The organism is Staphylococcus epidermidis, from assembly GCF_006742205.1.
GTDB classification, from domain to species: Bacteria; Bacillota; Bacilli; order Staphylococcales; family Staphylococcaceae; genus Staphylococcus; species Staphylococcus epidermidis.
The window spans coordinates 1,845,489-1,960,831 of the sequence record NZ_AP019721.1; the positions used below are offsets into that span (position 1 = coordinate 1,845,489).

118 protein-coding genes, 3 pseudogenes and 1 riboswitch (1 of these 122 only partly in view) are annotated in these 115,343 nt (G+C 31.5%); of the genes and pseudogenes, 42 read left to right on the forward strand and 79 right to left on the reverse strand.

The features are described 5' to 3' along the window. The 4 genes in view from FNL83_RS08985 to FNL83_RS09000 are tightly spaced (at most 16 nt apart) and all read right to left on the reverse strand, a layout consistent with a single transcriptional unit that may run on beyond the window. A protein-coding gene (locus FNL83_RS08985; protein WP_001829311.1) for an RluA family pseudouridine synthase crosses the window boundary here: on the reverse strand, positions 1-40 show its 5' end (the start). The gene continues 815 nt to the left of window position 1, outside the view; only the first 40 of its 855 coding nucleotides appear in the window; its start codon is at positions 38-40; its stop codon lies off the left edge, out of view. Continuing rightward, positions 37-846, reverse strand: coding sequence for an NAD kinase (locus FNL83_RS08990; RefSeq protein WP_001829306.1), 810 nt, complete (start codon positions 844-846; stop codon positions 37-39). The genes FNL83_RS08985 and FNL83_RS08990 overlap by 4 nt, the downstream gene beginning before the upstream one ends. A 13-nt stretch (positions 847-859) precedes the next feature. After that, positions 860-1,495: a GTP diphosphokinase gene (locus FNL83_RS08995; protein ID WP_001829266.1), complete on the reverse strand. Its 636-nt coding sequence runs from the start codon at positions 1,493-1,495 to the stop codon at positions 860-862. Between the two features lie 16 nt (positions 1,496-1,511). Continuing rightward, a complete protein-coding gene (locus FNL83_RS09000) occupies positions 1,512-1,859 on the reverse strand; it encodes a UPF0738 family protein (RefSeq protein ID WP_001829330.1) in 348 nt (115 codons plus the stop codon). 283 nt (positions 1,860-2,142) lie between these two features. On the opposite strand from FNL83_RS09000, the gene FNL83_RS09005 reads away from it, so the two are divergent. The 3 genes from FNL83_RS09005 (at position 2,143) to yjbH (ending at position 4,000) form a co-directional block, all read left to right on the forward strand. Further along, positions 2,143-2,733 (forward strand): CYTH domain-containing protein, encoded by a 591-nt coding sequence (locus FNL83_RS09005; protein WP_002456102.1) that lies wholly within the window; start codon positions 2,143-2,145, stop codon positions 2,731-2,733. An 81-nt stretch (positions 2,734-2,814) separates the two neighbouring features. Continuing rightward, positions 2,815-3,180 carry a truncated hemoglobin YjbI gene (locus FNL83_RS09010; RefSeq protein ID WP_002456103.1) on the forward strand — a complete coding sequence of 122 codons (366 nt, stop codon included), beginning with the start codon at positions 2,815-2,817 and terminating at the stop codon, positions 3,178-3,180. Positions 3,181-3,202: 22 nt separating this feature from the next. Next, positions 3,203-4,000, forward strand: a complete 798-nt coding sequence (gene yjbH / locus FNL83_RS09015; protein WP_001829256.1) for a protease adaptor protein YjbH — start codon at positions 3,203-3,205, stop codon at positions 3,998-4,000. A gap of 463 nt (positions 4,001-4,463) precedes the next feature. On the opposite strand, the gene pepF is transcribed toward yjbH, so the two are convergent. The 4 genes from pepF to spxA all read right to left on the reverse strand — a co-directional run bounded on the left by pepF (position 4,464) and on the right by spxA (position 8,871). Next, the gene (gene pepF / locus FNL83_RS09020; protein WP_001829279.1) at positions 4,464-6,272 is read right to left on the reverse strand and encodes an oligoendopeptidase F; all 1,809 of its coding nucleotides are present in this window, start codon (positions 6,270-6,272) and stop codon (positions 4,464-4,466) included. 50 nt (positions 6,273-6,322) lie between these two features. Next, complete coding sequence (locus FNL83_RS09025; protein ID WP_001829282.1) at positions 6,323-7,303, reverse strand: competence protein CoiA; 981 nt, start codon at positions 7,301-7,303, stop codon at positions 6,323-6,325. Positions 7,304-7,398: 95 nt separating this feature from the next. Further along, positions 7,399-8,121, reverse strand: a complete 723-nt coding sequence (gene mecA, locus FNL83_RS09030) for an adaptor protein MecA (RefSeq protein ID WP_001829308.1) — start codon at positions 8,119-8,121, stop codon at positions 7,399-7,401. Between the two features lie 354 nt (positions 8,122-8,475). After that, entirely contained in the window at positions 8,476-8,871 is a 396-nt protein-coding gene (spxA, locus tag FNL83_RS09035) for a transcriptional regulator SpxA (protein WP_001829294.1), read from the reverse strand. A gap of 290 nt (positions 8,872-9,161) precedes the next feature. On the opposite strand from spxA, the gene trpS reads away from it, so the two are divergent. Next, the gene (gene trpS / locus FNL83_RS09040; protein WP_001829285.1) at positions 9,162-10,151 is read left to right on the forward strand and encodes a tryptophan--tRNA ligase; all 990 of its coding nucleotides are present in this window, start codon (positions 9,162-9,164) and stop codon (positions 10,149-10,151) included. 57 nt (positions 10,152-10,208) lie between these two features. Here trpS and FNL83_RS09045 read toward each other — a convergent pair whose 3' ends face one another. From FNL83_RS09045 to opp3b, 5 genes are read right to left on the reverse strand one after another with little or no spacing between them, the layout of a single operon-like run. Next, the gene (locus FNL83_RS09045; RefSeq protein ID WP_001829253.1) at positions 10,209-11,852 is read right to left on the reverse strand and encodes a peptide ABC transporter substrate-binding protein; all 1,644 of its coding nucleotides are present in this window, start codon (positions 11,850-11,852) and stop codon (positions 10,209-10,211) included. A 26-nt stretch (positions 11,853-11,878) separates the two neighbouring features. Beyond that, entirely contained in the window at positions 11,879-12,817 is a 939-nt protein-coding gene (locus FNL83_RS09050; RefSeq protein WP_001829319.1) for an ABC transporter ATP-binding protein, read from the reverse strand. Continuing rightward, complete coding sequence (locus FNL83_RS09055; protein ID WP_001829326.1) at positions 12,810-13,889, reverse strand: ABC transporter ATP-binding protein; 1,080 nt, start codon at positions 13,887-13,889, stop codon at positions 12,810-12,812. Before FNL83_RS09055 ends, FNL83_RS09050 begins: the two co-directional genes overlap by 8 nt. A gap of 14 nt (positions 13,890-13,903) precedes the next feature. Continuing rightward, the gene (opp3C, locus tag FNL83_RS09060; RefSeq protein ID WP_001829251.1) at positions 13,904-14,974 is read right to left on the reverse strand and encodes an oligopeptide ABC transporter permease; all 1,071 of its coding nucleotides are present in this window, start codon (positions 14,972-14,974) and stop codon (positions 13,904-13,906) included. After that, positions 14,974-15,900, reverse strand: a complete 927-nt coding sequence (opp3b, locus tag FNL83_RS09065) for an oligopeptide ABC transporter permease (protein WP_001829338.1) — start codon at positions 15,898-15,900, stop codon at positions 14,974-14,976. The genes opp3C and opp3b overlap by 1 nt, the downstream gene beginning before the upstream one ends. A 241-nt stretch (positions 15,901-16,141) precedes the next feature. Here opp3b and FNL83_RS09070 point away from each other — a divergent pair, with 241 nt between their 5' ends. Then, positions 16,142-16,513 (forward strand): DUF3899 domain-containing protein, encoded by a 372-nt coding sequence (locus FNL83_RS09070; protein ID WP_002486011.1) that lies wholly within the window; start codon positions 16,142-16,144, stop codon positions 16,511-16,513. Positions 16,514-16,583: 70 nt separating this feature from the next. On the opposite strand, the gene fabF is transcribed toward FNL83_RS09070, so the two are convergent. Together fabF and FNL83_RS09080 are read right to left on the reverse strand one after the other, a co-directional pair. Beyond that, complete coding sequence (fabF, locus tag FNL83_RS09075) at positions 16,584-17,828, reverse strand: beta-ketoacyl-ACP synthase II (protein WP_001829324.1); 1,245 nt, start codon at positions 17,826-17,828, stop codon at positions 16,584-16,586. Between the two features lie 11 nt (positions 17,829-17,839). After that, on the reverse strand, positions 17,840-18,781 hold the full coding sequence (locus tag FNL83_RS09080) for a beta-ketoacyl-ACP synthase III (protein ID WP_001829261.1): 942 nt from the start codon (positions 18,779-18,781) through the stop codon (positions 17,840-17,842). A 281-nt stretch (positions 18,782-19,062) separates the two neighbouring features. Here FNL83_RS09080 and FNL83_RS09085 point away from each other — a divergent pair, with 281 nt between their 5' ends. Next, positions 19,063-19,257 carry a YjzD family protein gene (locus FNL83_RS09085; protein WP_001829320.1) on the forward strand — a complete coding sequence of 65 codons (195 nt, stop codon included), beginning with the start codon at positions 19,063-19,065 and terminating at the stop codon, positions 19,255-19,257. Positions 19,258-19,435: 178 nt separating this feature from the next. On the opposite strand, the gene clpB is transcribed toward FNL83_RS09085, so the two are convergent. From clpB to FNL83_RS09100, 3 genes are all read right to left on the reverse strand, one after another. Beyond that, positions 19,436-22,045, reverse strand: coding sequence for an ATP-dependent chaperone ClpB (clpB, locus tag FNL83_RS09090; RefSeq protein ID WP_002489842.1), 2,610 nt, complete (start codon positions 22,043-22,045; stop codon positions 19,436-19,438). 208 nt (positions 22,046-22,253) lie between these two features. Beyond that, entirely contained in the window at positions 22,254-24,077 is a 1,824-nt protein-coding gene (locus FNL83_RS09095; protein WP_001829283.1) for an acyltransferase family protein, read from the reverse strand. Positions 24,078-24,471: 394 nt separating this feature from the next. Then, positions 24,472-24,780, reverse strand: a complete 309-nt coding sequence (locus FNL83_RS09100) for a metal-sulfur cluster assembly factor (protein ID WP_001829290.1) — start codon at positions 24,778-24,780, stop codon at positions 24,472-24,474. 112 nt (positions 24,781-24,892) lie between these two features. On the opposite strand from FNL83_RS09100, the gene FNL83_RS09105 reads away from it, so the two are divergent. Both FNL83_RS09105 and FNL83_RS09110 read left to right on the forward strand, forming a co-directional pair. Further along, complete coding sequence (locus FNL83_RS09105) at positions 24,893-25,714, forward strand: Cof-type HAD-IIB family hydrolase (RefSeq protein ID WP_002456959.1); 822 nt, start codon at positions 24,893-24,895, stop codon at positions 25,712-25,714. A 77-nt stretch (positions 25,715-25,791) separates the two neighbouring features. Continuing rightward, the gene (locus tag FNL83_RS09110) at positions 25,792-27,108 is read left to right on the forward strand and encodes a CoA-disulfide reductase (RefSeq protein WP_002456958.1); all 1,317 of its coding nucleotides are present in this window, start codon (positions 25,792-25,794) and stop codon (positions 27,106-27,108) included. 195 nt (positions 27,109-27,303) lie between these two features. On the opposite strand, the gene FNL83_RS09115 is transcribed toward FNL83_RS09110, so the two are convergent. The 8 genes from FNL83_RS09115 to FNL83_RS09150 form a co-directional block, all read right to left on the reverse strand. Beyond that, a complete protein-coding gene (locus FNL83_RS09115) occupies positions 27,304-27,705 on the reverse strand; it encodes a YisL family protein (protein WP_002456957.1) in 402 nt (133 codons plus the stop codon). A gap of 355 nt (positions 27,706-28,060) precedes the next feature. Next, entirely contained in the window at positions 28,061-28,966 is a 906-nt protein-coding gene (locus FNL83_RS09120) for a fumarylacetoacetate hydrolase family protein (RefSeq protein WP_001831933.1), read from the reverse strand. Positions 28,967-29,164: 198 nt separating this feature from the next. Further along, a complete protein-coding gene (gene addA, locus FNL83_RS09125; protein ID WP_054828577.1) occupies positions 29,165-32,821 on the reverse strand; it encodes a helicase-exonuclease AddAB subunit AddA in 3,657 nt (1,218 codons plus the stop codon). After that, on the reverse strand, positions 32,808-36,287 hold the full coding sequence (gene addB / locus FNL83_RS09130; RefSeq protein WP_002456955.1) for a helicase-exonuclease AddAB subunit AddB: 3,480 nt from the start codon (positions 36,285-36,287) through the stop codon (positions 32,808-32,810). The genes addA and addB overlap by 14 nt, the downstream gene beginning before the upstream one ends. Positions 36,288-36,406: 119 nt before the next feature. Beyond that, on the reverse strand, positions 36,407-36,982 hold the full coding sequence (lepB, locus tag FNL83_RS09135; protein WP_002456954.1) for a signal peptidase I: 576 nt from the start codon (positions 36,980-36,982) through the stop codon (positions 36,407-36,409). 18 nt (positions 36,983-37,000) lie between these two features. Continuing rightward, positions 37,001-37,522: a signal peptidase I gene (lepB, locus tag FNL83_RS09140; RefSeq protein WP_002456953.1), complete on the reverse strand. Its 522-nt coding sequence runs from the start codon at positions 37,520-37,522 to the stop codon at positions 37,001-37,003. Positions 37,523-37,525: 3 nt separating this feature from the next. Next, positions 37,526-38,101, reverse strand: coding sequence for a TVP38/TMEM64 family protein (locus FNL83_RS09145; protein WP_002469530.1), 576 nt, complete (start codon positions 38,099-38,101; stop codon positions 37,526-37,528). A 331-nt stretch (positions 38,102-38,432) separates the two neighbouring features. Further along, positions 38,433-39,764 (reverse strand): glucose-6-phosphate isomerase, encoded by a 1,332-nt coding sequence (locus FNL83_RS09150; protein ID WP_001831993.1) that lies wholly within the window; start codon positions 39,762-39,764, stop codon positions 38,433-38,435. 345 nt (positions 39,765-40,109) lie between these two features. Here FNL83_RS09150 and FNL83_RS09155 point away from each other — a divergent pair, with 345 nt between their 5' ends. The 3 genes from FNL83_RS09155 (at position 40,110) to FNL83_RS09165 (ending at position 43,895) form a co-directional block, all read left to right on the forward strand. Continuing rightward, positions 40,110-41,315, forward strand: a complete 1,206-nt coding sequence (locus FNL83_RS09155; RefSeq protein WP_001832499.1) for an argininosuccinate synthase — start codon at positions 40,110-40,112, stop codon at positions 41,313-41,315. Continuing rightward, entirely contained in the window at positions 41,305-42,696 is a 1,392-nt protein-coding gene (gene argH / locus FNL83_RS09160; protein WP_002439068.1) for an argininosuccinate lyase, read from the forward strand. The genes FNL83_RS09155 and argH overlap by 11 nt, the downstream gene beginning before the upstream one ends. A 149-nt stretch (positions 42,697-42,845) precedes the next feature. Then, positions 42,846-43,895: a glycerophosphodiester phosphodiesterase gene (locus FNL83_RS09165; protein WP_001831987.1), complete on the forward strand. Its 1,050-nt coding sequence runs from the start codon at positions 42,846-42,848 to the stop codon at positions 43,893-43,895. A 191-nt stretch (positions 43,896-44,086) separates the two neighbouring features. Here the strand turns inward: FNL83_RS09165 and FNL83_RS09170 are convergent, their stop codons facing one another. The 6 genes and pseudogenes from FNL83_RS09170 to FNL83_RS09195 form a co-directional block, all read right to left on the reverse strand. Further along, positions 44,087-45,331 (reverse strand): Glu/Leu/Phe/Val family dehydrogenase, encoded by a 1,245-nt coding sequence (locus FNL83_RS09170; RefSeq protein ID WP_001831995.1) that lies wholly within the window; start codon positions 45,329-45,331, stop codon positions 44,087-44,089. 108 nt (positions 45,332-45,439) lie between these two features. After that, positions 45,440-46,630 (reverse strand): ornithine--oxo-acid transaminase, encoded by a 1,191-nt coding sequence (locus FNL83_RS09175; RefSeq protein WP_002439062.1) that lies wholly within the window; start codon positions 46,628-46,630, stop codon positions 45,440-45,442. Positions 46,631-46,851: 221 nt separating this feature from the next. Further along, a pseudogene (locus FNL83_RS12440) lies at positions 46,852-47,541 on the reverse strand (transposase). Between the two features lie 296 nt (positions 47,542-47,837). Further along, a complete protein-coding gene (locus FNL83_RS09185; protein ID WP_002439060.1) occupies positions 47,838-48,965 on the reverse strand; it encodes an NADH-dependent flavin oxidoreductase in 1,128 nt (375 codons plus the stop codon). 320 nt (positions 48,966-49,285) lie between these two features. Next, positions 49,286-49,666 (reverse strand): S1 domain-containing post-transcriptional regulator Ygs, encoded by a 381-nt coding sequence (gene ygs / locus FNL83_RS09190; protein ID WP_001831918.1) that lies wholly within the window; start codon positions 49,664-49,666, stop codon positions 49,286-49,288. 296 nt (positions 49,667-49,962) lie between these two features. After that, positions 49,963-50,556 carry a peptidylprolyl isomerase gene (locus FNL83_RS09195; protein WP_001831922.1) on the reverse strand — a complete coding sequence of 198 codons (594 nt, stop codon included), beginning with the start codon at positions 50,554-50,556 and terminating at the stop codon, positions 49,963-49,965. Positions 50,557-50,621: 65 nt separating this feature from the next. On the opposite strand from FNL83_RS09195, the gene FNL83_RS09200 reads away from it, so the two are divergent. From FNL83_RS09200 to FNL83_RS09240, 9 genes are all read left to right on the forward strand, one after another. Then, the gene (locus FNL83_RS09200; protein WP_054828594.1) at positions 50,622-51,002 is read left to right on the forward strand and encodes a kinase-associated lipoprotein B; all 381 of its coding nucleotides are present in this window, start codon (positions 50,622-50,624) and stop codon (positions 51,000-51,002) included. 193 nt (positions 51,003-51,195) lie between these two features. Continuing rightward, a complete protein-coding gene (locus FNL83_RS09205; protein WP_001832516.1) occupies positions 51,196-53,601 on the forward strand; it encodes a Na+/H+ antiporter subunit A in 2,406 nt (801 codons plus the stop codon). Next, on the forward strand, positions 53,594-54,022 hold the full coding sequence (gene mnhB1, locus FNL83_RS09210; RefSeq protein ID WP_001831999.1) for a Na+/H+ antiporter Mnh1 subunit B: 429 nt from the start codon (positions 53,594-53,596) through the stop codon (positions 54,020-54,022). The genes FNL83_RS09205 and mnhB1 overlap by 8 nt, the downstream gene beginning before the upstream one ends. Beyond that, positions 54,022-54,369 (forward strand): Na+/H+ antiporter Mnh1 subunit C, encoded by a 348-nt coding sequence (mnhC1, locus tag FNL83_RS09215; RefSeq protein WP_001831949.1) that lies wholly within the window; start codon positions 54,022-54,024, stop codon positions 54,367-54,369. The genes mnhB1 and mnhC1 overlap by 1 nt, the downstream gene beginning before the upstream one ends. Beyond that, on the forward strand, positions 54,356-55,852 hold the full coding sequence (gene mnhD1, locus FNL83_RS09220) for a Na+/H+ antiporter Mnh1 subunit D (protein ID WP_002456947.1): 1,497 nt from the start codon (positions 54,356-54,358) through the stop codon (positions 55,850-55,852). Before mnhC1 ends, mnhD1 begins: the two co-directional genes overlap by 14 nt. A gap of 1 nt (position 55,853) precedes the next feature. Further along, a complete protein-coding gene (locus FNL83_RS09225; RefSeq protein WP_001831972.1) occupies positions 55,854-56,333 on the forward strand; it encodes a Na+/H+ antiporter subunit E in 480 nt (159 codons plus the stop codon). Continuing rightward, positions 56,333-56,626: a Na+/H+ antiporter Mnh1 subunit F gene (gene mnhF1 / locus FNL83_RS09230; RefSeq protein ID WP_001831940.1), complete on the forward strand. Its 294-nt coding sequence runs from the start codon at positions 56,333-56,335 to the stop codon at positions 56,624-56,626. The genes FNL83_RS09225 and mnhF1 overlap by 1 nt, the downstream gene beginning before the upstream one ends. Then, the gene (gene mnhG1 / locus FNL83_RS09235) at positions 56,604-56,960 is read left to right on the forward strand and encodes a Na+/H+ antiporter Mnh1 subunit G (RefSeq protein ID WP_001831900.1); all 357 of its coding nucleotides are present in this window, start codon (positions 56,604-56,606) and stop codon (positions 56,958-56,960) included. Before mnhF1 ends, mnhG1 begins: the two co-directional genes overlap by 23 nt. A 304-nt stretch (positions 56,961-57,264) precedes the next feature. After that, positions 57,265-58,419 (forward strand): NAD(P)-binding domain-containing protein, encoded by a 1,155-nt coding sequence (locus FNL83_RS09240; protein WP_002489867.1) that lies wholly within the window; start codon positions 57,265-57,267, stop codon positions 58,417-58,419. A gap of 58 nt (positions 58,420-58,477) precedes the next feature. On the opposite strand, the gene FNL83_RS09245 is transcribed toward FNL83_RS09240, so the two are convergent. The 3 genes from FNL83_RS09245 to FNL83_RS09255 all read right to left on the reverse strand — a co-directional run bounded on the left by FNL83_RS09245 (position 58,478) and on the right by FNL83_RS09255 (position 61,858). Beyond that, complete coding sequence (locus FNL83_RS09245; protein WP_001831899.1) at positions 58,478-58,852, reverse strand: hotdog fold thioesterase; 375 nt, start codon at positions 58,850-58,852, stop codon at positions 58,478-58,480. A 22-nt stretch (positions 58,853-58,874) separates the two neighbouring features. After that, positions 58,875-60,191: a Na+/H+ antiporter family protein gene (locus FNL83_RS09250; RefSeq protein WP_001831915.1), complete on the reverse strand. Its 1,317-nt coding sequence runs from the start codon at positions 60,189-60,191 to the stop codon at positions 58,875-58,877. 185 nt (positions 60,192-60,376) lie between these two features. Continuing rightward, entirely contained in the window at positions 60,377-61,858 is a 1,482-nt protein-coding gene (locus FNL83_RS09255) for a M17 family metallopeptidase (protein ID WP_002439046.1), read from the reverse strand. A 427-nt stretch (positions 61,859-62,285) separates the two neighbouring features. Here FNL83_RS09255 and FNL83_RS09260 point away from each other — a divergent pair, with 427 nt between their 5' ends. Further along, entirely contained in the window at positions 62,286-63,959 is a 1,674-nt protein-coding gene (locus tag FNL83_RS09260; RefSeq protein ID WP_142191180.1) for an IS1182-like element ISSep1 family transposase, read from the forward strand. Between the two features lie 127 nt (positions 63,960-64,086). Here FNL83_RS09260 and FNL83_RS09265 read toward each other — a convergent pair whose 3' ends face one another. The 3 genes from FNL83_RS09265 to FNL83_RS09275 all read right to left on the reverse strand — a co-directional run bounded on the left by FNL83_RS09265 (position 64,087) and on the right by FNL83_RS09275 (position 66,199). Next, positions 64,087-65,295 (reverse strand): NAD(P)/FAD-dependent oxidoreductase, encoded by a 1,209-nt coding sequence (locus tag FNL83_RS09265; protein ID WP_001831966.1) that lies wholly within the window; start codon positions 65,293-65,295, stop codon positions 64,087-64,089. Between the two features lie 269 nt (positions 65,296-65,564). Next, a complete protein-coding gene (locus tag FNL83_RS09270) occupies positions 65,565-65,924 on the reverse strand; it encodes a HesB/IscA family protein (protein ID WP_001832002.1) in 360 nt (119 codons plus the stop codon). A gap of 29 nt (positions 65,925-65,953) precedes the next feature. Then, on the reverse strand, positions 65,954-66,199 hold the full coding sequence (locus FNL83_RS09275) for a YuzB family protein (RefSeq protein ID WP_001831896.1): 246 nt from the start codon (positions 66,197-66,199) through the stop codon (positions 65,954-65,956). 281 nt (positions 66,200-66,480) lie between these two features. On the opposite strand from FNL83_RS09275, the gene FNL83_RS09280 reads away from it, so the two are divergent. Next, positions 66,481-67,545 carry an NAD(P)/FAD-dependent oxidoreductase gene (locus FNL83_RS09280; RefSeq protein ID WP_001832001.1) on the forward strand — a complete coding sequence of 355 codons (1,065 nt, stop codon included), beginning with the start codon at positions 66,481-66,483 and terminating at the stop codon, positions 67,543-67,545. A gap of 191 nt (positions 67,546-67,736) precedes the next feature. Here FNL83_RS09280 and FNL83_RS09285 read toward each other — a convergent pair whose 3' ends face one another. Further along, positions 67,737-68,057, reverse strand: coding sequence for a YuzD family protein (locus tag FNL83_RS09285; protein ID WP_001831951.1), 321 nt, complete (start codon positions 68,055-68,057; stop codon positions 67,737-67,739). A 99-nt stretch (positions 68,058-68,156) separates the two neighbouring features. Between FNL83_RS09285 and FNL83_RS09290 the strand changes: the two genes are divergently transcribed. Beyond that, positions 68,157-68,399, forward strand: coding sequence for a NifU family protein (locus tag FNL83_RS09290; protein ID WP_001831958.1), 243 nt, complete (start codon positions 68,157-68,159; stop codon positions 68,397-68,399). 297 nt (positions 68,400-68,696) lie between these two features. Here FNL83_RS09290 and dltD read toward each other — a convergent pair whose 3' ends face one another. The 8 genes from dltD to FNL83_RS09330 form a co-directional block, all read right to left on the reverse strand. Beyond that, a complete protein-coding gene (gene dltD / locus FNL83_RS09295; protein WP_001831904.1) occupies positions 68,697-69,935 on the reverse strand; it encodes a D-alanyl-lipoteichoic acid biosynthesis protein DltD in 1,239 nt (412 codons plus the stop codon). After that, positions 69,932-70,168 (reverse strand): D-alanine--poly(phosphoribitol) ligase subunit 2, encoded by a 237-nt coding sequence (dltC, locus tag FNL83_RS09300; protein ID WP_001831996.1) that lies wholly within the window; start codon positions 70,166-70,168, stop codon positions 69,932-69,934. The genes dltD and dltC overlap by 4 nt, the downstream gene beginning before the upstream one ends. 17 nt (positions 70,169-70,185) lie before the next feature. After that, entirely contained in the window at positions 70,186-71,400 is a 1,215-nt protein-coding gene (dltB, locus tag FNL83_RS09305; RefSeq protein WP_002439035.1) for a D-alanyl-lipoteichoic acid biosynthesis protein DltB, read from the reverse strand. Beyond that, positions 71,397-72,854 (reverse strand): D-alanine--poly(phosphoribitol) ligase subunit DltA, encoded by a 1,458-nt coding sequence (dltA, locus tag FNL83_RS09310; RefSeq protein WP_001831977.1) that lies wholly within the window; start codon positions 72,852-72,854, stop codon positions 71,397-71,399. The genes dltB and dltA overlap by 4 nt, the downstream gene beginning before the upstream one ends. 15 nt (positions 72,855-72,869) lie before the next feature. Then, entirely contained in the window at positions 72,870-73,016 is a 147-nt protein-coding gene (locus FNL83_RS09315; RefSeq protein ID WP_001831913.1) for a teichoic acid D-Ala incorporation-associated protein DltX, read from the reverse strand. A gap of 404 nt (positions 73,017-73,420) precedes the next feature. Then, positions 73,421-74,392: a 2-hydroxyacid dehydrogenase gene (locus tag FNL83_RS09320; RefSeq protein ID WP_001831897.1), complete on the reverse strand. Its 972-nt coding sequence runs from the start codon at positions 74,390-74,392 to the stop codon at positions 73,421-73,423. A 41-nt stretch (positions 74,393-74,433) separates the two neighbouring features. After that, positions 74,434-75,213, reverse strand: a complete 780-nt coding sequence (locus tag FNL83_RS09325; RefSeq protein ID WP_002456943.1) for a TIGR01457 family HAD-type hydrolase — start codon at positions 75,211-75,213, stop codon at positions 74,434-74,436. Then, the gene (locus FNL83_RS09330) at positions 75,213-75,647 is read right to left on the reverse strand and encodes a DUF86 domain-containing protein (RefSeq protein WP_001831932.1); all 435 of its coding nucleotides are present in this window, start codon (positions 75,645-75,647) and stop codon (positions 75,213-75,215) included. The genes FNL83_RS09325 and FNL83_RS09330 overlap by 1 nt, the downstream gene beginning before the upstream one ends. 118 nt (positions 75,648-75,765) lie before the next feature. Between FNL83_RS09330 and FNL83_RS09335 the strand changes: the two genes are divergently transcribed. Continuing rightward, positions 75,766-76,032: a DUF3055 domain-containing protein gene (locus tag FNL83_RS09335; protein WP_002439025.1), complete on the forward strand. Its 267-nt coding sequence runs from the start codon at positions 75,766-75,768 to the stop codon at positions 76,030-76,032. 59 nt (positions 76,033-76,091) lie between these two features. Here the strand turns inward: FNL83_RS09335 and FNL83_RS09340 are convergent, their stop codons facing one another. From FNL83_RS09340 to sufC, 13 genes are all read right to left on the reverse strand, one after another. Beyond that, positions 76,092-76,481, reverse strand: coding sequence for a YutD family protein (locus tag FNL83_RS09340; RefSeq protein ID WP_001831895.1), 390 nt, complete (start codon positions 76,479-76,481; stop codon positions 76,092-76,094). A gap of 186 nt (positions 76,482-76,667) precedes the next feature. Next, on the reverse strand, positions 76,668-77,582 hold the full coding sequence (gene lipA, locus FNL83_RS09345; protein ID WP_001831979.1) for a lipoyl synthase: 915 nt from the start codon (positions 77,580-77,582) through the stop codon (positions 76,668-76,670). Between the two features lie 88 nt (positions 77,583-77,670). Then, positions 77,671-78,990 (reverse strand): bifunctional metallophosphatase/5'-nucleotidase, encoded by a 1,320-nt coding sequence (locus FNL83_RS09350; protein ID WP_001831906.1) that lies wholly within the window; start codon positions 78,988-78,990, stop codon positions 77,671-77,673. Between the two features lie 85 nt (positions 78,991-79,075). Beyond that, positions 79,076-79,903 (reverse strand): sulfite exporter TauE/SafE family protein, encoded by an 828-nt coding sequence (locus FNL83_RS09355; protein WP_002489692.1) that lies wholly within the window; start codon positions 79,901-79,903, stop codon positions 79,076-79,078. A gap of 12 nt (positions 79,904-79,915) precedes the next feature. Then, on the reverse strand, positions 79,916-80,764 hold the full coding sequence (locus FNL83_RS09360; protein WP_001831962.1) for a DUF72 domain-containing protein: 849 nt from the start codon (positions 80,762-80,764) through the stop codon (positions 79,916-79,918). Positions 80,765-81,130: 366 nt separating this feature from the next. Then, positions 81,131-82,156, reverse strand: a complete 1,026-nt coding sequence (locus FNL83_RS09365; RefSeq protein WP_002489694.1) for a hemolysin family protein — start codon at positions 82,154-82,156, stop codon at positions 81,131-81,133. A 502-nt stretch (positions 82,157-82,658) separates the two neighbouring features. Beyond that, positions 82,659-83,012 (reverse strand): hypothetical protein, encoded by a 354-nt coding sequence (locus FNL83_RS09370; protein WP_002495357.1) that lies wholly within the window; start codon positions 83,010-83,012, stop codon positions 82,659-82,661. After that, a complete protein-coding gene (locus FNL83_RS12100) occupies positions 83,003-83,149 on the reverse strand; it encodes a hypothetical protein (RefSeq protein ID WP_001831994.1) in 147 nt (48 codons plus the stop codon). Before FNL83_RS12100 ends, FNL83_RS09370 begins: the two co-directional genes overlap by 10 nt. 329 nt (positions 83,150-83,478) lie before the next feature. Beyond that, entirely contained in the window at positions 83,479-84,876 is a 1,398-nt protein-coding gene (gene sufB / locus FNL83_RS09380) for a Fe-S cluster assembly protein SufB (RefSeq protein WP_001831980.1), read from the reverse strand. 205 nt (positions 84,877-85,081) lie between these two features. Next, positions 85,082-85,546 carry a Fe-S cluster assembly sulfur transfer protein SufU gene (gene sufU / locus FNL83_RS09385; RefSeq protein WP_001831954.1) on the reverse strand — a complete coding sequence of 155 codons (465 nt, stop codon included), beginning with the start codon at positions 85,544-85,546 and terminating at the stop codon, positions 85,082-85,084. Continuing rightward, on the reverse strand, positions 85,536-86,777 hold the full coding sequence (locus tag FNL83_RS09390) for a cysteine desulfurase (RefSeq protein ID WP_001831952.1): 1,242 nt from the start codon (positions 86,775-86,777) through the stop codon (positions 85,536-85,538). The genes sufU and FNL83_RS09390 overlap by 11 nt, the downstream gene beginning before the upstream one ends. 67 nt (positions 86,778-86,844) lie before the next feature. Next, on the reverse strand, positions 86,845-88,152 hold the full coding sequence (gene sufD / locus FNL83_RS09395) for a Fe-S cluster assembly protein SufD (protein WP_001831898.1): 1,308 nt from the start codon (positions 88,150-88,152) through the stop codon (positions 86,845-86,847). 94 nt (positions 88,153-88,246) lie between these two features. After that, positions 88,247-89,008 carry a Fe-S cluster assembly ATPase SufC gene (sufC, locus tag FNL83_RS09400; protein ID WP_001831944.1) on the reverse strand — a complete coding sequence of 254 codons (762 nt, stop codon included), beginning with the start codon at positions 89,006-89,008 and terminating at the stop codon, positions 88,247-88,249. 321 nt (positions 89,009-89,329) lie between these two features. Between sufC and popT the strand changes: the two genes are divergently transcribed. Next, positions 89,330-90,190, forward strand: a complete 861-nt coding sequence (gene popT / locus FNL83_RS09405) for a polyprenyl-phosphate transporter PopT (protein ID WP_001831939.1) — start codon at positions 89,330-89,332, stop codon at positions 90,188-90,190. A gap of 65 nt (positions 90,191-90,255) precedes the next feature. Here popT and FNL83_RS09410 read toward each other — a convergent pair whose 3' ends face one another. Next, a complete protein-coding gene (locus FNL83_RS09410) occupies positions 90,256-90,447 on the reverse strand; it encodes a CsbD family protein (protein ID WP_001831967.1) in 192 nt (63 codons plus the stop codon). A 174-nt stretch (positions 90,448-90,621) separates the two neighbouring features. Here FNL83_RS09410 and FNL83_RS09415 point away from each other — a divergent pair, with 174 nt between their 5' ends. Next, a complete protein-coding gene (locus FNL83_RS09415) occupies positions 90,622-90,780 on the forward strand; it encodes a hypothetical protein (RefSeq protein WP_001831893.1) in 159 nt (52 codons plus the stop codon). Positions 90,781-91,049: 269 nt separating this feature from the next. Here FNL83_RS09415 and FNL83_RS09420 read toward each other — a convergent pair whose 3' ends face one another. The 7 genes from FNL83_RS09420 to FNL83_RS09455 form a co-directional block, all read right to left on the reverse strand. Beyond that, positions 91,050-91,862, reverse strand: a complete 813-nt coding sequence (locus tag FNL83_RS09420) for a MetQ/NlpA family ABC transporter substrate-binding protein (protein WP_002438990.1) — start codon at positions 91,860-91,862, stop codon at positions 91,050-91,052. Positions 91,863-91,882: 20 nt separating this feature from the next. After that, the gene (locus FNL83_RS09425) at positions 91,883-92,578 is read right to left on the reverse strand and encodes a methionine ABC transporter permease (protein WP_001831910.1); all 696 of its coding nucleotides are present in this window, start codon (positions 92,576-92,578) and stop codon (positions 91,883-91,885) included. Next, on the reverse strand, positions 92,571-93,596 hold the full coding sequence (locus FNL83_RS09430) for a methionine ABC transporter ATP-binding protein (RefSeq protein ID WP_001831992.1): 1,026 nt from the start codon (positions 93,594-93,596) through the stop codon (positions 92,571-92,573). The genes FNL83_RS09425 and FNL83_RS09430 overlap by 8 nt, the downstream gene beginning before the upstream one ends. Positions 93,597-93,689: 93 nt before the next feature. Next, positions 93,690-93,792: riboswitch (SAM riboswitch) on the reverse strand. A 56-nt stretch (positions 93,793-93,848) separates the two neighbouring features. Then, entirely contained in the window at positions 93,849-94,145 is a 297-nt protein-coding gene (locus FNL83_RS09435) for a thioredoxin family protein (protein WP_001831936.1), read from the reverse strand. Continuing rightward, the gene (locus FNL83_RS09440) at positions 94,138-94,524 is read right to left on the reverse strand and encodes a toprim domain-containing protein (protein WP_001831968.1); all 387 of its coding nucleotides are present in this window, start codon (positions 94,522-94,524) and stop codon (positions 94,138-94,140) included. The genes FNL83_RS09435 and FNL83_RS09440 overlap by 8 nt, the downstream gene beginning before the upstream one ends. A 259-nt stretch (positions 94,525-94,783) precedes the next feature. Beyond that, on the reverse strand, positions 94,784-95,164 hold the full coding sequence (gene gcvH / locus FNL83_RS09450; RefSeq protein ID WP_002438979.1) for a glycine cleavage system protein GcvH: 381 nt from the start codon (positions 95,162-95,164) through the stop codon (positions 94,784-94,786). A gap of 173 nt (positions 95,165-95,337) precedes the next feature. Beyond that, complete coding sequence (locus FNL83_RS09455) at positions 95,338-95,691, reverse strand: arsenate reductase family protein (RefSeq protein WP_001831965.1); 354 nt, start codon at positions 95,689-95,691, stop codon at positions 95,338-95,340. 142 nt (positions 95,692-95,833) lie between these two features. Between FNL83_RS09455 and FNL83_RS09460 the strand changes: the two genes are divergently transcribed. Next, a complete protein-coding gene (locus tag FNL83_RS09460; RefSeq protein WP_001831907.1) occupies positions 95,834-96,157 on the forward strand; it encodes a thioredoxin family protein in 324 nt (107 codons plus the stop codon). Positions 96,158-96,339: 182 nt separating this feature from the next. Here the strand turns inward: FNL83_RS09460 and FNL83_RS09465 are convergent, their stop codons facing one another. Both FNL83_RS09465 and aroD read right to left on the reverse strand, forming a co-directional pair. Continuing rightward, entirely contained in the window at positions 96,340-96,882 is a 543-nt protein-coding gene (locus FNL83_RS09465; RefSeq protein WP_001831981.1) for a nitroreductase family protein, read from the reverse strand. 80 nt (positions 96,883-96,962) lie between these two features. Next, positions 96,963-97,679, reverse strand: coding sequence for a type I 3-dehydroquinate dehydratase (gene aroD / locus FNL83_RS09470; RefSeq protein WP_001831974.1), 717 nt, complete (start codon positions 97,677-97,679; stop codon positions 96,963-96,965). Between the two features lie 160 nt (positions 97,680-97,839). On the opposite strand from aroD, the gene FNL83_RS09475 reads away from it, so the two are divergent. Then, the gene (locus FNL83_RS09475; RefSeq protein WP_002457221.1) at positions 97,840-98,262 is read left to right on the forward strand and encodes an organic hydroperoxide resistance protein; all 423 of its coding nucleotides are present in this window, start codon (positions 97,840-97,842) and stop codon (positions 98,260-98,262) included. A gap of 183 nt (positions 98,263-98,445) precedes the next feature. Here FNL83_RS09475 and FNL83_RS12105 read toward each other — a convergent pair whose 3' ends face one another. After that, positions 98,446-98,583 (reverse strand): hypothetical protein, encoded by a 138-nt coding sequence (locus tag FNL83_RS12105; protein ID WP_162161215.1) that lies wholly within the window; start codon positions 98,581-98,583, stop codon positions 98,446-98,448. Between the two features lie 29 nt (positions 98,584-98,612). After that, positions 98,613-98,800: pseudogene (locus FNL83_RS12255) on the reverse strand (hypothetical protein). 386 nt (positions 98,801-99,186) lie between these two features. On the opposite strand from FNL83_RS12255, the gene FNL83_RS09490 reads away from it, so the two are divergent. Then, positions 99,187-99,687: a GNAT family N-acetyltransferase gene (locus FNL83_RS09490; protein ID WP_001829623.1), complete on the forward strand. Its 501-nt coding sequence runs from the start codon at positions 99,187-99,189 to the stop codon at positions 99,685-99,687. Between the two features lie 270 nt (positions 99,688-99,957). Here the strand turns inward: FNL83_RS09490 and FNL83_RS09495 are convergent, their stop codons facing one another. Further along, positions 99,958-100,545, reverse strand: coding sequence for a histidine phosphatase family protein (locus tag FNL83_RS09495; RefSeq protein WP_001829615.1), 588 nt, complete (start codon positions 100,543-100,545; stop codon positions 99,958-99,960). A 211-nt stretch (positions 100,546-100,756) separates the two neighbouring features. Between FNL83_RS09495 and FNL83_RS09500 the strand changes: the two genes are divergently transcribed. After that, positions 100,757-100,993, forward strand: coding sequence for a hypothetical protein (locus tag FNL83_RS09500; protein ID WP_002457224.1), 237 nt, complete (start codon positions 100,757-100,759; stop codon positions 100,991-100,993). Here the strand turns inward: FNL83_RS09500 and FNL83_RS09505 are convergent. After that, the gene (locus FNL83_RS09505) at positions 100,985-101,188 is read right to left on the reverse strand and encodes a sterile alpha motif-like domain-containing protein (protein WP_002438966.1); all 204 of its coding nucleotides are present in this window, start codon (positions 101,186-101,188) and stop codon (positions 100,985-100,987) included. The genes FNL83_RS09500 and FNL83_RS09505 overlap by 9 nt on opposite strands. A gap of 408 nt (positions 101,189-101,596) precedes the next feature. On the opposite strand from FNL83_RS09505, the gene tsaA reads away from it, so the two are divergent. The 3 genes and pseudogenes from tsaA (at position 101,597) to lnsA (ending at position 102,810) form a co-directional block, all read left to right on the forward strand. Beyond that, positions 101,597-101,854 carry a type II toxin-antitoxin system antitoxin TsaA gene (gene tsaA / locus FNL83_RS12260; protein WP_002438963.1) on the forward strand — a complete coding sequence of 86 codons (258 nt, stop codon included), beginning with the start codon at positions 101,597-101,599 and terminating at the stop codon, positions 101,852-101,854. 24 nt (positions 101,855-101,878) lie between these two features. Continuing rightward, a complete protein-coding gene (tsaT, locus tag FNL83_RS09515) occupies positions 101,879-102,067 on the forward strand; it encodes a type II toxin-antitoxin system toxin TsaT (RefSeq protein ID WP_001829569.1) in 189 nt (62 codons plus the stop codon). Positions 102,068-102,256: 189 nt separating this feature from the next. Then, positions 102,257-102,810, forward strand: a pseudogene (lnsA, locus tag FNL83_RS09520) (lipoprotein N-acylation protein LnsA). 59 nt (positions 102,811-102,869) lie between these two features. Here the strand turns inward: lnsA and FNL83_RS09525 are convergent. Continuing rightward, positions 102,870-103,103, reverse strand: a complete 234-nt coding sequence (locus FNL83_RS09525; RefSeq protein WP_001829664.1) for a hypothetical protein — start codon at positions 103,101-103,103, stop codon at positions 102,870-102,872. 283 nt (positions 103,104-103,386) lie between these two features. On the opposite strand from FNL83_RS09525, the gene FNL83_RS09530 reads away from it, so the two are divergent. From FNL83_RS09530 to FNL83_RS09540, 3 genes are all read left to right on the forward strand, one after another. Then, the gene (locus tag FNL83_RS09530; protein ID WP_002438959.1) at positions 103,387-104,133 is read left to right on the forward strand and encodes a poly-gamma-glutamate hydrolase family protein; all 747 of its coding nucleotides are present in this window, start codon (positions 103,387-103,389) and stop codon (positions 104,131-104,133) included. 98 nt (positions 104,134-104,231) lie between these two features. Continuing rightward, positions 104,232-104,516 carry a hypothetical protein gene (locus FNL83_RS09535; RefSeq protein ID WP_001829635.1) on the forward strand — a complete coding sequence of 95 codons (285 nt, stop codon included), beginning with the start codon at positions 104,232-104,234 and terminating at the stop codon, positions 104,514-104,516. 23 nt (positions 104,517-104,539) lie between these two features. After that, positions 104,540-104,764, forward strand: coding sequence for a hypothetical protein (locus FNL83_RS09540; RefSeq protein WP_001829613.1), 225 nt, complete (start codon positions 104,540-104,542; stop codon positions 104,762-104,764). Between the two features lie 620 nt (positions 104,765-105,384). Here FNL83_RS09540 and FNL83_RS09545 read toward each other — a convergent pair. Further along, on the reverse strand, positions 105,385-105,585 hold the full coding sequence (locus FNL83_RS09545; protein WP_001829681.1) for a cold-shock protein: 201 nt from the start codon (positions 105,583-105,585) through the stop codon (positions 105,385-105,387). Between the two features lie 893 nt (positions 105,586-106,478). Between FNL83_RS09545 and FNL83_RS12420 the strand changes: the two genes are divergently transcribed. Beyond that, on the forward strand, positions 106,479-106,553 hold the full coding sequence (locus tag FNL83_RS12420) for an epsilon family phenol-soluble modulin (RefSeq protein WP_095658922.1): 75 nt from the start codon (positions 106,479-106,481) through the stop codon (positions 106,551-106,553). 397 nt (positions 106,554-106,950) lie between these two features. Here the strand turns inward: FNL83_RS12420 and FNL83_RS09555 are convergent, their stop codons facing one another. After that, positions 106,951-107,892, reverse strand: coding sequence for a cation diffusion facilitator family transporter (locus FNL83_RS09555; RefSeq protein ID WP_049387501.1), 942 nt, complete (start codon positions 107,890-107,892; stop codon positions 106,951-106,953). Positions 107,893-108,178: 286 nt separating this feature from the next. Here FNL83_RS09555 and FNL83_RS09560 point away from each other — a divergent pair, with 286 nt between their 5' ends. Both FNL83_RS09560 and FNL83_RS09570 read left to right on the forward strand, forming a co-directional pair. After that, on the forward strand, positions 108,179-108,682 hold the full coding sequence (locus tag FNL83_RS09560) for a YagU family protein (RefSeq protein ID WP_002438954.1): 504 nt from the start codon (positions 108,179-108,181) through the stop codon (positions 108,680-108,682). Between the two features lie 1,492 nt (positions 108,683-110,174). Continuing rightward, entirely contained in the window at positions 110,175-110,591 is a 417-nt protein-coding gene (locus FNL83_RS09570) for a VOC family protein (protein WP_002468671.1), read from the forward strand. A gap of 219 nt (positions 110,592-110,810) precedes the next feature. On the opposite strand, the gene FNL83_RS09575 is transcribed toward FNL83_RS09570, so the two are convergent. Next, complete coding sequence (locus tag FNL83_RS09575; RefSeq protein WP_001832602.1) at positions 110,811-111,155, reverse strand: DUF4260 domain-containing protein; 345 nt, start codon at positions 111,153-111,155, stop codon at positions 110,811-110,813. Positions 111,156-111,381: 226 nt separating this feature from the next. Between FNL83_RS09575 and FNL83_RS09585 the strand changes: the two genes are divergently transcribed. Next, entirely contained in the window at positions 111,382-112,689 is a 1,308-nt protein-coding gene (locus tag FNL83_RS09585) for a TrkH family potassium uptake protein (protein WP_001832616.1), read from the forward strand. Positions 112,690-113,301: 612 nt separating this feature from the next. Beyond that, positions 113,302-113,535, forward strand: coding sequence for a hypothetical protein (locus FNL83_RS09590; protein WP_001829658.1), 234 nt, complete (start codon positions 113,302-113,304; stop codon positions 113,533-113,535). A 257-nt stretch (positions 113,536-113,792) separates the two neighbouring features. On the opposite strand, the gene FNL83_RS09595 is transcribed toward FNL83_RS09590, so the two are convergent. Then, a complete protein-coding gene (locus FNL83_RS09595; RefSeq protein ID WP_001829642.1) occupies positions 113,793-113,963 on the reverse strand; it encodes a VraH family peptide resistance protein in 171 nt (56 codons plus the stop codon). A 734-nt stretch (positions 113,964-114,697) separates the two neighbouring features. Between FNL83_RS09595 and FNL83_RS09600 the strand changes: the two genes are divergently transcribed. Further along, the gene (locus FNL83_RS09600; protein WP_001832592.1) at positions 114,698-115,240 is read left to right on the forward strand and encodes a hypothetical protein; all 543 of its coding nucleotides are present in this window, start codon (positions 114,698-114,700) and stop codon (positions 115,238-115,240) included. The last annotated feature ends 103 nt before the right edge of the window (positions 115,241-115,343 follow it).

A 115,343-nucleotide genomic window follows, 5' to 3' on the forward strand; every position in this document is an offset into this window, starting at 1 on the left:
TCACTGGTTCTGACTGTACAATTTGATATGTTAAAATCATCGTTCATCATCACTAGAAATAAATGAGTCATGTACCCTTTTCCAAAACGGAAATGGACGAAATCTGGCAAAACGCACTTTCTCATTAGCAACTCTATACTGTATTGCATTGACGTTTTTGTGCTTAATGCTAACATGATCGATTGTGGTTCTAATCGTATCGTGATTTACCGGCGTAATTAAACACGTATGATGTTTAGGAAGTACTAATGGCGAGCCAACTGTTCTAAACACTCTATTATTAATAGATGCAATTTCAGCAATTTGCATCGCTTCAAGTGATGGATGTATGAGCGCACCACCTAAAGCTTTATTATAAGCTGTCGAACCCGAAGGTGTAGATATACACAACCCATCTCCTCTAAATCGTTCGAAATGTTTACCTCTTATATTGACGTCTACAACCAATGTTGAGCCATTTTCAGTTTTCATTGTTGCTTCATTTAAAGCAAGGTATCTCGTTTCATAACCATTATCGTTATACCTGACTATTAATTCTAAAAGTGGATATTCAATAACTTGAAACTCCGAATTATTAATTTCAATAATAAGCTTTTCAACTTCATGAGGTAACCAATCTGCATAAAATCCTAAATGACCGGTGTGTATCCCGACAAAAGCAACTTTGGATAACATATGACTATATTGATGGAAAGCTTGTAGTAACGTTCCATCTCCCCCAACTGAAATGACAATTTCAGGATTTTCGCTATCTTCTACCATTTGAAAATCTTTCATATGATTGATCATTTTATGCTTTAATGCATTCGATTTTGAATCACCTTTAGTAAGGATTGTATAACGCATGATTTACACCTCATTAATCATTTTCATGTTTCTTAGCACGTTTTTGCGTGTAATACTTTTGAGCTTCTTGAATTTCATCTTTAATTTCGGACATTTCTTCATCTAATAAATATGCCGCTTCTGCTGCTCTTTCTAAACGATGTTGAATCTCATCTGGGTATGCCCCATCATATTTATACCTTAATGTATGTTCGATTGTAGCCCAGAAGTTCATTGCTAAGGTTCTGATTTGAATTTCAGCCAAGATGTGCTTTTGTCCACTTAGTGTTTCAATAGGATATTTAATAATCACGTGATAAGAACGATAGCCACTTGCTTTTGTATTTCGAATGTAATCTCTTTCTTCTATAACCTTGAAATCTTGACGTTGTCTTAATATATCAACAACTATGTCAATATCATCCACGAATTGACACATAATTCTAAGACCAGCTATATCGTACATTTCTTCATGTAAACAATCAAAAGGGATACCCCTTTTGTTCGCTTTGTCTATAACGCTTGAAATAGGTTTTACCCTTCCAGTCACAAATTCAATTGGTGAATTATGTTCTCCCACTTCATATTGTTTTCTTAATCCTTTAAGTTTTACTTTTAACTCATCAACAGCTTGCTTATATGGCGTTAAAAATTGATCCCACTGATTCATTTTGTTTCACTCCGCTTCACTCTAGTTCGAAAGTTTTTTCAACAGCTGAAACAAACTCCTTACCATAGTTATTGTTTCCTTCTATGTTATTCAAAACATAATCTAATTCTTCTTGGAAATGCTTTAGTTCTAAATGATTATTAATAATGATTCGTTTATCTCTATTCTCATGCAACATCGACCATGTTTCCTGAACAAAAATCAAATAAGAATATGATTGTCCATCATCTAAAAGATAAGCAAAACCATAATTATCACTATCAACAAGCATTTGACCTACCTCTTCTAGTCCCTCTGTAGATTCTTCTGAGAAGCAATAAACGCCATCATCTTTTAATTTAATTTCATTTATGTAAATACGCATGCTTGTTTCCTCCTTATTCCATACTAGTTTAACATATTACAACCTATCAAAACACGCTACAACTCACAGAAAAATCTTCTAGTCTCTCATGTTTTTACTGTTATCATTACTCATACTTTTATGATGATTTAGTGATCACCACAATCCTTTTATCATGTAACTAACCTAGTAAATTTAAGTTTCAACTTTTACTTATAGTGTTTGACTTTAATTATAAATCAAAATTCGTCATAATAAGACGTGCTAAATTTACAATAGCTAAAACATGATAGAGGTGACTTTTATGTCTACGAATAATGAGATTGAATTTAAACAAATACTAGATCAAGATACTTACTCAAAAATCTATGAACACTATTTCAAAAATCAATCACCTTTTAAGCAAACTAATTTCTATATCGACACAGAGAATTTTAAATTAAAACAGCATCATGCTGCTTTGCGTATAAGGGTAAAAGATTATATGTTTGAAATGACTTTAAAAGTCCCTGCTGAAGTTGGATTGACAGAATATAATCACTCAGTAAATATAGAACCTGAACTTGATATGTCACTTCAACTTTCTCAATTACCCAACGATATTAGAAATATTTTAGAACAGGACTTTAATATTTTAGAAAATGAGCTTAAAGTACTAGGAAACTTAACTACCTATCGTTTAGAAACCGATTATCAAAATGAATTACTAGTATTAGATAAGAGTGAATATCTCGGCAAAACTGATTATGAATTAGAGTTTGAAGTTCATTCTTATGATGAAGGATATTCAAAATTTAAAACTTTACTTCAACATTTTAATCTTCAACATCAAAAACCCTTGAATAAAGTGCAACGTTTTTTTCAAGAAAAACAAAATGCAAGTGATAAAGAGTAACAGTTGTCGATAAGGCAAATTACTTTTAAATGTAAAAATTCATGTTATATTAGATATATATTAATGGAACACGGTGATATTATGTCTAAAACACCATATGAGTTGATTGGTCAAAAAGCCTTGTATCAAATGATTGATCATTTCTATCAACTTGTCGAGAAAGATTCTCGTATCAATCATTTATTCCCAGGCGATTTCAAGGAAACCAGTCGAAAGCAGAAGCAATTTTTGACACAGTTTCTTGGAGGTCCTGACTTATATACCCAAGAACATGGTCATCCCATGTTAAAACGAAGACATATGGAATTTACAATTAGCGAGTATGAACGTGATGCATGGCTTGAGAACATGCATACTGCTATTCAACACGCCAAACTTCCTGCGGGTGTAGGCGATTACTTGTTTGAGCGATTAAGACTTACTGCAAATCACATGGTAAATTCCTAAATTTAATTGTAGGTGAAAATACATGGCTGAAGAATTAAGAATCATGGAGAATAAGAGTCGTGAAGATACTAATCTATCACCTGTTAGCAAAATAGAAATCTATTCTTTTTTTGATCCTTTTAGCAAAGATTGTTTTAAATTATCTGCAATCTTATCAAAATTAAGAATTGAATATAATAAATATATAAAGGTAAGACATATTTTAAACCCTTCTTTAAAGGTATTAACTAAGTGTCAAGCTCAAAGTACTTCAGATTTTGACAATATTGCACTTGCCTATAAAGCCGCTGAACTTCAAGGTCGTATCAGAGCAGAAAGATTTATACATTTAATGCAAAATGAAATCATTCCAAAACGTGATATTATTACCGAAGATATGATTTCTGATTGTATTAATAATGCCGGCATTGACTATCAAGTTTTTAAAGAAGACTTGCAAAAGGACAAGTTGACTGACAGCTTGAAAGTTGATCTTCACATTGCAAGAGAAATGGAAATAGAACAAGCTCCCTCACTTGTTTTTTTCAGCGAAAATGTTCATGAAGAAGGTTTAAAAGTCGAAGGATTATATCCTTATCATATTTATACTTACATTATTAATGAGTTAATGGGACAACCTATAGAGAAAAATCTTCCTCCAAAATTAGAATACTACATTCAAAAGAAACAACTAGTAACAATGGAAGAACTTTTAACGATCTATGAATGGCCTGAAAAATTGCTAAATAAAGAATTAAAGAAACTCACACTTCAACAAAAAGTTGAAAAGTTGCAATATCCAGAGGGAGAATTTTGGAAATCTAAAATGCCTCAGTGTTAATGATAGATATGATGAGAGCTATACAAATTTCATTTTGAAAATTATATCTTAATTACGATAGCGTGGACTCTCGAGTATAAAAAGAAGAATTCACATTTATGTTTAACTCAGTTATCTATAATTTAAAAAAATCGCCTATGACGTGAATAGTTGTCATAGGCGATTTTTAATATTTACTGATTTATTTTTTATTAAAAATATACACAATAATGTATATATCATGTATAGCAATAATTTTTAAATTCACTTTAAAAATTTGCAAATAAAAAAACGCCGTGTCTGATTACACGACGCTAAACAAAGGGGATGGGAGAAATTTTTCACTTCAAACAAAGGGGTATGTTTGTTATGTGATTAATTTCATGTTCATAATATAACACGGTAAAATATCCTTTTCAACCCTTGTTTATTCATAAAATTAAATTGTCACAATCTGTTCATATTGTAAGCGAATTTAATTCTACTAAGCTTTCATTAACTTTTCAAAAGCATCTAATTTTTGTTCGAATACTTCACAAGCTTCCTCTATTGGTTGAGGTGTTGTCATGTCAACACCTGCATTTTTTAAAATTTCAATCGGATAGTTTGAGCTACCCTTTTTTAAGAATTCATTGATATATCGTTCAACAGCAGGTTGACCCTCAGTTAAAATTTGATGACTTAAACTTTGAGCTGCACTATAACCAGTTGCGTATTGATATACATAATAATTCATATAGAAATGAGGAATACGTGACCATTCTTTACTAATATCATCGTCAGTTTCTACTGCTTCACCAAAATATAGTTTGTTCAGTTTAGCATATTCTTCATTCATACGATTTGGCGTTAACGGCTCCCCAGCTTCTTCTATTTGATGTATTTTATGTTCAAATTCAGCAAACATTGTTTGACGGAATAGTGTTGCTCTAAATCGTTCTAATTCTTGGTTAAGTAACAATAGACGTCGTTCATCATCTAAATGTTTGTCCATGTAGTCACTAAGTAAAGCCTCATTACAAGTTGATGCTACCTCAGCGACAAAGATTGTATAATCGCTTAAATTTGATGGTTGATTCTGTCTACTAAAGTAACTATGTGCAGAGTGACCAAATTCATGTACTAAAGTATATAAATCAGAAACAGTGTCTGACCAGTTAAGTAAAATGAAAGGATTAGTTAAATGTCCACCGGATGAATATCCGCCTGAACGTTTACCTTTATTTTCATATACATCGACCCAACGGTTATCTAGACCTTCCTTAACCACGTTTAAGTATTCTTCTCCCATTGGCTCAAGTGCTTTTAACATCCAGGATTTTGCCTCTTCATATGGCATTTCAAATTTGACATCTTTAACAAGAGGTGTATAAAGATCATACATTTTTAAATCGTCTAAACCTAGTAACTCTTGTCTAAGCTTCGTGTATCTGTGTAATAAAGGTAAGTATTTATGGACCGTTTTGATTAAGTTATCGTAAACAGCTTCTGGAATATGATTATTACTTAAAGCTCTTTCACGTGCTGAACGATAATGATGAGTTCTAGCATTAAATACATTTTTCTTAACCTCACCAGCTAAAGTAGCACCTAGCGTGTTATTATGCGCACCGTATGCTTTATAAACATTTCTAAAAGCAGAAGCTCTTAACTCACGATCATCAGACTCTAAATACTTGATAAATGTACCTTGTGTTAAAGGATAAGCTTGACCATCTTTATCTATAGCATCTTCAAATTCTAAATCTGCATTGCTGAACATTCCATATACATTAGAAGGCGTTGAAAGTGCGTCTTGTGCTTCTGTTAATAACTTTTCTGTATTCGCATCTAATATATGTGGACGTTTCTCATTAATCAATTTCAAATCGAATTCATATCGTTTTAAATCATCATTAGAATCGATAAAAGATTGAATAGTAGCTTCATCTAGTTGTAAAATTTCAGGTACTAAAAAACTCCATGCAGAGCTATATTTAATAACAAGTTGATGTGCACGCGCTTCTAAACCGGTATATTTATCATTTGCAGTATCTTGATCTTGTTTTAAATGTGCGTATACATATACCTTTTCTAATTTTGTACCTAACTCGTCTTCAAGACTTAGCGCTTCATATAATGTTTCAGCACTTTCACCAAGATGACCTTTAAATTTTTCTTCTTCACCTATTTTAGCTTCAATACTTTTAAAAGCTTCTTCAAATGCTTCATCACTTTTAAAAATAGTTGTTAAATCCCATGTATATTCAGGATATTTACGTTCCTGTTCTTCTCTTGTTAATTGTTGACTCATAATGTAAACCTCCTTAATAATCTGAATAGCTTAATTTTCTCATTTTAGCACTACTTTTGCACGTTTAAGCTTTCGTGTTCATATAAATAATCAAATTCACGTAAAATAGTGCTTAATATTTGACGTTTGTCGTATTGAAACGTTGCAAACACCCTAAACTTCACTTGACTAAGAAGTTGTTTACATAATTCGTTGTCATTTAATGTTCTTCTTAGCAACAAATATTTTAATTGCCATTCTATTGGATGCGTTATTAAATATATTTGATGTGGTACAACATATCCTAATTTAGAAATTACATCAGAATCATACATATTTAATTGATACATGGCACTGAGTGTAGGTTCTAAAACACTGTGACGCTTTCTACAATAGTTTATATAACGTTGTATATTAGAAGCAGATAACCTAAAATTGGGAACATTATTTGATTGAAAAGTCATATTTATTATATCTTCAAATTTTAAAACTTTTCTTTGAGCAACAAAATTTTTACCGCCTACATGTTGAAGTTGACTATATAATATTAATACAAACTTTTTGGAATCCCATGTTACTAATGTTCTATTAATTGGATGAATAAAAGCACTTTGAAATGGTGATAATTTAACGTATTTATATTTCAAAGGAACATCTTTAATAATCCAAATCACATTCAAACCTATTCGCTTTAAACCAGTTGTTCGGCGAATAATTTTACTGATACTTATTTTAGAAAATTGAACTTCAATTGCATTTTCTTGATTGATCACAATATCTGGATATTGCAAAACTTCTTTGTAATAAGGTTCAATTTCCACGTTAAAATTCAATGCTTTATAAATTCTTGCTAAATATAACTTTGCTTCATAATGTTCAACTGATTCTGACTTTGAACAGTGGTGATTAAAACGTGTTTTATGCGCAAAGTGAGCTATTAAAGTCATCCCTTGTTTGAGTATCACCTCAGACTTACAGTGAGGACATTGATATTTATCAAATTTGTTTGCATGTTGCGCTAAAATTTTCTGACCTTGCTGATTGATTGCCATTAACATCTCCTCACCCCATTATTAATAACGGAGTACAGCATAGTTTTACTTTTTAAAATAAAAAAAGGTGCCCAATGGCACCTTTTAAATCATTATTATTCGTTTGTATCAGTAAAGTATTTACGTACTTGAGAAGTAACATTGTGACTCATAATAATCTTAGCGTAGTCGTTTAAATAAATATTTGTTTTATCAGTTGGATATGCAAACTCCAATAACTGACTATAACTATCGTTAATCATCTCTTGTGAAACTGAATCATCAAAATGAATTGAGTAATAATATTTATTATCAATCATATATAATAAATCTTCAAATTCATCAGTGTTTTGATTATTATGATAAGCATAGTCGATAACTTGCTCTAAATCGTCAAACTTCACTATAATATTTCTCACATTTGATGGCTTATGCGCACGTCTTTGTTGTTTATCTTGATGGTTTTTCTTTTGTTGTTTACGTTGTTCAAATAAATCTTCTAAACTTTCTTCACCTTCAAGTGTTTGAGCCAATAATTCATTTACCTGATCATCAAATTGATGATTTGTATCATCATCTGACATATTCATAGCATCTTCATTTTTTGATTTAGAAATCGTTACTTCCACGCCCTTTTCAAAAGCGTGTACTTGAATCCAAAGTGGACCTTCAACTACAAAATCCTCTTCTTCATTAATTTCATCCATCATTGACCAGAAAAACTCTTCACCACGTTTACGGTTACTCCATAGGTCTTCACGACTAAAACCACGTGCTTCAATGTCACTATATGTTATAAACAATTTTACTGTTGTATCATCAACACGTTCTATTCTCATATCATCTCACTCCTTACAGTCGATGAATAGTAACCATATTGTATTAGAACGGAGGTTAAATTACAATTTATTTGTTTGATTAAATTTAACTATTATTCATTTGGACATCTATTTTAACATATTCCCTGTTTTATTAACAAAAAACTTACTTTAAATAAGATTATATATAAAAGAGCCTAGGACGAAAAATGTCCTAGGCATACTTTAACGAATGGCAATCGATGACTAAATTGTTAATACGCATATGTTAAGCGTTGTTCAACACGATTCTTCGTTACCAAAGTGGAAGAACGAAATCAGCAAGAATTCTATTCCACTCTCAAATATCTTTCAAGGAAGTTGTTAATATTATTATTAATCAACTAAACGTTGCGCTTCTTGTAATTGGAACGTACGTACTTTTCGTGGTAGGAAACGACGAATTTCATCTTCGTTGTATCCAACTTGTAAACGTTTATCATCTAAAATAATTGGACGACGTAACAAGCCAGGATTATCTTGAATGATTGAGTATAAATCTTGTAATGGTAATGAATCTATATCTACATTCAATTTTTGATATGTCTTAGAACGTGTTGAAATAATTTCGTCAGTTCCATCTTCAGTCATTTTTAAAATTTGTTTAATTTCATCAATTGTTAAATGTTCAGAAAAAATGTTACGCTCCGTATACGGAATATCATGTTCTTGTAACCATGCTTTCGCTTTACGGCAAGATGTGCAACTTGGTGAAGTAAATAATGTTACCATACATCTCACTCTCCTATAGAATGAATTTAATTCATTATTTTAAAATTATTTGTTAATTAAAGAAATTAAGTTTTTAGCTTTCTTAATCTTACACTTATTATTATAAATGGCTAAGATTAAAATTAAATGAGAAAAACCTAATTTTTCTGAGAAATCTTAAAAATAAATAAAAATGTATATCTCTCTTTAACGATATACCCAGATATTGATATTTTAACACAACTTACAAATTAACGAAATACTGTTATAATGTTACATAAACAATATTAATTAGAAAGTAGGCATCTAATATGGAAACTTTATTCTCAGGAATTCAGCCAAGTGGTATTCCAACAATTGGTAACTACATTGGTGCATTAAAACAATTTGTAGATGTTCAAGATGACTATGAATGTTTTTTCTGTATCGTAGACCAACATGCAATAACGGTACCACAAGATCGCTTAAAATTACGCAAACAAATACGTCAACTCGCAGCAATTTATTTGGCAACAGGTATTGATCCAGATAAATCGACTTTATTTATTCAATCTGAAGTCCCTGCACACGTGCAAGCTGGTTGGATGCTTACAACAATAGCTTCTATTGGTGAATTGGAACGTATGACTCAGTTTAAAGACAAAGCTCAGAAACGCGCAGATGGAGTGCCTGCTGGTCTACTCACTTATCCACCATTGATGGCGGCTGATATCGTGATTTACAACACTAACATTGTCCCTGTTGGTGATGATCAAAAACAGCATATGGAACTGACACGTAATTTAGTAGATCGTTTCAATAGTAGATATAACGATGTATTAGTAAAACCAGAGGTACGAATGCCTAAAGTTGGTGGGCGTGTGATGAGTTTACAAGATCCTACTAAAAAAATGAGTAAAAGTGATGATAATCAGAAGAATTTCATTTCTTTATTGGATGAACCTCATGTAGCTGCCAAAAAAATTAAAAGCGCTGTAACAGACTCTGACGGTATAATAAAATTTGATCGTGAGAATAAACCAGGCATTTCAAATTTACTTTCAATATATTCTGGTCTAACTAATGAATCTATTAAGAATATTGAATCTAAATATGAAGGTGAAGGTTACGGTAAATTTAAAGGTGATTTATCGGAAATCGTTAAAGATTTTCTTATTAATTTCCAAGAAAAATATGCAAGCTTTTATAATTCTGATGACCTAGATGATATTCTAGATAAAGGTAAAGAAAAAGCTCAAAAAGCTTCATTTAAAACATTGAAAAAAATGGAAAAAGCAATGGGCTTAGGTCGAAAAAGATAATACTATATAATATACAAATAATGCCTCGAAAATAATTTTCGAGGCATTTTTATACTTCTATTTACCTGTCTCCCTATTGATTGATTTATCAATATAGACATGTTTAAGCGTCGTTTCAGGCCCTACTTTGTGATATTGTAATCCTTTTACTTGCGGATTCGTTAAGTGTGCTTCTCCTTTTTGATAAACAGGAGCGACTGGCGCTTCATGTAATAAGATATATTCCGCTTTTTGTAATGAGGTATTACGTTCACCTGGCTTTCGTAAAAGCTTGCTGTTAGCATCTTTGAGTAATTGATCGTATTCTTTATTACTCCAATCTGTATTATTCTGTGCATTATTTTTTGTCATTGTTTGAAGAAATGCTGTTGGGTCAGGATAATCAGGACTCCACCCTGAATAACTTGCTTCATAGTTATTTGCTAATTCTAAAGTAGTTTTTTGTTTAAATGGCATTTGTTTAATTTTGAGTGTCACACCTGGCAAATGACTTTCAATTTGAGATTTTATATATTCGGCAGCAATTTTTGAAGCAGGTGTATCCTGTGTGTTCATCGTAAAAGTAAATTTATTTTTTCCTAATTCTTTTTGTGCTTCTCTCCAATTCTTTTTCGCTAAATCAGGGTTGAATTTTAATGGTGATTTGATGGTTCTTGCAAAATCTTTGCCATCCGGTGTATCGGCAGTTCCTACTCCAGTAAAATTATTTGATGGTAGCGAACCATCATTTAAAACAGAATTGACATACCCTTTTTTATTTATTGCTTGAGATATAGCCAATCTTAAATGCTTATTTTTAAATTCAGGAACTGTTTTTTGATTCATTTTAATAAAGAATGTTGCTGCTGTTAAACGATAATTCAAAGCAGATTCTCCTCTATATTTATCAACTTGTTCAGAAGTTATAATAGTATCATCGACCGAGCCAGTATCATATAACGATGCACCTGCTTGTTGATCTTTTAATACTTTATAGTTCACTTTATCTAATTTTACATTCTTCTTATCCCAATATTGTTCATTTTTAACTAATTGAATTTTATCTTCCACTTTCCAATTTGTTACTTCAAATGGTCCATTGTACACTGCTTTTTCAGCAGTTGTACCATATTGTTCTCCAAACTTTTTAGCAACTTTCTCATTTTGAGGATTAAATGTATTAAGTGCTAATAGTTCATTAATATAAGGTACAGGTCTTTCTAAATCTACTTGTAATTTATATTTACCTATAGCCTTGATACCCAAATCCTTGACTGATTTTTTACCTGCATTAACTTCATCTGCATTTTTTATATCGCTCATTATGTATGCAAACTCAGAAGCCGTCTTAGGATTAACTACCTTTCTCCACGCATATACGAAGTCATATGCAGTTACCGAATCTCCATTGGACCATTTTGCATTTTTTCTTAAATTAATCGTAAGTGTTTTGCCACCATTACTTTTCTTTGGAAAAGATTTAGCAATAGCTGGTTCAGCTTTGTCTTCTTTATTTAAAGTATATAATCCTTCAAAAGCTTGAGCTGCTATATCACCAGAAACAGCATCTGTAATTAAAGCTGTATCTAGTGTAGTCATATCTTGTGTGATTACCTTCCTAAAAACTTGCCCCTGGTCTGAATATAAACTCTGCTTATTACTACAAGCAGATAAAATTATGCATACACTTAATAAAATAATTAAGACTTTAAAACCTTTCATCCTTTAATTCCTCCTTTCTTAACTTATTAAACAGACAAACCATACTTTTGTTTCAATTTAACTGCTTCGTTTTGAGTAGAAAATACATAATGTTGTGGTCTAATTTCATTTAATTGACGTTCTTCATTAAGCGTTGCATCTTCATGATATAAAACACGTTGACGATTTCTCTCAACATCAGGATCAGGCTGTGGAATGGCACTTAATAATGACTTAGTATAATCATGTAATGGATAATTATAAATATCATCAGCCGGTCCAATTTCTACAATTTTACCGAAGTGCATCACTGCAATTCTATCGGAAATATATTTCACCATTGATAAATCATGAGCAATAAACAATAAAGTAATATCACGTTCACGTTGTAGCTTTAATAAAAGATTAACGACTTGAGCTTGAATCGATACATCTAATGCTGATATCGGTTCATCTGCAATAATAAATTCTGGCTCTACAGCTAATGCACGTGCGATACCAATACGTTGTCTTTGTCCGCCTGAAAACTCATGTGGGTAACGATTCGCGTGTTCTTTACCTAAACCAACTGTTTCTAAAAGGTCGTATACACGTTTCTTTCGATCACGCTGACTACTAGCAAGTTTGTGAATATCTATTCCTTCAGCTACGATATCCATTACCTTTAACCGAGGATTTAGAGATGCATAAGGATCTTGAAATATCATTTGAATTTTCTTATTAAACTTCAATCGCTCTTTACGTTTTCTAATTTGATGAATATCTTTACCATCATACTCGATTGCGCCATCAGTAATATCATTTAATTTGATAATGGCTTTTCCAGTCGTTGATTTACCACATCCAGACTCTCCTACTAGGCCTAAAGTTTCCCCTTTATAAACATCAAAACTTATATTATCAATCGCTTTAACTTCATTATGTTTACCTTGATTAAAATACTGTTTTAAATTTTTAACTTGTAATAATACATTTTCATTACTCATTAAAAGCCACCCTCTCTACTCTATGTGGTTGTTCATAATTACTTGGCATTGTTCTTAATCGTTTTTGAACCATTGAAGGTGGCGTAACTTTTGGAGCTCTTGCATCTAATAACCAAGATTTAACAAAATGTGTGGGTGAAATTTTGAACCAAGGTGGTTCTTCTTTAAAATCAATATCTAAAGCATATCGACTTCTACGTGCGAAAGCATCACCAATTGGTGGATGAAGTAAATCTGGTGGTGTACCTGGAATTGCAATTAAGTCCGTGTCATTACTGGTTGTTAAATCAGGCATTGAAGAAAGCAATCCCCAGGTATAGGGATGTTTAGGATCATAAAATATTTCATTCACATCCCCTGTTTCAACCATCTGTCCCCCATACATTACGGCTACTTTGTCCGCAATATTTGCTACAACGCCTAAATCATGCGTAATAAAGATAATTGAAGTTTCAATCTTATTTTGTAGTTCTTTCATAAGATCTAAAATTTGAGCCTGCATTGTCACATCTAAAGCAGTTGTAGGCTCATCAGCAATTAATATTTTAGGCTCACATGCCAATGCTATTGCAATAACTATTCTCTGACGTTGTCCTCCTGAAAATTGATGTGGATAAGCTTTAAATCGTTTTTCAGCACGAGGTAACCCAACTAAATTCAAAATTTCCAATGCTCTTTGCTTGGCCTTTGCTTTACTTAATTTCTTATGTTTAATCAAAGGTTCCATGACTTGCTTTCCGATTTGCATTGTTGGATTTAAAGAAGTCATAGGATCCTGAAATATCATTGAAATATCTCGACCTCTTAGCTGTATCAGTTCTTTTTCACTTTTCTGAGCTAAGTCCTCACCTAAAAATAAGATTTCTCCCTTTTTTATTCTTCCTGTATCCTTTTGAAAAAGTTTTGTAATTGCCTTAGTTGTTACAGATTTTCCAGATCCAGATTCTCCAACAATGGCTAACGTTTCCCCTTTATTTAAATGAAAATCCACGCCTCTGACAGCTTGCACTTCTCCTGCAGCAATATCAAAGGAAACGTGCAAATCATTTACTTCTAATACCGTTTCTGTCATTACTTTTACCTCCTTTATTTTCGCATTTTTGGGTCGAATGCATCACGTAGTCCATCACTAAATAGATAGAAGAATAAAATCAATAAACTTAAAATGATTGCTGGAATAAATAATTCATGAGGATGTATCAACAACATTGCACGCCCATCATTGACAAGAGATCCTAATGACGTCTTAGGCGCAGGCACCCCTATTCCAATAAAGCTTAAAAATGCTTCGAAAAATATTGCACTTGGAACAGTAAACATTGATGTAACGACAATTGCTCCTAATGTGTTAGGTAATATATGTTTAAAGATTAACTTGAATTTAGAAGCACCCAATGTTTGAGATGCCAAAACAAATTCTTGATTTTTCAATTTTAAAAATTCTCCACGTACCACTCTACTCATCCCCAGCCAGCCAGTAATTGACATAGCTAATATAATAGTCCAAATTGATGGTTCAAAAATAAGTACGAATAAAATAACGACAATTAAATTGGGTATAGAAGCAATAATTTCTAAAATCCTTTGCATCACATCATCTACCCTGCCTCCAAAGAAACCAGAAACGGCTCCATATACAACGCCAATACAAATATCTAATAATGCAGCAACTACACCAATATAAAGTGAAATTTGAGCACCTTTCCAAGTACGTGTCCATAAATCACGTCCAAGTTGATCAGTACCAAACCAATAGTTTTCTTTCGCACCTGCTTCTTTGTAAGCATTTTTACCGTCCGTACCTTTACCGTCAAAAGGTAAAAATGAAACATGATCTAATAATGGTATTTTTGCTGGGAGATTACGATGATCAACATTCTGCTCAGCAAAATCGTGTTTATTCATTAATGGTCCTATAAATGCCATAATAACTATAAGCAACAAACCTATCATTCCGATTACTGCTAATTTATTACGTTTCAATTGTGACCAAGCATCTTGCCAAAAATTCTTACTTTGACGTGGCATTTCTGGCTCTTGATTCAAGTCTAAATCTCTAATAATAAAATCTGTATTCGAAATATCATTACTTGTATGTGACATCGTTGCATTAGAAATATCGCCATTAATGTTTGTAACATCTTCTTTATTACTCATTATTTCTTGCCCCCTTGTACACGAATTCTTGGATCGATAACACCATATAAAATGTCTACAATAAAGATCGAAACAATAAATAAAGTACTGAATAATATCGTTGTAGCCATGATGACTGAAAAATCATTTGTAGTTATAGAACGAACAAATTGATCACCTAATCCTGGAACACCAAAGATATTTTCAATTGTTAATGTTCCTGTTAATATACCTGCTAACATAGGTACAATGATTGTAATAATAGGAATTAATGCATTTCGTAATGCATGTCCAAAGAGCACTTTTAAAGTAGAATTTCCTTTAGCTCGAGCTAAAAGTATGTAATCTGAACTGAGTACTTCAATCATTTCAGCTCTAATATATCTTGCAACAGTTGCTAAAACTGTAGCTGATAGTGCTAGAGAAGGTAAAATAGCTGTAGAAAAACCTTCCCATCCTGCAACTGGAAACCATTCTAACTTAACTGCAAATACATACTGCAATAAAACTGCTAAGACAAATGACGGCACTGATACTGCGATAACAGAGATAATTGTTGTTGTATAGTCTACCCATGTATTTTGTTTAGTAGCAGCAGCAACACCTAATACTAAACCTAAAACAACACCAATAACCATAGCTGTTATTCCCATCTCCATTGAAGGTATCAATCGTGGTTTAACTAAATCCCACACTGGCATATTATGATATTGAAATGAGTTGCCAAAATCACCTGTTACTACATTTTTCAAATAATTAACATATTGTAATGCTACTGGATCATTCAAACCGTACTTTTCATTTAATATTTCTTTTTGTTGCGCATTAAGTTTTGTGTCATTAAACGGAGATCCTGGCATTAATTTCATTAAGAAAAATGTAATTGTTATAACAATAAATAACGACACAAACATATAACACAATCGTTTCAACACATATTTAGTCATATACACCCTCCTAAATTAAAGAATATTCAAAATTGACATTCCCTTCATAATTTTCAGAAATATTAATCTTTATTATATCTATAATATTTATACAATTGCAATATCATTTTGCATTACAGTACTATAGTAAATATAGATAAATGACTTTTTTTGTTTTATTCTCTTACTTTTGCAATATAAAAATCTACCCTTTTCTAATATTAAGTTAAAATACATTTAGCATAGATAGGAGGTTTCATTAATGTCCATAAATTCTTATTTGATTTCGTCATTATTTACGCCAGTTTTATCAATAATTATATGGTTATTTTATTCAAATCACTTTATAAATTTAATCAATATCTTATTTTATACATCATTCATTATTTTTATAATTGCTTTCCTTATTTTACTCATTCAAGAAGGAATATTTGATGCTACAAGTTTTGGATTTCGTCGTTTAAAGTATCAACTTTCCTCAACTAAGAGAAAACGTATGATGAAAAATGACCACTTTTTCAATCCACAAAAAGTTAAAAAAGAAAGTTATATTATTTCCCCATGGGTAGTTCCAACATTGATTATTAACCTCACTTATATAATTGTGAGTATCGGAGTATCTTTATTAATATAAAAAAATCTTCAAGTGAGTAGCTAAATTAATAACTCATCACTTGAAGATTTTTGTTTACATTTATTTAATTTTAGTCTTCAAATTTTTTAAATACTAACACTGCATTATGTCCACCAAATCCTAAACTATTACTCATTGCATAGGTAATGTCTAAGTCTTGGGCTACATTCGGAACAATGTCCAAATCACATTCTTCGTCTGGTGTGATTGCATGTATTGTAGGGGCTACCTTTGAATCACGAATTGATAGCGCAGAAAAAATAGCTTCAATTCCACCTGTAGCACCTAATAAATGTCCAGTCATTGATTTAGTTGAACTTACTTTTAATGACTTCGCAGCATCACCGAATGTATTTTTAATCGCTTGAACCTCATATAAATCTCCAACAGGTGTACTTGTGCCATGTGCATTTAAATACTGTACATCTTGAGCTTTGATTCCAGCATCATCTAAAGCAGCTTGCATAGCTCGTGAGCCACCTTCACCTTCAGGCGCAGGTGCTGTAATATGATGTGCATCGCCAGAGGAACCATAACCTACAACTTCAGCGTAAATTTCAGCGCCTCTCTCTTTAGCTGAATCTAATGATTCAAGTACAACAATACCTGCCCCTTCACCCATAACAAAGCCATCACGGCCTTCTTGGAATGGTCGACAAGCTGTTTCAGGGTCATTGTTTGTAGATAATGCACGACTTGCACTAAACCCTGCGATTGCCATATGTGTAATAGGTGCCTCTGTTCCACCAGTCACCATTGCATCTGCATCACCACGTTGAATAATTTTAAATGCCTCACCTATTGAGTTAGTCCCCGTAGCACAAGCTGTTACTGTAGAACCATTGGGCCCTTTGGCACCTAAATCAATAGAAACTTGACCAGTAGCCATATCAGGAATTAACATTGGAACGAAAAATGGACTTACTCGACGTGGTCCTCTTTCTACAAGTGTTGTATGTGCAACTTCGAAAGTTTCCATACCACCGATACCAGAACCAATCCATACACCAATACGGTCGGCATTTTTTTCATTAATATTTAATTGTGCATCTTTAACCGCTTCTCTTGCAGCAACCACCGCGTATTGTGTAAACCGATCCATACGGCGAGCTTCTTTTCTATCAATGTGGTCTTCTATATTAAAATCTTTCAATTCACCAGCAAGATGTACATTATAATCATCAGTATCTATTCTTGTGATTTTATCTATACCGTTAACACCTTTTAGTGCATTGTCCCATGTTGTTTTAGCATCGTTACCAATTGGAGATAAGGCTCCGATACCCGTTATAACAACTCTATTATTTTTATTCATACGTTATCCTCCTATTTTCCCCATTTAATAACGATTGCGCCCCAAGTTAGACCTCCACCGAAGCCAACTAAGACTAAAGTATCGTCATCTTTGATTTTTCCATTTTGCAATTCTTGATTAATACTTAATGGTATTGAGGCAGCCGAAGTATTACCATATTTATTTACTGAGACACTCATTTTTTCTCTTTCTATTCCTAATCTCTCTCTCGCAGATTCCATAATTCTAATATTAGCCTGATGTGGAACAAATAAGTCTATGTCTTCAGACGATAAACCAGCTTTCTCAACTACACGCGTAGATGCATCACCCATAATTCTCACAGCAAATTTAAATACTTCTCTACCATTCATTTTGAGTTTGCCAGTTTCTCTATCTAAGTACAAGTATTTACCACCACTACCGTCTGAACCCATTTCATAGCTAATGATACCACGACCTTCAGCAACTTCTCCCATGACAACAGCTCCAGCACCGTCTCCAAATAATACAGCAGTAGAACGGTCAGTCATATCGGTAATCTTAGATAATTTATCAGCACCCACAACTAAAATATGTTTGTAATCACCAGATTGTATATATTGTTTAGCAGTAATCATTGAATACATAAAGCCAGAACATGCAGCAAGTTGATCCATAGTAGCAACCTTACCTGTTCCTAGTCTTTCTTGTAAGATGTTAGCCACGCTTGGGAAAGGCATATCCCCAGTAGCTGTAGCAACGATAATCATGTCTATATCTACTGGCTGAATGCCGGCATCCTCTATCGCTTTAATACTTGCATTGTATGCTAAATCAGATGTGTCTTGATCTTCGTCTGCCCAATGTCTTTCTTTAATACCAGTCATTTTAGAAATCCATTCATCTGAAGTTTCTAAAAACTGCTCAAAATAGGCATTGTCTATAATATTTTTAGGTGCATATGCACCAAAACCTTTAATACCCACATTCATGGTTGTACACCTTCTTAAAAAATTTTTAATACCAGGTATTAATTTAACATATTCATGTTTTTAAACTCAAGCAGAGAGCCTCCCAATCAATACAAAACATTTCCATTATGTATTTTAACAAACTTCACTAAATACATCTTTATAATTGCAACATACTCTAATTTCTTATTTTACTTTTAATTAAAAGTATGAGATAACCAACGTCTTAGATTTATACTATACAAATAAGATATTATCACTTAAAATAGAGTTAACGAATAAACAAGTGGAGGTTATATAATATGAGATACCTCATGACATTCATTTGGGCAGTATTGTTACTTCAAATGGTTAATTTCGTATTGAATAGCTTAAATAGTGGACCAGAACTAAATGTAATTAATCCAATTATTATTGCTGTCATCTTCACTATTGTTGTAGCTATTTTAGATCCAATTCTTAAGCCGTCTAAAGGTTCAAATCAATACGAATCTTAATTCTTTAAATAATAGTGTAGGAGGGCATGAATGCTTGTCCTCCTATAACATGTGTTGAAAAGATTGATATTAACGTATTTTTAATTCAATCATCAACTGCCTTTATATTATAAAAGAGCCCGGGACATAGTTTTATGACCCGGACTCTTTTTATTTTACAAATTAATATTTTGCTAGATTAAGACGTAGGTTTAACAACCTTAAAATCAAGTTCTTTATTGTCATTTAAATCTACTTTAATTATTGTACCTTCAGGTAGACTTTCTTTAATCATCATACGTGCAATTGGAGTTTCTATTTGTCGTTGAACAAAGCGTTTTAATGGTCTTGCACCAAATTGTGGTTCATACGCTTCTTCACCTAGCCATTTTTTCGCTTCTTCTGTCACTTCAATTGAGATATGTTGATCTAATAATCTCATATTTAATTGTGTTAAAATTTTATCTACAATCATACTCATATCATTAACTGATAATGGTTTAAATAACACGATGTCATCCATACGATTTAATATTTCAGGTTTGAAGTATGCATGTAGACTGTCCATAACTGCTTTCTCTGTATCATCACTAATTTCACCAGCATCTTTTACATTTTCAAGTAATACTTGTGAACCAATATTACTAGTCATGATGATAATGGTATTTTTAAAGTCAACACTTCTACCTTTAGAATCCGTAAGACGACCTTCATCTAGTATTTGAAGTAATACATTAAAAACATCGCTATGTGCTTTTTCAACTTCGTCTAACAAAATAACTGAGTATGGATTACGTCTAACTGCTTCAGTTAATTGACCACCTTCATCGTGACCTACATAACCTGGAGGTGCACCAATTAAACGTGATACAGCATGTTTTTCCATATATTCGCTCATATCAATTCTAATCATATGTTTTTCAGAATCGAAAAGTGATGAAGCAAGCGATTTTGCTAATTCAGTTTTACCTACTCCAGTAGGTCCTAAGAATAAGAAACTTCCGATTGGTCTATTCGGATCTTTAATTCCAGCACGTGCTCTAACTACTGCGTCTGATACTAAATCAACTGCTTTATCTTGACCTACTACACGTTTGTGTAAGATGTCACTTAAACTTAATAGCTTTTCTCTTTCTGTTTCCACAAGTTTAGATACAGGTATACCTGTCCATTGACTAACTATGTCGCCTATTTCTTCATCTGAAACGACTTCACGAATCATTCTTTCACTATCTTCGCCAGTTTCATCTTGAAAGGCTTCCTCAAATTTTTGCAATTCTTTTTCTAATTGCGGAATTGTACCATATTGTAATTCTGCTGCTTTTTCAAGATTACCTTCTGTTTGTGCATCTTCAAGAGCTTGACGACTACTATCTAGTTCAGCACGTTTTTCTTGTACTTTAGCAATTTTTTCTTTTTCTTGTTCAACACGTGATTTTAAAGAGGATTGTTTTTCTTTTTCATTAGATAATTCCTCTTGAAGCTCTTCTAAACGATGTTTACTTGCGTTATCAGATTCATTTTTCAAGGCACTTTCTTCAATTTCTAATTGCATTACTCGACGATTTACTTGGTCTAACTCTGTTGGATTTGATCCCATTTCTGTACGTATTGTCGCACACGCTTGGTCGACTAAATCTATAGCTTTATCTGGCAAAAATCTATCGGTAATATATCTATCAGATAGCTCAGCCGCTGCAACAAGTGCACGGTCTTGTATACGTACACCATGGTAGACCTCATAACGTTCTTTTAGACCACGTAAAATTGATATTGTATCCTCAACATCAGGTTCACTGACCCCAACTTTTTGGAAACGACGTTCTAATGCTGAATCTTTTTCAATATATTCACGATATTCATTTAATGTCGTAGCACCTATACAATGCAATTCACCACGCGCAAGCATTGGTTTCAACATGTTTCCTGCGTCCATAGCACCATCAGTTTTACCAGCGCCTACTAACATATGAATTTCATCAATGAATAAGATGATTCGACCTTCAGATTCTTTTACTTCTTTCAATACTGCTTTTAAACGTTCTTCAAATTCACCTCTATATTTTGCACCTGCAACTAAGGCACTTAAATCAAGCTCGAAAATCGTTTTATCGAGTAATGATTCTGGAACGTCTTTACGTACAATTCGTTGTGCTAAACCTTCAACAATTGCAGTTTTACCTACACCTGGTTCACCGATTAAAACCGGATTATTTTTTGTTTTTCGACTTAATATACGAATTGTATTACGTATTTCTTCATCTCTACCGATGACAGGGTCCATTTTACCTTGACGTACTTCTTCTACAAGATCACGACCATATTTTTCTAAAGCTTCATAGTTTACTTCTGGATTTTGAGATGTCACATGATTTCCCCCTCTAACTTTAGTTATAATTTCTTTTATCACTTCTACTTTATTGCCGACCCATTTTTGAGTAGTTTCATCAGTATCTATGGCTGCACGTAATATATGCTCCATAGAAATAAACTCATCTTCATAGGACTTCATATATTTCTCGGCTTTGTCTAATAATTCATTTGTTTTAGCACTAATATACTGTCCATACTGAACATTGTCACCTTGTACAGTTGGATAATGACTTAATTGATTATCGTATGCTTTTATTAATTGATCAACATCAATATTTGCTCGTTCTAATATACTTTTAAATAAACTATCATTTTCATTCATTGCAGCTTTTAACAATGCTTCAACTTCAATGTTTTGTAATTCATATTCTTTACTGTACGCGACTGCTTTTTGTAAGGCACCTTGTACAGCATATGTCATTTGATTAATATCCAAATTATTTCACCTCTATCATTAAGAGTAGATCAATATAGAGAAATCAAATTTGACTTTGACTTTCTTTGACCTTAACTATATTATAGACCTTCCTATCTATTTAATCAACAATAAAAGCTTATTTTTTCATTTTATTACGACATAGAAATGAAAAAAGAGAAAGAACTTAATTCCAAATGAATAGAGTTCTTCCTCAATGATTAATTTATTATTTCTTCTTTATATTTTTTAATATCTCATCTGTCAATGCCTCTACGCCATCATTTTCAAGATGGATTCCGTCTGGAGCAAAATACTCTGTATGCCCTTTTGAGCGACTATACCAATCAATTAGGGTTACATTCTTTTTATTTTTAGCTGCTTTTGCCATCAACTCATTAACATGACTTTCATATGATCTTGGCACTCTTGTATTCACAAGATACACTTGTGCTTTGCCAAATTTGTCAATTAAATTATCTAATTGTTCTTTTGTAAAATCACCATTTGTACCTAACTCAAGTATGATTTGGTCTGATGGTTTATTATAATGTCTATATTGATTTTTAACGAGGCTCTCGGCCTGATAGAGTTGACGACCGACTTTGCCATCGATTTTAGCTTTGGGTACTTTCGTTTTAAATTGTTCCCCTATATCTACCATAACTGAATCACCAATTAATAATGGCTTAATTTGTGTATATACATCATTGTCTTTCTTATTCTCTTTGGTTTTACCATCGCTAGTTAACGAAATATTATCAATCGGTATCATATGAATAAGATATTGATCAGCCTCGTTTGTATTAAATGTTTGTGCTTTATTTGAAATTGTATCTTTTCCGAATTTATCGAAAGCTCCAACTAGTATAAAAATAAAAGGTAACAACATAATTAACGTTACAATTGTTCTAATAAACTGAGGTTTGTAAGTTTTTTTAAATGTAAAAGCCTTTAGACCTTCCTTTCTTAATGGCGTTTCAACATATCTAAATGATAATTCGGCTAATAATACAGTAATTACGATATCCATAATATAAACATAAGTTGGTAATTGACCATCAATAAAATAACTATGAATAAAGCTAATTACAGGAAAATGCCATAAGTATAAACTGTATGAACGCTTTCCAATGTAGACAAATAAAGGATTTCCTAATAACTTAGCTAAAATTGTCGTTGGATGAACAACACTTGCAATAATTAGCAAAGTCATTGTTGAAATAAGATAAAATCCACCGTTATAAATCCAATCACTTTCATCACTAACAGTAAAGAATAATAGAATTAAAAATGTAAGTCCTATGATACCCGCACTATTAATCACAGTTTTTAATCCTTTAGGTGGATTGGGATTTAATTTAAAAGGTGGCCAGATAAATGCTAGAAGTACACCTAAAAGCAGTGTCTGCAATCTTGTATCAGTTCCAAAATATACTCTAGAATGGTTCAAGTGAGGTTGAGAAATAACAACCATCATTAATAATGAAACCAGGGATATGATCCAAAACATCAGTATGACATTTTTCTTTTTCTTAACTATTGCCATAAATAATAAGAGTACTGCTGGGAAAAAAAGGTAAAACTGCTCTTCAATGGCTAGTGACCATAGGTGCTTTAAAGGCATAAAAGAAAATTGCTCGAAATAATTGACATCTTTAGCAATATACCACCAATTAGATACGTAAAATATTGCTGCTATCATATCATGTTTAACTCTTACAATATGCTCGGGGTGCAATAATAAAGTTGCAATTCCAACTACTACTATTAATGCAAATACCGCTGGTAATAACCTTTTAATACGACGAATCCAAAAATTTTTAAGATTTATTGTTCCAGTATCTTCATACTCTTTAAGTAATAAGCTCGTAATCAAATAACCTGAAATAACAAAAAAAGTATCTACGCCTAAAAAACCACCTGTTAACCATTGTTTATTCAAGTGATAAATAATAATACCAATGACTGCAATTGCTCGCAAACCATCTAATCCAGGCATATATCGTATTTTTTTAGCAGAGCGATATTCATTATTTAATTTTTTTCTCATTGTTACATTCTTCCCTATTAATAATAAATTTCGTTAGACAAGTAACTTTTTTACTAATCAATTTCATAAGACGAACGCTATTGCTTCTAATCAACTTATTCAAACAAATTTTATCTCATTTAAATTAACAAGGTCATTCTCTTATGTTATAGCTATCCCTATCATATAGCGCACGTTTCCATTGAATTAATTATCATACTTCGTAAGATATACCTCATTAAAAGGTTATAAGTCTTAAGTATTGTAATACATTTGTAATATTAATTCAATTTTATTATAGGCCCAATTTATAAAAATATTAAATGAACATACGATAATTCTTATTGAATTTTCTTTAATAATTAAAAAGGATAGCTACATCATTATTCCAAACAATGAGTAGCTATCCTTTATATTATCCGATGCCTAAAGCTATTTTGGCATATCGTGACATCATATCTTTATTCCAAGGTGGACTCCATACAATCATCACTTCTGTATCAGAAATTTCAGGAATCTCAGCCAAAACACTCTTAACTTGTTCAATAATTTGTGGTCCTAATGGACATCCCATCGAAGTCAATGTCATTTCAACTGTACATAAACCTTCATCATCAACATCAACTTTATATACTAAACCTAAATTAACGATATCTATCCCTAACTCAGGATCTATTACCATTTCAAGAGCGCCTAAGATACTATCTTTTAGTGCTTCTTCCATCAGTATCACCTCTTTAAAATTTTCTTTACACCAATATATCAAATATCCGACAAAACGCCAATAAAATGCTATGATACTGTTACATGATAATTAACAACACAAGGAGTAATATATGCAACCTTATTTAATTTGTCTAGATCTAGATGGTACATTATTAAATGACAATAAAGAAATCTCACCTTACACTAAACAAGTATTAACCGAATTACAACAATGTGGACACTACGTTATGATTGCTACTGGAAGACCTTATCGCGCAAGCCAGATGTATTATCATGAACTAAATATGAGCACACCTGTTGTTAACTTTAATGGAGCATTTGTACATCATCCAAAAGCAAACGATTTCAAAGTGATACATGAAGTACTTGATGTAGAAATTTCTAAAAATATTATTACAGCACTTCAACAATCTCATATTACAAATATCATTGCTGAAGTAAAAGACTACGTCTTTATAAATAGTTATGATCCAAGACTTTTCGAAGGTTTTTCAATGGGAAATCCTAAAATTCAAACGGGTAATTTACTTGAAAATCTTAATGAAGCACCTACGTCATTACTTGTTGAAGCAGAAGAAGAAAATATTCCTGAAATTAAAGATATGTTAACACATTTTTATGCAGAAAATATTGAACATCGTCGTTGGGGCGCACCGTTTCCAGTAATAGAAATTGTGAAACGTGGGATTAACAAAGCACGTGGAATCAAGCATGTTCAAAACTATTTAAACATCGCCGACGATCATATCATTGCGTTTGGTGATGAGGACAATGATATAGAAATGATAAAGTTTGCGACCCATGGCATTGCAATGGCCAATGGCTTGAAAGATTTAAAAGAAATAGCAAATGAGACTACGTTTAGTAATAATGAAGACGGAATAGGTCGTTATTTAAATGACTTTTTTAATTTGAAAATGCGTTATTATTAAGTTGAATAAACAATCCAAGTGATGATTAAAAAGGCATACGTGTTTCAATATCATACATATATAAAGGAGAGACAGCTATGAATAAAATTATAATAGTCGGTGCAGTTGCTGGTGGTGCGACTTGTGCAAGTCAAATTCGAAGATTAGATAAAGAGAGTGAAATCATTGTTTTTGAAAAAGATAGAGACATGAGCTTTGCTAATTGTGCATTACCTTATTATATTGGCAACGTTATCGAGGACCGTCGTAAAGTTTTAGCATACACGCCCAATCAATTTTATGACAAAAAGCAAATCACTGTAAAAACATACCATGAAGTTATACAAATCAATGATGAGAGACAAAAAGTTACTGTCTTAAATCATCAAACTAATCAAACTTTTGAAGAAAGCTACGATACATTGATTTTAAGTCCTGGCGCATCTGCAAATCGATTAAACACTCATAGTGATATCTCATTTACTGTGCGAAATCTCGAAGATACTGAAACAATTGATACCTTTATTACGAATACCAAAGCACAACGTGCACTTGTTGTTGGCGCGGGTTACATCTCTTTAGAAGTCCTTGAAAATTTACATCATAGAGGTTTGGATGTCACATGGATTCATCGCTCTACAAATATTAATAAACTGATGGATCAAGATATGAATCAACCCATCATCGACGAAATAGAAAAAAGAAATATCACTTATAGATTTAACGAAGAAATTAGTCACGTCAATGGACATGAAGTTACATTCACATCTGGTAAAGTTGAAAACTTTGATCTTATTATCGAAGGTGTAGGTACTCATCCAAATTCACAATTTATTAAATCATCTAACGTCATACTGAATGATAAAGGATATATCCCAGTAAATCATAATTTCCAAACAAATATACCAAATATTTATGCATTAGGTGATGTTATTACTTCACATTATCGTCATGTGAATTTACCGGCACAGGTTCCACTTGCTTGGGGAGCACACCGTGGTGCAAGTATTATAGCTGAACAACTTTCTGGAAATTCGTCTATTCACTTTAAAGGTTATCTAGGAAATAATATAGTGAAATTTTTTGACTATACATTAGCAAGTGTTGGCATCAAACCAAATGAACTTAAAAATTTCGATTATGATATGGTTGAAGTTAAGCAAGGAGCTCATGCAGGATATTACCCAGGAAATTCACCACTACATTTACGTGTTTATTTTGAAAAAGACTCGAGAAAACTTATACGCGCAGCAGCAGTTGGTAAACAAGGTGCCGATAAAAGAATAGACGTATTATCAATGGCAATGATGAATAATGCTACTGTGGATGATTTAACAGAATTTGAAGTAGCATATGCACCTCCTTATAGTCATCCAAAAGATTTAATTAATTTAATTGGGTATAAAGCGCAATAACATTCCACACAAATCATAATTTATGAATAGAATGGGAGAAATAGCAAGAGTGACTATTTAGGAAAATGAACTTATAATTTTCATATAAAAAGACCAAAATGAATTTTTTGAATTCATTTTGGTCTTTTTTTTAGGAATAATATGATGTTCATACTTCAATAAATATAAATCGTACGTTATTGTATCCAAGCATGTTTAACTTATTCCAAATATTTTAGAAATTGGGCCCCAAGGTAAAATAACACCAATAGCCATTGTAATTATGATTAAAATAATAGTAATCCAAAAGAATTTATGGCTAGTCTGTTGTTTTTTTCTTTTAGCAATAGAAATTTCCATAAATGCGATAACAGCTAAACCACATAACATTTTTAAAGTAAGTAGCATATGATTTCCACCTTCACCATTAGAGGCAGCCATAAACTCTTCGATTAATTCCCAAAAACCAGAAATTAATGTTAATAGCATGAATAATCTTAATGCCATATGCAAAGGCTTATAATAAGGTGATGCACCTTGCGTTTGTGAATAATTTAAATAAGTTGCGATAAATAAAATAATTGCTAATACCCAACTTAAAATATGGACATGTAACATGTTTGTCCCCCCATCTTTTTATTTCTAAATCATCATAACATATTTCTAAATATTTGATGATTCCATTACTTCAATTTTTATCAATAATTAAAATAATAAATATTTTGATAAGTATACAAAAAAGTCTAGAATAAAAATAATATCCCAGACTTTTTTAACGAATAGTCATTCGATGACTGAACTAAAAATGTATTAATATCAAGTTTTTGAACAGAAATTTTAAAATAAGCAAATTAAATTCCAACGCTCAACACATAGAATTACACTAAAATTTCTACAGACAAAGCAAGTTAGGGATTAGGGAGTAACATATTTACTCCACTCCCCTTTAACTTTTTAAAGAATTGTATAACTCTTAATTTTTAGATATATATGTTGTTAAAGTGCCAATATTATCTATAGTTACTTTGACTTCATCACCTGGTTGTAAAAATTGTGGTGGTTGTAAACCAGCACCCACACCAGCGGGTGTACCAGTTGCAATGATATCGCCTGGATGTAAAGCTACATATTTTGAAATCTTTTCGATGAGTTCATCTATTTTTAAAATCATCTCACCAGTGTTGCCATCTTGTCGAATTTCGTTATTCACTTTTGTTACGATATTTACATTCTCTGGCGCAGGTAATTCGTCTTTGGTTACTATATAAGGGCCCATTGGGCATGCCCCAGTTAAACTTTTTGATAAGAATGCTTGATCATGTGAACTTTGCGCAGTACGATCTGTAATATCATTGATAATTGTGTACCCATAAATATAATCTAAAGCTAATCCTCTAGGAATCTTTTCGCCTGATTTTCCAATTACAATTCCAAGTTCGCCTTCATAGTCCAATTGTTCTGTAATATCTTTATGATTAGGAATTGTTGCTTCATCACCAGTTAAAGATGAAGCCGCTTTAGTAAATACGTATAAACTATCAACTTCATGATTTAATTCACTAGCATGATCTTCATAATTTCTACCAAATGCAATCACATTATTAGGAGGTGTCACTGGTGGTAGAAAATCAATATCAGTGAATAAAAGTTTAAATTCCTCATCTCTTCCACTTTCTTCTGCTGCGACAACTGCTTTTCGAACTTGCTCTTGAAAGTCTAAAGTTTGATTTTGCTGTAAACCTGCAATTAAAGTTTTAGGATTAAAGTCTTTGTCCCCAAACTCAGCAAAAACCATTGGTAAATCCCAAACAGCATCTTCACGTTTTACTTTAACACCATATGAAGTTCTGTCATTATGTTTGAATGATAGAAATTTCATTCATAATCAACTCCTCATCTATATCTTATTACATATTATAACTATATCTAAGTTCAAATAACAAATATAAAAGTAAGAAAATTAAGAAAGTTTATTTGTAAGCTTAATAACAGACATATATACAGTGAAACCGTGTTTTCTTGGTTAGGATGAAAACACGGCTTATTGTTTCCCACTTTATCAAAGTAACTTTGAATTTTAATCATCTATTTCTAATGTACCAAATTTGAAAAAATATAAGTAACCCTTTACAGGTCGTTTAAGTATGGTTTCTAAAGTATTTCGATAATACGTCATTTGTATCTGATATTTTTCTTTGAGCTGATTCCCTATTTCTTCATCACTCATACCTTTTCTTCTATTAAAAGCATCTGTTTTGTAATCAACAAAGTAAAATTGTCCGTCACTTTCATATATTAAATCAATCATACCTTGAATAATGGATACATCTTCATCTTCACTTGTAAGTCCATCAACTTTAATTTGATTTACCACAAGAGGTAATTCAGTATAAACATTGTCAGCTTGAGCTATTTCCATATAGAGAGGGCCATCAATGAAATGCATAATCTCATCTATTCTAATATCCTCTTTTGCATCTTCATCAATAAGTTGTTTGTCAATCAATCCATCGATATATTGGAGTAATTCGTCTTTTGTTAAACGTTGTTCTCTAAAAGGTAAGTGTTGCATGACTGTATGCATTAAAGTCCCTATTTCATTTGCTTTTCTTTTTTTTGTTTGGGTAAGAAACTTGGGTCTTTCATATGATGCAACACCAATACGATATTGACGTACTCTATCATAATTTGTATTACTTTCTTCAGTTTCTAATTGGCGTTTTAACTCTGATACCGACTGTTTAGATGGTTTCATCGTGTTAACTTTAAAAGGATAGTCATAAGAAAGCTGTTGATGAATTTTAATTTTCACATCTTCATTACCAGTATTTATGGCCTTTAATTCTTCGATTGTTCTTATTTCATTATCATTGACCACTTCTTCAGTTGAAACATCCTCGTAATGATCAATCACTATTGATACGCGTGGCTTCACTTCAGAATTTAATTGATCAATATCTCTTTCAAATCTTTGATCATTTGGCAATGAAGGCGATTGATGCTTAGCCAAAATACCATAAATTAGAACAAATGGATTTGTGGCAGTAAGGCGTTCATTAACTGCTATATGTGTGTCTGAAACAGCTAATTTTTCATATTTAATTAACGATTTTTCATCTTTGACTCTTCCAACTAAAATAAGTTGCTCTTTTGCTCGTGTCAACGCAACATAGATTAAACGCATCTCTTCTGATATAAGTTCTTTTTCATTTATTGCTCTATATGCCACAGAGGCAAGCGAAGGAAAAGCCATATCTTTATTTACATCAAAATAATCCATACCTAAACCATATTGTTGATTTAGAATAACTGGTGCATTCAGGTCACCTTTGTTGAATTTTTTAGATAATCCTGAGTAAATTACAAATGGAAATTCTAATCCTTTACTACTGTGAATCGTCATCATTCTAACCACATTATCGTTAGGACCTACGACATTTTCTTCACCAAAATCTTTTTTACGATCAATAAGCTCATCAATAAAACGAATAAATTGGAATAAACCTCTGAAACTTGAATTTTCAAATTCAACAGCTTTATTAAATAGCCCATACAGATTCGCTCTTCTACCTTTACCTCCAATAAGACCGCTAAAGTACTGAATTACAAAATGATCATTATAAAATTTATCAATTAATTGGTAAACCGGTTGACTTTGACTATAATTTTGATATTTTTGTATATCCTGAATAAAACGATTTAACTTGTCAACCAATCTAGAATCAGCTTTTTCATCAATCATATAATTTTTTATAGATTGATAAAAGTAATCATCATGAGGGCTTACAACTCTTATTTTAGCTAATTCTTCTTCAGTAAATTGATATATTACAGAACGCATCAAACCCACTAAATAAATGTCTTGAAGTGGATTATCTATTGTTCTTAAAAATGAAAGAACAAGACGTACTTCAGTTTGCTCAAAATATCCTTCCTTACTATTTACGTGAAAAGGGATATCATTATTTTTAAAAGCTTGTTGAAGATTACGAGCTTGACCAAAACTTCGCTCTAAAATTACGATATCTTTATATGTTGCTTTTCTGTATTGACCTGTTTTCATATCGTATACGTTTTGATGATTAATAATATCTTTAACTTGCTCAACAATGTAATTCGCTTCTTGTTCACTTCCAGTTAAGTCACTATTTTCTGAACTTGCCTCAATAAGTGCCCGTAATTGAACAGGATGTGAAACTTCGTCATATGGTGCACCAAAATACAATTGCGCTGCATCATCATATGAAATTTCTCCTACTTGTTCATCCATCATATGTTTGAACAAATAATTGGTTGTAGATAACACTTCCTGTCTCGAACGAAAGTTTTGCGATAAGTCAATGCGTAAGCCACTTTCAGTTCCACTACTAGAAAAGCGATTATATTTTTCAATAAATAAACTGGGATCAGCTTGTCTAAATTTATAAATAGACTGCTTCACATCCCCAACCATGAACAAATTACCATCGTGTTCTTCACCAGTTTTAATACAAGATAATATTTTTTCTTGCACTCTATTAGTATCTTGATACTCATCAACTAGGATTTCTTTAAAATGTTCACGATACGTTTCAGCGATACGCGAAGGCGAGCCATCTTCGTTAGTAAGAATGCGTAATGCAAAATGTTCATAATCTGAGAAATCCAAAATATTACGACTTCGTTTTTGAACACCAAATGATTGAATCACGTCTTGAACTATTTGAGCTAAATAAGCCACTCGATGTGCGAGTTGTTGCATATCTCTTTGCAAATCTTCTGCATTTCTAGAAAAATAATCATTTTTTACTTTCATAACTAAAGATTTATATTTATCATAATGTTGTTTTGCTTCATTTAAAGCATCTTCCATGCCTTCATTTGCTTCTTTTATCTTGCTATTTATTGCCGGAAAACGACTCATAAATTCATGTTGTGTGATAACATCTGTATTTAATACTTTACCTTCAATGGCTTTAGTAATAAACATGCGTTCGGTTTCAATAACTTCAAGCTGCTTATCAACACTTTCCATCATTGAGAATAAGTCATAACTTTTTTGTAATTCCTCATATCCTGCTTTCATAAAAATCATTGCTAAATCATTGATAAGCTGCATTAATTCTCGCTGTTTATTTTCTTCTTTGTATGGTTGCGCTAATTGATTGAGCCATTCAAATGGTTGAGGATTAGCAATACTGAAAAAATATAACTGCTTAATAATACTTCTAAATTGATCATCATTCCTATCTGATGATAGTTGTTCGGTTAATTCTATAAAGTGAGGATCTAATTTATCATAGTGTTGTTCTAAAACATCATCAATAGTTTGTTCTAATAATAATATATTTTCCGCTTCACTACTTGTTCTAAAATGAGGATCGATATCTAATACGTCATAATGCTGCTGAATCAATTTCAAACAGAAACTGTGTAAAGTAGAAATCTGTGCTTGATGAATTTTGATTCGCTGATTCTTTAAATGTTCATTGTTAGGATCCTTAAAAGATGCTTCTTGTATACGTTTATCAACTCGATGCTTCATCTCACGTGCGCTTAAATTCGTAAATGTTACAACTAGTAACCGATCTACATCTACCTCATCTCTTAGTATACGTTGTATAATACGCTCAACTAGAACGGCTGTTTTTCCGGAACCTGCTGCAGCAGCAACAAGTATGTCCTGTCCTTTCGCATAAATACTTTGCCATTGTGCATCTGTCCAAATCACATCTTGAGGTTTAGTTGGAATCATGTCTTTCACCACCTTCATTTCTTAATTGTTGAATTAAATCTAATGGTTTTATCGATTCATCTACTGTTCTATAACGCTTACTATCTATTAATCCGTCTACATGACAAACTGATTTATAATTACAAAATTGACAAGGTAATACTTGTTTGTACTTCAAGGGTGCCACTTCCGTATGTCCATCCATAATGTGGGTGGCTGTCTCGATAAAATTCTTCTTATTATGTTCTATTAATTGATAAATGATGTTTTCATCAGCTACTTTACTACTACGCTGATTTATAGCGCCTTTAGCTGTTAATGCTATTGGAACAATATCCGAATTATACTTTGGTTCAAGTCTAATATCTAAAGCGTCTAACACTTCTTGGTCACGATTAAGCAAACCACTCATTTTAAAGTTTTTGATATAGTCTTTTTGAAATTGGTCTTCATCTATATCTGCCCAACTTTTAAATTTAATGCGCGGTTCATGGACATGGAAATAAAGTAGACCCCCTGGTTTCACAATATCTGTAAGACCTAAACGTTCCTTGTTTTGTAATACAATATCCATGTAGGTCATCATTTGCATTTGCAAACCATAATAAACTTTTGTTAAATCGAGTGTTGCACTACTTTCTGAAGATTTATAATCAATGATATTGACATAACTATGATCACCTTTTGTATATGTATCAATACGATCGATTTGACCTCTTATATTAATCGGAATTCCCTGATTGGTAATCAGTGGTTGTGCAACAAGTTCACCTTTGTTTTTAGGTGATTTTCTAAATCCTGTTTCAAATCGTTGAGGTACAAATTTAGAGTACTCCCCTTGATATTTAAGTGCCTTTAAAGTTGTTTCAACGATTGATCCAATCTTTTTAGATAAATATTTATAATACGCAGACGAATTTAACAAATTAAACTGTACTTTAGGTAAAATAAGCTCTAATGCTTCTTTAGTAAGTGATTGAATATTCTTTGTATCTAAATTCTTGAAGTCACCATAAATTCGATCGGAAATATATTTTAAAACTGAATGGAAAATATCTCCTAAGTCAAAATTTTGTAATTCATATTTAGTGCGTTCATTTAATCTTAAACCGTGCGAGGCATAATGTTTAAAAGGACATTGTTGATAACCTTCAAAACGAGACACACTAGCGTTGATAGTTTTACCATAAAGTTGTTGTGATAAGGTTTCATTTAATTGGACAGTCTCGTTATCATATGTCAATGACGTCGTAAGATAATCTAAACCTTGATTTAATTGATCATCGTCTCGAATAGCTAAATATGCATCCAACCAACGAATATCTATGTCTTCATGGTCTAACCAACCTCTTAAATATTCAAAAAGCTGAATTTTAGTTTGATGTGAATGTTGCATCATTAATAATGGTTGCGCTTTATGTAAATCTTGTAGATTGGTGATTTCTAAATCATAAAATAATTCTTTAATTTGTGTTAAAAAAGGACTAATTTCCTTCTCATCTCCAGAATTCCCCATTAAACTATATGAAAAAGTAACGCTTTGTTGACTCCTTGTCATAGCGATGTAACATACAAACGCTTCATCCATTTGCAGTATATCTGAAGTTGGACTTAACTCTACATGTGCATTGTCCTCAACATATTTTTTCTCTTCATCTGTAATCAAACTTGATGAAGATACAGTCTGTGGTAATGTACCATCATTCATCCCAACCATATAAATATGTTTTTTATTATCAACTTTCGCTAAATCCATTGTACCGATACTAACTTGATCCAAAGTTTGAGGTATCATAACAAACTCTAATTGCTCTAAACCTATATCAAAAACATCTAAAAATTGTTGAAGTGTCATTTCCTGATCATCAAATACAGTAACTAAATCATCTAAAATTTGTATTAAACCATTCCATACTTGGTCAATTTCTTCGGCTTTTTCTGTTAGACCCGCTAACTCTAATTCATCACGTTGAGTCATTAACTGACTCGGTAGTTCAAAATACTCCAAACTTTCATAAAATGACGTAGCATAATCTTTAACTGTATGCGCTTCATTCATAGCTTGTTCGAAATGTAATACTTTATCTATAACATTCGTTTTAAGTTTAATTACTTCTTTGTATAATGCTTGATGTTCTTCAGTTAGTTGATGTGATTTACGTCCCATTCTACTAAACTGATCAATACTAAAGATATCTTCATCTAACCAACGTTTACCATAAATACCACGTTCTAAAACGAAATTTTCCAGTAAATCAATTAAATAGCTACTTCTTTTAAATTGAGACGTTAAAACATTCGTTTTAAATAATCGTAACATTGCATTAATATGCCAATTTGAACGTATCACTTCCAATAAAGAACGTAACATTTCCATGATAGGATGATGTGTCATAGACTTTTTAGTATCAATGTTAAATGGTATATCATATGAAGGAAGTATTGACTCGAATAGATATGCATACGATTCATCACGGTATAATATAGCAATGTCCCTGAATTTATAATCTGCTTCTCTGACATCTTTTAAAATACGTCGAGCTACTTCATTTATTTCTTCTCTCATGCTTGAAGATTCAAATATTTTAACATGATTTTGATGATGTTTAGGCGTAAATTGTAATGCATCAAACCCATTTTCAAGATTCTTTAAATCATCATTTTTATAGCGATAAAATGTATTAAAATATGTTTTATTTAGATTTATATTTAAACGATTAGCGATATCCTCCAAATGTGATAAAACTTCAGATGGCTTTCTAAACAAACTAAATGGATGATGGCTGCCATCGGTCGTTAATAACACAGTCACCTGTTTGGCGTGTTGAACAAGTGCTTCTATAATTCTATATTCCAATGTAGAAAAATTATGGAATCCATCAATAAATACTTCAGCCTTTTTTATCCACTGAGATTGAGATAGTATTTCAATGAATTGTTGCAAACTATCCTCTGTTGTTATAAATTCACCATTCATTCGTGATTCTAATTGTTTATAAATAAGAGAAATATCTTCTAATTTATGTTTTGTTCTCGTTTGTACTGAATGATTTTCTATCAATTGATCTAAGTGTTCAGGAGTGACATTATATTTTTTAAAATCTTGAATTTGCTCAGCTAACTTTTCGCTTAAACCATAGTATTGAGCTTGTGAACCATACAATTTCAAATCAGACTCATGTTGTTGAACAATATGGAAAATCATCATTTCTAAAGCGGCCTTAGATAATCGTTGCTCTGTCAAACCACCAACTTCTTGAAAAACACGATGACTCAATCTTTCAAAGTGAAGTACTTCAGTTCTCAAACTACCATGAAGTTCGGAATCATTTACAAATGCTTGCTCTAATTGAAAAGTACTCTGAGTAGGTGCAATTAATACTATAGGATCACCCAGCGGGTCTTGCTTCATTTTATTTTTTATTTGATTAAGCATGGCTGTTGACTTTCCTGTACCTGCTCGACCAATATATGTATTAAATTCCATAACATTCCCTCACTCCTTTATTATTAATCATATCACACAGGTGTATTTTCTAAGAAAAACAAAAAAGAGATTTCTATTTTTAAAACGCATGAATAGAAATCTCCAAAGTTGATTGATATTTAATTTTTAGTGTTATTTGGATTGAAGTTAGATTTAAATTCACTGAAAGGCCAATATCTAAGCGATACCTTTCCAACAATTTGGTCTTTGTCAATTAAACCAAATGAACGACTATCTTTACTTACCTCACGGTTATCTCCCAAAACTAAATATTTACCTTTAGGAATAACATTAGATTGAGGATTAGCATTTGGTAAATTTTTTGTTTTGAAACTACCTGTGATATACTCAGCTTGCTTACGTTTCTCATTATAGTTCAAGTATGGTTCTGATTGTTTTTTACCATTAACATAGAGTGTATCATTTTTATATTCAACACTATCTCCTGGAGTTCCAATAACTCTTTTAACATAATCATCTTTTTTATTAGCATGAAATACAATGACATTTCCTTTTTCAACGCCACCTAATTTATAGCCAATAATATTTACCACTACACGCTCCCCATCTTTTAATGTAGGATCCATTGAATCACCTTTAATAGAATATGATTTCCCGACAAATTTAGTGATTAGGGCAATAAGTGCAATGGCAACGGCTATGGCAACAATCCACTCTAAAATTTCTTTTTTCAAAGTCTACACCTCTTCTGGTTATTTAAATTGATAGTTAAATTCTTTAAATGGATAATATTTTAAACTGACATCTCCAATGATATCTTTCTTATCTATTAAACCATAGGTTCTTGAATCAGTATGTTTGTTATTATTATCATTTAAAACAAAAAATGCTCCCGGTGGAATCGTATCACCATCAGAATTTTTAATTTCTCTTAATGTAATGTCTTTAATATGCCTATCTTTCATATATGGTTCATTTACTTGTCTATCATCGATATTAATACGCTGCGATTTAATACTCACAGACTCACCAGGCTTTCCTATAATTCTGCTAAAATAGGTTTTGTTATTATGCCTGTACATGATTATATCACCACGTTGAATAAGGTCAAACGTGACTTTAATTTTATTAACTATTACTCTATCTCCCGTTTGCAAGGTCGGTGTCATGCTATTATTTGATATCACAGCGCCTACGATTATAAATGATTGAATGAATATTACAATAATAATTGCAAAAGTAAAGGAAATCAAATATTTAATCAAATGTTTCATGTTTTACTCCTTGGTAGAACCCATAAAATACTTTTCTACCTTTTTGCTAATAAACCATAATACTACAAGTAACACTATCATAATAAGCGCTCTTAATGGATTAGTAAATATGGTGAAAATTTCTTTTCCCATTACTCCTAGAATAGTAATTGAAATCAATTTGGAAATAACTAATACAAAAAAATAATATTTTATTTTGATGTGAGATAAGCTCGCAATAATATTTATTAATGTATTGGGTGTAAATGGAAAGCATAATAATACGAATAAAGGGATAAGCCCTTGTCTATCTATGAAGCTAATTAGCCTTTGAACAGACTTTCTACTTTTTAATTTTTTCATTCTTATTGTATTCACAAATTTCTTACAGATAAGAAAGACAGTAAAAGTACCTGAGACGATACCTAGCCAACTGATAATTATACCTGGAAACAATCCATACGCATGTATTAATAGCACGACGTACAAAGTGAGAGGCAACACAGGTACAATGGCTCTTAAATAAAGCATGATGAACCCAGGAATATATCCGAATTGTCGAAATGCGTCAAACCATTCTTCTAACTGAGAAAGCGACAATACATCAAATCCTTTCTTAGGGTTGTATTACTTATTCATTATAGTTGTAAATGATATTTTTTGAAACATTAAAATTAGGTCAACAACATAAATCAGACTTAGGTAGGAATTAATAAATCTATATATTGATATCTAATTCATCAATTTTGTTATTCCATTCTTTATCGAAACTCTAATGAATTGAATATTTATTATTTCCTATCTGAATTTGACTTCTTACTAATCTGACGTTAATCAATTTTCATTTACTCTTATTAATACACATAATAAAAATGAGCCTAGATAATCCTAGGCTCATTTTTTAAGTTCAATATTTAAGTTCAACTTGAAATTATAAACGATTTTCTAATTCTTTTTTCTTATCTTCAAAGCCTGGTTTACCTAATAGTGCAAACATATTTTGTTTATAAGCTTCAACTCCAGGTTGATTAAATGGATTAACACCTAATTGATATCCACTCATTGCACAAGCTAATTCAAAGAAATAAACAACATATCCAAATGTTTCTTCATCTAACTGAGGAATATTTACAACGATATTTGGAACGCCACCATCGGTATGTGCAAGTAATGTACCTTCAAATGCTTTAGTATTCACTTCATCGATTGATTTGCCAGCAAGATAGTTCAGTCCGTCTAAATCATCTGCATCCTCTTCAATTTTGATATCATGTTTTGGATGGTTGACCTTAACCACTGTCTCGAATAAGAAACGACGGCCCTCTTGAACATATTGTCCTAAGGAATGTAAATCAGTTGTGTAATTCGCACTTGATGGATAAATACCTTTGAAATCTTTCCCTTCTGATTCACCGTATAATTGTTTCCACCATTCGTTGAAATACTGCATAGACGGTTCGTAATTAATTAACATTTCAGTAGTATAACCTTTGCTATATAAAATATTTCGAATAGTTGCATATTGATATGCGATATTTTGATCTAAATCATCAGAAGATAACTCTTCACGTGCCTTAGCCGCACCAATCATGATTGATTCAATATTGATACCTGCAGTTGCAATTGGTAGTAATCCTACAGCTGTAAGAACAGAATAACGACCTCCCACATCATCAGGTACAACAAACGTTTCATAACCCTCATTGTCTGCTAATTGTTTAAGTGCACCTTTAGATTTATCTGTCGTTGCAAAAATACGTTTCTTAGCTTCATCTTTTCCATATTTTTCTTCAACCAATTGTTTAAATAATCTAAATGCAACTGCTGGTTCTGTCGTAGTACCTGATTTTGAAATAACGTTAACTGAAAAATCTTTTCCTTGTAAATAATCAAGTAATTCTTTTGTATAACTTGAGGATAAATGATTACCTACAAATACAATTTCAGGGTATTCCGTATTTGTTCTAAATGAAGATGTAAGCATCTCGATTGCAGCACGTGCACCTAAGTATGAACCTCCAATACCGATAACAACAAGTACATCGGAATTTGATTTGATACGTTTAGATGCTTCGACGATTCTAGAAAATTCTTCTTTATCATAATCAACAGGTAAATCTAACCAACCTAAAAAGTCATTACCTGCTCCTGTACCTTTATGAATAGTTTGATGGATAGTTTTAACAATATCCTTTTGCTGATCTAGTTCATGCTTATCAAAAAATTCTAAAGTTTTGCCATAGTCTAATTGAATGTGAGTCATCTTATTGCCTCCTGTTATAAGTACTTATACTAATTCTACTAAGTTTAGATGCGCTATTCAATTCTCAAGGCTAACTTATCACAGGAAAATTATTTTTTATGTAACCTTTCATTCATAAAAAAAGTTATTTTTAATATCAAAGGTCACACCACCACTTTCGATATACAATTTACAGAAATTTTAAAATATATATAAAAGCCTTTATAACAGTATTTCAAACAAAATATCTAAATATAATCAGATTTAAAAATGAATATTTATGTAAAATAATGGTTTTATTTTCATTATCAATCTGATATGATAGATGCATATTAATAATCATAAAAAATTATTTGAGGTGTAAATATGAAAGATAAAATCGTTTTAGCATATTCAGGTGGTTTAGATACAAGCGTTGCAGTTCAATGGCTTATTGATAAAGGATATGATGTAGTTGCTTGTTGTCTTGACGTAGGCGAAGGCAAAGATTTAGACGTTGTATATCAAAAAGCTTTAGATATGGGTGCAGTCGAATGTCATATTATTGATGCAACTAAAGAATTTAGTGATGATTATGTAAGTTATGCTATTAAAGGAAATTTAATGTATGAAAATGCATATCCTCTAGTTTCAGCATTATCACGTCCACTCATCGCGAAAAAACTGGTTGAAATTGCTGAAAAAACAAATTCTATTGGTATTGCGCATGGATGTACTGGTAAAGGTAATGATCAAGTACGTTTCGAAGTGGCAATCAAAGCTTTAAATCCTAAGTTAAAAGCATTTGCACCTGTTCGTGAATGGGCTTGGAGCAGAGAAGAAGAAATTGATTACGCAATCAAACATAATATTCCTGTTTCAATCAATTATGACTCGCCATACTCAATTGACCAAAACTTATGGGGGAGAGCTAATGAATGTGGTATTTTAGAAGATCCGTATGCCGCACCTCCGGAAGATGCATTTGATTTAACTACACCTTTAGAAGAAACTCCAGACAATGCAGACGAAATTATCCTTACATTTAAACAAGGTATTCCAGTACAAGTTGATGGCAAAGATTATCAATTAGATGACCTTATTCTTTACTTGAATCAACTTGCTGGCAAACACGGTATTGGTAGAATCGATCATGTTGAAAACAGAATGGTCGGGATAAAATCGAGAGAGATTTATGAAACACCTGGTGCGGAAGTTATTTTAAAAGCACACAAAGCACTAGAAACAATTACATTAACTAAAGACGTAGCGCACTTTAAGCCTGTCATTGAAAAACAATTTTCAGAACAAATATACAATGGTTTGTGGTTCTCACCATTAACAGATAGTTTAAAACTCTTTATCGATAGTACTCAACAATATGTTGAGGGAGATGTGAGAATTAAATTATTTAAAGGGAACGCTATTGTCAATGGCAGACAATCTCCTTACACTTTATACGATGAAAAATTAGCTACTTATACAAAAGAAGATGCCTTCAATCAAGAATCAGCAGTAGGTTTCATTGATATTTATGGTTTACCTACACAAGTTAATGCATTACTTCACGGGGGGTATAGTAATGAGCAATAAAGCTTGGGGTGGCAGATTTGAAACTCAACCCGAAGAATGGGTTGATGATTTCAATGCGTCAATTGATTTTGATAAAAATTTAATTAAACAAGATGTTCAAGGTAGTATTGCACATGCAACTATGCTCGCTAAACAACATATTATTACAGATGATGAAGCTCAATCCATCATTAATGAGCTTAAAAATATTCAAAGTGACTTTGAAGAAGGTAAACTTAAATTTAAAGCTTCTCTCGAAGATATTCATCTTAATATTGAGCACGAGCTTATTCAACGTATTGGCGAAGCTGGTGGAAAACTGCATACTGGTCGTAGCCGTAATGATCAAGTTGCCACAGATATGCATTTGTATACTAAAGAACAAGTTCAATACATTATTGAACTTATAGCGTCGTTTCAAGAAACAATTGTACAATTAGCAGACCAGCACGTTGACACAATTATGCCTGGATACACGCATTTACAACGTGCACAACCCATCTCGTTCGCACATCATATTATGACTTACTTTTGGATGTTAGAAAGAGACAAAGGTAGATTCATGGATAGTCTTAAACGTATAGATATCTCACCATTAGGTGCTGCAGCTTTAAGTGGAACTACACACCCTATAGATAGACATCTGACTCAAGAACTTCTAGGATTTGCAAATCTGTATGAAAATAGTTTAGATGCTGTCAGTGATCGTGACTATATCGTTGAAACATTGCATCATATTTCACTCACTATGGTACATCTATCACGTTTTGCAGAAGAAATCATTTTTTGGTCGACTGATGAGGCAAAATTTATCACTTTATCAGATGCGTTTTCTACTGGCTCATCTATTATGCCACAAAAGAAAAACCCTGATATGGCTGAACTAATAAGAGGAAAAGTCGGACGTACTACAGGACACTTGATGAGTATGTTAGTAACACTTAAAGGCTTACCATTAGCTTATAATAAAGACATGCAAGAAGATAAAGAAGGTTTATTTGATGCTGTACACACACTTAAAGGATCTCTTAGAATCTTCGAAGGTATGGTTGCATCTATGAAAGTTAATTCAAACCGTTTAAATCAAACAGTAAAAAATGACTTTTCAAATGCAACAGAATTAGCAGACTATTTAGTCAGTAAAAGTGTACCTTTTAGAACCGCTCATGAAATCGTTGGTAAAATCGTATTAAATTGTATTCATAAAGGTATATACCTATTAGACGTACCTTTAAGCGAATATCAAGAACATCATGAGAATATTGAGGAAGATATATATGATTATTTAACACCTGAAAATTGTCTCAAGCGTCGTCAAAGCTATGGTTCAACTGGTCAAGAATCAGTAAAACATCAACTAAAAGTCGCAAAAGCATTATTAAAAGACAACGAATCAAAATAGTTATTAAAAATAATAGCCATCTAAAATTACAAAAATTTAATTTTGTATTAAGTTATCAAAGTTTATATAAAAAAAATGTAAAATTTCCTTTCATCCTTTCAAATTGATGTACGTTTAAGTAGACATACTATTTTTGAAAGGATGTTTTTATGTTTAAATCTAAGAAAATAATCATTTCAACTTTATCTACCGTTACACTGGGTTTAGCTAGTTTAAGTTCCCCTTCGATAGCTGAAACTTCGAACCACTCTCCAGCACCAAACCAATCAGAGAAATCGATACAACAACAAACAAATATTCCATCTAATATGAATCAATCATCAGCTAAAACATTTAAACGACAAGCTGAATCAGACTCAGTAAGTGGTAAAACAAACGATACTCATAATCATTGGACTAAAAATTTAACTGGAGAGAAATTTACAACCATTGCACATCGTGGCGCAAGTGGTTACGCCCCAGAACATACTTTTGAAGCATATGATAAAAGTCATAATGAATTAGGAGCATCTTATATAGAAATCGATTTACAACGTACTAAAGATGGTCACTTGGTTGCTATGCATGACGAAAAGGTCAATCGTACAACTAATGGCCATGGACGTGTCGACCAACTTACTTTAAAAGAGTTAAAACAACTTGATGCAGGAAGCTGGTTTAATCGAAAGCACCCTGAATATGCCAAAAATAAATATAAAAATGCTAAAGTTCCTACTTTAGACGAAATTTTAAATCGCTATGGCAAAAATGCAAACTATTATATTGAAACTAAATCGCCAGATGTTTATCCTGGCATGGAAAAACAATTATTAGATACATTAGATAAACATGACTTGTTAACACAAAAATCACTTAAACATGGACATGTGATGATTCAATCATTTTCAGGGCGTAGTTTAGAAAAGGTACATCACATGAACGCCAATATACCACTTATTAGACTAATGAATAAATTTGAACTTAAAAAAGCTACTAATCAAGATTTAAAAAATATTAAATCTTATGCCACTGGAGTAGGTCCTGAATACACAGATTTAAATATTAAGAACACAAGACATTTAAAAAATTTAGGATTTTTAGTTCATCCTTATACAGTTGATGATGAAAATCAAATGAGAAACTTAAATCAATATGGTGTTGATGGTGTATTCACTAATTTTGCTGATAGATATAAAAAAGTTTCAGAAACACAACAATAAAATATTAGCGTTGAGTTGAACTGACTTCATATTGATTTTATAGTCGCATTTTACTTACAAACATTTGAGAAAGTATTACTTTTAACATTAACTCACAATTAATAAAATTATCAATTGCATAAACATGATAGAAACCCTAAGACTATCATCTGATGTCTTAGGGTTTCTATCATATACTTATAATATTTTTCTTATGCCCAACCTCTATATCTTGCTGCTTCAGCAGTACGTTTAATACCTACTATATATGCTGCTAATCTCATATCAATTTTTCTATTTTGTGACAATTCATAAATCGTATCAAATGCTGTTACTAACTTCTCACGTAGTTTGTCATTGACTTCTTCTTCAGTCCAATAATAACCTTGATTATTTTGTACCCACTCGAAATAAGATACAGTCACACCTCCTGCACTTGCAAGTACATCCGGCACTAGTAATATATCTCTTTCTGTTAAAATACGTGTTGCTTCAGGCGTCGTAGGGCCATTAGCAGCTTCAACAACAATGCTTGCTTTAATATCGTGCGCATTATCTTCAGTGATTTGATTGGAAATTGCAGCAGGAACAAGGATGTCACAATCCAATTCGAATAATTCTTTGTTAGAAATTGTATCTTCGAATAGATTTGTAACTGTACCGAAGCTATCACGTCGATCTAATAAATAATCTATATCAAGTCCATTAGGGTCATGTAAGGCTCCATATGCATCACTTATACCAACTACTTTAGCACCTAAATCGTATAAGAATTTAGCTAAGAAACTACCTGCATTGCCGAAACCTTGAATCACAATTTTGGCATCTTTAATATCCATGCCACGACGTTTTGCCGCTTGTTCAATTGCAATGACTACACCTAAAGCTGTAGAGCGATCACGTCCTTGAGATCCACCTAATACAATAGGTTTGCCTGTTATAAAACCTGGCGAATTAAATTTATCTAATGCACTATACTCATCCATCATCCAAGCCATAATTTGAGAGTTTGTAAAAACGTCTGGTGCTGGAATATCTTTGTTAGGTCCAACAAATTGAGATATAGCTCTTACATACCCTCGAGATAGACGCTCAACTTCGTGTATACTCATTTGACGTGGATCACAAACAATACCGCCTTTACCCCCACCATAAGGTAAATTAACAATGCCACATTTTAAAGTCATCCACATTGATAATGCCTTCACTTCTTCTTCATCAACTTCTGGATGGAAACGAACGCCACCTTTAGTAGGGCCAACTGCATCATTATGTTGTGCACGGTATCCAGTAAATGTTTTAACTGTCCCATCGTCCATTCGTACTGGAATGCGCACTTGTAAAAATCTAATTGGTTCTTTTATAAGGTCATACATACCATCATCAAAGCCCAACTTGTGTAATGCTTCTTTAATAATCCCTTGAGTGGAAGTTACTAAATTATTATTCTCAGTCATGATCCTATTCGCCTCTTTTTACTAAATGATTTCGCTTTCATTCGTAATTGTAACACAATTGAAAGCATTTTAAAGATTTTCTAAATTAATTGTTACAACTATTTGAACCTATGCAAATACACTCTTAATCTTCTCTAAAGCCATGTCTAACTCTTCTTTCGTTATCACTAATGGAGGTGCAAATCTAATAACGGTGTCGTGAGTTTCTTTACATAATAATCCTTGTTCTTTCAAAGCTTCACAATATGGTCTGGCACTTTCATGTAATTCAATACCGATAAATAATCCTCGTCCCCTAACTTCTTTAATAGATGGATGCTCAATTTTTTTCAATTCAGACTTAAAATATTCTCCTAATTCTAATGAACGACCAGGTAAATCCTCGTCAATAATGACATCTATAGCTGCAATAGAAACTGCACACGCTAGTGGATTTCCACCAAATGTAGAACCATGTGAGCCAGGAGTAAATACATCTAATACCTCATTATCTGCAAGAACTACCGAGATAGGAAATACCCCTCCACCTAACGCTTTTCCTAAAATATAAACATCCGGTTTTACATAATCCCAATCCGTTGCAAATAATTTTCCTGAACGTCCTAATCCTGCTTGAATTTCATCAGCAATAAATAAAATTTGATGTTCATCACATAATTCTCTAATTGTTTTCAAATATCCTTCTGGTGGTACGTTAATCCCTGCTTCTCCCTGTATAGGTTCTACTAAAATTGCTGCTGTATTTTTATTAATTGCTGCTTTTAATTGATTAAAGTCACCAAACTCAACTTTTCGAAAGCCATCTAACAATGGACCATAGCCTCGTTGATACTCAGCTTCTGAAGACAATGATACTGGTGCCATCGTACGTCCATGGAAATTACCATTAAAAGCGATAATTTCAGCTTTGTTCGGCTCAATACCCTTAACATCATAAGCCCAACGACGAGCAGCTTTTAAAGCTGTTTCAACCGCTTCTGCTCCCGTATTCATAGGCAATGCTTTGTCTTTACCTGCGAGTTTACATATTTTCTCATACCATTGACCCAAATTATCACTATGAAAAGCACGTGATACTAAAGTGACTTTATCTGCTTGATCTTTCAATGCTTGAATAATTCTTGGGTGTCGATGACCTTGATTCACTGCCGAGTAGGCCGAAAGCATATCCATATACGTGTTACCTTCCGGATCTTTCACCCATACACCCTCTGCTTCAGAAATAACAATTGGAAGTGGAACGTAGTTATGCGCCCCATAGTGATTTGTTAAGTTAATAATTTTTTCAGATTGAGTCATAAAATCTCCCCTTCGTTTTCGAATAAAAACTTATTAACAATATCATAACTGATTTCTATCGACTCTCAAACTTATTTTTTAATATAACAATAAAATGAATCAATATCGTCATAATCGAAAAATTGAATTGTATGAAACAGACTAAATCTTGATGCAAAACATATATGTAAGCCCTTACATTTATAATGACATAACGACTCTATCATTGACAAGTTATATCGCTAATAAACAATTAATTTCAATAAAATAAAAAGAGTCCGGAACATAAAGTTCCAGGATAAGTAAATAAAGACAATTTCTATTGAAATAATATAAAAATTGTCTTTTTTATGATTTTTTTATAATTTTCAGCTCGTTGAGCTGGTACTTTTCTTATATTAAGTGTCATTAGCACAAGTCCTAGTTCTCTTTTGTCTTTATTTATCCCTCGAACGGACTTTCGAGTGAAACTCAAAATAGGCTTCATAATTCCAAAAACAGACTCCACATCAATTTTTCTTTGACTGTAGATGGTTTTTGCTTTTCGTTCTGAAAGCTTTTGATTAATTTGGACATTGAAATATTCCCAACTATAATTCTTCATTATTTTTTTATTTGTTTTTGAATCGATTAATCGTTTTATAAGAAGGCTTTTGATTTTATGATAGCCACATCATTCGGATATTATCATTAAGTAATTTTTCTATCTTACGTCCTGAAAACACAGATTGTGTGTAGGCATATAAAACTACTTTTAACATCATTTTTGGATGATATGATGTTGCACCTCGATGATGTCTGAATTCATCGAATTCAGTCTCGGGAATTGTTTCTATAATATCATTTACATGTCGTGAAATATCATTTGTGGGGATAAGAACTGAAGTTTCCATTGGTAGAGTAAGTTGAGTCATGTTATAGTCTTTATACATAAGGCACCTCGTTAATTTTGTTTATTGGTATTTATTAAATTATACGAAAGACCTTATTTTTTTAAGTATTTCATTGTGAAATTACATATAAACACAAAGTATTTTGGCGAGACTCTTGAGGGAGCAGGACAAGTTGAAGACTACAGGCTGAAGCTGTCCCTAAGAAAGCGAGCCAACAATACGAGGTATTGTAAATAAAGAAGCCAGTAAATGAATTTATGAAAACTCATTTACTGGCTATTTTGCTAGGAATTATGTCTCAGCCTCGAATAGATACATTCAGATATACCATTCAATTATTTGTCTTTTCGAGGTAATGGATAGAATCCTTGATTAAACTGTTCCCAAAGATTTGGTGTTAGATAATGTTGGTCTTCACGATTAGGATCAAAAGCATTTATAATTTCGTCTTCTCGACCTTCTTTTATTTTAGCAACAAAATCATAATCAAGTAGAATTTCACGACCTAATGCAACAAATTCAACTCCAATGTTTTCAACAGCATTTAGTGCATCTTCAGCTGTAAAGACAGAACCTATACCAATAAGCGGCATACGTCCATTTATCCATTGATGAATAAGTTCCAAGCGATTTTCACCTTTATATTTACCTTCTCGCGTAACTGAGTTAACATCCATTAATGACACATGAATATAATCAAGTGGTTTATTTGCGATTTGGTGAATTAATTCTTCAGTTATCTCCATTGAAATACCTGGTGATTCCGCTTCTTCAGGTGACAATCTGTAACCAATAATAAAATCATCATTTGCATGAGCTTTTTTAGCTTTAACAACTTCATCTATAACAGCAACAGGGAATTTATAGTTATCAGCCCAAACATCATTTCTTCTATTATAGTAAGGAGAAACAAATTGGTGAATAAGATAATGGTTTGCGCCATGAATTTCAACGCCATCAAAACCTGCTTCAATTGCTCTTCTAGTTGCTTCACCAAAGTCTCTAATAGTTTGTTCAATTTCTTCAGCAGTCATCTCACGAGCATCATGTTCTTTTTGCTGACCAAAACTTTTAAGAGAAATGGCACTTGGTGCAACAACATCTCCATCAGGTGTTAACTCTGGTAAAGCTTGAGCACCTCCATGATGAATTTGGACTATTGCTTTCGCACCATTTTTCTTCATAACTTGAGCAAGTTCTTTTAACCCTTCGATATCTGAGTCATGTGCAACAGAAGGTTGACCAGGAAATGCTTTGCCTACATCATTAACATTACTTGCTGCATTAATTGCAATCCCAACATCTTTAGAACGTTTCTCAATGTAAGGTAATTCTATATCTGAAATTGTTCCATCATCATTTGATGAAGTATGTGTAAGAGGAGCTAAAACAAAACGATTTCTTACTTCAACACCATTAGGTAGTGTTAAAGATTTAAATAAAGGTTCATATTTATTATTCATATTTTTAATACTCTCCTTGTTTAATGATGTTATGACTATAGCATGCTAGTTACATACTATTCTAATTATTTGCTTACAAATTATTTATTCTCCAATTATAAAAATGCTAAGCATAGTTAATTACATTCAACAAATAAATAATAACTATCTAAAATTTTTTATTTTCCCTTATTGAGATCATTGTTTATCCAAAATAATTATTAACTTTAATTAATAAAAAAAGACAATCCTAACAACACATTGTTGTTTAAAGATTGTCGTTATCATGTGATTGATTGCATATATCACAACATCACATGTTGGCACGAATTGACAGTCGTTTAGTCATTGTGAATTGCACGTTTTGACTGTTTGATCCAGACCGGTAAGCGTTCTTTAAGTGTTTGAAACCCATACTTTTCTGTTTCTCTAATTTCATCTAAGACAGACTGTTTTTCTTTTTTACGCTCATAATTTTTAAAGTAATCATTATCTTTTAAGGACAAATTTAATTTACCTTCATCATCAATTGATAATATTTTTGCTTTAACAACCTGTCCTTCAGATAGAAATTTCTTTAAATTATGGACATAATCATCCATAATTTCTGAGATATGGATAAGCCCTTCAGTATGGTCAGGGGTCTCAACAAATGCGCCATACGGTTGAATACCAGTCACACGTACCTTGATATGTTGACCTACTTTGTAGTGATGATTCAACTTGATAACCCCTTATTTCGATTTTCTTAACACTCATATCATAGCATAAATCAAATATCTCGACTAACTATAACCATAATAAAATTCATTAAATTTTAAAAACTGGTTCCTTATTGTATTGTTTTGCAAATGAATCTATAAACTATTGGATTAAAATTATCATTATATTAAAATACCTGAGACACAATTTTCCTCAGGTTATAAATTGTTGATTTGATTTTATCTCTGAAAATAAATACTGACTTCATACACTTTATACAATACAACAAAACTTATAGTTGCAATTAAAGATTAAATTATTCTTCTACATCTATCGATTCAATGACTACATCATAAACAGGTTTGTCTTGAGCACCAACTTTAGTATTTGCAATATCTTCTAAAGTTGATTCACCCTCAATAAGTTGACCAAATACTGTATGTTTTTGATCTAACCAAGGCGTACCACCTTTTTCACCGTATGCTTCTACAATAGGTTGAGGCCATCCACCATCTGCTAATTGACTTAACATATTTTCAGGCACTTCCTTCATTTGGACAATAAAGAATTGAGATCCATTTGTATTAGGACCTGCATTAGCCATTGATAATGCACCGTAAAGGTTAAAAGCTTCTAGAGAAAATTCATCTTCAAAAGCACTACCATAAATACTTTCTCCGCCCATACCAGTTGCAGTTGGGTCCCCACCTTGTACCATAAAATCATTGATAACACGGTGGAACGTTACACCATCGTAGTATCCATTTTTTGAATGTGTCACAAAGTTTTCAACTGTCTTTGGAGCAATGTCGGGAAATAATTTAAATGTCATGTCACCTTTATTTGTATGCATAACTACTTTAATTTCGTTATCTTGAATCTCTTTATTTAACTGAGGATAGTTCGTCATTTCAATTCTCCATTCGTGTTATGATATAAACATATATTAACATATATGAAAGGAAGTAATATAGGATGTTATATCGATTTTCTCACAAGACTGGTGTTTATGGTGTAAGTGTCAAAGAGGAAACTGGAAATCAAATACTCGTACAAATTGAACAAGTAATTAAACATCCCAAACAAGGTGATTTACACCATCCCAATGAAACAGAAGGCGTCTTTTTTCATGAACGTAAAGCTTTAAGCCATTTTGAGAAACGTTACGCTACACCTTCTCAACTTCGTGAGTTTAATGTCGAGGCCATGCCTTATGAAGACTCATTTCAACATGCTATTACACATCTTGAGAATCAACTAAAAAAAGAGAAGACAGAGTATTCTCGAATGTCTTTAAATAATTTAAATCGTTTAAAAGAAGATTACGCTATTCAATATAAAAGACACTTCGACTAATCCATATTAAATTTTTAGTAATAAAGCGAAATAATTATTCATATAGTTAAAATTTTCGAACAAATTTTGACGTGTTTCTTCTTATTTAAAAGAGTCTTTAAATCAAGAGTTTCAAGCAGTTACATGGTTTTTCAGAAGAAGCGCAATGATGTATAATATGTGTCGTAAATAAATTTTAAAGGAGGAAAACATAGTGAGTTTGTTACATATTGCGGTACTATTACCGTTAATATTTGCACTCATTATTCCATTCCTATACCGGTTCGTTAAACGTATACATTTAGGATGGTTTGTATTACCTGTTCCTATTGTCTTATTTATATATTTCATATCATTGATTTCAATGACGATGTCAGGTAATAACGTAATGAAAAACTTAAATTGGATGCCACATATTGGAATGAATTTTAATTTATATGTGGATGGTCTCGGATTATTATTCAGTTTGCTTATCACTGGCATAGGAAGTCTAGTGGTTTTATATTCTATCGGATATTTAAGCAAATCAGAACAACTCGGGAATTTTTACTGTTATTTATTACTATTTATGGGTGCAATGTTAGGAGTTGTACTCTCTGATAATTTTATTATTTTATATTTATTTTGGGAGTTAACTTCTTTCTCTAGCTTTTTATTAATCTCTTTCTGGAGAGAGAAAAAAGCTTCAATTTATGGTGCTCAAAAATCTTTAATCATTACCGTATTAGGTGGCTTGAGCATGCTAGGTGGTATCATTTTACTTTCCCTAGCTACTGATACTTTTAGTATTCAGGCTATGATTTCAAAAGCAAGTGACATTCAAAATAGTCCTTTCTTTATCTTAGTAATGATACTTTTTATGATTGGTGCATTTACAAAATCTGCACAAGTGCCTTTTTATATTTGGTTACCAGATGCTATGGAGGCGCCTACGCCAGTGAGTGCATACCTTCATTCTGCAACGATGGTAAAAGCAGGACTATATCTAATCGCAAGAATCACACCTATTTTTGCAATATCCGAAGGTTGGGTATGGACAATTACACTTGTTGGTTTAATCACCCTATTTTGGGCATCACTCAATGCAACAAAACAACATGACTTAAAAGGTATTTTAGCTTTCTCAACTGTGTCTCAACTAGGGATGATTATGTCTATGCTTGGTATTGGTGCTGTAAGTTATCATTATCAAGGCGCTAATAGTCAACTTTATGTTGCTGGATTTGTTGCTGCCATATTTCATTTAATTAATCATGCCACGTTTAAAGGTGCACTATTTATGATTACAGGTGGTATTGATCATTCAACTGGTACACGTGATGTTAAAAAGTTGGGCGGTTTACTTACAATCATGCCTATCTCATTCACGCTTACAGTTATTACAACATTAAGTATGGCTGGTGTGCCGCCTTTTAACGGCTTTTTATCAAAAGAGAAATTCTTAGAGTCAATGATTAATGTTACACATTTAAATTTAATGAGTTTAAATACTTTAGGTATTCTTTTACCAATCATTGCCATTATTGGTAGTATTTTCACATTTGTATATTCAATTAAATTTATATTGCATATATTCTTTGGTTCTTATAAACCTGAAGCTCTGCCAAAACAAGCGCATGAATCTTCAATTTTAATGCTTATTTCACCTATCATTTTAACATCACTAGTTATAGTATTCGGTTTATTCCCAAGTATATTAACGCAATCTATTATAGAGCCGGCATCTGTAGCAGTTAGTCAAACATCAAATATAACTGCTGAGTTCCATTTATTCCATGGTATAACTCCAGCATTCCTATCAACAATAGGTATTTATATTATTGGTATTTTATTATTAATTTCATTTAGTTATTGGGTTCGTTTATTACAAGCACATCCATATCAGTTAACGTTGAATCATTGGTATGACACTTCAGGCCAACGTATTCCAGGATATTCCGAAAATATAACAAATAGTTATGTTACAGGTTTTTCTAGAAATAATTTGGTGATTATCTTAGGTATTCTCATTGCTTTAACTTTTGTTACAGTCATCAGTGTACCCTTCAGTATTGACTTTAAAAACGTGAGTCATTTACGCGTATTTGAAGGTGCAACAGTATTGTTTTTACTGATTGCTTCAACTTTCATTATATTTGCAAAATCACGTTTGTTTAGCATTATCATGTTAAGCGCTGTGGGTTACGCTATATCAGTATTATTTATTTTCTTTAAAGCGCCCGACTTAGCATTAACACAATTTGTAGTGGAATCTATTTCTACAGCATTATTCTTACTATGCTTTTATCACCTACCTAATTTAAATCGCTACAATGAAAAACCAACCTTTAAACTGACAAATGCTGTGATTTCAATTGGAGTGGGATTATCAGTGATTATTTTAGGATTAATTGGCTATGGTAATAGACACTTTGACTCTATTACTAAATTCTATCAAGAACATGTTTTTGATTTAGCACATGGTAAAAATATGGTAAATGTCATCCTCGTAGATTTCCGTGGTATGGATACTTTATTCGAGTCATCTGTACTAGGTATTGCAGGTTTAGGCGTATATACAATGATTAAATTACGATTAAAACAGAAAAATCAATCAAGTGAGGTGAATGACCATGAATAGACAACAAAATAACCTTATCTTTCAATACGCTGCCGTGATTATTTTCTTCATGGTCATTGTGTTTGGCTTTTCATTATTTTTAGCTGGACATTATACACCTGGTGGCGGTTTCGTTGGTGGTTTGCTTTTCGCTAGTGCATTATTAGTTATTACAATTGCATATGATGTAAAAACGATGCGAAAGATTTTTCCTTTAGATTTTAAAATCTTAATTGGTATTGGTTTATTATTTTGCGTGGGTACACCATTAACAAGTTGGTTCATGTCTAAAAACTTTTTTACACATGTCACTTTTGACATCCCTTTGCCTTTACTTGAACCTATGCACATGACGACAGCGATGTTTTTTGATTTCGGTGTTTTATGTGCAGTTGTAGGAACTATTATGACTATAATTATTTCGATTGGAGAGAACGAATAGTGGAAATTATCATGATCTTTGTTAGTGGTATTCTCACATCTATAAGTGTCTATCTCGTTTTGTCTAAAAGTTTGATACGTATCATTATGGGGACTACACTACTAACTCATGCTGCAAATTTATTTTTAATTACTATGGGAGGTTTAAAGCACGGAACTGTTCCAATATTTGAAAAAGGAACATCAAGCTATGTTGACCCTATCCCCCAAGCATTGATTTTAACAGCTATCGTTATCGCCTTTGCTACAACAGCTTTCTTTTTAGTTCTTGCATTTAGAACATATAAAGAACTAGGCACTGATAACGTTGAGCTAATGAAAGGAGCGCCAGAAGATGATAGAGAGTAACTTGCTTGTTTTAACTTTAGTCATACCTATCCTAACTGCAATTTTACTCATATTTATTGGAAAGCGCCCAATAATAAAAAGATATGTTGCACTTGTCGGTACATTGCTAACATTGGTCGTTGCATTGATTAACTTAAAGAATGTGCTACGAGATGGACCAATCAAGGTTGAACTGGGCTCTTGGAAAGCCCCATACAGCATTGTATTTGTAGTCGATATTTTTAGCGCTCTACTCATCATCACAAGTATTATTATTACCATATTAGTCATTTTATACTCATATCGTTCTATCGGTTTAGATAGAGAACGTCATTATTATTATTTCTCTATCATGTTTATGTTGATTGGTATTATTGGCTCATTTACAACAGGAGATATTTTCAACTTGTTTGTGTTCTTTGAAGTCTTTTTAATGTCTTCATATTGTTTACTCGTTATTGGTACTACTAAAATACAATTACAAGAAACAATTAAGTATATTTTAGTCAATGTTGTTTCATCATCTTTCTTTGTCATGGGTGTTGCAGTTTTATATTCAGTAGTAGGAACTTTAAATCTCGCTCATATTAGTGAAAGATTGTCACAACTTTCTGTACATGACAGCGGTTTAGTCAATATTGTTTTTATTTTATTTATCTTTGTCTTTGCCACTAAAGCAGGCGTTTTTCCTATGTACGTATGGCTACCTGGTGCTTATTATGCCCCTCCAGTAGCGATCATCACGTTCTTTGGCGCACTATTGACTAAAGTGGGTGTATACGCAATTGCGAGAACTCTAAGTTTATTCTTTAATAACACAGTAAGCTTTTCTCATTATGTCATCCTTTTCTTAGCATTACTTACAATTATTTTTGGATGTATAGGTGCGATAGCTTACTATGATACGAAGAAAATCATCCTTTACAATATTATGATTGCAGTAGGTGTCATATTAGTTGGTATTGCTATGATGAACGAATCAGGCATGACTGGTGCAATATATTACACACTACATGATATGTTAGTTAAAGCTTCATTGTTCTTACTCATTGGCGTCATGTACAAAATCACTAAAACGACTGACTTACGTCATTTTGGTGGCTTGATAAAAGGGTATCCTATTCTAGGTTGGACATTCTTTATTGCAGCGCTAAGCTTAGCGGGTATACCACCTTTTAGTGGTTTCTATGGTAAATTCTATATTGTTCGAGCGACCTTTGAAAAAGGATTTTATCTAAGTGGTATCATTGTACTTTTATCAAGTTTAATCGTGTTATATTCAGTCATACGTATTTTCTTAAAAGGATTTTTCGGTGAAGTTGAAGGATATACTTTACCCAAAAAGGTAAATGTTAAATATCTAACAACTATCGCCGTTGCATCTACAGTGATTACTGTAATCTTTGGATTATCTGCAGACGCGTTATTCCCAATCATCAAAGATGGCGCTGAAACGTTTGTCGATCCAAGTCAATATATTCATAGTGTGTTAGGAGGTAAATAGTTTGGCTATACAGTTTGTAATTAATTTACTTGTTTCTGTCATATGGTTACTTGTAACAAATAGCTATACCTTAAATAACTTTGTATTAGGTTTTATACTAGGTTTGTTTCTAGTTTATCTCCTGCACCGTGTCTTGCCTGGTCAGTTTTATTTAGTGAGAATATATAGAATTATAATGCTTATCATTACATTTTTAACTGAGTTAATAAAAGCAAACTTTGGTGTACTAAAAATTATTCTCAAACCACGAATTGAGAATAAACCCGGATTCTTTGTGTACGAGACGGAATTAGAACGTGACTGGCAACTTGTTTTACTTTCCAACTTGATTACGTTAACACCTGGCACAGTCGTTTTAGGTATTAGTGATGACCGTAAAAAGATTTATATCCACTCAATTGATTTCAGTACAAAGGAAGAAGAGATTCAAAATATCAAATCTTCATTAGAGAAGGTCGTTAGAAAGGTAGGCGAGAAATAATGCCTTTTAAAATATTTATTATTACAGCCTTAATTATTGTTGTCTTATCAATGTTAGCAATGTTAATACGTGTTATTTTAGGACCCTCTCTAGCAGACCGTGTCGTCGCACTTGATGCAATTGGTTTACAGTTAATGGCCGTGATAGCGCTATTTAGTATTTTACTGAATATTAAATATATGCTCGTCGTTATTTTAATGGTCGGTATTCTTGCTTTTCTAGGAACTGCAGTCTTTTCTAAATTTATGGATGAAGGTAAGGTGATCAAGCATGATAGCAACGATCGTCACTAGTGTCTCTATCATATTTGTTGTTCTTGGAGCTTTGATTAGTGCCTTTGCTGCAACGGGTCTCATTCGATTAAGGGATGTTTACTCAAGAGCACATGCAGCTGGTAAAGCAGCCACGTTGGGTGCGATGTTTTTACTATTTGGAGCATTTTTATACTTTATTGGCACTGAAGGATATGTAAATATGCAATTAATTATCGGAATTATTTTCGTATTTATTACTGGCCCTCTTTCAAGTCATTTAATCATGAAAGCTGCCTACAACATTAAAACACCATATACCAAAGATACTAAAATTGATGAAATTAAAGAGGATATGAAGCATACAAAGCTATAATTCATACTTTAAGAGTTTTATACCAAAATTAAATTCAATAATTTACTAATTTTTTAAAATCGATAATATGATTAATACCTGGGACATGAACTAATGTTCCAGGTATTTTATTTTATTGTAACCTACTACTGAGTTGAAACCTTAATATGCCTTAAATTTCTTAATTTTCCTTCCCGTTACATCAAATTTAGCATTAAAATTGTTTTGCTCCTCTTTAAATAAAAATGACACTTTGTAACTCTTTGCGAATTGTGGTATTATTTAAATCGTAATAATTACGTTTTAAAAGCAGAGGGGCGATTCAATGCACTGGACAATTATTGGTGGTGGCTTACAAGGAACCACCATTGCACTTAAATTAAAAAATGAAGGACTAAAAAATGAGGCGCTTACTATCATAGATCCTTACTCCTCATTATGTGAGCGATTTAATATTTATACACAACGTATTAGTATGCCATACTTAAGATCGCCTTTCGTTCATCATATTCATCCTAAACCTTTTCATCTCAAACAATATGCTAGATATCATCAGTATACTTCAGCTTATTACGGCCCGTATAAACGTCCTCAAAGAGATATGTTTATGCATCATGTTCATGATTTGATACATCAATTTAAACTTAATGATTGTCATATACAAGGTAAAGTCGAAGCTATTAATAAATCAAGAGGTAAATGGTGTATAAAACTATCAACTGGCGATAAAATGATTACCGATTGTGTTGTGATAGCAAATGGCTATACGCAAACGCCATTCATACCTGAAATTTTCAGAAATAAAGCGAATGTAAAACACATATTCGCTGATAATTATCATGCCTCTTTAGATAAAGATACTCAACATGTTGTTGGTTCAGGTATATCTGCTGCCCACCTCACTTTAAAATTATTAAATGAACACAATCACCAACTTGTTCATTTATGGATGAATAAAGATATTGAGATACATGATTTTGATGCTGACCCTGGTTGGTTAGGACCTAAGAAATTGAACTATCTTGCATCTATATCCTCATCAGATGCAAGAATGAAGTTAATTGAAGACGAACGTCATAGTGGTTCAATGCCTATGGAATTATTTTTAAGGTTAAAGAAATATGTGCAAAGTGGTCGACTCGTCATACATACGAGTCAAATTGATGATGTAACTGAATCCTATATTATCTCCGCTGGAAAATATTTTGAATATAAGCATATTTTGTTAGCTACTGGATTTTATAATCAATTGTTAACACAACCACTCATAAAAAATCTTATTCAAAACGAACAAGCACCACTTAATCAATCAGGTTATCCCTCTTTGTCAAACGAACTAAAATGGTTAAATCAATTATTCGTAGCTGGTGGACTCGCAGATTTAGAACTAGGTCCTTTTGCAAGAAATATAATGGGCGGTAAAGAAAGCGCTGAACGCATAAGTAAAGCATATAAACGTTTAAATAAGAAAATCTCTTAAACAAACACCCCGATAAGATTGTGAATTCTACACAATCTTATCGGGGTGTTCTGTTACATTATTGAATAGGTTTAATAGCAATCGTCCCACGCATGACACTGATTAATTGGTCATGGTCATCTTTGATATCAATATTCCAAACTTGTGTTGTTTTTCCTTGATGTATTAAAGAAGCAAATGCTCTCACATGTCCTTGTCGAGTTGAGCGAATATGATTTGCATTCATTTCTAAACCTAGTGGAATGAATTGCTGCGTATCAATCAAATGAGCAGCACCTATCGAACATGCTGTTTCACCTAAAGCTAAACTTGCACCACCATGTAAATAGCCAAAGGGTTGCTTTACTTTATCTGTCACAGGCATAGACACTACTACTTTACCATCTTCTTTTTGTTCAATCTTCATTTCAAATGTTTCTAAAAGATTGGTCATAGTTCACACCTCATTTCAGTAGTTATAGTACCATAGCTGCTATCGTACCAAAAATCATAAGGGGAACATTATAAAACAAGAAATTCGGGATGCATGTATCACGAATATGATCATGTTGTCCATCAATATTCAAACCGGCTGTCGGTCCAAGAGTAGAATCACTTGCTGGAGAACCTGAATCACCTAAAGCACTTGCTGTACCAATTAAAGCAATGAGAGCCATTGTGTCTAAACCAATTGATGCTCCAAAAGGAATAAATAATGAAGCGATAATAGGTATAGTCGCAAAAGAGGAACCAATACCTAATGTTACAATAAGTCCAATGAGGTACATGACGATAATACTAATCAATTTATGATCTCCAGTTAATCCTGTTAAACTCTTGACCAAGCTATCTATATCACCTGTTGCATTCATCACGCCAGCAAACCCGTTAGCTGTTAGTATCACTACACCAATATAAGCCATTAATTTGACTCCATCTACAAACTGTTCATCGAGTTCATACCAACGATATGCTCTTGAAACAAAGAAAATAAGTACCCCAGCTAACGCACCAAAAATCATAGAATCTGTAAATGTCTGTACTAAAAACGTAGCTAGTATGGCAATGACAGTAACAATTAGCACATAAGGTTTGAGTTCAGTAATTTTTTCTCGATCATTTACATTACGTTGTTCATAAACGCGTGGCTTTCTATAAACAATAAATCCAAGTATGAGACCCACAACATATCCCATTGAAGGTATTAACATTGATTTCCATATCATATTCATCTCAATTGGATGGTTTGCTTTTTGAAAACCACTTTGAATGATTTGATGGAAAATTTGACCGAAACCATAAGGTAATAGCACGTATGGAAAACACAAACCAAATCCTATTACTAATGCAATAAGTCTGCGATCAATTCTTAAATCGTTAAACAAACTCACAAGTGGAGGTATTACAATTGGAATAAAGGCAATATGTACAGGAATTAAGTTTTGACTCATGATACTCATTGCTAACAATGCAATGATAATAATTATTTTAACCTTAACTCGGGAAAGTCTACTATTCTCAGCATGAATACTTGCAATAATTTTACCGACTAGATAATCAGTTATACCACTATAGGAAATCAAGGCAGCAAAACCACCAAGTAACGCATAACTTAATGCGACTTCTGCGCCATCTACTATATTTTTTCCAAAAACATTAATTACTTTTTCTAAATTCATACCTGATATTAATCCACCGACAAGTGCACTAATAAATAAGCTAATGACCACATTTAATCGACATAAACATAGTATAATCATTAATATGACTGCGATTACAACAGCATTTATCATTCTGCCCCACCCTTTATCACTCTATCGAACTAAAGTATTTATAAAATACATACTAGCAAGACATATATTTAATGTCAATGTTAAAAAAGACTCAACTATTATATACATTTAGTTATATTTAGTTGCTTATTTTCAATAACTGAAATATAACACTTAAAAATGTAATAAGTTGAGTCTGTATAACTTTATTTATATTTTTGTTGTAACCACTCTACAACTGTAGGTATCATGTAACCTGTCGGACCCTTTGGCCCTTTATATGTAGCACTTTTAGTTGTTGCAGGGCCCGCGATATCAAAGTGAATGTGTGGGATGTCACCACTAAAATGCGAAATAAATGCTGCTGCAAACAATGCTTTTCCTTGACCGTTCGTATGATTGACTAAATCTGCTACATCTGATTGTTTAATTAAATGTCTTTCAGTCTCTGTAATAGGTAATTCGAATACTTTTTCGTCTACATGACGTGCAACTGTTAATAAGTTTTTAAGTTCATTTTCAGCATGAGATTGGAAAGCAGCCGCCTTGTCATCACCTAAAGCTACAATCGCTGCACCCGTTAATGTAGCAAAATCAAGAATTAGTTGTGGTTTAAATTGTGTTGCATAGAATACTGCGTCACCTAAAACCATTCTACCTTCAGCATCACTATTCAACATTTCTACTGTTTCCCCATTAAGCGCAGTAAATACATCATCTGGTTTCATGGAAGATTCACCAATCATATTTTCAGCTGAAGCGATTATTCCTACAATATTTACAGGTAGGTTTTGCTTAGAGATCACATCAATCATACCAATAACATTGGCCGCACCGCACATATCATATTTCATAGTTTGCATACCTATCTTAGACTTAATACTATATCCACCGGAATCATATGTAATACCCTTACCCACTAATGAAATAGGTGGTTCATCAGCTTCTGCACCATAGTATGATACCGTAATTAATCTCGGACCATGATTAGAACCTTTACCTACTGCATGTATTAATCCAAATCCTTCATCTATAATTTGTCGGTGATCTTTGATATCTACACTAACGGAACTCCCTTCGAAATGTTTTTTTATTTCTTCGGCAAAATATTGGGGTGTTAAAATATTCGGAGGCATTTGACTTAGTTCACGAGCATAATTTATAGATTCACCCAATTGTTGGCCTTCGTTAATCTTCGTTTCTATATTATGCTCTGTCGTTTGTATATAGACTCTACCTTGATATGGAGGCTTTTTATCCGATTTATAATGGTCAAATTCAAAGATAGATTGTGCACTTTGTAAACCTAAAGTTTGACAAATTTCAACAATGTTACCATGTTTAGATTTGAAAGTATCTAACAATAATTCACAATCCGTGACATGAACGTCTTTTAAATATTGAAACAACTGACCCCAAACTTTTAATAAACGTTGATATGATAAGATTTTTAAGTTTCCTAGTCCTACAGTTAATAATCTTTTAGGCTTTTCATCAATGTAGATAAGCGTTGATGATATTTTGCCGATTGAGCTATTGATGACATGATATTGTTTTAATGTTTCTAATCGTTCTTTAATTAACGTCTTATGATATTTTATCTCACCTAATTGGTTGAGGTGATCTGGCACACCCACCACAATCGTTTCAATTGATGTTGGCGTATCTTGATTAATAAAAAATTGCATATAGATCCTCCGTTCCTCATTCTGTATAACAATAATTATAAGTTATGAACACCCCAATATTAAACAAAACCACTTTTTACTCTAACTCTAAATAAAAACCACTTTTGTTTAATTAAGTGTGAAATTCTTCTTCATCATATTTTTCTGATAAAAAATAGAGCCTGGGACATAATTCCTATCAAAATAGACAGTAAATGAGTTTTCATAAATTCATTTACTGGCTTCTTTATTTACAATACTTCGTATTGTTGGCTCGCTTTCTTAGGGGACAGCTTCAGCCTGTAGTCTTCAGCTTGTCCTGTTCCCTCAAGAGTCTCGCCAAAATACTTTGTATTCATATGTAATTTTACATTAAAATACTTTAAAAAAATAAGGCCCTTTCGTATAATTTAATAAACATCACTAAACTAAATTAACGAGGTGCCTTATGTATAAAGATTATAACATGACTCAACTTACTCTACCAATGGAAACTTCAGTTCTTATCCCCACAAATGATATTTCACGACATGTAAATGATATTGTAGAAACAATTCCCGAGACTGAATTCGATGAATTCAGACATCATCGAGGTGCAACATCATACCATCCAAAAATGATGTTAAAAGTAGTTTTATATGCCTACACCCAATCTGTGTTTTCAGGACGTAAGATAGAAAAATTACTCAATGATAGTATCCGAATGATGTGGCTATCACAAAATCAAAAGCCTTCTTATAAAACGATTAATCGATTTAGAGTAAATCCCAAAGTAGACGCTTTATTAGAATCATTATTTATTCAATTTCATAGTCAGTGTTTGAAACAAAATCTTATTGATGATCAGGCCATTTTTATTGATGGTACGAAAGTTGAGGCAAATGCCAATCGATATACATTTGTATGGAAAAAGAGTATTCAAAACCATGAGTCAAGAATGAATGAAAACTCTAAAGCACTCTATCATGAATTGGTGATAAATAAAATCATACCTGAGATTAAAAAAGATCATGATAATGACTTAACAAAAGAAGAAATAGATTTGATTGGTAGTCATTTAGATAAAGAAATCGAAGATTTAAACCAACATATCGATAATGAAAAATGTACTAAAATAAGAAAACAAATACGGCTCAAAAGAACTAAAATTAAAAAATACAAAAAGCAAATTAATGATTACTCTCAGCGAAAGCATAAATACGAAGTCCAAAAATCTATTTTAAAGGATAGAAATAGTTATTCTAAAACAGATCACGATGCCACATTTATGAGAATGAAAGAAGATCATATGAAAAATGGACAACTTAAACCGGGGTATAATTTACAAATAGCGACAAATTCTCAATTTGTTTTATTTTATGATGTGTATCAAAATCCGACTGATACAAGAACAATGATACCTTTTTTAAATACAATACAAGAGACCTACGGTCATTTACCTGAATATATTGTAGCTGACGCAGGTTATGGTAGCGAAGCCAATTATATGGCAATTATAGATAATTTTAATCGAACGCCACTCATAACTTATGGAATGTTTATAAAAGATAAAACTAAAAAATATAAAAGTGACATCTTTAATACTCAAAATTGGGATTATGACGAAATTAACGATGAATTCATTTGTCCGAATAATAAAAGACTAGGATTTAAAAGATATGCCTATCGTCATGATAAATATGGTTTTAAACGAGACTTTAAATTATATGAATGTGATGATTGTTCAGAATGCCCTCTGAAACAACAATGTATGAACTTCAATTCAAAAACAAATAAAAAAATAATGAAAAATTATAATTGGGAATATTTTAAAGCCCAAATTAATAAAAAGCTTTCAGAACCAAAAACAAAAACCATCTACAGTCAAAGAAAAATTGATGTGGAGCCTGTTTTTGGATTTATGAAGGCTATTTTGGGTTTCACTAGAATGTCCGTTCGAGGGATAGATAAAGCCAAAAGAGAATTAGGATTTGTGCTAATGGCACTTAATATAAGAAAAGTAACAGCTCAACGAGCTGAAAATAATCAAAAAAATAATAAAAAAGACAATTTCTATATTATTTCAATAGAAATTGTCTTTTTTTACTTATCCTGGGACTTTATGTCCCACACTCATTATTAAAATATAAACAATCGATGACAAAATTAATTTGAGTTGTTTACATATTTTAACTCTAGTCATCTTTGCTAAGGGAGACAACAAATTATGTCTCGTACCTTTTTATTGTTTTTTTATATCTATTACTTGATTAAAATTTTCCTTTTTTAAAGGCTAATCCTATGCCACCAAGTTTGTAAATCGCACGAGTATCAATAACTTTCTTCAAGAATGCTGCTTTTTTACCAGCGATATCTCTACCATATACAATTCCAACACCATCATTAGCACCTAATGAACATACAGTTCCACGGTTAACATATTGGAAATCTTGTGTTGATTCACCATTTAATAAACGTTTAATGTTGCTAGCAGTATGCTCACCTTGTTGCATAGCAATTTGAGCTGTTGTTGGTAATGGACGCTCTTCACCAGCTGGAATAAACGCTGAACAATCTCCTATAACAAAGATGTCATTATGACCTTCAATTGTTAAATCTTGTTTATTGATAATACGTCCACGTTTAACACCTTCAAATGATTCTTCCATTAAATGACTTCCACGCACTCCAGCAGTCCATACAGAAGTTCCGGCTTCTAATTGTTGTTTTTCTCCATTGACTTCAACAACGAAACCTTTTTCATTACAAGCGACAATAGGTGTTGCAATTTTGAATTCTACTCCACGGTCTTCTAAATATTTTACTGCATAACTAACTAAGTCGTCTGAGAACATCGGTAACATTTTAGGTGCTGCTTCAACACATGTTAACTTCACTTTACTTTGATCAACACCATATTTACTGCATAATTCAGGAATTCTATCAGTTAATTCACCTAGAAATTCAATTCCTGTAAATCCAGCTCCCCCAACTAAAATAGATAAATCTTTATCATCTTTTTCTTTAGAAGCAGCATAATTTGCGAACTTATCTTCAATGTGACGAGACAACTTACGAGAAGTTAAAACGTTCTCAATTTGGAAAGCATGTTCTTTCATACCATCAATACCAAATGTTTCGCTAACAAAACCTAGTGCAACAACTAAGATATCAAAGTCATAAACACCCTTATCAGTTTCTACACGTTTAGCATTACGATCAATTTTTGTTACCTCAGCAACAACAAAATTCACTTTATTTTTGTTGACAGTTTTCTCAACAGGATACAATAAATCTTCATAATTAATCGTACCGGCAGAAGCTTCATGCAACCAAGTTGATTCATAATGATATTCATTCTTATTAATTAAAGTAATTTCCGCTGCATCAGCAGAAAGTTCTTTTTGTAATTTAGTTACAGTTTGTAAACCAGCATAACCTGCACCTAATACGAGCACTTTCTTACGATCTTGAGCCATCTCTAATTCACCTAAGCTTTCATAATATTTTAACCAACCAACAATGTAGATAAAGGCTATAAACATATGACAAGCCAAATTGTCTCTTTCTTTATAGTCTTAGTCAACATTTAAAATTTTCAAGTCTTTTTTGGGTTTTGCTCTTCAGTTGTTCACATAAAAGACACTTTTAATCTAATTTTAATTCTATAGCTTTTACCCTATATTTTCAAGCTACAATAGGGATAGTTTGTGAAAAGTTTAATTTAATTTCGGATGGCAATATGAAATTAACATTGCTCTGGATTTCCAGCGACTTTAGCTGTTTTAAATGAACTTCCACAACCACATGAGGCAATAGCATTAGGATTGTTTATTTGAAATCCTCCACCCATAAGTGACTGTTTAAAATCAATTGTTGTTCCATTTAATACAGGAGCATCATTTCGGTCTACTAGAACTTTCAAACCATAGTATTCGAGAATTTCATCATTTTCACCAGGTTCTGCTTCGGCTGACATACCATAAGTTAATCCTGTGCATCCTCCACCATTTACTTTAATTTTTAAATAACCATCAGACATGTCGTTATTTTTTAACATGTCTCTAACTTCAAATGCTGCCGCTTCAGTTAAAATGACTGTTGGCATATAAAAAACCTCCCATAATTTTTTAATCTCTATAACAAATTCGTTATATCATTATCTTCGATATGTTGATATATGTTTTTTAATAAATCGTCTGGTGTGTTACCTTCAACAATATCACCATCTACAAGGGCATACAAGCTACTTGCGCATAGACCACAATTTTGTAGACAACCGTATTCAAGGACATCTATGTTAGGATCATTTTCTAATTTTTCAAATACAACATCACTACCTTTGGCCATATTTGAAATACAGAACTCCACTAACGGAAACATAAGTCACCTTCTTATCTTTATTAGTTTAAACATTATAACAAAGTATTCAATGTCCTGACTATCAGTCGGTATGACGATTTTAATTTTGTTTATCTTTTTAAATTTCATAATAATTAAATTGCATTCTACATTTGTTTGTAGTCATTTTGAAAAATAGATATAATAGTCATGCATACAAGTATTATAACTATCAGGGACTAGGAATCATCTTCATTTAGAGTATTCTAGTGATTTTTGAAAAGGGTTTCAATAAAACAATTATAACAAAGGGGTATTAATCAATGAAAAACTTAGTATTACTAGGCGGGGGCTATGGTAATATGCGAATTATGTCGCGCATTTTACCTCATTCAATTCCTGAGGGATATCACTTAACTTTAATCGACCGCATGCCATTCCACGGTTTAAAACCTGAATTTTATGCACTTGCAGCAGGAACTAAATCTGACAAAGAGGTGCGAATCCAATTTCCAGATAGCAGTCAAATTAATACGGTTTATGGGGAAATCAGTGATATAGATTTAGACGAACAAATGATAACAGTTGGAAATTCAAAAATAGATTATGACGAACTTATCATTGGTCTAGGGTGTGAGGATAAATATCATAATGTCCCTGGTGCTGAAGCATATACACATAGCATTCAAACATTATCTAAATCGCGTGAAACATACCATAGAATTAGCGAGTTACCTAAAGGGGCACGTGTAGGTATCGTTGGGGCAGGTTTAAGTGGCATTGAATTAGCGAGCGAACTACGTGAAAGTCGATCAGACTTGGAAATTTTATTATATGATAGAGGGCCTCGAATTTTAAGGAATTTTCCTGAGAAACTGAGTAAATACATATCTAATTGGTTTTCTAAACACAATGTTACTGTAGTGCCTAATTCAGTCATCGACAGAGTAGAACCCGGAAAAATTTATAATAATGGTAAACCAGAAAATATTGATTTAGTCGTTTGGACAGCAGGCATACAACCTGTTGAAATTGTGCGTAATCTTCCTATTGATATGAGTACCTCTGGACGTGTGATTATTAATCAGTACCATCAAGTCCCAACCTATAGAAATGTCTATGTCGTAGGTGACTGTGCTAATTTACCACATGCCCCCAGTGCTCAACTAGCAGAACTACAAGGCGAACAGATTGCTGAGGTTTTGAAGAAGCAATGGAATAACGAACCACTTCCAGATAAAATGCCTGAAATTAAAGTACAGGGCTTTTTAGGCTCTTTAGGTGACAAACAAGGTTTTGCTTATATCATGGATCGAACAGTTACCGGACGATTAGCCTCTATTCTAAAATCAGGTGTTCTGTGGCGCTATAAATATCATAATGGTTAATAAATAAAGAACCTAGGGCATTTACATTTCCCTAGGTTCTTAATTAATAATCACAAACTATGACAGCATTGAAATGTCCTTCTTCTCAATAAAAGATATAGCCTAAAAATGAAGATTTTCACTAAAAAATAACACAGACACTGTCAATTGAGGCACATCGTTAGTATGAATATTGCCCCCCTCTTTTAATCTTACATAGTAAAATATGATTTAATAAAACGGGTTATTTGTTTATATTGTATGTAACCATCTGCTACATATTCATCATTCATCGTAACTAATGGGTAAAACAATTCATCTTCATTAATTCTTTCTATAAATTGCATATCATGATCAGTTAAATTTTCAGTATCATTTCGTATGTCAATATATGTAAATTCAAAATGATGTTGAGGAAACTTTCTTAAAAGTAATGCTTGAAGCCATTGATAAGTATCTATAGATGTAGGTGCATTTACACAACTCGCACAAACGACTTCTGCTCCATATACGACAACACTAATTTTAGTCATTAAAATCCCCTATCTTGTTTTATAGATTTTTACTACTTTATCTATTATAATGTAATAATAATGATTATGAAATAATTGCTCTGAAAGGAGACATGTCACATGCCTACTGAGAATCCAACAATGTTTGATCAAGTAGCAGAAGTTATAGAACGTTTGCGTCCATTCTTATTACGAGATGGTGGCGATTGTACGCTTGTAGATGTTGAAGATGGTATTGTTAAGCTACAATTACATGGCGCTTGCGGAACATGTCCTAGTTCTACAATTACCTTAAAAGCTGGCATCGAGCGTGCACTTCATGAAGAAGTTCCAGGTGTAATAGAAGTAGAACAAGTATTCTAATACATCCCTATATAATTATTTATTAACCTAGGATAGATAGTGACGTCCTAGGTTTTTTAATTTGATAGAAATTAATAAATGAAGTCATAGCGCACTAATATTAACTCTATGATGCTAAATAAAACAATAAAATGCTTAGGATACAAAACATTGTTCCTAAGCATTTTATATACTGGCTATCAAAGAAGTAAACGAAAAATACATTACGTCGAGGTATTTCCTTTATAAATCTCGTTACACGGGATGAAATAACGAATTCTGTACCTAGCTCACTTAATTTTATTTCGGTTAATAATATTATTTGTTGCCTTGATGTTGATCATCTTGACGATCGTTGTGATGTTTGTGCGGTGGTTTATTTTTAGAATAATCGACTTCATGATTTTTAGGCGCATGACCATCCATATGTCTTGCAATTTGCTGGTCGACGTAAACCCAACCTTTCCATCCAATATGAACAGCATCACTAATTACGTACTTTTCATAGTCCTTGTTTGTCAAATCATAAATTTTCCCACCATTATCAACTACAGTTGAGTGAATCTTTTTATATACAGCTTCACGTCTATCTTTTTTGATACCTATATGATCATACCATCTTCCATTTGAAGGTATACTAACATATTGTACATCAGCTCCAGCAGCATGTAGCGTTTGCACTAATAATTTTAAATCTTGGAACTCGGGTGAGTTAATGTTGAACTCATAATCCCTTTTGATTTTACGCTTGTTTTGTTTTATCAATTTCCAATATGGATCTCTTATATCATATTTATTAGATTGAGTATTTGCTTTGCCTATATCGGCAGCTTTATGTTTCATCTCATCCCATGAAGCATCTTCTCTTGTTGCAGGTTTTACTTCTGCTAGAGGTGGCTTAGTGAATGAGAATAATGATTTAATAGCTTCAATCTTAGTTAATTGATTTTCTTTAAATGAAGAAATGTAGTTTCCAGAGACATCATTGGGATGTTTTGCTTGTTCTCTAAGGTATGACTTATTGTGTGCATGCGGAAACTGTAACAATCTTTGTGCATACCGTTTCTTCAAATTAGCTGGCATATCTTTTTGATTAAACATCTGATTGATTTGACTTTGTGACATACGAGCATCAAAGTTTTGATTTGTTAATCCATGATTCGTAAACCACTGTGGAGAAATAATAAATGTAAATTTCTTTCCTTTTAAATTGTCGTATTGCGCTGCAAGTTCAACTGCATTAATTAAATCTGTCGAACCTCCCGCACCAATAAGGAACGTTTCTTTACTAGCATTTTGTTTATTTAGCGCTATACCTGGATTAAAAGGATCATCCTTTTCCAGTTCACTTGAACCATAAATCGGGTAATACTTATTTGACTCGAATAATTTATTTTGAATGAGCGTGCCTTTTAAAACTTGATCAGTTAAAGAAATTCTATTATCAGCTAACGTCTTATTTGTCACAAGACCAGTAAACCAACTTGCTGGTAAAAATAAAAATATAATAAATATGACGCCACTGATTATAATGGGTAAGAATGGTTTCAGTTTCATCGTAACTCTTCTAAAGCTTCTACAATTTTATTAGGAGTTGCCCACTCATCTCTATCAAAGTCCATAATTGACACTTCAATATCCAATTTATTTTGAATTTCTAAAAGTAAACCTACAGTTTGAAATGAATCAATAATACCTTCTTCAAAGATTTCTACATCTGGGTTTTCCTTCACAATGTTGTTTTCAGCTACTTCTGCTAATAAATCTAATACTTGTTCTCTAAATTCCATAATTAATTACTCCTTTATTAAATAAATTTGCCTGAGAAAATTAAGAATCCGAAAGTTACAAAATGGAAGGTAATGATAATACTTATAGCTGTAGTGAAACCATTTTGCCAACGTGGTGGATGCTTTTTACGCCAACGCTCATAATAACCATAACCTATGAATAACGCTGCGTGGTATAATCCATATACAATGTAATATACTTCAAGACCATGCCATACTCCCATTATGAAAAAGTTTAAAAAGAACGCTACATTTGACATTGCAAATTGACTTTTTAATAACTTCTTACGTGACATGTAGAATAAAGATCTCATATAGATACAATCTCTAAACCAGAAAGATAAAGTCATATGCCATCTATTCCAGAAATCTTTAATATTTTTGGCTTTAAACGGTTGTTTAAAGTTAGGCGGTGTCTTAATACCATATAAATAACTCACTGCAATCGCGAATAAACTGTATCCAGCAAAATCAAAGAATAAATATAAGCTATAAGCGTACATATATAGCCACATATGAGTAAATCCATGCAGGTTAAGTTGTAAAGGATTAACAGCGTAAGTCTGAATCAAATACGCAATAATATATTTATATAAGAACCCTAACATAATCATATGAATTGCTTTGACAACAAGTTCTCTGTACTCTGCACCGCTAGGTACTTTCTTATCATCTTTCACAAAACGTTTATATCTATCAATAGGTCCAGATGAAATGGTTGGGAAGAATGAAATGAATTGTATCAATTTCCCTACTTTGATTTCTTTAATAGAACCATCACGAATCTCCATAATTAATTGAACACTTTTGAAAGTGACGTATGAGATACCTAAAAATCCTACAAATTCAATTAATTTACTTTCATGGAAGTGAATTTGATGTCCACCTAACCATGAACTCTGTAATATTTTAACAATTGCTAGAGGGAGAATAGACAACACCATAATTGTTACAAATTTTGTAAAAGTATTCTTCTTTTGTCGTGATTGATAGTAGTACATAATGAGGGCAACCTGCCATATGACATAAATAATAAAACAAAAAAGTTGTGCACTTAGATATTTTTGCCCTAACAGATTATGTTTATCTGATGCGAATATAATGACAATCATGATTGCTGTACTTATACCATTGTAAATATAACTTCGCTTACCTAAGAATCCAAGTATTATCACAGGTATAAGAACGATAAATGCAATTAAGAAAAATGTAAATGTGCCATAAGGTATCATCCGTTTACAACCTCGGCAATTTTCTTACGATCTAATTTACCATTTGATGTGAGTGGTAGTTGTTCCATCCATTCGAACTTTCTAGGAATCATATATTCTGGTAAGCGTGATTTAAGTTCGTGTTTAATATGAGTTGTCATTGCTAAATTATCTTCTACAGGTTCAGTAGGTACTACTGCTCCTATTAAATGTATGACCTTTCCATTTTTATAAACCGGCACAACAACAGCCTCTCTTACATGTTTTGACTGGCGTAATTGTGTTTCAATTTCCTCTAATTCCATACGATAACCATTTAATTTAATTTGAAAATCAATACGTCCTTGAATAAACCACAATCCATCTTCAATTTTAGCTTTATCCCCAGTATGATATGTTCTGACACCGTCTTCAAAATTAAATACTGCAGTTGTCTTTTCTTCATTCTTTAAATAACCTAAACTGACGCTTTGCCCCTCAATGACAAGTTCTCCTTCTTCAGTAGCAAATAATTTTGTACCAGGTCTAGCCACACCAACTGGTAAAGGGTTATATTGATTTAAAATTTCTTCTGTGATTTGTATACTTGTGACTGCAACAGTAGCTTCAGTCGGTCCATATGTGTTATAAATCATTGAATTCGGAAATCTTTCAACTAAGGCTTTAGCTGTTTTATGTGGTAAGATTTCCCCACAGAAAAAGAATTGCTTTAAACTACTATATTGTTGTTCATTTAAATTAGGTAATAATAAACACATTTCTATAAAAGAAGGTGTAGAAACCCAAACATTCATTGGTGTTTGAACTAACATTTCGTTCAATAGTTTAGGTTTTTTAATCATATCTTTATCAACAAGATTTAAAGTACCACCTGATGTTAAACAAGGATAGATTGCCATTACTGATAAATCAAAAGAAAATGGCGCTTGATTTAACCATTCTTTACCAGTACCAGTTTTGTTTAAAGATACCATCCATTCTGCGAATTCATTTAAACTTGCATATTCAATTTGCACACCTTTAGGTTCTCCTGTAGATCCTGAGGTAAAAATTGTATATACTACATCGTTTTGCTTCATTTGACTATCAAAGACAATTGGATATTGGGAATCCTGAATATCGCTAACCTTAAGCACTTGTGCATTTGTCTGTTCTAAAGTCTCATCTGAAGTATTAAAAATGATTTCCGGTTGTACTTTATCAATAATCATATTCACACGTTCTTTGGGAACAGAAGTATCAATAGGAACATATCCACAACCGGATTTAATCGCTCCAATCATACCAACAATCATGTAAGGTGACATGTGACCATATAAAATCATTGGCTTTTTACTATCTTGTAATAGATGTGCTAGCTTACTTGATTCTTCATCAAGTTGTTTATATGTTAGCTCATCATTTGTATGTCTAACCGCAACTGCTTCAGGTTGTTCCTGAACGAAGTGGTTTAGAATATTAATTAAGTCTGCCATAACTACTCTCCCTCATTAGAATTCATTATAAATGAAGTTGTTTTGTGTATCACCACTACCATAAATTAAATATAGCGCTATAAAAATAGCTAAATATAACAAAGTGATTAAGTAAGGCTTCATTTTATCAAAATATTTGTTAGAAGGCTCTTTTCCTTTCATTTTTAAATAGCACCTCTCAAACTCTAACTATTATTAATCGTAAATCTTCTCAATGTTCTTATATTAAATCATGTACTATGAACCTTAATAATTGCTAATAGACATCAAACAATACAATATACATTTTATATTTTAATTTTACAATTCATTATATCTATGTTTCAAATATAATTCAATTCAAATTTTATGTCTTGCTTAGAATTGTATTTAAAATTTTACATATTCAAATCATATGTCAACAACTCAATTAGAAATGGTTCTCACTTTTAAGAACAACATTATTTTAATTCTAAAGCCATGATTAGACAATTACAGTGGATATAACAAAATTGTTAGTTTTATCAAATTAAAAAAATTCACGTTATCACATTCGATTGATGGAATATGACTAACGTGAATAAATTTTAAAAGTGTAAAGAGGTTACAGGGGTTATTGGTGCATCATTATTTAATACTGCTTTAATATTATCTATACAAAGTTGTACCATTCGATTTCTAGTGACTTGGGATGCACTTCCTATGTGAGGTAACACCACAGCGTTAGGTAATTTCAGTATTGGATGATTAGGTTGAATAGGTTCTTGACGCATAACATCTAAACCACAGGCTTGTATCTCATGATTTTTTAATGCTTCTAAAAGTGCTTCCTCATCTACAATTGCACCTCTTCCAATATTAATGAAGACAGCATCATTTTTCATTTTATTAAAAGCTCGAGCATCAAATTGATTCTCAGTTTCCTTGGTTAAAGGTGCTGTGCAAATAATAAAATCACTTTGTTCAAGTAAAGATTTAAACGTTACATATGTAGCATTTAAATCTCTTTCAGCATTTAAGTCACGTTTGCGATTGTGATATATTATCCGTGCATCAAACCCTTGTAAGCGACGTGCAAACGCTTTTCCTATATCACCCATTCCAAAAATACCAACAGTTGCACCGTATACATCTTTTCCTGATAATAAGTAGGGTCCCCAACTTTTCCACTTACCCTCTTGAATATATGATGTCGCTTCAATGATTCTACGTGCTACAGTAAGCATCAATGTAAACCCTAGTTCGGCAGTTGTCTCTGTCAGTACGTGAGGTGTATTGGTAACAACTACACCATGTTTCTTTGCTAATGAAATATCAATATTGTCAAAACCTACTGCCATATTAGCAATCACTTTAAGTTGTTGTGCCCTGAGAAATACTTCTTCATCAATATGCTCACTCAATGTGATCACACATGCTGTTGCATCTTCAACGTTAGCAAGAAATGATTCTCTAGACATAGGCGTTAAATCGTGTTCCCACATGACAAGTTGTCCTAGTTTTTTAAGTTGCTCTACGTAGTGTTGTGGAATTTGACGTGTTACGAGTATTTTATTCATATGCACACCTCTATTAATTTCAAAAACAGATAGATGATATTTTATTTTTCTAATTCTGCAATAGCTACATTTAAATCTTTAAATGAATACGTAGGCGGTATTTCTTTAGATTGAATATCTTCATACGTACTCACACCAGTTTGAACATGTATCGTATCAATACCTACGTTAATACCTGACATAATGTCTGTGTCATATAAATCACCAACCATTGCAACTTCTGATTTTTCTAATCCAAGTATATCTAAAGACTTAGACATTATAATTGGTTCAGGTTTACCAATAAACTCTGGCTGAATGCCAGTAGAGACACTGACCACACTCGTAATAGCACCATTACCAGGTAAAAAACCTCTCTCTTTAGGTATGGATACATCTGGATTTGTAGATATAAATTTAGCTCCATTACGTACAGCTAATGTTGCGATTGATAATTTTTCATATGTTACCTTTTCATCTAAACCAATAACTACATAATCAACATGTTCATCATTCTTTATTGAAAGTCCTGCATCAGTTAGTGCAGTTTTGAGTCCATGACCACCAATCATATATACAGTTGCATTTGGATGCTGTTCAGAGATATAATCCGCTGTTGCCAATGCTGAAGTTACAACTTCATCTGGTTTAGCATCAATATGCATATCACGTAACTTCTCAGTAACTTGAACAGGTGTCTTTGTAGAATTATTAGTTACATATAGATGCGGGATATGATTATTATTTAAATAATCTATAAATTGTGCGGCACCGTCAATTTCATCTGTGCCTTTATACATTGTCCCATCTAAATCGATTAAGTATGCCTGATAATGTTTCACTAGTTATTCGCTCCTTTTCCAAATGCGGTAATTGGTACATTTTCATTTTCTAAAAATTGTCCTACTTCTTGAATAAATTGCTTATAGTATGGTAGTGCATCATCAAATAACGGCTCAATTTTATTCATATTTAAATCGATATAGTGATGTGCAAACTGTTTTCTAACATCAATAGTTCGATTGATATGTGATTGTGTTTCTTTTGAAATAACATTTTCCAATTCTAAAATATCTATTACATCTTTATAATTACCAGGATCTCTTAAAATAAACCCATCTATAATCATATTGCCAATATCTACAGAAGATTCAATTAACATTTGACCAATTCGTTCAAAAGCATATAGGTTCCTTTTATTATCATTGTAATCTTCAGTGAGCTTTTGTAAGTAAGTGATTTTCTGAGTTAGTTTATCTTTATCTACAAAATACATTCGCTTGTCACCTCTTCATACATCTAATAAGTTAATCATACCATAGTTTTGCAGTCATCATCATTTGTCGTTATACTTAAGTGTAATAGTTTTCGCAATATAAAGGAGCGTCAGAGTTATGATAGATATGTACTTATATGATGATGAAGAACAAAGCCAAGTACAGTTCGTCGGCTTTGTTGGTGAGCATAGTCGTTACGACTTAATGCTTGTACAAACGGATAGACATTATGGTAAAACTTTAGTTTTAAATATGCAGACAAATCAATTTGGCATTATAGGTTCAGATGATATAGAAGAAGAAGGTTACATTTCTCATATTTTAGGAGTATCAAAGGAAGAAGCGGATGAAATTATTGAATATTTAAATGAAGTTATTCAATAGAAGAGATATGTTATAAAAGTCCACTTAAATTGAGATGACGCTCTCAACTTAGTGGACTTCTATTGATCTATAGCTTGGGTATGTTTTTCTGTGTCTTGAATAGTAGGTTGAATCTTAACATCATGTAATTTATCAATGATATCTTCTTTATCATCTATTTCTTCAATAAATTCATTTGGTGACAATCGTCTGACTACAAAATAAGGACAACCAAAATTACAATATTCTAGTATATAATCTTGTATACTTGAAAATCGTTTACTTATTTCTGCCTTTTTATTACTATCTTTATAAAATCCTTTTAAGCGTAATTGATCGTAACCATAGTCACCTACGACATAATCATATTTGTCTAATATATCCGAATACCTAGCTGAAAATATTTCCTCATCAAAACATTCTCTATATTCTTCTATCAATTCAAAATATTGTTGGTCGACTTTAATCATATTTTCACCTTACAAAAAAATGAAATAGAGGCACTAAGTATCAAAAATACCATAAATCACTTACCGATATCTTCAATACACACATTTATCAAAATATAATGAAATTTTATGTATCACATAAATTATAGATACTCGATAAGCGAGGCACTTATGCCTCTATTTTTAATAGTTTTTAAAAATTATTACTTAATTAAGTTGTTCTTCACCTTGGCGTTGTTTCTCTTTAGCTGCTTCATTCACTTGCTCATCAGCATGATATGAGCTTCTTACTAAAGGTCCTGCTTGACAATGTTTAAATCCTTTTTCCATTGCAATCTTTCTCATTTTACCAAATTCTAATGGCGTATAATATTTCTCAACTTTCAAATGTTTTCGAGACGGTTGTAAATATTGACCTATAGTTAAAATATCAACATCATTAGCGCGTAAATCATCCATTGTTTCATAAATTTCTTCCATCGTTTCACCTAACCCAACCATCAAACTTGATTTTGTTGGAATATCAGGTTGTAATTCTTTAGAACGACGTAAAAATTGTAAAGTTCTATCGTAAGTTGCTCGAGCTCGAACTCTTGGTGTTAAGCGACGAACCGTTTCAATGTTGTGATTAAGAATGTCTGGTCTAGAAGCCATTAATGTTTCAAGGGCTTCATAATCGCCACCCATGTCAGATGGTAAAATTTCTATTGTTGTAAATGGATTTCTTTCTCTTACTTTACGTACTGTTTCTGCATACACGTTTGAGCCTTGATCTCTTAAATCATCACGTGCAACAGCAGTAATTACAACATGTTTTAAATTCATTAATTCTACTGATTCTGCAACTCGTTCTGGTTCATTTAAATCTAATTCATTAGGTAAACCCGTTTTTACTGCGCAGAATCGACATGCTCTTGTACATACTGCCCCTAAAATCATAAATGTAGCTGTACGACGCGCACCCCAACATTCGTGAATATTTGGACATTTAGCTTCTTCACACACTGTGTGTAAATTCTTCTCACGCATCATTTTCTTAAGACCAGTATAATTATCGTTTGTGTTAAGCTTAATCTTTAACCAATCCGGTTTACGTAAAATTTCTTCATTTCTAGTCGCCATAACAACGCATACCCTCCTGTTTAATATATCTTCGTTTATTATAACATATCGGTATTAACATTAAATTAAAAGTCAATATACGTTTCTTTTATAATTTTAGTAATTTCTCTTTAAAAATATCACGTAAAAATTCAGGCATAATATAATCTGTAGATAACCCCTTTAGCAATGGGAAATATCTTCCAAATGTATACATATCAACAGTACCTAACGTATATTGTTTATCATTTTGAATCTCTTCATCGCCTATAAAATAACGGTCTTCTGACTCAATAAAGCCTAGATTATATAAAATATATCCTCCAAATATATCCCCTCTAAAACCAAGACCTTGTGCATGTTCGTGCATATATTCTTGCTTTTGGCTTTTTTGAATCACTTGCTTTAATTGTTTACCGGTTAATCGAACTCTTACAATATTGATTGGATGGGGTAACATGCGATGTATATCATATTCCGTCACTTTATCAGCTTCAATGCCATTAACTATAAGTCCAGCATTTACGATTGCACAATCAGCCCTTGAAAACTCATATACACTTTCAGCCAGTAAATACGATGTTCTTGTAACAACATCTGTTCTTTTGACTAAGTTCACATGATGATTAACTACTGGTTTACTTAGAAGTGCTCTTCCTTCTTCTTCAAAATGTGTCTCGACTAAGGGAAGTGTTTCAATAGGATGAATTTTGGCGATTTTATCAACGATTTTTCCATTTTCAATCGTAATATTAACTTCACCTAAATAATAGCCATATTTTCCGGCAGCTGCCATCAAAACACCATTGTTTATTTCTCCATGTTCAAAATGATGATGCGTATGACTACCAAAGATAACATCTATTTCCGGAATCTCTTGGCATAACTTTTCATCAAAAAAGATACCGACATGGCTCATAACCATTAAAAAATCATATTCACCTTGATGTGCATTGATTTCATCTTTGATTGCCGCTAATGGGTCAGTAACAATCCAATCCAGTGCTCGATAAAAAGGTGTGAACGGTGCCGTTGCTGCAACAAATAAAATACGTGTTCCTTTTATTTCTTTGATATACGAAGAGGTAATATGATGTGGAAGATGTCCCTCTTCATCTATGACATTCGTGCAAATCACTTTAAAATCCGCGTCGTTATATAGATTTTGTAAAGCATCATGAGAAATTGTCATTCCTTCATTATTTCCAATGGTTGCAATATCACAATGTGCTTCATTTAAAAGTTCTATATTTTTTTGTCCTACCGTAGCTTCTGTCACAGGTGCTGATAAATCAACATGGTCACCTATATCTATATAGAGTGAGGGATGTTCAAGTTGCGGTCTATGTTTTGCCATATAAGCTTGAATACGAGCATATTCATTTAAATGACTATGAATATCATTCGTGTGATATATTGTTAATTCCATAACATGATCCCCCTCTTTAAAATTTATATACTTAATTGTACTTTAGCATTAAAGAACAAAGTCTCAAAGTATAACTACTTCGCATTTAAATAAAAGATTTAATGATTAAATATATACCCATAATAAGCATTACTGTTCTCAATAACATTACAACTGTGTCGGATTTCATAGATCGATTGACCCTCACACCTATTTGTGCACCTATAACACTTGAAATAATGAGAATGATAGAATAGCCCCAAGCCACATGTCCTTGAAAGATGTGCCCTATTGAACTCATCACACTTGAAAAGAAAATCATCATCATACTTGTGCCTACTGCAACATGTGGTGGAAATCTAAAGACGATGAGCATAAGAGGGGTCATCAATGCACCTCCACCTATGCCAAACAGCCCTGTTAATAGCCCAATAAATAACGTTGTTATAAAAGCAAACAGGGGTGGTACACTATAACGGTATGTTTTCCTTTCAGCATCAACATATGTACGCGCATATTTAGGTTTGTCAAAAATTTTAAAAGGTTTGATTTTGTGACGAATCATCAGTAATATCGACACAAATATCATAAACACGCCAAAGTATAAGTTAAACGAATCAAGTGTAAGGTATCTACTTAAAAAAGAACCAACCAAAGATCCAGGTAGTAGTCCAAATAGAAATATCGAACCATTTTTTATATCTACTTGTTTGGTTTTTAAATATCCTAATGAGGAAGATAATCCAGTAACAATCAGAATAACTGAAGAAGTACCTATTGCAATTTGCGTCGTAATACCATGTAGAAGATGATGGTTAACGCCTAAATAAACAAGTGTGGGGACGATGATGATTCCACCACCAATACCAACGATAGATCCTAAAATCGCTGATAATCCCCCTATTAATATTAATAGAATAATTGTTAATAACATGACATTCGCCTCTTAAAATAGTTTTAATTGTTGCGGTGCTAAACCTTCATAATCAATGTCTAAAATATTTTGATACTTTTTAGCATTATTAGCTGCATGACCGCCAGAGTTATTATTAAAAATTACATATACTTTCTTAGCCTTTTGATTAAGTATTTCGACTTTACGAGCCAAGTCAGCTAACTCATCATCGCTATAATCATATAAATATCTTACATCTCGCCATTCTTGATCAGTCATATCTTTTTTAGTCCAACCATAATGATTACGTCCATGATAACGTACAAAAGCAATTTCACTAGTAATCCTATTTACTAAAGGAACGCTCCCCTCTTTAACTTGAGGTTCATCTACCACTGCATGAATGATTTGATGTTGTGTTAAGAAGGATAAAGTTTGTTCTTTATACTGATTGTCAAACCATGATTGATGTCTAAATTCAATGCTCATCGGAATATCAGTTAATTGTTTTCTCACATATAAGATGTAATTTATATTTTGGACGTTACAATCAAACCAAGGTGGAAATTGTACGAGCACCATCGCCAATTTATTATGCTCTTTTAACGGATTGATCATTTCTTTAAACTGTTTAAATAATATATCTCTCGACTCTGCATAATCTCTATAGTCAGCATGCAATGTTAATGCTTGATGAATTTTAACAACGAATTGAAATCTATTCGGCGTTTCATTTATCCATTTAATTATATTTCGCTCTGGCTGTATCGCATAATACGAAGCATCCAACTCTACTATTGGGAAGTGACTAGCATACGTTTTTAACTTATCTGTTTTACGCTCTAAATCCTCATATAATGTATCATGGTCACCCCAGCCAGTAAGACCTATTTCTATCATATTTATCACCAACAACATGATACCACATTACAAATCATTGATTCACTTGAGTTAAGTTAAATTTACATATTCTTTAATATACATATATCTTATAGTTAAACAAAAGTACATCTTGTGGTAAGAGAAAGATGCAACCCTTTCAAATTCCTTGTATAACCTTAGCAATAAAGACTAAGTTTGATAATATTTATATTTATCGAGTTTTTCAATCTATTACTGCCTACTAAAATAGAAAAACACCTGGAACAATGTATTATGTCCCAGGTTTTCTAGCTTTAAACTTTATATCACAACTAAATTACACAACATCTTAATTGACCCGCAACTTGTTTGACATTCATAGCCACTATCATTTTTACAATAAAATTAACGATGCATCATGCTTTGTGGAAATTTTTGATGTTTTAATTTATTTTCTTCTTCACGATCCATTTCATCCTCAATATCCATACCAAGTAGCTCTTCTATTAAATCTTCGTGCGATACGATAGCATCCGTACCTCCAAATTCATCTAAAACAATCGCTAAATGTTTTCGTGAAACGGTCATTTTACGCAATACCCATTCTGCTCTATTATGTTCATTTACAAATAAAGGGCTTGATGCATAATTAGTAATTGACTCCTCTTTATGTTTACTCCAAGCTAATAAATATTTTGAGTGGAATACGCCGATGATATCATCTATATTTTCATCATATACTGGATATCTCGTATATGGATTATTCATCACTGTATCATAAGCTTCGTCATATGTTACATCCTTTGAAAAAGCTACAACATTAATACGAGGCGTGGTATCAACATCCTTAACCTTCAATTGTTCAAAGTCCATAACGTTTTGAAGTCGAGTATTTTCTATCTCATTAAATGCACCTTCTCTACCCGCAATATTTAATAATGTACGAATTTCTTCTTTAGAAAATCTTTTTTCAACAGGTTGGCCTCGAGATAGTAAATGATTAATACCATCTGTCATCTTGTTTAATAAGATTGTAATGGGCTTGAGTACAATAACACATATATGAATGATAGGATACACAAGTTTTGAAATTTTATCAGGAAATGTTGCAGCAATTGATTTAGGAATCACTTCAGAAATAAGTATAATCACAATTGTTACAATTGCTGATGCTATTCCCACATTCACTCCAATATCAATCGCTAAGATTGTCACGAGTGTAGGTAAAATAATATTCGCTACATTGTTACCGATTAATATAGTAGTGATAAATTCACTTGATTTATCTAATAACTTTGTTAAACCTTGCGCCTTACGATCACCCTTTTTAGCTTCAGTTTGAAACTTAGTGCGATTCGCGGCTGTTAATGCTGTCTCACTACCTGAAAAGAAAAATGAAACAAATATTAATAGTATAATTGCAATAATCATGATGCATTTCTCCTTAAGATTTAGTCCGTATTAATACATTATTTCCCGAGAAATGAATTATCAAACTTATCATTTATACTGAATTAACACAACACACGAATAAGAATGAACTAATGCAAAATATTTTTATAGTTTGTCGTGGCTTACTCTCATGAAGCTTATCAATAACTTAACAATCCCTTTTATTAAAAATCAAACGATAAGCCATAATAATTCATTACATTTATTAAAACAAAGAGTTAAGTCTTCTAAAAATTCCACTTTAAATACTTTGTAAAAATATAAAAAGTAAAAATCAGATAAATATATTGTAAACTAAAATTCATATCGTAATTATCTTTAAAATGATAAATAACACAATGATAAAAAGCGATTTAATAGTGATAAAAGAAAATTTTTCCTTTTGATCCATAAAATAAAATTAATGATAAAGTAAGTAATAGAGACTAGCACAACAATTATGAGAATAGTTTCGATTTCTTACAATTCATTATTTTTAATTTCAGGCACTGTAGTAAATATATGTGCCAGAAATATCATTATCAAGACAACTATTGATATGTATAACTTGACCCTCGATAATTGGATATTTATTGACATACTCTCGTATTGCTCTGGCGTCAATTTTTTCATGTGAGTTATCTATAACTTTTTCTAACCTTTTCATTGCATTGGCAATTTTATTACTCATCTTAATATCTTTTTTAGTCATCAGGGATTTAGCAGATTTACCACCACCGTATAAAGCATCGCGATATCCATTTAATTCCATTTTCAATTGAACGAATTGGTTATTTTTCAAATAAGTAGTGTATAACTGCTTAATAAAACTAAAGTTTCTTGCTATTAGTAGCAATCACTCGGCATATCTTTCACTTTTGAAGCCATTGTAGCTACAGGTGCAATCATATTCAATAAGTTCGCATCATCAAAATCATGTTTAACTTGAAAATCTTTGAAGTCACCCAAAGTAATTTTGATATGCTTAATCAAATCTTTACCTTTAACTTCATTATTTGCAATAGCTTGTGTTTCTGTAATATCTTCAACACTTTTACAGTGGAATCCATTTTATTTAACGAATTGTAATACTAAATGAGATACTAAAAAATTTCATAAAATAGACTCATGATCGATACTCTTATAAAAGATGTTATTCAACAATAAAAGCAGATATTAGAGCCGATATGAGCTGTATCAATCATAAATTAACTACTATTTAATTTTTTCATTGTTACCAACTGAATTTGACATAAAAATAAAACAACCAACGAATCACAAACGATTCGTTGGTTGTTAATCATATTATAATTGAATTAATATTAACCAATTGAGCCTTCCATTTCAAACTTAATTAAACGGTTCATTTCTACTGCGTATTCCATTGGTAATTCTTTTGTGAACGGCTCAATGAATCCCATAACAATCATTTCTGTCGCTTCTTCCTCAGAAATACCACGACTCATAAGATAGAATAATTGCTCTTCTGATACTTTAGAAACTTTAGCTTCATGTTCTAATGAAATATTGTCATTGAACACTTCATTATAAGGGATAGTATCTGAAGTCGATTCATTATCTAAAATTAATGTATCACATTCGATATTTGAACGTGCTCCCTTAGCTTTACGTCCAAAATGAACGATACCACGATAAATGACTTTACCACCATTTTTGGAGATAGATTTAGAAACAATAGTTGAAGATGTATTAGGTGCTTTATGAATCATTTTAGCACCAGCATCTTGAACTTGACCTTTACCAGCAAATGCAATGGATAATGTGCTACCTTTGGCACCTTCACCTAAAAGTACACAGTTTGGATATTTCATCGTTAACTTAGAGCCTAAGTTTCCATCTACCCATTCCATATTACCATTCTCATGGACAAAGGTACGTTTAGTTACTAAATTATATACGTTATTAGCCCAGTTTTGGATAGTAGTATATCTTACATGTGCATCTTTGTGTACTATAATTTCAACAACTGCCGAGTGTAGCGAACTTGTAGAGTATACAGGTGCAGTACAACCTTCTACATAGTTTACTGATGCACCTTCATCAGCAATTATTAATGTACGTTCGAATTGTCCCATATTCTCAGAGTTAATACGGAAATATGCTTGTAGTGGTGTATCTAATTTAACATTCTTAGGAACATAAATGAATGAACCACCAGACCATACTGCTGAATTTAATGCAGCAAATTTATTATCTGCAGCAGGTACCACTGACGCAAAATATTCTCTAAATAACTCTTCATTTTCACGTAATGCACTATCAGTATCTTTGAAAATAATACCCTTTTCTTCCAGTTCTTTCTCCATATTATGATAAACAACTTCTGATTCATATTGTGCAGAAACTCCAGCTAAGTATTTCTGCTCAGCTTCTGGAATACCTAATTTATCGAAAGTACGTTTGATTTCTTCAGGCACTTCATCCCATGAACGTTCAGTATGTTCAGAAGGTTTAACATAATACGTAATATCATCAAAATCTAATTCAGATAAATCTCCACCCCATTGTGGCATTGGCATTTTATAGAATAGTTTTAATGCTTTCAAACGGAAATCTAACATCCATTGTGGCTCTTCTTTCATTTTAGAGATTTCTGTTACTATATTTTCCGTTAAACCACGCTCTGATCTAAAAATGGAAACATCTTCGTCATGGAATCCGTATTTATAATCCCCAACATCAGGTGCTTGTTTTGCCATTTTAATCACTCCTTGATTTTATAATTAATAAACGGCATGCGTATAAAAAATTCATTTATATTTATGTTTACTCTACTTTGTTATGTCCTATCACTATGATTTAAACTTTTACGATGTAATTAAATCACTGAATTAAACATACGAGGATGTTGATTCAGTATAACAATATATTTACATCATCAAAAGGTAATATATTGTATTGGTTTTAATCTTCTTCCGTTGTACCTTCTGACTTACCTTCTTTTTCGACTGTCCCTTTTTCTAATGCTTTCCATGCAAGCGTTGCACATTTAATTCTAGCTGGGAATTGTGAGACACCTTGAAGCGCCTCAATATCTCCCATTTCTTCTGTAATCTCGTAGTCTTCACCGAGCATCATTTTAGTAAACTCTTGGCTCATTTGCATTGCTTCACCAAGTGAATGACCTTTAACTGCTTCAGTCATCATAGATGCACTAGACATTGAAATTGAACATCCTTCTCCTTCAAACTTAGCATCATTAATGATTCCGTCTTCAATATCAAATGTCAAACGTATGCGATCACCACATGTAGGGTTATTCATATCAACAGTCATTGAGCCATTGTCTAAGACACCTTTGTTTCTAGGGTTTTTGTAATGATCCATAATTACAGATCTATATAATTGATCCAAATTATTAAAATTCATAAGAGAAAAACTCCTTCGTTTGTTTCAATGCTTGAACTAATTGATCTACATCTTCTTTCGTATTATAAACGTAAAAACTTGCACGTGCTGTTGAAGAGACACCTAACCATTTCATCAAAGGTTGCGCACAGTGATGGCCTGCACGAACTGCAACACCTTCTGTATCAACAGCTGTAGCTACATCATGTGGATGTATATCTGCTAAATTAAAAGTAATGACCCCTGCACGTCTATCTTTTGGTGGACCGTAAATTTCAAGACCATCTATAGTTAACATTTGTTTATATGCATATTCTGTCAATTCTTTTTCATGCTGATGAATCGCATTAAAACCTAAATTTTCAATATAACGTATAGCTTCTGCTAAACCTATTGCTTGAGCAATAAGTGGTGTGCCAGCCTCAAATTTAGTTGGTAGGTCAGCCCAAGTGGCGTCATATTTACTTACGAAGTCTATCATATCTCCACCAAATTCAACGGGTTCCATATTTTGTAATAATTCTCTTTTTCCATATAAAACTCCAATGCCAGTAGGACCTAACATTTTATGTCCACTAAAACTATAAAAATCAGCATCGATATCTTGCATATCTAAAGCCATGTGTGGAGCTGATTGCGCACCATCCACACTTATAACTGCACCATGTTCATGTGCAATTTTAGCGATAGTTTTAACATCATTAATTGTTCCTAAAACATTGGAAACGTGTGCGATAGCAACAATTTTAGTTTTATCATTGATGGTTGCTTTTATATCATCTAATTGCAATTCACCATCTTTTGTCATTGGAATAAATTTTAGTGTTGCATTTTTACGTTTAGCTAATTGTTGCCATGGAACAATATTAGCATGATGTTCCATTTCTGTTACAACAATTTCGTCACCCTCACTAATATTAGCGTCACCATAACTATGTGCTACTATATTTATTGATGCAGTTGTTCCTCGAGTGAAAATAATTTCTTCAAAGTACTTCGCATTGATAAAACGTCTTACTGTTTCTCTTGCATTTTCATAGCCATCTGTAGCTAAAGACCCTAATGTGTGTACACCACGATGGACATTAGAATTATAGCGTTTGTAGTAATCATCTAGTACATTTAAAACTTGTACAGGTGTTTGGCTAGTCGCAGTTGAATCAAGGTATGCTAAACGTTTATTATTTACCTTTTGCTCAAGTATCGGAAAGTCTTTAATGACTGCCTTGACATCAAAAGAATGTTCGGCCATTATAGTCACGACCTTTCTATATATGAGTTTCCCCTCTAGGAGGTATCAATTGAATTAATCTTTGACTTTATTTTGAAACTTTACGCTCAATTACTTCTCTAAGTTGACGTTTTACATCGTCAATTGGTAATTCACGTACTACTGGATCTAAGAAACCATGTATAACTAGACGCTCTGCTTCAGCTCTTGAAATACCACGGCTCATTAAATAATATAATTGCTCAGGATCGACACGACCAACTGAGGCTGCATGTCCTGCTTCAACATCATCTTCGTCTATTAAAAGAATAGGGTTAGCATCACCACGAGCATTTTCAGATAACATCAATACACGTGACTCTTGGTTCGCAATAGATTTCGTACCACCATGTTTAATGTAGCCAATTCCATTAAATACAGAAGATGCATTTTCTTTCATAACACCATGTTTCAATATATACCCATCTGTTTCTTTACCGTATTGAACAATTTTGGAAGTTAAATTTATTTTTTGATCACCTGTGCCAACAACAACTGATTTCAATGCACTTGTTGAACGATCACCGTTTAGATTTGTAGTATTATCTATAATTTGGCTACCTTCATTCATCAAACCTAGTGCCCAATTGATAGAAGCATCTGCATCTGCAGAACCACGACGAATTATATGACCTGTAAATCCTTTATCTAAATAATCAACTGAACCATATGTGACGTTAGAGTTTGCGCCAGCGATAACCTCTGACACAATATTAAGTTGGTTATCTTCACCACTAGTAGTAGAAAGATAGTTCTCTACATAGGTAACTTCTGCACTTTCTTCTGTAACAATGATGACGTGATTGTAAAAGCTCGCTTGTTCATCATCATGTAAAACAACGTACTGTATAGGATGTTCTACAACAGTATTTTTAGGTACATAAACAAAAATACCACCGTTTACTAATGCAGTATGCAATGCTGTTAAACGATGTTCATCAACATCTACTGCTTTAGTCATAAAGTACTTTTGAACTAAATCACTATGGTTGACTAGTGCTTCAGATAGACCTTCAATAATCACACCATCATGTTTAGCTTGATCCGATACTTGTGTATATGCCAATTCATTATTATGTTGAATGATTAAGTTTTCTGAGTTTTCAACATCAATGATTTCTTTAACAGATTTTGGTAAATCAGTTAACTGAGTGTATGCATCTCCTGTTGTATGGTGTTGTTTAAACGTATCAAAATCCCATTTTCTTAATTTCGTTTTATCAGGTTTTGGCATTTCTAAAGTTTCTGTTAATTTCAACGCTTTTTTACGTAACTCTGTCATCCAAGAAGGTTCATTGTGCGCTTTAGAATAATCAACAAGTTGTTCTTCAGAAATGTTCAAAGTTTTAGTTGTCATCACTTTTTCCTCCTACTTGATGAAATAAATTTTACTTCGAATGTTCAGTTTCATCATTTTATGTGAACATCTCAATGCTAATTTTGGAATATGACTATTCAGCAGCACCAAATTCTTCTTTAACCCATTCATAGCCTTCTTCTTCAAGGCGTTTAGCCAATTCTGGACCTCCAGATTTCACAACTTTACCACCGTACATCACATGTACTTTATCTGGTGTAATATAATTTAAAAGTCGTTGATAGTGCGTAATCATTAATGCTCCAAACTCTTCACCACGCATTTGATTAATACCTTTAGAAACCACTTTCAAAGCATCAATATCCAAACCAGAGTCAATTTCATCTAAAATAGCGAATTTCGGTTCTAACATCATTAATTGTAAAATCTCATTTCGTTTTTTCTCTCCACCAGAGAAACCTTCATTTAAATAACGTTGAGCCATATCTTTATCGATATCTAAAAAGTCCATTTGTTTATCCAATTTCTTGATGAACTGCATTAAATTAATTTCTTGTCCCTCTTCACGTTTCGCATTAATTGCTGAGCGCATAAAATCTGCGTTTGTTACCCCTGTAATTTCTGATGGATATTGCATAGCTAAAAATAAGCCTGCTTTAGCTCTCTCATCAACGTCTAACTCTAAAATATTAACGCCATCTAATAATACTTCACCTTGTGTAACTTCATAACTTGGATGTCCCATAATTGCTGACGATAATGTTGATTTACCAGTACCATTAGGTCCCATAATTGCGTGTATTTCACCAGTGTTAATTGTTAAGTTAACACCTTTTAAAATTTCTTTATCCTCGATAGACACATGTAGGTCCTTAATCTCTAATGTTGATGACATTTATATTCCCTCCGTAAAATATAAAGTTTTCTTAACTAGTTTATAATAATTTTAATCTATAGTCAAAAAGACTCATTGAATTTCAATCCACTTCATTATAACGTACTTGGTCCCTAATATAAACTTTTTAAAACACTTATTTAGATTTATTATTTAACAATAATTATTTTTATGTAATTGTTCTGAAATTCTTTAAATGATAATGGAAAGCTCACTTTCTCAATAGCCAATCTTTAGACAAAAAAGAAAATATCCCAAGAAGTTCAAATAATGTGATATTATGCACTTTAACCTTTAAAATTTTCATGAAAGGAGATTATTATGAAAAAATTCAAATGGATAAATATATTTAAAGGTTTTGGTATGGGTACAAGTGATCTCGTCCCAGGTGTAAGTGGAGGGACTATCGCTTTATTACTTGGAATTTATGATGACTTTATTAGCTCAATTAGTGGTTTGTTTTCAAGACGATTTTGGCCTAGCTTAAAATTTTTACTACCTATTTTAGTAGGGATGCTAATAGCTATAGGACTATTAAGTCAATTATTTAATTATTTGCTTAGTCAACATCATATTCCTACTATGTTATTTTTTACAGGTTTGATTCTCGGTATCATCCCTTATTTATTAACCATCTCAAATTTCAAAAAAAATTTCAGTATAATACATTATTTTATTCTATTATTAGGTATTGCTATTATAGTCGTTTTCGCATTGCTTAATCATGGAGACAAGCATTCAGGTGAAACACTTACTTTATCTTTCAGTCTTATCATTAAATATTTTATCGCAGGTGTTTTCGCTTCAAGTGCTATGTTATTACCAGGCATTTCTGGATCATTTATGTTACTTGTCTTCGGAGTATATGGGACGCTAATGTATGCTATTTCTGAACTACTTCATTTTAATTTAAATGCATTACCTATCATATTAATAGTAGGTTTCGGTATTGTAACTGGTTTTATGATTTCAAGTCGATTAATTCAATATTGTCTACATCAACACCCTACAATGACATTTGCTTTGATAATAGGCTTTGTAATCGGATCGTTGTATGCAGTTTTCCCTGGATTCCCGAAAGACTTAATCCAATGGATCATATCATTTTTCCTATTGATCACTGGCTTCTTAGTAAGTTATGTTCTTGGTAAAATTACAGCAAAAAATGAAGCATCATTTTGATATATATACAAACAAGCCCTCATATACCATAGAGTACATGAGGGCTAAATTAGAAGGACTATTAATTAGTCACCTTTATTACCTTTAAATTTATCAATAACGTCATTTGCTTTTTCTTTAACGTTTTCTACAGCTTCTTTCGCTTTACCAGAAGCTTTGTCACCTTTACCATCTTTTTCTAATTCTTTATTATCAGTAGCATTACCTACTGTTTCTTTAATATTACCTTTAGCTTGTTCAAATTTATCTTCAGCCATTTAAAATTCCTCCTTATGTTTAACTTATTAATATTGTTACCCTCTTATTTATGAGCTAAACATCTTTTATGAATTTTTTTCTCATAAAGATGATTTTACGAAAGAAACTATAAATTTACAGTAGATTATAGTATATTGAATATAAAATAATTATAAGTTGGGTTGGTATATTTTATGAAATTTATTACTATTAAAGCGATTACTGAGAAAGGGTTAGATAAAAAAGTAAATCAATTTTTAAAATCACATCCACAAATTGAAATTATCAAATTTGATTACCAAATGGGATATAGCGGTGTAAGTGTTGGTATTTTATACCGTGATAATATTTAAATAATTATAGATATGTTGTGCGTATAAAGACAATATATCTTACCTTTTACAAAACTACCTGTTCAAAAAATATGGCTAGTGAATTATAGTCATTGTTAGATAACTATAATCACAGAAAAATGTTTATGGATGTTAAAACGTATAACAAAAGTGAGTTAAAAATTAAAGGTTCAATAGCAAAAAACACGTAGATGATTTTATACTGAATCATCTACGTGTTTTTGTATATTCATGTGACAAGCGATTAAATATTATTAATTGTTTGCTATTTACTTAGCAGGTACGACAGCTCCATCATACTTATCTTTAATATAATCTTGAATTTCTTTAGATTGTAGCACTTCCATTAATACTTTGATATTTTTATCATCTTTATGACCTTTTTTAACTGCAATTAAATTTGCATATGGGTTATCTTTAGGAGATTCTAAAGCAATCGAATCTTTTTTAGGACTTAATTTTTGGTCAATCGCATAGTTAGAATTAATGATTACTGCGTCAGCGTCTTGATTTTGATAGATTTTTGGTAAATATTCTGCTGATTGTTTGTTGTTAAATTTAATATCTTTTTTGTTTTCAGTTATGTCATCAAATTTAGCATTTTCAATTTTAACGCCTTTTTTAAGTTTAATAAGACCTTCATCTACAAAGAATTTTAAGAATCGTCCTTGTTCAGCTGGGTTATTTGATACATATACTGTTGCACCTTTAGGAAGATCTTTTAAGCTTTTATATTTTTTTGAGTATACAGCCATAGGTTCTAATTCAACATTCCCAGCCGATTCAATTTTATACCCTTTTTCTTTACTTTCAGTATTTAAGTATGGTGTATGTTGGAAGAAGTTCGCATCGATTTCACCTTTGTCTAATAATTTATTAGGCGTTGTGTAATCGTTAATTGGTTTGATTTTTAAATCATAACCTTTTTTCTTCAATAATGGTTTTGCTTTTTCTAAAATTTCAGCGTGTGGTGCTGGAGATGCACCTACTGTGATAGTTTTTTCCTTATCTTTACCTCCACCACATGCAGCTAAGGCAATCGTTAAAGCCAATACTAAAATAATTCCGAATAATTTTTTCATAGAATATAATCCCCTTTTCTTTAGCGTTTATCGATTTTATTTGTAAGCCAATCCCCTAGGAACTGGATTATAAATACAATAATTAAAATAAATACTGTTGAAACTAAAATGACATCATTTTGATTTCGAGTAAATCCTGTTAAATATGCTAAATTACCTAAACCGCCTGCGCCAATAACACCTGCAATAGCTGTAGAACCTACCAAAGCAATTGCAGTAACGGTAATACCTGAAACTAAAGCAGGCATTGCTTCAGGAAGTAGCACTTTTCTCACAACTATCGAAGTGTTCGCTCCCATTGACCAAGCAGCCTCTATAACACCTTTATCAATTTCTTTAAAAGCAATCTCGACCAATCTAGCGTAGAATGGTGCTGCACCAATAATAAGTGCTGGTAATGCACCAGTTGGCCCACTGATTGTTCCGAGAAGTATACTTGTAAATGGAATTAACAGTAAAATTAATATGATAAATGGAATTGCTCTAAATAAATTAACAATGAATGACACAATCGTGTAGAAAATCTTAGCAGCCAATGAGTTACTTTTCGCAGATAAAAAGAGTAATACCCCTAATATAAGTCCAAAGACAAATGCAAAAAGCGTCGAAACAACAGTCATATATAGAGTTTCTAAAATTGCCTGCCAAACCTCTGGCCACTGAACATTTGGCATTGTCACCATTTCGTGAAATATTTCACCATAAGATTTACCCATGTTTTAGCACCTCCACATTAACGTGTTGTTCGTGAAGATTATGTTTAAATTGCTTGAAATGTTCTTCACTTATATGTGGTATGTGAATAACTAAAAATCCAAGCGAACCGTTTTTAGTATTCTTAATATCTGCTTCAAGAATATTCACATCTATGTTATGCGTCTTCGTCATATAAGATATGATAGGCTCAGTCGTATTTTCACCAGTAAAGTTTAACCTCACGATATATGCATCATGATCTAATGGCTCCAAATACTCTAAAGAATCTTCAAAATCATCGTTTAAATCATCTTTCACAAAACGTTTTGTTACTTCGTGTTGTGGATTCTCAAATACTTTACTTACCGCTCCCTGTTCGATAACTTTACCGTTTTCCATTACAGCAACTTCATCACAAATTCTTCGTATAACATGCATTTCATGTGTTATAAGTACAATAGTTAAATTTTGTTGTTCCCTTACCTTCAATAATAAATCTAGAATTTCATCTGTAGTTTGTGGATCTAATGCACTTGTTGCCTCATCGCATAACAATACATCTGGATCATTAGCTAATGCTCTCGCAATACCCACTCTTTGTTTTTGTCCGCCTGATAATTCAGACGGATACGCACTTTCTCGACCTTTTAGGCCGACAAGTTCAATGAGTTCCAATGCTTTTTGTTTAGCTAGACCACTTGGAACGCCAGCAATTTCTAATGGAAATGTTACATTTTTCAATACATTTCTTGACCATAGCAGGTTAAAATGTTGAAAAATCATACTCACTTTTTGTCGTTTTTTTCGTAACTGTGATTTAGATAATTGACTTATATTGTCACCATCTATAATGATTTCACCTGACGTTGGAGATTCTAAGTTGTTAAACATTCTTATAAGCGTACTTTTGCCAGCTCCTGAGAAACCAATCACACCAAAAATAGAGCCGGATTCAATGTTTAAATCAACGTGATCAACAGCAAGAACATCTTTATCCTTGGTATGATAGCGTTTAACAATTTGGTTTAGCTTAATCACGTTAATAGCCTCCTTATGTTGCTTAGTAATCAAATTAAAAATGCTTTCTCAATTTTTAGAAAATTTGAGAAAGCATTTGTTGAAATGTTCTTTCTCTCATCTTCTAAAGTTATACTTTATGTGAATTGGCACCATTTCTATTTTAGACGGTTGCCGGGCTTCTTAGGGCACATCCCTCCACCTCTCTCGATAAGAGTTAAAGCATATTTAATTTGTATTAATCCTACCATCGTACTAATGTTTCGTCAATAATTATTTTAAATTTTCTAACAAATAAGTAACTGACTGAAATGCGTAGATTCTTTTTATCTCTTCCTCTCTACGCATAAGCAACAAAACAGGAACAGACATAATTTGTTTCTCTTTACTCCATTCAGGATAAAAATTAAGATCTATTTTTTTTATTGGCAATTGTAAGATTTCATTAGCAATATCCAACATCCTTTCAGAAATCTTACATGTTCCACACATTGGTGTATAACCAAATATGAGATGTTTTTCTTTATTAAAATTAACAGTTATGTCTTCAATATCCTTCAATTTATTCATTTACTAAAACTAGCCTTTCAGTTTTTAAATTATTCATAAGTTTCTTTTCTTTTTTTACATTAAAACCATATCTACTTAATACATGTGCTAAATAATTTTTAGGACACTTAGCAACCTCACAAAACGTTTTATCAACATAAATATGTTCACTTTCGCTTAAATAACGTTTAAACCATTTTCTAATTTTTTCACCCTCATCATCAGAATCAGCAAGAACATAAACTTGTTTGTCATAAAGTGTTTCTATCATGTTGTCTATCTTATCTATACTCATAGTGCCATGTGTACAAATGATATTTGCAGGTTCAGCGATTACTTGTTGTACTCTTTTCTTATCCGATTTACCTTCAACAATAATAACCTTATTTACAATAGCCATGTCAATCCACCTTCTAAGCGTCAAAGTAACTATCACTATCATCATTCACAAAATCCCCAAAACCTAAACATTTAGTGACACTGCAATTTTTAATTGCTAGTGTCACTTATGCTTGAGCTTTGCTCAGGCGTTCCTCTTTTTCACTGCAATTTTTAATTGCTAGTGTCACTTATGTATGGGCTTTGGCTTACGTTCCAGATTAAAGTTGTTCCTTATAAAAAAACTCCTTGATTAAATCTAATCGAGGAGTTTGCAATCATTATTCACCAATCATTTCTGAGTATTGATCTGCTGATAATAATTCTTCTAATTGACTATCGTCACTAATTTCAATTTTAACCATCCATGCTTTTTCGTATGGCGATTCATTTACAAATTCTGGGCTATCTTCCAATTCTTCATTAACTTCAACAATTTTCCCAGAAATTGGCGCATACAACTCTGATACTGTTTTTACTGATTCCACACTACCGAATGTGTCACCTTCATTTAATTCATCGTCAGTTTCAGGTAGCTCAACAAATACGATATCACCTAATTCGTTTTGTGCGTATTCTGTAATACCAATTGTTGCTACATTATTTTCAATTTTAACCCACTCATGCTCTTTAGAATATTTAAATTCGCTCGGTACTGCCACGAGAATCCCCTCCTGATTAATTTAATTACAATTTAATAATGCCACACACATATTATTCATTCAACTATTATTACAAAGAATAAATGAATTAAAATTCGTTTTTAAATATACAAAACACCATTTTAATTTATATTTTTTTATTAATGTTCACTTTCTCTAAATTAATATCACACCTATAACCATTGGTGTTGATACTCATTTTCTTTAAATCCTAAAGTCAAATGGTTACCAGAAATAGCTAATGGACGTTTAACCAACATTCCATCTGAAGCAAGTAGTTCTAGTTTTTCATCATCAGACATATTTTTAAGTTTCTCTTTTAAATTTAATTCGCGATATTTGATACCATGTGTATTAAACAACTTATTAATATTCACACCCGTTTTATCTACGATATTTTTGAATTCTTTTTTAGTCGGTGTATGTTGAACAATATCAATGGATTCATAATTCACATCGTGCTCATCTAAAAACTTTGCAGCCTTTTTGCACGTTGTGCATTTCGGATACTGATAAAATTTAATCAATTACCTTTTACCTCCTTCTCTCTATTAACTTAAATATATCATGATATTTAATTGAACGCTTTAATTTTCAAGCTAATATTTTTGTTAATGTGCAGTCATTCGTTATAATAAGTTTACCAAATTACAAAAGGAGTAGATAGTGATGAAAAATATTCATCAAACCGAAGAATTTAATTCTACTATTGGTAGTACTGATCCAGTAATTATCAAGTTTGAAGCCGACTGGTGTCCAGATTGTAAAGCGATGGATATGTGGATAGATCCAATTGTTGAAAAATATAATAATTATCAATGGTATGTGGTCGATCGTGACGAATTAGAAGATGTGACAACTGAAAATGATGTTATGGGTATCCCAAGTATTTTAATATTCCAAAATGGTAAAAAATTAGCACACTTGCATTCAGCAAATGCTAAATCACCTGAACAAGTTGAATCATTCTTGACTGAACATTTAGATCAATAATATTTAACTAAAAAACCTGAGACATCATCACACGTCTCAGGTTTTTCTTGTATTATTCGTCAGTAACTAAAGTAAATACTTATGTTTTCAACTCTGTTACTCACTGTATCGGTGAAACGATAAACACAAATTCCATCTCACCTAATTTTAAATTTTAATACACGCTCAATATCACGGATGATTTATTCAAATTCGGTAATAAGATTTTTATTTTTACGTTTAGCCTTCGTTGGTACTTCTTCTAAATCAGTAAGATACAAAAATCCTGCTAATATTTCATTATCCTTTACACCCAAAGCTTTTCGTATTTTAGGATCAAAGATATATTGTGGCGACTTCCAACAAGTACCAATACCCGCTTCGTATAAAAGTAACATTAAATTTTGAGCAAAAGCTCCAAATGCAAAATAATTTTCACGACTTTGACGTTGTCTTGGATCATCTTTTAAAATCAACAACAACATGCCACCTAAATTTGTTACTGCATGAAAGTGATCCTCTCGCTTATCCGGACTATCTGGAAAAGCAAATCTTGTGATATCCCTACTAAAATCACCGAGTTTATCTTTTGAAATATGAACCAATCTCCATGGTTCTCTCATACCATGATTTGGAGCGTCAGTAGCTTTATATATTGCATCGTAAACCGTTTGATCATCAACCACCATATCGTGTTTAAATTTTTTGACGCTTCTACGATTAGATATAGCTTCTTGTAATTCCAATGTATTTCGCTCCCTTTATTTTATACATGATAACCATTATCAATTATAAGATACATTGTTATTGAATTCAAACTTACAAGTTAATCCTCATAAAAAGAAACCATGGATTTTAACTTAGAGACATGTATCTGTCCGGGTGCTTGTGGTTCTTCTATGCAACCATAAGACAGCGTTCCACCAAATACGCCTTGAGCAATTCGGCTGACTTTACCCAAACTAGACATCGATATACCGACAATTCGGCATGTTGTGTGCTTCGCTGTGAGTGACATGGCTTCTAATAAATGTAACACGTCCTCTTGACATTTGGGCATAACCGCAAGCTTTAAATACTCAGGATTGAGTTTTTGCATTTTAAAGTAAATAAATTTAAGTTCATCTAAAGCAGGTGTTTCTTGAAAATTATGATGCGAAAGAACAACTTCGAGCCCTTTTTGTTGTGCACGTTGAACAAGATGCGTATATTTTTCAATTTTGACGGCACTGCTCCACTCAATATCAATCATATCAAATTGTGGACACTCAATTAATTCACCTAGTATATTTAAATACTCTTGCTCATTTACAGCTCCTTTTCCTCCTTGAACTGAAGTTCTATATGTTACTAATATTTTCAAATGGAATATTTTTAATTGCTTAATCACTTCATTTAATAATGCCTTATTAAATGATGGCCATTGGTCAATGCGCAATTCAATGATATCTATTGATTCTTCGTTTACTTTTATATCTTTGAGTAAAGTTTTAGAAAGCTTGTCTTCTGGTGCAATTGTCGCTGCAATATCTACATGGGTCATTCTATCCCTCATTTCGTACACTATAGTAATTTTATTTTATATGATTTTCTTTCATTCATACAAATATCTCTAAACTTATTATTAAAATTTAAAACGAATGATTAAGTACATCTACTGGTGGGTATCAATAAAATACATACAATTTGAGGAGGTAATAATGATGGCAGTTCAATATGAAACTAAAGCGACTAACGTAGGTGGACGTAAAGGTCATGTCCATACTGACGATAATGCAATAAATGTAGATGTATTACCACCACAACAAGCTGACGGTAAAGCGACTAATCCAGAACAATTATTTGCTGCAGGTTACGCTTCATGCTTTAATGGTGCATTTGATTTAATTTTAAAACAAAATAAAGTGCGCGATGCTGAACCTGAAGTAACGTTAACGGTACGCTTGGAAGACGATCCAGATGCCGAAAGCCCAAAACTTAGCGTTGATATTCATGCAAAAGTTAAAAATGTTTTATCACAAGAAGATGCTGAAAAATATTTACAAGATGCGCACGACTTTTGTCCGTATTCAAAAGCTACACGTGGCAATATCGATGTAAACTTAAATGTTGAAGTAGTAGAATAACATTTTATCGATTAATTATATTCTCCACCCACAATTTGTGTTATCAAATTGTGGGTGGTTTTTTGAGGCTGGGACAAAAAGGTTCAAGATAAGTAAAAAAGACAATTTCTATTGAAAAAATATAGAAATTGTCTTTTTTATAATTTTTTTGATTATTTTCAGCTCGTTGAGCTGTTACTTTTCTTATATTAAGCCACAATGATGTCTGAATTCATCGAATTCAGTATCGGGAATTGTTTCTACAATATCATTTACATGTCGTGAAATATCATTTGTGGGGATAAGAACTGAAGTTTCCATTGGCAGAGTATGTTGAGTCAAGTTATATTCTTTATACATAAGGCACCTCGTTAATTTAGTTTATTGATATTTATTAAATTATACGAAAGGGCTTTATTTTTTAAAAGTATTTTGGCGAGACTCTTGAGGGAACAGGACAAGCTGAAGACTACAGGCTGAAGCTGTCCCCTAAGAAAGCGAGCCAACAATACGAAGTATTATAAATAAATAGCTAGTAAATGAATTTATGAAAACTCATTTACTGGCTATTATGCTAGGGAATTATGTACCAGCCTCGTTTTTTTATTTAATTTAAATTTCTTATGTTATCAATCTTACTTGTTTAATTGGCCTTTATAACATACTTTTCAATAATTTTTTGTAAAGATTCAAAATATACCTTTCGTTTTTTCAAAATATTGATAAAATAAAATGTGATAAATTCATTTCAAAGTCATCATTTTCCAATTGACAAAAATATAAAATTAATTTTAAAAACAATTTTTAAATATGTTGTCAATAATGTTTTTTATAGTAACAAAACGATTATTGCGTATTTTTAATAATTCTTTTATTATGTATTTAATAAGTCTTAATTTCAAAAATCATTTTTATTTATGTTATTTCTTTTAATGGGAGGTCACCATGAACAATATCCGTTTATTGAATCAAAACGATTTGGATTCCTATATTGAATTAATGAAATTTGGTCACCATAATTATGAATGGGATCGTTACTATTTAGAAAATGTTAGCATTGATAGACTCAAAACTATCTTGTCTAATCATACTGATTATTGGAATATATTTGGTGCTTTTGAAGATGATGAACTTGTTGCAACATGCACTTTAAAACAAATGAATTATGTAGGTAAATGCCATAAAGCTATTCTTGAAAATAATTTTGTTAAAAATAATGATGAAATTGTTAACCGAGAATTAATTAATCATATTATTCAATACGCTAAAGAACAAAATATTGAAACATTGATGATTGCTATTGCATCAAACAATATAAGTGCTAAAGTGTTCTTTAGTTCTATAGGTTTTGAAAATCTTGCTTTTGAAAAAAACGCTAGCAAAATTGGCAATGAATATTTTGACGAAAATTGGCTCATTTATTCAACAACTGAGTCATCAGATTAAAATGCTTATATTTACCTTTTAAACATTTTCATTATTATGTCCATACATCGATATAGTGCTTTTTAATCATGAGTTTATATGAATATTTAAAATGACTATTTCAAAAATCAGTAAAGCAAAACATATATTATTTAAGTGATTCCCATATACAAAAAAGTTAAAAATTTAGCCTCAAATGAAATTACACAAATCATTTGAGGCTATGTTGATTTTTCTATAATTATTGAACAATTAATGTACATTTATTATTAAAACTATCTTGTAAGTAAACTATTTTTTAATGGGATTAATTAAATCTTTAAAGATAAATTCTTCTCCATCGTATTCAAATTTTACAATGTTACAATTTCCTATTTCAAATTTACTTCCCTTGTCATACCCTAATATATTTCTTACAAACAAACCAATAGTGCTACCATGACTCACTGCTAGAATTGTCTCTCCATCTGTTGTATCCATCATTTCATAGAGTGCTCGATAAACCCTGTGTTCAACTTCAGATCTTGATTCTCCACCAAATGGTACAACAGCGTCACCATACAAATATCTAGGTTGTTTAATAGCTCTTAATAACTCGATACTTTCCCCTTCAAATAATCCAAACCCCCACTCTTTAAGATCTTTTACACACCAATATTGTTGGTTTGGTACAGCGTTCTCTAACGTGTCACATGCTCTTTGTTGTGGTGATGAATAAAGATAGTCAAAATGAATATTTTTCGTTTTAAAATATTGTTGTGCTGCATTCGCTTGTTGTACACCTAATGCAGTCAAAGGAGAATCACTAGCCCCTTGTATTTTACCTTTTAAGTTAAATACTGTTTGACCATGTCTCATTAAATATAATGTTTTAACCAATTGTAAACACCTCTTCACTCATTTTAAGATATTCACCAAAGAATACACCCATCATTGTTTATGACACTTTTATTTAATCACTGCCAAATTACAAAGTAAACCAATGATTTAAAAAATTAGAAATCATACAATTTAAAAGCAAATTGTTTAATAAAATTTGTTTAGGGTATAACTTAACATTAGATTTACATGGAATAAAGGAGGATTAATGATGTCTACTCATAGTCAATGTAACTATGTCAATCCTAATTCAATTTCTTTAGATTGGGAATGTTTAATTATAAGCAAAACAGATATGCTACTCGATGGTGTACCTAAAGAATTAATTAATACTTGGTTAGATCAAAATGTTATCGAGCCGTTTTGTGTTCGTAATAATGAAATAAACTTTAAAACTAAAGATGTTTGGAATGCTCTTAAGACCCATAACTGGTATTATTCAAATTAATTGATATAGACTAATTGCACGATTTGTACTTTCGATTAACTGACGATCATTATAATTAAGAAGCACATAGGTTCTTATAGAATTATTATTTTTCTCTTCCTTTGGGAAACAAGCATCATTAAAAATGTATTGTGCTAAATGACCTAGTGGCGTATCGTCATTGATAAATCCTAAAATAAAATCATAAAAAGACATTTGATTTCAGCCCCTTTTTTAAAGTGTTAAAAACACTTGAGTCACCTACTTATATACTTTCACCTATTAATCATACCAGATTGCTCGAGTTTTTATGTGCAAAAAATTCTTTTTTGCACTATATACATAAACTTTTTTTGCTAATAATGATAATTTTCATTTATTTTTGTTCTTGTGATGAAATTACAGTTGTTAGAGGTTTAAAAATAACTATAACATTAAATTGATTCACATATAATAAAGTATTACTAATTTTTTTATTTTCACCATAAAAACGACAATGATGTGTATGTCTCAAATAAAATATTTTTTATGAATGTTAATATATTTACCTGTACGAAATAAATGATATTATAGTATATAAATAACTTAGTTCTATCAAGCAGTATCTATTGAGGTGTAACACCTATGAAATTAAACAAAGCAAATATATTCAATTTGATATTCACCATTTTATTTTTTTCATTTAACATTCTCATAACCTATAACGCAAATATAGATTATAAGTTATGGTTAATACCTGGTTTAGCAATTTGTGGTTTTGCTCTTTTTTCAAGCTTGACCTTAGTAATTATCTATAGTGATTTATTCAGTGAAATATTATTTTTTATCAACATTATCTTAGCACTGTATTACATTTATCCGATTTTTTATGAATTTGTCTAAATTTTTGACTAGGGAGGGATATCAATGAGCTTACATTTCCAAATTTTGCTGTGGCTTTCTATCTTATTTATCATCGCAGGAACGATATTATTGGTAACAATGCTTAAAACTAAAAAAGAAGAACGAAAAGAATCTTATCTAGGCTTTACTGTAATTTTCTTAATCTTTGGTTTTGCCATCTTAATTTATACTTTTATATTCGGAATTTTATAATATGTAGAAATAGAATCACTTTTAATGAAAAGGCATTATACTATATTATGCATCTCAAAGAGATAAACAATGTATTCTTTTTGAGATGCTTTTTAATAGCGTGATTATGATTTACTAGATTATATTTGAAGTAAATCAATTATTTTTGCAACTAGCTTTATGAATTATTCAAGGAGCTTCTTTAAATATATGAAATTAATATCTAAAAGCATATACTTATCATTTATATTTTTTATTTTTAGTCTCATGTTATTTACCAATCAAAGTTTCGCTAATGATAATAAACGTTTTCAGCTAAAACCAGGTGACATTATTGTTACAAAAGGTCCTGTTTTAAATGGTTTTTTGGTCACTGTAGTTTGGCAATTGATCATGACACTGTACTTCAAATTGAAGGTCCAGGGGATAAACCAATGACGGAAGATTTTGAATCTTATCGTGACAGATATGGAAAAGGTAAAAATGAATGGATAAAAGTCTATCGATGTTCACACCCTAACGCTGGAACAAAAGCAGCTCAATGGGCAAAGAAACATTATGAGAATAGCGATAGCGAATATCTTGTTACATTCAACTTAAAAAGTGAAACATTTACATATTGCACTAAAATTATATATCAAGCATATAAATACGGCGTAGATAAAAATTCCGTAAGTGATCACGGTTTATATATTATTTCACCCTATGCGCTAACAGATAATTTTACAGATGAATATAAATTAAAATTAGTAAAAACATATTAAAAATCCCGATGGTAATGTGAACTTATGCTCGTATTTCACACCACCATTGGGATTTATAGTCATCCTTCTTTAAAATAGTTAATAAATTGGTCTTGCTTATCAATAAGTTCTAAATAGGAAATTGAACTAAACGGTATAATACGTGTACAATTTTTACATGGATAAATAATAACTTCGTTTTCATAATCAACATGAATATCATTCTCTAATACGATTCTCTTATTCCCTATAACAACGACAACTGATTTGAAACTATCATCATTCAAGTATTTTTTTAATAGATTTTTATTCATCACAACATCACATCCCTTTACTATAAATTACCACATTATTGTTAAAACAATGTGAAGATTTTGAATTCTTTTAATTCCTTTTGATTATAATCTTTCTTTTTGATGATTCATAAATTTTTTACTTTTATTATAAGAATTCTTTTCATTTATTAAATAGTATCTATTAAAATGGGTATAGAAAATATATAGTAAAAAGTTAGTATATAATAATTAAATGGAATTAAATTTATCACCTTATTAAATATTTAAGAACATTTATTGTTTATATAAAAAAGGAGTTACTATGAGAGACAAAGACAATCAACATTCGAGATTATATTATATTATTTTGACAATCGTTATTATCGCAATTTGCGTTGTTGTTGTAATACTTTTTAATACTTTAAAGACAAACCGTTCTCATTCTACCGATAGATACGCAGATTTTACTGAATTAAAAAAAGATACGATAAAAAATAAAGATTGGCGTATTAAAACAAAACACCGTAAAAATAAGGATATTTTAGTCACTGCAATTCACGGTGGAGGTATCGAACCAGGTACGACTGAAATTGCACGACGTATTTCCAATGTTGGAAAATATAATTTTTATACCTTTGAAGGTCTTCGAAAGTCTAATAACGATCAACTACATGTAACATCCACTCATTTTAACGAACCTATATTAGATAAGTTACTTAAAAACACTAAAGAAACATTATCTATACATGGATTCTCTGGAGATGACCCTATTGTTTATATCGGAGGTAAAGATAAAGAGATGTCTCACTCTATCACGAAAGAATTACGTAAAAAAGACTTTACTGTAAAAGAAAGTCCTAACAAAATCGATGCAAAGTCATCAGATAACATAGCTAATAAAAATGAATCTAACTCAGGTGTCCAATTAGAACTCACGACTGCATTGCGAAAACAGTTTTTCAAACATTATAAATTAGATCGACATACACGTAGTGATTCAGATAAATATACTAAAGATTTTTACAAATTTGCGAACGCAGTGCAAAAAGGTATCGAAAAGGTAAATTAAATTTTAAAATAAATATTGTAATACTTAAAAAAATCGCACTTACTTAAAATCTAATAAGTGGAATAATATTTATTTAACATAGTCGGAGGCAGATTTTGATGGAAAACCTTACAAAAGAACAAAAATATACAATAGCTAAATTTTATAAATTATATATGGAAAGATCTAATGCGGGGCAACCAGAAGAAGAAGCTAATCATTTTAAAGATTCTGTAACGGCACAAGATGATTATTTTTGTGATAGAAAATATGAAGATTTCATTCATAACTGTAAAGTCTTAATAAATGAAGGTTACTTAGATGGCGAGGTTGAAGATAACAAAATATATAATATTCAGGTTACAACAAAAGCTTTTACAGAAATTGAGCGTAGCTTTGGTTAAAAAGTACAAGTAAGGTGATGAATATGAAAGACTGGACAATTAACAATCATTCCAAACGACAATTGATTATTCAAAGTAATCATGATGATATTTCGATTATAGAACCATTGCGAAATGGTTCTTTTAAAATACTTGCTGAATTTAATGCGTTAAATACAGATTACATTCAAGTTTATGACCACACACTTGTTGTTTCTATACATGAGAAAGAGATTAGTGTGTTTGATCGATCTTCACAGTCAATTTAAAGTAAGTAACTATTTAATTTATAATTGTTTCAATTATTATTTAGAAGATTTTAAAAAAACACATCACTATAAAGCAATTTAGTTAGATATAAATATATTTTTGTGATAACCTATACATGTTACACTCTGTGAGTGTTTAACATTACTTCTTGTTATCGCCGTGCAGACTTTAATTTTCGTCATTATTAAAGTAACTGCATTGGCGTTTTTTTATTTCAAAAAGATTTTTTACTACAAATATAATAGAATTAACATTTGAAATATAGTAATCGTTATAAAACAAATACACTTTTTATTGTTATCTTTTATTTAATTTTATGAACTTATGGTATACATCAATAATCATCATAGATAAAATTGCTCTAAAACTAAACCAAAATAAAAGTATATTAATAAGTATACATCAACAATAAAAAAATAATTACACACAAGAAATTCTATAAAGTGCAACGTAGAAAGCTAAATTGAGAATTTTAATAGAGATGTTTTATAGAGATAATAAATTGGTATTCGAACTACCAGTTGAAAATCTGACTAAAGGGCTTAATATTAATTTAGTTATCAACAAAAAAGCCTAAGACAGTTATTTCTGTCCTAGACTTAATAAAGATATATAATTATTACATCTTAACAACGTTTGCAGCTTGCTCACCACGTTCACCTTCGACGATATCGAATTCAACGCTTTGGCCTTCTTCTAAAGATTTATATCCATCTTCAACGATTGCTGAGAAATGCACGAATACATCTCCGCCATTTTCTCTTTCGATGAAACCAAAACCTTTTTCTGCATTAAACCATTTAACTGTACCGTTATTCATATAGAATACCTCCACGTGCTTTTGCACTAAATATTTGTAACAAATCCATTAATTAAAAGAGAATATTCTATAAAAATAATTCCACAATCAACTTCACGTACTTTATTACTTAACCACTACTATACGCTTATTTTTGGAAAAGTAAAGGATTTTCTATATTTTATAAATTGTAGAGCTCTTAATAATGTCAAAAGCTATTTAAATAAGGCATTGTATAGATTAATAGTTTATTAAAACTAATAATCAAAATGAACTTTTCATAAAATCATAAATACATTTAACGATTAGGAACTATATTTTTTCTTACATTTATTTTTTTAACAGCGTGGCAATTAATATTTCTATCTACGCAAACTTAAACTTTTAACCAAATAAATCAAATACAATGTAACTGTAATCAATTGAATTGGAGGTGTATTTCATGTTTATTTTTGATTTATTAAATAAAGGTGTTCAATTTTTTAAAGATGTTTTTAAAACTGATGAAAAATAATCAAAACATTTAAGAGAACAATTAATACTTAAACCTTAAGCATTTTGTCGCACACGACTACATTACAAACACATTTATATCAATCTTTTTCAACTGTTAGACATAACGTATAGAATTTCACTTGAATATTCTACATGTTAAAAAGTTAGGGAAAGAAATAAAATTCTTCAAGAATTTTTTCTTTCCCTACTTTTAAAATATTAATCCTTACTAAACATATAATAATTATAAAATACATAAATTATATCATATTTTCTGCAACAGAAATGAATTCAAAGTTATTTTGTTTTCGAAATCATTTTACACTTAAGAATATTTTTTGATTACTTTAGAACTAGAAACCCAATTACTTTAGTTCAATACTATAATTTAGTTAACAAATACATAGGAGGTGAGTCACATGTTCATCATTAACTTAGTTAAAAAAGTTATCTCTTTTATCAAAGGTTTATTCGGTAATAACGAAAACGAATAATAATTAAACTATTCTCTACTCCGCCCCTCCTGTTAGAGGGGTTTTTTACGTCATTGATTGTACGACGTTGAACATAGCTCAATCAATACTATTCAAAATTCAACTGTGTAAAATGCACTCTTAAAAATGAAGTAGAACTATAGTCATAACGGCAGAATTATAAATAGTATTAGTGAAAGTATTTCTACAACGTTATCAACTTTCATCACAAAAAGACATAAAGATAAAACTGGGATAATAAAATTTAGTATCCATTAGCTATAACATAAACCTCATCAAACTTTATTTGGGAGTCCTTTTAATTCATTAAGATAAAGTTATATAATTAGAGTGTAAGTAACTTTTTCATATACATTATTTATGCAAAACAACTCATAATAAGTTAAATACTATTCCCCTATTCTTGAAGTTGTTTGAAATACTCCTCATCTAAATGATTGTGGTTTATATTTTCAATTTGAAGTGTTACATGTTCTAAACCGTATTGTGTTTTTAACAAATCCGAAACTTTATTTATTGTAGCATAAGGCGATTTAATGTAGTCATCACTTAGTACAACATGTGCACTTAAAGAACTTTGATTAGTTGTAACACTCCATAAATGGAATTCATGAATATCTATCACGCCTTCAACATCTTTCATTGCTCCCATAATTTCATCTGTATCATATCGATCCGGCACACGCTCCATCAGAACTTTTGAAGCATTTTTAATAATTTTGTATCCTCCTCTTAAAATAATCAATGAAATGAGAATACTAATAATTGGGTCAACAATGTTCCATCCAGTAAAATGAATCAACACAAACGCCACAATAATACCTAAAGAATTTAATAAATCACCAATAAAATGCCATAATGCACTTTGAATATTAATATTATTCTCTTTTTTTAGAGAAATCATTAAAATGATGGTCAATACGATATTGGCAATTAAACCAATAAACGCAATTAGAATCATAATGCCACTTTCAACAGGTCTAGGGTGTATAATTCTCATGATACCCTCATACATAATTCCTAGTGAAATAACAATAAGTGCTAAGCCATTGAGAAAAGCTACGATAATTTCCAAGCGTAAAAAACCATATGTATAGTTCTTTGTAGGTGGCTTGCTCGAGAAATAAATCGCTACCATTGATAAACCTAATGCTAGAACATCACTTAGCATGTGAAATGAGTCAGAGAGTAACGCGAGTGAATTCGACACAATACCTCCTACGAACTCAACTACAGTGAATATCATAGTAATAACTAAAGATAACCATAATGTAATTTTTGAGCTACTTTGAAACTTTCTATGTTCAATGTGGTGAAAATAATCAGGTTTATTTTCCATGTCTTTCCTCCATCTTTTTACGTCTGTTTAATTTTAAAGTTATTATACCCTTAATCCCATTTAAATAACTTAAATGAGTATTCGTTTGTAACTTCTCTAACTTTTTATAACTCAATTTTTTTAATATGTCATAAAACTAACATATCCTGTAAATTAAAGCTCATATTATTTAAACATTTAAAGAACATAAAAGTAATATAATTAGGTTGAATTATATTAAAGTTTCTCTTTTTAACAACGCTAATGGTGTTTAAATATATAGGAGGAACATAAGGAGACATACAGAATGAAGCATCAAAAAAATCAGAGCAGGTTTAAACTACTAATAGCTGGCATAATAGCAGGACTTTTATCTGGTGTAGTCAAACTAGGTTGGGAGGTAATGTTCCCACCCCGAACACCTAGTAGAGATGCCACTAACCCACCTCAACAACTCTTACAATTACTAGGAATACCGTCAAATATTACCCATCTCACATACAATTTTTCTGAGCATGCATTACCTTGGATAAGTTTTATCGTACACTATAGTTTTTCTATCGCTATTGCAATAATCTATATTTATATCGCAAAGAAATATACAAAAATCACACTAGGTTATGGTGCTTTATTTGGTATAGTTATTTGGATTGTTTTTCATTTAATCTTAATGCCAATTATGCATGTCGTACCGAATGCTTTTGATCAACCATTTTCAGAACACCTATCAGAATTTTTTGGACACATTGTTTGGATGATGGTTATAGAAATGGTCAGAAGGTATTTCTATAATATTCAATTAAATAAATAATCAATGAGAAACAAAGTTCCAAAAGAATTGCATTTTTGCATTCATTTGGAACTATTTTATTTCCTAACGTTATAAACAATATAGTATAGATACTTTTATGATTTTAAATTTCCCTTATTACATACACCAATAAACAATCAAACTATTTTTTAAATTACTTTGATAAATCATATGTTAATGACAACATTTTATATTCTCTATAATATAGTAGCAATTAGTACTAATATTGTCGGTTATAAATTTAAATTGTATACTGTATTTATATAAGAATTAATAAATGGAATACGTTTGCTATTGTCGGTTCGATGTTCAAATTAATAGTTATATAAATTTAATATTGGGAAAAATTACTAATGAAAGTTAAAGCATTAGTTGTTTTTCTTATCAATATCACTATTCTTAACGGCATGTGGTCTAAACTCTAAATAAAACACAAAAAATATTGAAAAGAGGAGTCAAATTAAAAACAAGGCATCTCAACTAGAAGAATTGCAATGAATAAGTTCATTGAACATTAATATAGTGACTTATGATTCTGAAAACTCTCAAAATACAATTCAAACTCAAGAATAAGCTATTGATGAAAGTAATAATTCTAAAGATACTCAATATAATCAAAATTCAAATACAACTTCAACAATTCGCAATAACAACCTAACTACAATCCAAATAACAAATATTTGAACATGTCAAATCAAGAATGGAGAAATAAAACAAGGAATAGACTATCATCTAGTGAGATGCAAATTCGTGACGAAATTCTCAATGATAATTATGAAGAGATAACGCACAGAAAGTTCTAGATGCAAATAATTATTCTAAAAATCAGTATAAAAATTGAAAATTTACAATTTAGTTCAACTAAATAGAAAGAGGTTTATATGTTATACGTAATTATAGGCTTTTTTATAATAGGAATCGGACTATATATTTTTAGTTTCTTTTTAGCACAAAATCAAGGATTATCTTATAAAAGTCATTGCAGAAATTTTTCTGCAGTTTTTATATCACTCGGTGTATTATGCTTAATGGGATATCTCGTTCATTATGTATCTAAACACTATTTAGGCATATAGTTATCTCTAGCAATTACACTTATCAACAATCGTAAATTTTTTAATTGAGCGAAAAAATAAGGGCTAACGTTTTATGTATAGACGGATAAAATACATCATTTAATTTATAGCTCTTTTTCATTTAGTCATCTTAACATACACGTTATTATTTATTACTAATGTAGTCACGTCACTATATATGCCTTACCTTTAATACCAACTTTAAGGATTAAAGATATAACCATCATGAATCACTCATAACTACATTTATTAGAATAATCGTATTGAAAATATCACTAAAGATACTTCAACAGTACCTCCTAGAAATAGACTAAAATTAGCCGTTAATACTATCCGACTTCATTTGTTTTATAGTCCTTGACATTAACGTTACGTAATAGATTAAAGTTAATCTTACCAATAAAGGAGGATTAACTATGGAATTATATAGTATGCCTATGTTTAATAAATTTTTAGTTAACGACATAGAGAAATCATCGGAATGGTATCAAGAGAATTTAGGTTTTAAAAGTATTTTTAAATTTAAAAATGAACAAAATCAAATTTTAATGGAGCATTTACGATTAGCAAAATATCAAGATTTGATGTTAATTTCTGGCAAACAGTTTGAAGTCGGTAATGCAGTTTATACAAATATACTTGTACCAAATATTCGAATTTTAAAACAACGAATATCTTCTCAATATATCGTGGAAGATCTTGAAGGAAAACCATGGAATTCTATTGAAATGACAATTAAAGATTTAGATAATCATTTAATTACGCTTACACAAAGTAACATAAAAAATGAAGAATTTAATGCTTTGATGCAACATACTTCAAAAACTTTTTAAACTATTAAGATAAATCCCCTAGACAATAATTATTATTTAGGGGATTTTATTTATTAACAGTCCTTAATTAAATTAAAAGTATAATAATATCACACTCTTTATTTCTAATTTAATGAAGTAATTCAACAAATTTAATGATCACTATCCATTACTGGATTATATTAGATTTGTTAATACCATTGATTTGTATAACTTGAAATATCTATTCAGAAACTACGATTACATCTTTTGTATTATCGTTTTATCAGTATCTGATGAATATTTGAGTCCGAAACCTAAAGTTCTATCTATACTAATATGAGCTAACCATATTAAAGAAATCTGTAATAGTAACCTTTCATCAATGTATAAATATAATAGCGCGATAATTATAGGTGTGATATACGTGTGTCCAATATTGTAGACATAACTCCCTGTTTTTCTATTAATCACATATCCTAACATAAATATATCTGGAACTAATAGTAAAAGTAAAAACAGCCATATAGAAAATTCTAATTTAACATAAACGGCGATTGTGATTATGAATATAAATGTATTTTCCAACTTAATTACACTACGCATATTAACCCCCCTACTTTACTTTGAAGTATTTTAATTTAATAGTTACTACTACAATTTTAATAATTATCTCTTATTAAGGCTAAGCATCTTTTTAAAGCTGATATAGTGGTTATACTCATTGTGAATAGTAAATATTTAAAAAGTTTAACAAGTTATTACACTTTAAAATTCACTTATGATATTATCATCTTTGTTATATAACTCATATAAAGAATGGTGGAAATTTATGAGCAAAGTAAATAAACCTTTATATTTCTATCTTATGTTATTTCTGTTGACAACTTTAATTGGTGCTTTTCTACTCTATTTGCCCTATACAGGGAAGAAACCCATTAACTTTATTGACGCATTGTTTGTAGCTTCTAGCGCATTCACAGTAACAGGTCTATCACCAGTTGATGTTGGAACACAATTTAATATTTTTGGAGAAATCATTATCTTATTACTTATACAAATTGGTGGATTAGGTATTGTCACTGTAGCAATGCTAACTCTCATCTTTTTAAATAAGAAAATATCAATTAACAATAGAATTTTATTTATGATTACTTGGAATATTGACGAACCCGGTGGTGTAATTAAACTTATTAAACATCTAGCCATATACAGCATCGCCACTGAATTATTTGGTACACTTTGTCTATGTTTATCGTTTATTCCAAAATTTGGCATAGGTAAAGGTCTATTTTTAAGTTTATTCACTTCAGTTTCCGCATTTAACAACGCAGGATTCGCCCTTTTTAAAAACAACTTAATCGATTTTTCAAATGATCCGGTAATCATTATCACTATTCCAATACTTATCATTTTGGGAGGTTTGGGACATTTAGTCGTGGTTGATTTGTGGAACGCCAAAAGTTTTAGAAAATTATCCTTACACTCTAAACTCGTGTTAACTACCACTGGATTATTAATTTTGATAGGCACGGTTTTCTTCTTTTTACTAGAAAATCAAAACTCTATGTTACACATGGGATTAATTGAAAAAATAGGAAATGCATTTTTCCAATCAGTGACAACAAGGACTGCAGGATTTAACACAATTGACGTTGGAAACATTAAAACACCGACAGCTTTATTACTTATGGCTCTCATGTTTATTGGAGGTGCACCATTGAGTGCTGCAGGTGGTATAAAGGTTACAACTTTTGTTATTGCAACAATCGCTATTTTTAATACGATACGCAAAGAAAAAAACAACTCTATATTTAATAGAGAAATATCAGAAAGATACATACAGTTGTCTTTCGTAACTATTCTCATTTCTATTGCATTTATCGGTATGGTTACGTTTATACTTACCATAATCAATTCCAATATACCTTTAATCAAAATACTCTTCGAAGTCGTATCAGCATTCGGTACAGTCGGTCTCACTATGGATTTAACTTCCGAATACTATAATTGGACTGAGTTTATTATTATCATCGTAATGTTATGTGGTAAAATTGGATTACTGAATATTAGTAGAGCGCTTGTTCCACCTAAAGACCCTAAAAATTATAGATATACCAAAGGACACATTCACTTATAATGAGTTCCAATTATTGTAGAGTTAATATTCAAGGGTTAAAAAATATGAGGATAATTTCTAAGTTATTTAAAGCGTAATTGAAATGATTTTAAGTTCTAAAATTTTAACTATAAAAGGATATAGAAGCGCATTTGTTAAGTATAAACCTACAAATGCGCTTCTTTTTTATTGTATTTAGATTGTTCATTACTGTTTCAAAATATCTTTCTTTAAATCATTTGTTAAATGTCAGTATTTTAATTTTATACTATAACACCTATGAATTGAAATGAGTCACTTAAGATATATAGACAAATTATCATATATGAATGATAAGATAACAAGTACAAAGGTAATGTTAAAGTAATTATATAAAATAACTAAATAATCAAAAGTTTCCAATCATATTTTATAATGATAAATATTAAAAAGTAGTTGATATATATTTTTCAAATAAAATTAAATATGACAGTTCTAGAAATCTGTTGAAACTTTTATTTCTCAATTTAAAAAAGAGCAAGATGTGCTATGTCTTTTTACTTATTCAATCATAATAATTTTAATCTAGTTTTCAATGATCGAAAATCATTAAGAATAATCAATCATATCTATAATGTAAAAGGAGAAATGTAAATGAAATTTAGAGAATGGACAATAACGATTAACGGAAAAGGGCCTATAAATGTTGTAGCCAATGAAGATACTTTACTCATATTACAGAAATATCAACATGTCGAAGTAGCATTAAAAATAGATAATGAGACGGTTCAAGTTAAATCTCTCGGTTATAACGAAGATATAATTATTAACCATAATACTAAAGAAATTACGATTAATGTAACCAACTTTTTAGAAGATGATGAATAATTTGGAAATGAATGCAACTAACAAGCAGTAGAGTATTATTTAATTGATATCTTTAATTTTAGTAAAAAAATTATATTTGAAGTAGCAATTATCGTAAAAACGGCATTATTTCTAATAAACAGTTTTAGTAGTTTAGTATTAATCATTTATATTTTTAAGATATATTATATGTAAAAGTCTTTAATATAACATCTAAAATGATTATTCCAACTTTCAATAAAAAATCGATTTGAAGTTTAATGAGAAATATATGCTAACTACTTCAATATTTCTTCATTAAGATATAAGTATGCTAAAACTCCCAAAGGAATACCAAACAATGGCGTGGTAAAAATACTCGCTAAAAATATATACAATATTAAATAACATATTTCTTCAGTTTGCCATTTTTTATTTATGAGAACTTTCCATATTTCCTTTAAACTCAAATAAATTCTCCTTCTTAAAAATTTTAATTAGTAAAATATATGGTTGAGAATGTTTTAATAAAATAATAATTATTGTTATTTTATTAAAACATTTCTTCAAAACCTTTAACTATTTTAGGACATTAGTTTAGATTCGTATTAAACAACTTAATAAAGATACCATATACCTCTAATACACTAATTAATCTCATTATAGTTTAACACTGCAGTATATCAACACATTATATCGCAAAAGTTCATTGACAATAAATTGTGAAAAAATAATATCTGATTATGACACATCTCTTTTTACATTATCTTAGATTATCTACTTCTAAGGGTATTTTTACCTTTTTCTATATTTTCTTCGTATGATTATTTAAAATAAGATAAATATATAGCTAAACTAACCATAATTAAAGTAATTACACTATGTAAAAAAGCTAATCTTTATCATTTTCTTATCCATATTTGTACTATTGTTTCTCCTTCTATAATCCATATCAGATAAGAATACAAAAATTAATCCTAATACGATGGCAATGTAAATATTCAATATGTCTCCCCTCGTTTAATATATATACAATTAGCAATTTTATATTTAAAACTACCTCTTTCAACATAATAGAATATTTCTCTAAGCTCTTAAACACAAAAAACTTTAACGTATTTATGAATATTGTATATTCATAAATATTGTAATGTTATTATAATTTAGGTGAACTTTAACAACATTTTAAACGGAGGGATATAAAATGAAATTGAAACTATTAGGAACATTAGCACTCTCGTCAATAATATTAACAGCATGTGGACAAGAAAATGTAAAAAAAACAGAAAGCAATCCAAAAGAAGAACAAAATAAAACGGATAATATGCAAACTAATGGGAGCGTAACAAATTCTAATAGTAATCAAAAACAAAAAACAGCTCAAAAACAAATTTCCGCTCAAGAAGCAGAACAAATTGTCTCGAACTATTACATTAATAAAGGGATTAATAAGCAACAAGTTCTTGAATTTAAAACAAATATAGATAGAAGCAATGCTAATGAATATTATGTTGAACACCTTGTAAGAGATGCAGCCGGAACTCCTATAAAATTTTGTGCTGTAGTAAACAAAAGTACAGGTGAAGTGATCAATCGATTTAATGACATGAATGAGGAAGAAATGAAGGAATTTGAGGAATTTAAAAAAAGAAGTCCTAAGTACCATAATTCTGGTGAAGAAAAAAATAAAATGCAAGAAAATTCTTCATCTTCCGAACAACAAGAAGTCCACAATTCTGTTATATAACAAACAATCGATGAAGTAAAAAAATTTGATAATAATACTGATGCTGATATAAAAATGAGAAATCCGAATAAAATCTTATCATACAGATTACAAAAGATAACTA

Bases quoted from the DNA above. Each gene is read 5' to 3' on its own strand.
- FNL83_RS08990 (WP_001829306.1), bottom strand. From the start codon at position 846: ATGCGTTATACAATCCTTACTAAAGGTGATTCAAAATCGAATGCATTA.
- FNL83_RS08995 (WP_001829266.1), bottom strand. From the start codon at position 1,495: ATGAATCAGTGGGATCAATTTTTAACGCCATATAAGCAAGCTGTTGAT.
- FNL83_RS09000 (WP_001829330.1), bottom strand. From the start codon at position 1,859: ATGCGTATTTACATAAATGAAATTAAATTAAAAGATGATGGCGTTTAT.
- FNL83_RS09005 (WP_002456102.1), top strand. From the start codon at position 2,143: ATGTCTACGAATAATGAGATTGAATTTAAACAAATACTAGATCAAGAT.
- FNL83_RS09010 (WP_002456103.1), top strand. From the start codon at position 2,815: ATGTCTAAAACACCATATGAGTTGATTGGTCAAAAAGCCTTGTATCAA.
- yjbH (WP_001829256.1), top strand. From the start codon at position 3,203: ATGGCTGAAGAATTAAGAATCATGGAGAATAAGAGTCGTGAAGATACT.
- pepF (WP_001829279.1), bottom strand. From the start codon at position 6,272: ATGAGTCAACAATTAACAAGAGAAGAACAGGAACGTAAATATCCTGAA.
- FNL83_RS09025 (WP_001829282.1), bottom strand. From the start codon at position 7,303: ATGGCAATCAATCAGCAAGGTCAGAAAATTTTAGCGCAACATGCAAAC.
- mecA (WP_001829308.1), bottom strand. From the start codon at position 8,121: ATGAGAATAGAACGTGTTGATGATACAACAGTAAAATTGTTTATAACA.
- spxA (WP_001829294.1), bottom strand. From the start codon at position 8,871: ATGGTAACATTATTTACTTCACCAAGTTGCACATCTTGCCGTAAAGCG.
- trpS (WP_001829285.1), top strand. From the start codon at position 9,162: ATGGAAACTTTATTCTCAGGAATTCAGCCAAGTGGTATTCCAACAATT.
- FNL83_RS09045 (WP_001829253.1), bottom strand. From the start codon at position 11,852: ATGAAAGGTTTTAAAGTCTTAATTATTTTATTAAGTGTATGCATAATT.
- FNL83_RS09050 (WP_001829319.1), bottom strand. From the start codon at position 12,817: ATGAGTAATGAAAATGTATTATTACAAGTTAAAAATTTAAAACAGTAT.
- FNL83_RS09055 (WP_001829326.1), bottom strand. From the start codon at position 13,889: ATGACAGAAACGGTATTAGAAGTAAATGATTTGCACGTTTCCTTTGAT.
- opp3C (WP_001829251.1), bottom strand. From the start codon at position 14,974: ATGAGTAATAAAGAAGATGTTACAAACATTAATGGCGATATTTCTAAT.
- opp3b (WP_001829338.1), bottom strand. From the start codon at position 15,900: ATGACTAAATATGTGTTGAAACGATTGTGTTATATGTTTGTGTCGTTA.
- FNL83_RS09070 (WP_002486011.1), top strand. From the start codon at position 16,142: ATGTCCATAAATTCTTATTTGATTTCGTCATTATTTACGCCAGTTTTA.
- fabF (WP_001829324.1), bottom strand. From the start codon at position 17,828: ATGAATAAAAATAATAGAGTTGTTATAACGGGTATCGGAGCCTTATCT.
- FNL83_RS09080 (WP_001829261.1), bottom strand. From the start codon at position 18,781: ATGAATGTGGGTATTAAAGGTTTTGGTGCATATGCACCTAAAAATATT.
- FNL83_RS09085 (WP_001829320.1), top strand. From the start codon at position 19,063: ATGAGATACCTCATGACATTCATTTGGGCAGTATTGTTACTTCAAATG.
- FNL83_RS09095 (WP_001829283.1), bottom strand. From the start codon at position 24,077: ATGAGAAAAAAATTAAATAATGAATATCGCTCTGCTAAAAAAATACGA.
- FNL83_RS09100 (WP_001829290.1), bottom strand. From the start codon at position 24,780: ATGGAAGAAGCACTAAAAGATAGTATCTTAGGCGCTCTTGAAATGGTA.
- FNL83_RS09105 (WP_002456959.1), top strand. From the start codon at position 24,893: ATGCAACCTTATTTAATTTGTCTAGATCTAGATGGTACATTATTAAAT.
- FNL83_RS09110 (WP_002456958.1), top strand. From the start codon at position 25,792: ATGAATAAAATTATAATAGTCGGTGCAGTTGCTGGTGGTGCGACTTGT.
- FNL83_RS09115 (WP_002456957.1), bottom strand. From the start codon at position 27,705: ATGTTACATGTCCATATTTTAAGTTGGGTATTAGCAATTATTTTATTT.
- FNL83_RS09120 (WP_001831933.1), bottom strand. From the start codon at position 28,966: ATGAAATTTCTATCATTCAAACATAATGACAGAACTTCATATGGTGTT.
- addA (WP_054828577.1), bottom strand. From the start codon at position 32,821: ATGATTCCAACTAAACCTCAAGATGTGATTTGGACAGATGCACAATGG.
- addB (WP_002456955.1), bottom strand. From the start codon at position 36,287: ATGGAATTTAATACATATATTGGTCGAGCAGGTACAGGAAAGTCAACA.
- lepB (WP_002456953.1), bottom strand. From the start codon at position 37,522: ATGAAACATTTGATTAAATATTTGATTTCCTTTACTTTTGCAATTATT.
- FNL83_RS09150 (WP_001831993.1), bottom strand. From the start codon at position 39,764: ATGACTCACATTCAATTAGACTATGGCAAAACTTTAGAATTTTTTGAT.
- FNL83_RS09155 (WP_001832499.1), top strand. From the start codon at position 40,110: ATGAAAGATAAAATCGTTTTAGCATATTCAGGTGGTTTAGATACAAGC.
- argH (WP_002439068.1), top strand. From the start codon at position 41,305: ATGAGCAATAAAGCTTGGGGTGGCAGATTTGAAACTCAACCCGAAGAA.
- FNL83_RS09165 (WP_001831987.1), top strand. From the start codon at position 42,846: ATGTTTAAATCTAAGAAAATAATCATTTCAACTTTATCTACCGTTACA.
- FNL83_RS09170 (WP_001831995.1), bottom strand. From the start codon at position 45,331: ATGACTGAGAATAATAATTTAGTAACTTCCACTCAAGGGATTATTAAA.
- FNL83_RS09175 (WP_002439062.1), bottom strand. From the start codon at position 46,630: ATGACTCAATCTGAAAAAATTATTAACTTAACAAATCACTATGGGGCG.
- FNL83_RS09185 (WP_002439060.1), bottom strand. From the start codon at position 48,965: ATGAATAATAAATATGAACCTTTATTTAAATCTTTAACACTACCTAAT.
- FNL83_RS09195 (WP_001831922.1), bottom strand. From the start codon at position 50,556: ATGACGAACTATCCTCAGTTAAATAAAGAGATTCAAGATAACGAAATT.
- FNL83_RS09200 (WP_054828594.1), top strand. From the start codon at position 50,622: ATGTTATATCGATTTTCTCACAAGACTGGTGTTTATGGTGTAAGTGTC.
- mnhB1 (WP_001831999.1), top strand. From the start codon at position 53,594: ATGAATAGACAACAAAATAACCTTATCTTTCAATACGCTGCCGTGATT.
- mnhD1 (WP_002456947.1), top strand. From the start codon at position 54,356: ATGATAGAGAGTAACTTGCTTGTTTTAACTTTAGTCATACCTATCCTA.
- mnhF1 (WP_001831940.1), top strand. From the start codon at position 56,333: ATGCCTTTTAAAATATTTATTATTACAGCCTTAATTATTGTTGTCTTA.
- mnhG1 (WP_001831900.1), top strand. From the start codon at position 56,604: ATGATAGCAACGATCGTCACTAGTGTCTCTATCATATTTGTTGTTCTT.
- FNL83_RS09240 (WP_002489867.1), top strand. From the start codon at position 57,265: ATGCACTGGACAATTATTGGTGGTGGCTTACAAGGAACCACCATTGCA.
- FNL83_RS09245 (WP_001831899.1), bottom strand. From the start codon at position 58,852: ATGACCAATCTTTTAGAAACATTTGAAATGAAGATTGAACAAAAAGAA.
- FNL83_RS09250 (WP_001831915.1), bottom strand. From the start codon at position 60,191: ATGATAAATGCTGTTGTAATCGCAGTCATATTAATGATTATACTATGT.
- FNL83_RS09255 (WP_002439046.1), bottom strand. From the start codon at position 61,858: ATGCAATTTTTTATTAATCAAGATACGCCAACATCAATTGAAACGATT.
- FNL83_RS09260 (WP_142191180.1), top strand. From the start codon at position 62,286: ATGTATAAAGATTATAACATGACTCAACTTACTCTACCAATGGAAACT.
- FNL83_RS09265 (WP_001831966.1), bottom strand. From the start codon at position 65,295: ATGGCTCAAGATCGTAAGAAAGTGCTCGTATTAGGTGCAGGTTATGCT.
- FNL83_RS09270 (WP_001832002.1), bottom strand. From the start codon at position 65,924: ATGCCAACAGTCATTTTAACTGAAGCGGCAGCATTTGAAGTTAGAGAC.
- FNL83_RS09275 (WP_001831896.1), bottom strand. From the start codon at position 66,199: ATGTTTCCGTTAGTGGAGTTCTGTATTTCAAATATGGCCAAAGGTAGT.
- FNL83_RS09280 (WP_001832001.1), top strand. From the start codon at position 66,481: ATGAAAAACTTAGTATTACTAGGCGGGGGCTATGGTAATATGCGAATT.
- FNL83_RS09285 (WP_001831951.1), bottom strand. From the start codon at position 68,057: ATGACTAAAATTAGTGTTGTCGTATATGGAGCAGAAGTCGTTTGTGCG.
- FNL83_RS09290 (WP_001831958.1), top strand. From the start codon at position 68,157: ATGCCTACTGAGAATCCAACAATGTTTGATCAAGTAGCAGAAGTTATA.
- dltD (WP_001831904.1), bottom strand. From the start codon at position 69,935: ATGAAACTGAAACCATTCTTACCCATTATAATCAGTGGCGTCATATTT.
- dltC (WP_001831996.1), bottom strand. From the start codon at position 70,168: ATGGAATTTAGAGAACAAGTATTAGATTTATTAGCAGAAGTAGCTGAA.
- dltB (WP_002439035.1), bottom strand. From the start codon at position 71,400: ATGATACCTTATGGCACATTTACATTTTTCTTAATTGCATTTATCGTT.
- dltA (WP_001831977.1), bottom strand. From the start codon at position 72,854: ATGGCAGACTTAATTAATATTCTAAACCACTTCGTTCAGGAACAACCT.
- FNL83_RS09315 (WP_001831913.1), bottom strand. From the start codon at position 73,016: ATGAAAGGAAAAGAGCCTTCTAACAAATATTTTGATAAAATGAAGCCT.
- FNL83_RS09320 (WP_001831897.1), bottom strand. From the start codon at position 74,392: ATGAATAAAATACTCGTAACACGTCAAATTCCACAACACTACGTAGAG.
- FNL83_RS09330 (WP_001831932.1), bottom strand. From the start codon at position 75,647: ATGTATTTTGTAGATAAAGATAAACTAACTCAGAAAATCACTTACTTA.
- FNL83_RS09335 (WP_002439025.1), top strand. From the start codon at position 75,766: ATGATAGATATGTACTTATATGATGATGAAGAACAAAGCCAAGTACAG.
- FNL83_RS09340 (WP_001831895.1), bottom strand. From the start codon at position 76,481: ATGATTAAAGTCGACCAACAATATTTTGAATTGATAGAAGAATATAGA.
- lipA (WP_001831979.1), bottom strand. From the start codon at position 77,582: ATGGCGACTAGAAATGAAGAAATTTTACGTAAACCGGATTGGTTAAAG.
- FNL83_RS09350 (WP_001831906.1), bottom strand. From the start codon at position 78,990: ATGGAATTAACAATATATCACACGAATGATATTCATAGTCATTTAAAT.
- FNL83_RS09355 (WP_002489692.1), bottom strand. From the start codon at position 79,903: ATGTTATTAACAATTATTCTATTAATATTAATAGGGGGATTATCAGCG.
- FNL83_RS09360 (WP_001831962.1), bottom strand. From the start codon at position 80,764: ATGATAGAAATAGGTCTTACTGGCTGGGGTGACCATGATACATTATAT.
- FNL83_RS09365 (WP_002489694.1), bottom strand. From the start codon at position 82,156: ATGATTATTGCAATTATACTATTAATATTTGTTTCATTTTTCTTTTCA.
- sufB (WP_001831980.1), bottom strand. From the start codon at position 84,876: ATGGCAAAACAAGCACCTGATGTTGGGGATTATAAATACGGATTCCAT.
- sufU (WP_001831954.1), bottom strand. From the start codon at position 85,546: ATGAATTTTAATAATTTGGATCAATTATATAGATCTGTAATTATGGAT.
- FNL83_RS09390 (WP_001831952.1), bottom strand. From the start codon at position 86,777: ATGGCCGAACATTCTTTTGATGTCAAGGCAGTCATTAAAGACTTTCCG.
- sufD (WP_001831898.1), bottom strand. From the start codon at position 88,152: ATGACAACTAAAACTTTGAACATTTCTGAAGAACAACTTGTTGATTAT.
- sufC (WP_001831944.1), bottom strand. From the start codon at position 89,008: ATGTCATCAACATTAGAGATTAAGGACCTACATGTGTCTATCGAGGAT.
- popT (WP_001831939.1), top strand. From the start codon at position 89,330: ATGAAAAAATTCAAATGGATAAATATATTTAAAGGTTTTGGTATGGGT.
- FNL83_RS09410 (WP_001831967.1), bottom strand. From the start codon at position 90,447: ATGGCTGAAGATAAATTTGAACAAGCTAAAGGTAATATTAAAGAAACA.
- FNL83_RS09415 (WP_001831893.1), top strand. From the start codon at position 90,622: ATGAAATTTATTACTATTAAAGCGATTACTGAGAAAGGGTTAGATAAA.
- FNL83_RS09420 (WP_002438990.1), bottom strand. From the start codon at position 91,862: ATGAAAAAATTATTCGGAATTATTTTAGTATTGGCTTTAACGATTGCC.
- FNL83_RS09425 (WP_001831910.1), bottom strand. From the start codon at position 92,578: ATGGGTAAATCTTATGGTGAAATATTTCACGAAATGGTGACAATGCCA.
- FNL83_RS09435 (WP_001831936.1), bottom strand. From the start codon at position 94,145: ATGAATAAATTGAAGGATATTGAAGACATAACTGTTAATTTTAATAAA.
- FNL83_RS09440 (WP_001831968.1), bottom strand. From the start codon at position 94,524: ATGGCTATTGTAAATAAGGTTATTATTGTTGAAGGTAAATCGGATAAG.
- FNL83_RS09460 (WP_001831907.1), top strand. From the start codon at position 95,834: ATGAAAAATATTCATCAAACCGAAGAATTTAATTCTACTATTGGTAGT.
- aroD (WP_001831974.1), bottom strand. From the start codon at position 97,679: ATGACCCATGTAGATATTGCAGCGACAATTGCACCAGAAGACAAGCTT.
- FNL83_RS09475 (WP_002457221.1), top strand. From the start codon at position 97,840: ATGGCAGTTCAATATGAAACTAAAGCGACTAACGTAGGTGGACGTAAA.
- FNL83_RS09490 (WP_001829623.1), top strand. From the start codon at position 99,187: ATGAACAATATCCGTTTATTGAATCAAAACGATTTGGATTCCTATATT.
- FNL83_RS09500 (WP_002457224.1), top strand. From the start codon at position 100,757: ATGTCTACTCATAGTCAATGTAACTATGTCAATCCTAATTCAATTTCT.
- FNL83_RS09505 (WP_002438966.1), bottom strand. From the start codon at position 101,188: ATGTCTTTTTATGATTTTATTTTAGGATTTATCAATGACGATACGCCA.
- tsaA (WP_002438963.1), top strand. From the start codon at position 101,597: ATGAAATTAAACAAAGCAAATATATTCAATTTGATATTCACCATTTTA.
- tsaT (WP_001829569.1), top strand. From the start codon at position 101,879: ATGAGCTTACATTTCCAAATTTTGCTGTGGCTTTCTATCTTATTTATC.
- FNL83_RS09525 (WP_001829664.1), bottom strand. From the start codon at position 103,103: ATGAATAAAAATCTATTAAAAAAATACTTGAATGATGATAGTTTCAAA.
- FNL83_RS09530 (WP_002438959.1), top strand. From the start codon at position 103,387: ATGAGAGACAAAGACAATCAACATTCGAGATTATATTATATTATTTTG.
- FNL83_RS09535 (WP_001829635.1), top strand. From the start codon at position 104,232: ATGGAAAACCTTACAAAAGAACAAAAATATACAATAGCTAAATTTTAT.
- FNL83_RS09540 (WP_001829613.1), top strand. From the start codon at position 104,540: ATGAAAGACTGGACAATTAACAATCATTCCAAACGACAATTGATTATT.
- FNL83_RS09545 (WP_001829681.1), bottom strand. From the start codon at position 105,585: ATGAATAACGGTACAGTTAAATGGTTTAATGCAGAAAAAGGTTTTGGT.
- FNL83_RS09555 (WP_049387501.1), bottom strand. From the start codon at position 107,892: ATGGAAAATAAACCTGATTATTTTCACCACATTGAACATAGAAAGTTT.
- FNL83_RS09560 (WP_002438954.1), top strand. From the start codon at position 108,179: ATGAAGCATCAAAAAAATCAGAGCAGGTTTAAACTACTAATAGCTGGC.
- FNL83_RS09570 (WP_002468671.1), top strand. From the start codon at position 110,175: ATGGAATTATATAGTATGCCTATGTTTAATAAATTTTTAGTTAACGAC.
- FNL83_RS09575 (WP_001832602.1), bottom strand. From the start codon at position 111,155: ATGCGTAGTGTAATTAAGTTGGAAAATACATTTATATTCATAATCACA.
- FNL83_RS09585 (WP_001832616.1), top strand. From the start codon at position 111,382: ATGAGCAAAGTAAATAAACCTTTATATTTCTATCTTATGTTATTTCTG.
- FNL83_RS09590 (WP_001829658.1), top strand. From the start codon at position 113,302: ATGAAATTTAGAGAATGGACAATAACGATTAACGGAAAAGGGCCTATA.
- FNL83_RS09600 (WP_001832592.1), top strand. From the start codon at position 114,698: ATGAAATTGAAACTATTAGGAACATTAGCACTCTCGTCAATAATATTA.